The 105,251-nt window shown below is 42.1% G+C and carries 92 protein-coding genes, 1 tRNA gene and 1 riboswitch; of the genes, 64 read left to right on the top strand and 29 right to left on the bottom strand.

Annotated elements, in window-relative coordinates; genetic code table 11:
• The 5 genes from P2W71_RS23385 to P2W71_RS23365 form a co-directional block, all read left to right on the top strand.
• The coding region (locus tag P2W71_RS23385; RefSeq protein WP_276373830.1) for a tandem-95 repeat protein at positions 1–5,593 on the top strand (5,593 nt) is incomplete at its 5' end.
• A 5-nt stretch (positions 5,594–5,598) separates the two neighbouring features.
• Positions 5,599–6,642 carry a type IX secretion system membrane protein PorP/SprF gene (locus P2W71_RS23380; protein ID WP_276373829.1) on the top strand — a complete coding sequence of 348 codons (1,044 nt, stop codon included), beginning with the start codon at positions 5,599–5,601 and terminating at the stop codon, positions 6,640–6,642.
• Entirely contained in the window at positions 6,636–7,874 is a 1,239-nt protein-coding gene (locus P2W71_RS23375; RefSeq protein ID WP_276373828.1) for a hypothetical protein, read from the top strand. The genes P2W71_RS23380 and P2W71_RS23375 overlap by 7 nt, the downstream gene beginning before the upstream one ends.
• A 100-nt stretch (positions 7,875–7,974) precedes the next feature.
• Positions 7,975–10,248 (top strand): hypothetical protein, encoded by a 2,274-nt coding sequence (locus P2W71_RS23370; RefSeq protein ID WP_276373827.1) that lies wholly within the window; start codon positions 7,975–7,977, stop codon positions 10,246–10,248.
• A 152-nt stretch (positions 10,249–10,400) separates the two neighbouring features.
• Positions 10,401–11,147 carry a TolC family protein gene (locus P2W71_RS23365; protein ID WP_276373826.1) on the top strand — a complete coding sequence of 249 codons (747 nt, stop codon included), beginning with the start codon at positions 10,401–10,403 and terminating at the stop codon, positions 11,145–11,147.
• Between the two features lie 15 nt (positions 11,148–11,162).
• On the opposite strand, the gene P2W71_RS23360 is transcribed toward P2W71_RS23365, so the two are convergent.
• The 6 genes from P2W71_RS23360 to P2W71_RS23335 form a co-directional block, all read right to left on the bottom strand.
• Positions 11,163–11,552, bottom strand: a complete 390-nt coding sequence (locus tag P2W71_RS23360) for a response regulator (RefSeq protein ID WP_276373825.1) — start codon at positions 11,550–11,552, stop codon at positions 11,163–11,165.
• Positions 11,553–11,784: 232 nt separating this feature from the next.
• Complete coding sequence (locus tag P2W71_RS23355; protein WP_276373824.1) at positions 11,785–12,882, bottom strand: AMP-binding protein; 1,098 nt, start codon at positions 12,880–12,882, stop codon at positions 11,785–11,787.
• 26 nt (positions 12,883–12,908) lie between these two features.
• Positions 12,909–13,733: a 1,4-dihydroxy-2-naphthoyl-CoA synthase gene (gene menB / locus P2W71_RS23350; RefSeq protein ID WP_276373823.1), complete on the bottom strand. Its 825-nt coding sequence runs from the start codon at positions 13,731–13,733 to the stop codon at positions 12,909–12,911.
• Entirely contained in the window at positions 13,723–15,456 is a 1,734-nt protein-coding gene (gene menD, locus P2W71_RS23345) for a 2-succinyl-5-enolpyruvyl-6-hydroxy-3-cyclohexene-1-carboxylic-acid synthase (RefSeq protein ID WP_276373822.1), read from the bottom strand. Before menD ends, menB begins: the two co-directional genes overlap by 11 nt.
• A gap of 28 nt (positions 15,457–15,484) precedes the next feature.
• A complete protein-coding gene (locus tag P2W71_RS23340; RefSeq protein WP_276373821.1) occupies positions 15,485–16,687 on the bottom strand; it encodes a chorismate-binding protein in 1,203 nt (400 codons plus the stop codon).
• A 6-nt stretch (positions 16,688–16,693) separates the two neighbouring features.
• Positions 16,694–17,119 (bottom strand): hotdog fold thioesterase, encoded by a 426-nt coding sequence (locus P2W71_RS23335; RefSeq protein WP_276373820.1) that lies wholly within the window; start codon positions 17,117–17,119, stop codon positions 16,694–16,696.
• A gap of 69 nt (positions 17,120–17,188) precedes the next feature.
• Between P2W71_RS23335 and P2W71_RS23330 the strand changes: the two genes are divergently transcribed.
• Entirely contained in the window at positions 17,189–17,809 is a 621-nt protein-coding gene (locus P2W71_RS23330) for a histidine phosphatase family protein (RefSeq protein ID WP_276373819.1), read from the top strand.
• Here P2W71_RS23330 and P2W71_RS23325 read toward each other — a convergent pair.
• From P2W71_RS23325 to P2W71_RS23315, 3 genes are read right to left on the bottom strand one after another with little or no spacing between them, the layout of a single operon-like run.
• The gene (locus P2W71_RS23325) at positions 17,791–19,284 is read right to left on the bottom strand and encodes a hypothetical protein (RefSeq protein ID WP_276373818.1); all 1,494 of its coding nucleotides are present in this window, start codon (positions 19,282–19,284) and stop codon (positions 17,791–17,793) included. The genes P2W71_RS23330 and P2W71_RS23325 overlap by 19 nt on opposite strands.
• A 7-nt stretch (positions 19,285–19,291) precedes the next feature.
• On the bottom strand, positions 19,292–20,095 hold the full coding sequence (locus P2W71_RS23320; RefSeq protein ID WP_276373817.1) for a C4-type zinc ribbon domain-containing protein: 804 nt from the start codon (positions 20,093–20,095) through the stop codon (positions 19,292–19,294).
• A gap of 3 nt (positions 20,096–20,098) precedes the next feature.
• The gene (locus P2W71_RS23315; RefSeq protein ID WP_276373816.1) at positions 20,099–21,205 is read right to left on the bottom strand and encodes a Nif3-like dinuclear metal center hexameric protein; all 1,107 of its coding nucleotides are present in this window, start codon (positions 21,203–21,205) and stop codon (positions 20,099–20,101) included.
• Between the two features lie 59 nt (positions 21,206–21,264).
• Here P2W71_RS23315 and lpxK point away from each other — a divergent pair, with 59 nt between their 5' ends.
• Genes lpxK through P2W71_RS23300 form a run of 3 tightly spaced genes read left to right on the top strand, consistent with a single transcriptional unit; the run spans position 21,265 to position 24,924 of the window.
• A complete protein-coding gene (gene lpxK, locus P2W71_RS23310) occupies positions 21,265–22,302 on the top strand; it encodes a tetraacyldisaccharide 4'-kinase (protein WP_276373815.1) in 1,038 nt (345 codons plus the stop codon).
• Positions 22,292–24,265: a putative porin gene (locus P2W71_RS23305; protein ID WP_276373814.1), complete on the top strand. Its 1,974-nt coding sequence runs from the start codon at positions 22,292–22,294 to the stop codon at positions 24,263–24,265. The genes lpxK and P2W71_RS23305 overlap by 11 nt, the downstream gene beginning before the upstream one ends.
• Positions 24,266–24,318: 53 nt before the next feature.
• A complete protein-coding gene (locus P2W71_RS23300) occupies positions 24,319–24,924 on the top strand; it encodes a tRNA-(ms[2]io[6]A)-hydroxylase (protein ID WP_276373813.1) in 606 nt (201 codons plus the stop codon).
• Positions 24,925–25,454: 530 nt separating this feature from the next.
• On the opposite strand, the gene P2W71_RS23295 is transcribed toward P2W71_RS23300, so the two are convergent.
• Complete coding sequence (locus P2W71_RS23295; RefSeq protein WP_276373812.1) at positions 25,455–26,714, bottom strand: asparagine synthetase B; 1,260 nt, start codon at positions 26,712–26,714, stop codon at positions 25,455–25,457.
• A 180-nt stretch (positions 26,715–26,894) separates the two neighbouring features.
• Between P2W71_RS23295 and P2W71_RS23290 the strand changes: the two genes are divergently transcribed.
• From P2W71_RS23290 to P2W71_RS23265, 6 genes are all read left to right on the top strand, one after another.
• Complete coding sequence (locus tag P2W71_RS23290; RefSeq protein ID WP_276373811.1) at positions 26,895–28,130, top strand: ABC transporter permease; 1,236 nt, start codon at positions 26,895–26,897, stop codon at positions 28,128–28,130.
• Positions 28,131–28,199: 69 nt separating this feature from the next.
• Positions 28,200–28,286, top strand: a tRNA-Ser gene (locus tag P2W71_RS23285).
• Between the two features lie 192 nt (positions 28,287–28,478).
• Entirely contained in the window at positions 28,479–28,766 is a 288-nt protein-coding gene (locus tag P2W71_RS23280; RefSeq protein WP_276373810.1) for a hypothetical protein, read from the top strand.
• 421 nt (positions 28,767–29,187) lie between these two features.
• On the top strand, positions 29,188–29,472 hold the full coding sequence (locus P2W71_RS23275) for a hypothetical protein (RefSeq protein WP_276373809.1): 285 nt from the start codon (positions 29,188–29,190) through the stop codon (positions 29,470–29,472).
• A 40-nt stretch (positions 29,473–29,512) separates the two neighbouring features.
• Positions 29,513–30,094, top strand: coding sequence for a hypothetical protein (locus P2W71_RS23270; protein WP_276373808.1), 582 nt, complete (start codon positions 29,513–29,515; stop codon positions 30,092–30,094).
• Positions 30,095–30,115: 21 nt separating this feature from the next.
• Positions 30,116–30,373: a hypothetical protein gene (locus P2W71_RS23265; RefSeq protein ID WP_276373807.1), complete on the top strand. Its 258-nt coding sequence runs from the start codon at positions 30,116–30,118 to the stop codon at positions 30,371–30,373.
• 8 nt (positions 30,374–30,381) lie between these two features.
• Here P2W71_RS23265 and P2W71_RS23260 read toward each other — a convergent pair whose 3' ends face one another.
• A complete protein-coding gene (locus tag P2W71_RS23260) occupies positions 30,382–30,933 on the bottom strand; it encodes a hypothetical protein (protein WP_346659972.1) in 552 nt (183 codons plus the stop codon).
• 246 nt (positions 30,934–31,179) lie between these two features.
• On the opposite strand from P2W71_RS23260, the gene P2W71_RS23255 reads away from it, so the two are divergent.
• The 11 genes from P2W71_RS23255 (at position 31,180) to P2W71_RS23205 (ending at position 42,736) form a co-directional block, all read left to right on the top strand.
• Complete coding sequence (locus P2W71_RS23255; protein ID WP_276373806.1) at positions 31,180–31,824, top strand: hypothetical protein; 645 nt, start codon at positions 31,180–31,182, stop codon at positions 31,822–31,824.
• 207 nt (positions 31,825–32,031) lie between these two features.
• Positions 32,032–32,247, top strand: a complete 216-nt coding sequence (locus tag P2W71_RS23250) for a hypothetical protein (protein ID WP_276373805.1) — start codon at positions 32,032–32,034, stop codon at positions 32,245–32,247.
• 204 nt (positions 32,248–32,451) lie between these two features.
• Positions 32,452–32,547, top strand: a riboswitch (SAM riboswitch).
• A gap of 125 nt (positions 32,548–32,672) precedes the next feature.
• Positions 32,673–33,194, top strand: coding sequence for a hypothetical protein (locus tag P2W71_RS23245; RefSeq protein ID WP_276373804.1), 522 nt, complete (start codon positions 32,673–32,675; stop codon positions 33,192–33,194).
• A gap of 67 nt (positions 33,195–33,261) precedes the next feature.
• On the top strand, positions 33,262–34,266 hold the full coding sequence (locus P2W71_RS23240; protein WP_276373803.1) for a hypothetical protein: 1,005 nt from the start codon (positions 33,262–33,264) through the stop codon (positions 34,264–34,266).
• 70 nt (positions 34,267–34,336) lie between these two features.
• Entirely contained in the window at positions 34,337–36,985 is a 2,649-nt protein-coding gene (locus P2W71_RS23235; RefSeq protein ID WP_276373802.1) for a TonB-dependent receptor, read from the top strand.
• 140 nt (positions 36,986–37,125) lie between these two features.
• Entirely contained in the window at positions 37,126–38,562 is a 1,437-nt protein-coding gene (locus P2W71_RS23230; protein WP_276373801.1) for an NAD(P)/FAD-dependent oxidoreductase, read from the top strand.
• A 289-nt stretch (positions 38,563–38,851) separates the two neighbouring features.
• On the top strand, positions 38,852–39,313 hold the full coding sequence (locus P2W71_RS23225; protein WP_276373800.1) for an Rrf2 family transcriptional regulator: 462 nt from the start codon (positions 38,852–38,854) through the stop codon (positions 39,311–39,313).
• A gap of 129 nt (positions 39,314–39,442) precedes the next feature.
• Complete coding sequence (locus tag P2W71_RS23220; protein ID WP_276373799.1) at positions 39,443–40,279, top strand: chromate resistance protein ChrB domain-containing protein; 837 nt, start codon at positions 39,443–39,445, stop codon at positions 40,277–40,279.
• Positions 40,280–40,359: 80 nt separating this feature from the next.
• Positions 40,360–41,121, top strand: a complete 762-nt coding sequence (locus P2W71_RS23215; RefSeq protein ID WP_276373798.1) for a DUF2490 domain-containing protein — start codon at positions 40,360–40,362, stop codon at positions 41,119–41,121.
• An 18-nt stretch (positions 41,122–41,139) separates the two neighbouring features.
• Positions 41,140–41,592 (top strand): chromate resistance protein ChrB domain-containing protein, encoded by a 453-nt coding sequence (locus tag P2W71_RS23210; protein ID WP_276373797.1) that lies wholly within the window; start codon positions 41,140–41,142, stop codon positions 41,590–41,592.
• Complete coding sequence (locus P2W71_RS23205; protein ID WP_276373796.1) at positions 41,561–42,736, top strand: chromate transporter; 1,176 nt, start codon at positions 41,561–41,563, stop codon at positions 42,734–42,736. Before P2W71_RS23210 ends, P2W71_RS23205 begins: the two co-directional genes overlap by 32 nt.
• Before the next feature lie 20 nt (positions 42,737–42,756).
• On the opposite strand, the gene P2W71_RS23200 is transcribed toward P2W71_RS23205, so the two are convergent.
• From P2W71_RS23200 to P2W71_RS23180, 5 genes are read right to left on the bottom strand one after another with little or no spacing between them, the layout of a single operon-like run.
• Positions 42,757–44,028: a YaiO family outer membrane beta-barrel protein gene (locus P2W71_RS23200; protein WP_276373795.1), complete on the bottom strand. Its 1,272-nt coding sequence runs from the start codon at positions 44,026–44,028 to the stop codon at positions 42,757–42,759.
• The gene (locus P2W71_RS23195) at positions 44,028–46,454 is read right to left on the bottom strand and encodes a sulfatase-like hydrolase/transferase (RefSeq protein WP_276373794.1); all 2,427 of its coding nucleotides are present in this window, start codon (positions 46,452–46,454) and stop codon (positions 44,028–44,030) included. Before P2W71_RS23195 ends, P2W71_RS23200 begins: the two co-directional genes overlap by 1 nt.
• Positions 46,454–47,893 (bottom strand): glycosyltransferase, encoded by a 1,440-nt coding sequence (locus P2W71_RS23190; RefSeq protein ID WP_276373793.1) that lies wholly within the window; start codon positions 47,891–47,893, stop codon positions 46,454–46,456. Before P2W71_RS23190 ends, P2W71_RS23195 begins: the two co-directional genes overlap by 1 nt.
• Position 47,894: 1 nt before the next feature.
• Positions 47,895–49,010, bottom strand: a complete 1,116-nt coding sequence (locus P2W71_RS23185) for a hypothetical protein (protein ID WP_276373792.1) — start codon at positions 49,008–49,010, stop codon at positions 47,895–47,897.
• Positions 49,011–49,017: 7 nt separating this feature from the next.
• Positions 49,018–49,380, bottom strand: coding sequence for a response regulator transcription factor (locus P2W71_RS23180; RefSeq protein WP_276373791.1), 363 nt, complete (start codon positions 49,378–49,380; stop codon positions 49,018–49,020).
• A gap of 527 nt (positions 49,381–49,907) precedes the next feature.
• Here P2W71_RS23180 and P2W71_RS23175 point away from each other — a divergent pair.
• From P2W71_RS23175 to P2W71_RS23120, 12 genes are all read left to right on the top strand, one after another.
• Complete coding sequence (locus tag P2W71_RS23175; protein ID WP_276373790.1) at positions 49,908–50,291, top strand: response regulator; 384 nt, start codon at positions 49,908–49,910, stop codon at positions 50,289–50,291.
• Between the two features lie 130 nt (positions 50,292–50,421).
• Positions 50,422–50,928 carry a sigma-70 family RNA polymerase sigma factor gene (locus tag P2W71_RS23170; protein ID WP_276373789.1) on the top strand — a complete coding sequence of 169 codons (507 nt, stop codon included), beginning with the start codon at positions 50,422–50,424 and terminating at the stop codon, positions 50,926–50,928.
• 12 nt (positions 50,929–50,940) lie between these two features.
• Positions 50,941–51,570, top strand: a complete 630-nt coding sequence (locus P2W71_RS23165) for a hypothetical protein (protein WP_276373788.1) — start codon at positions 50,941–50,943, stop codon at positions 51,568–51,570.
• Positions 51,571–51,766: 196 nt separating this feature from the next.
• Positions 51,767–52,684 (top strand): RraA family protein, encoded by a 918-nt coding sequence (locus P2W71_RS23160; protein ID WP_276373950.1) that lies wholly within the window; start codon positions 51,767–51,769, stop codon positions 52,682–52,684.
• A gap of 57 nt (positions 52,685–52,741) precedes the next feature.
• Positions 52,742–54,028 (top strand): mandelate racemase/muconate lactonizing enzyme family protein, encoded by a 1,287-nt coding sequence (locus P2W71_RS23155; RefSeq protein WP_276373787.1) that lies wholly within the window; start codon positions 52,742–52,744, stop codon positions 54,026–54,028.
• A gap of 246 nt (positions 54,029–54,274) precedes the next feature.
• Positions 54,275–56,005 carry a GMC family oxidoreductase gene (locus P2W71_RS23150; protein WP_276373786.1) on the top strand — a complete coding sequence of 577 codons (1,731 nt, stop codon included), beginning with the start codon at positions 54,275–54,277 and terminating at the stop codon, positions 56,003–56,005.
• Positions 56,006–56,014: 9 nt separating this feature from the next.
• Positions 56,015–56,590 carry a gluconate 2-dehydrogenase subunit 3 family protein gene (locus P2W71_RS23145; protein WP_276373785.1) on the top strand — a complete coding sequence of 192 codons (576 nt, stop codon included), beginning with the start codon at positions 56,015–56,017 and terminating at the stop codon, positions 56,588–56,590.
• 323 nt (positions 56,591–56,913) lie between these two features.
• On the top strand, positions 56,914–58,281 hold the full coding sequence (locus tag P2W71_RS23140) for a glycoside hydrolase family 88 protein (RefSeq protein ID WP_276373784.1): 1,368 nt from the start codon (positions 56,914–56,916) through the stop codon (positions 58,279–58,281).
• Positions 58,282–58,347: 66 nt separating this feature from the next.
• A complete protein-coding gene (locus P2W71_RS23135) occupies positions 58,348–59,793 on the top strand; it encodes an NADH:flavin oxidoreductase (protein WP_276373783.1) in 1,446 nt (481 codons plus the stop codon).
• Position 59,794: 1 nt separating this feature from the next.
• Positions 59,795–60,562 carry a 3-ketoacyl-ACP reductase gene (locus P2W71_RS23130; RefSeq protein ID WP_276373782.1) on the top strand — a complete coding sequence of 256 codons (768 nt, stop codon included), beginning with the start codon at positions 59,795–59,797 and terminating at the stop codon, positions 60,560–60,562.
• A 150-nt stretch (positions 60,563–60,712) separates the two neighbouring features.
• Positions 60,713–61,090, top strand: a complete 378-nt coding sequence (locus P2W71_RS23125) for a hypothetical protein (RefSeq protein ID WP_276373781.1) — start codon at positions 60,713–60,715, stop codon at positions 61,088–61,090.
• A gap of 65 nt (positions 61,091–61,155) precedes the next feature.
• Positions 61,156–61,662, top strand: coding sequence for a lipocalin-like domain-containing protein (locus tag P2W71_RS23120; RefSeq protein ID WP_276373780.1), 507 nt, complete (start codon positions 61,156–61,158; stop codon positions 61,660–61,662).
• Positions 61,663–61,667: 5 nt separating this feature from the next.
• On the opposite strand, the gene P2W71_RS23115 is transcribed toward P2W71_RS23120, so the two are convergent.
• Positions 61,668–62,510 carry a transporter substrate-binding domain-containing protein gene (locus P2W71_RS23115; RefSeq protein ID WP_276373778.1) on the bottom strand — a complete coding sequence of 281 codons (843 nt, stop codon included), beginning with the start codon at positions 62,508–62,510 and terminating at the stop codon, positions 61,668–61,670.
• 249 nt (positions 62,511–62,759) lie between these two features.
• On the opposite strand from P2W71_RS23115, the gene P2W71_RS23110 reads away from it, so the two are divergent.
• The 3 genes from P2W71_RS23110 to P2W71_RS23100 all read left to right on the top strand — a co-directional run bounded on the left by P2W71_RS23110 (position 62,760) and on the right by P2W71_RS23100 (position 65,402).
• Positions 62,760–62,885 carry a hypothetical protein gene (locus tag P2W71_RS23110; RefSeq protein WP_276373777.1) on the top strand — a complete coding sequence of 42 codons (126 nt, stop codon included), beginning with the start codon at positions 62,760–62,762 and terminating at the stop codon, positions 62,883–62,885.
• Between the two features lie 486 nt (positions 62,886–63,371).
• Positions 63,372–64,421 (top strand): WG repeat-containing protein, encoded by a 1,050-nt coding sequence (locus P2W71_RS23105; protein WP_276373776.1) that lies wholly within the window; start codon positions 63,372–63,374, stop codon positions 64,419–64,421.
• Between the two features lie 126 nt (positions 64,422–64,547).
• Complete coding sequence (locus tag P2W71_RS23100; protein ID WP_276373775.1) at positions 64,548–65,402, top strand: alpha/beta hydrolase; 855 nt, start codon at positions 64,548–64,550, stop codon at positions 65,400–65,402.
• A 68-nt stretch (positions 65,403–65,470) separates the two neighbouring features.
• Here the strand turns inward: P2W71_RS23100 and moeB are convergent, their stop codons facing one another.
• The 4 genes from moeB to P2W71_RS23080 are packed head-to-tail and all read right to left on the bottom strand — an operon-like array spanning position 65,471 to position 68,798.
• Complete coding sequence (gene moeB / locus P2W71_RS23095; RefSeq protein ID WP_276373774.1) at positions 65,471–66,631, bottom strand: molybdopterin-synthase adenylyltransferase MoeB; 1,161 nt, start codon at positions 66,629–66,631, stop codon at positions 65,471–65,473.
• 10 nt (positions 66,632–66,641) lie between these two features.
• Entirely contained in the window at positions 66,642–66,926 is a 285-nt protein-coding gene (locus tag P2W71_RS23090) for a MoaD/ThiS family protein (RefSeq protein ID WP_276373773.1), read from the bottom strand.
• The gene (locus tag P2W71_RS23085; protein ID WP_276373772.1) at positions 66,892–67,374 is read right to left on the bottom strand and encodes a M67 family metallopeptidase; all 483 of its coding nucleotides are present in this window, start codon (positions 67,372–67,374) and stop codon (positions 66,892–66,894) included. Before P2W71_RS23085 ends, P2W71_RS23090 begins: the two co-directional genes overlap by 35 nt.
• A 26-nt stretch (positions 67,375–67,400) precedes the next feature.
• Positions 67,401–68,798 carry a polysaccharide biosynthesis protein gene (locus tag P2W71_RS23080; RefSeq protein WP_276373771.1) on the bottom strand — a complete coding sequence of 466 codons (1,398 nt, stop codon included), beginning with the start codon at positions 68,796–68,798 and terminating at the stop codon, positions 67,401–67,403.
• Positions 68,799–69,052: 254 nt separating this feature from the next.
• On the opposite strand from P2W71_RS23080, the gene P2W71_RS23075 reads away from it, so the two are divergent.
• From P2W71_RS23075 to P2W71_RS23005, 15 genes are all read left to right on the top strand, one after another.
• Positions 69,053–69,871: a sialate O-acetylesterase gene (locus P2W71_RS23075; protein ID WP_276373770.1), complete on the top strand. Its 819-nt coding sequence runs from the start codon at positions 69,053–69,055 to the stop codon at positions 69,869–69,871.
• A gap of 90 nt (positions 69,872–69,961) precedes the next feature.
• Entirely contained in the window at positions 69,962–70,552 is a 591-nt protein-coding gene (locus tag P2W71_RS23070) for a Crp/Fnr family transcriptional regulator (RefSeq protein ID WP_276373769.1), read from the top strand.
• 57 nt (positions 70,553–70,609) lie between these two features.
• Positions 70,610–71,209, top strand: a complete 600-nt coding sequence (gene nudK, locus P2W71_RS23065; protein ID WP_276373768.1) for a GDP-mannose pyrophosphatase NudK — start codon at positions 70,610–70,612, stop codon at positions 71,207–71,209.
• An 81-nt stretch (positions 71,210–71,290) separates the two neighbouring features.
• Positions 71,291–71,662, top strand: a complete 372-nt coding sequence (locus P2W71_RS23060) for a DUF4406 domain-containing protein (RefSeq protein WP_276373767.1) — start codon at positions 71,291–71,293, stop codon at positions 71,660–71,662.
• A 15-nt stretch (positions 71,663–71,677) separates the two neighbouring features.
• Complete coding sequence (locus P2W71_RS23055) at positions 71,678–72,478, top strand: TVP38/TMEM64 family protein (RefSeq protein WP_276373766.1); 801 nt, start codon at positions 71,678–71,680, stop codon at positions 72,476–72,478.
• A gap of 126 nt (positions 72,479–72,604) precedes the next feature.
• Positions 72,605–73,156 carry a sigma-70 family RNA polymerase sigma factor gene (locus P2W71_RS23050; protein WP_276373765.1) on the top strand — a complete coding sequence of 184 codons (552 nt, stop codon included), beginning with the start codon at positions 72,605–72,607 and terminating at the stop codon, positions 73,154–73,156.
• Entirely contained in the window at positions 73,140–73,409 is a 270-nt protein-coding gene (locus tag P2W71_RS23045) for a hypothetical protein (RefSeq protein WP_276373764.1), read from the top strand. The genes P2W71_RS23050 and P2W71_RS23045 overlap by 17 nt, the downstream gene beginning before the upstream one ends.
• A 3-nt stretch (positions 73,410–73,412) precedes the next feature.
• Positions 73,413–74,078: an ATP-dependent Clp protease proteolytic subunit gene (locus P2W71_RS23040; protein ID WP_276373763.1), complete on the top strand. Its 666-nt coding sequence runs from the start codon at positions 73,413–73,415 to the stop codon at positions 74,076–74,078.
• A gap of 206 nt (positions 74,079–74,284) precedes the next feature.
• Positions 74,285–74,419: a hypothetical protein gene (locus tag P2W71_RS23035; protein ID WP_276373762.1), complete on the top strand. Its 135-nt coding sequence runs from the start codon at positions 74,285–74,287 to the stop codon at positions 74,417–74,419.
• 103 nt (positions 74,420–74,522) lie between these two features.
• Positions 74,523–74,888 (top strand): glyoxalase, encoded by a 366-nt coding sequence (locus P2W71_RS23030; protein ID WP_276373761.1) that lies wholly within the window; start codon positions 74,523–74,525, stop codon positions 74,886–74,888.
• 243 nt (positions 74,889–75,131) lie between these two features.
• Entirely contained in the window at positions 75,132–75,731 is a 600-nt protein-coding gene (locus tag P2W71_RS23025) for a dihydrofolate reductase family protein (RefSeq protein WP_276373760.1), read from the top strand.
• A gap of 137 nt (positions 75,732–75,868) precedes the next feature.
• Positions 75,869–76,291: an SRPBCC domain-containing protein gene (locus P2W71_RS23020; protein WP_276373758.1), complete on the top strand. Its 423-nt coding sequence runs from the start codon at positions 75,869–75,871 to the stop codon at positions 76,289–76,291.
• Positions 76,292–76,598: 307 nt separating this feature from the next.
• Entirely contained in the window at positions 76,599–77,456 is an 858-nt protein-coding gene (locus tag P2W71_RS23015) for a helix-turn-helix transcriptional regulator (RefSeq protein WP_276373757.1), read from the top strand.
• Between the two features lie 212 nt (positions 77,457–77,668).
• Positions 77,669–78,967 (top strand): serine hydrolase domain-containing protein, encoded by a 1,299-nt coding sequence (locus P2W71_RS23010; protein WP_276373756.1) that lies wholly within the window; start codon positions 77,669–77,671, stop codon positions 78,965–78,967.
• A 557-nt stretch (positions 78,968–79,524) separates the two neighbouring features.
• Positions 79,525–80,445, top strand: a complete 921-nt coding sequence (locus tag P2W71_RS23005; RefSeq protein WP_276373755.1) for a DUF1444 family protein — start codon at positions 79,525–79,527, stop codon at positions 80,443–80,445.
• A 7-nt stretch (positions 80,446–80,452) separates the two neighbouring features.
• Here the strand turns inward: P2W71_RS23005 and P2W71_RS23000 are convergent, their stop codons facing one another.
• Genes P2W71_RS23000 through P2W71_RS22975 form a run of 6 tightly spaced genes read right to left on the bottom strand, consistent with a single transcriptional unit; the run spans position 80,453 to position 88,173 of the window.
• Complete coding sequence (locus tag P2W71_RS23000; RefSeq protein WP_276373754.1) at positions 80,453–81,982, bottom strand: N,N-dimethylformamidase beta subunit family domain-containing protein; 1,530 nt, start codon at positions 81,980–81,982, stop codon at positions 80,453–80,455.
• 57 nt (positions 81,983–82,039) lie between these two features.
• Positions 82,040–83,704, bottom strand: a complete 1,665-nt coding sequence (locus tag P2W71_RS22995; RefSeq protein WP_276373753.1) for a hypothetical protein — start codon at positions 83,702–83,704, stop codon at positions 82,040–82,042.
• Entirely contained in the window at positions 83,701–84,525 is an 825-nt protein-coding gene (locus P2W71_RS22990) for an aldolase (protein WP_276373752.1), read from the bottom strand. The genes P2W71_RS22995 and P2W71_RS22990 overlap by 4 nt, the downstream gene beginning before the upstream one ends.
• 59 nt (positions 84,526–84,584) lie before the next feature.
• Positions 84,585–85,988, bottom strand: a complete 1,404-nt coding sequence (locus P2W71_RS22985; RefSeq protein ID WP_276373751.1) for a hypothetical protein — start codon at positions 85,986–85,988, stop codon at positions 84,585–84,587.
• A gap of 11 nt (positions 85,989–85,999) precedes the next feature.
• On the bottom strand, positions 86,000–87,391 hold the full coding sequence (locus tag P2W71_RS22980; protein ID WP_276373750.1) for an aspartate aminotransferase family protein: 1,392 nt from the start codon (positions 87,389–87,391) through the stop codon (positions 86,000–86,002).
• A 17-nt stretch (positions 87,392–87,408) separates the two neighbouring features.
• On the bottom strand, positions 87,409–88,173 hold the full coding sequence (locus P2W71_RS22975) for a DeoR/GlpR family DNA-binding transcription regulator (RefSeq protein WP_276373749.1): 765 nt from the start codon (positions 88,171–88,173) through the stop codon (positions 87,409–87,411).
• 116 nt (positions 88,174–88,289) lie between these two features.
• Here P2W71_RS22975 and P2W71_RS22970 point away from each other — a divergent pair, with 116 nt between their 5' ends.
• From P2W71_RS22970 to P2W71_RS22945, 6 genes are all read left to right on the top strand, one after another.
• Positions 88,290–89,102 (top strand): hypothetical protein, encoded by an 813-nt coding sequence (locus P2W71_RS22970; RefSeq protein ID WP_276373748.1) that lies wholly within the window; start codon positions 88,290–88,292, stop codon positions 89,100–89,102.
• A 47-nt stretch (positions 89,103–89,149) separates the two neighbouring features.
• Positions 89,150–90,664, top strand: a complete 1,515-nt coding sequence (locus tag P2W71_RS22965) for an FGGY family carbohydrate kinase (protein WP_276373747.1) — start codon at positions 89,150–89,152, stop codon at positions 90,662–90,664.
• Positions 90,661–92,253, top strand: a complete 1,593-nt coding sequence (locus tag P2W71_RS22960; RefSeq protein ID WP_276373746.1) for a sodium/solute symporter — start codon at positions 90,661–90,663, stop codon at positions 92,251–92,253. The genes P2W71_RS22965 and P2W71_RS22960 overlap by 4 nt, the downstream gene beginning before the upstream one ends.
• A 195-nt stretch (positions 92,254–92,448) precedes the next feature.
• On the top strand, positions 92,449–95,703 hold the full coding sequence (locus P2W71_RS22955) for a TonB-dependent receptor (protein ID WP_276373745.1): 3,255 nt from the start codon (positions 92,449–92,451) through the stop codon (positions 95,701–95,703).
• 21 nt (positions 95,704–95,724) lie between these two features.
• Positions 95,725–97,221, top strand: a complete 1,497-nt coding sequence (locus P2W71_RS22950; RefSeq protein ID WP_276373744.1) for a RagB/SusD family nutrient uptake outer membrane protein — start codon at positions 95,725–95,727, stop codon at positions 97,219–97,221.
• 195 nt (positions 97,222–97,416) lie between these two features.
• Positions 97,417–98,202 (top strand): polysaccharide deacetylase family protein, encoded by a 786-nt coding sequence (locus P2W71_RS22945; RefSeq protein WP_276373743.1) that lies wholly within the window; start codon positions 97,417–97,419, stop codon positions 98,200–98,202.
• Positions 98,203–98,281: 79 nt separating this feature from the next.
• Here P2W71_RS22945 and P2W71_RS22940 read toward each other — a convergent pair whose 3' ends face one another.
• Together P2W71_RS22940 and P2W71_RS22935 are read right to left on the bottom strand one after the other, a co-directional pair.
• Positions 98,282–98,929, bottom strand: a complete 648-nt coding sequence (locus P2W71_RS22940; protein WP_276373742.1) for a response regulator transcription factor — start codon at positions 98,927–98,929, stop codon at positions 98,282–98,284.
• Between the two features lie 57 nt (positions 98,930–98,986).
• Positions 98,987–100,933, bottom strand: a complete 1,947-nt coding sequence (locus P2W71_RS22935) for a tetratricopeptide repeat-containing sensor histidine kinase (protein ID WP_276373741.1) — start codon at positions 100,931–100,933, stop codon at positions 98,987–98,989.
• 388 nt (positions 100,934–101,321) lie between these two features.
• On the opposite strand from P2W71_RS22935, the gene P2W71_RS22930 reads away from it, so the two are divergent.
• Positions 101,322–103,586: a HEAT repeat domain-containing protein gene (locus P2W71_RS22930; protein WP_276373740.1), complete on the top strand. Its 2,265-nt coding sequence runs from the start codon at positions 101,322–101,324 to the stop codon at positions 103,584–103,586.
• Positions 103,587–104,312: 726 nt separating this feature from the next.
• The gene (locus tag P2W71_RS22925; protein WP_276373739.1) at positions 104,313–105,128 is read left to right on the top strand and encodes a phage integrase SAM-like domain-containing protein; all 816 of its coding nucleotides are present in this window, start codon (positions 104,313–104,315) and stop codon (positions 105,126–105,128) included.
• The last annotated feature ends 123 nt before the right edge of the window (positions 105,129–105,251 follow it).

Genomic DNA, 105,251 nt, shown 5'->3' with positions numbered 1-105,251 from the left:
ATTGATTAGTGGCACAGGAGCCAGCCGCACAGTTACAGTTACGCCAGCTTCAAATCTGAGTGGTGGTCCAGTAACAATCACGTTAGAAGTAAGTGATGGTGCGGATACCAACACGGCAAGCTTTACAGTAACTGTTAACGCGATAAATGATCCGCCCACGATTACAGGTCCTAGCCCATCAACACAGACAATAAATGAAGGGGGTTCGACGGGTGCATTAACTTTTACAGTAGGAGATATTGACAATGCGGTCAACACGTTGACTGTGACAGCAACTTCAAGCGATGAAACACTAATACCGCTTACAGGAATATTGATTAGTGGCACAGGAGCCAGCCGCACAGTTACAGTTACGCCAGCTTCAAATCTGAGTGGTGGCCCAGTCACAATCACATTAGAAGTAAGTGATGGTGCGGATAGCAACACGGCAAGCTTTACGGTAACTGTTAACGCGATAAATGATCCGCCCACGATTACAGGTCCGAGCCCATCGACACAGACAATAAATGAAGGGGGATCGACGGGTGCATTAACTTTTACAGTAGGAGATATTGACAATGCGGTCAACACGTTGACTGTGACAGCAACTTCAAGTGATGAAACACTAATACCGCTTACAGGAATATTGATTAGTGGCACAGGAGCCAGCCGCACAGTTACAGTTACGCCAGCTTCAAATCTGAGTGGTGGCCCAGTAACAATCACGTTAGAAGTAAGTGATGGTGCGGATAGCAACACGGCAAGCTTTACAGTAACTGTTAACGCGATAAATGATCCGCCCACGATTACAGGTCCGAGCCCATCGACACAGACAATAAATGAAGGGGGTTCGACGGGTGCATTAACTTTTACAGTAGGAGATATTGACAATGCAGTCAACACGTTGACTGTGACAGCAACTTCAAGTGATGAAACACTAATACCGCTTACAGGAATATTGATTAGTGGCACAGGAGCCAGCCGCACAGTTACAGTTACGCCAGCTTCAAATCTGAGTGGTGGTCCAGTCACAATCACGTTAGAAGTAAGTGATGGTGCGGATAGCAACACAGCAAGCTTTACAGTAACTGTTAACGCGGTAAATGATCCGCCCACGATAACAGGTCCTAGCCCATCAACACAGACAATAAATGAAGGGGGTTCGACGGGTGCATTAACTTTTACAGTAGGAGATATTGACAATGCGGTCAACACGTTGACTGTGACAGCAACTTCAAGTGATGAAACACTAATACCGCTTACAGGAATATTGATTAGTGGCACAGGAGCCAGCCGCACAGTTACAGTTACGCCAGCTTCAAATCTGAGTGGTGGTCCAGTCACAATCACGTTAGAAGTAAGTGATGGTGCGGATAGCAACACGGCAAGCTTTACGGTAACTGTTAACGCTGTAAATGATCCGCCAACGATAACGCCTATTGCTAACCAATCCACCAATGAGGATGTGGCTACGCTTCCGTTAGCATTTACAATCGGTGATGAAGAAACCGCGGTTGGTGATTTAACGCTCACAGCCACATCCGGTAATCAAGGTGTAGTTCCTGATGCAAACATTGTAATCGTCAGAAGCGGCGCCAGCAATACGGTGCAGATTACACCTGCAGCTAACCAAAGCGGGACAGCGAGTATAACGTTAAAGGTGAATGACGGAACAACGGAAATATCAACGTCGTTCCAGCTCACGGTCAACACAGTCAACGACATGCCTACTGTCACTACAATCTCAGACCAGGCCATTAATGAGGATGCACAAACCACCGTTCTGCCCTTCACGATAGATGACGTGGAAACTGCAGCTTCTGGGTTAGTTGTTAGCCGCGGATCCAGCAATCTAACTTTGGTGCCTGTCGCAAATATCGTTCTCGATGGGACCGGTGCCAGCAGAACGGTGCAAGTTACACCAGTGGCGAACCAGTTTGGTAGTGCTACAATAACTATCTCCGTGTCTGACGGTCCAAATACAGCGTCTACTACTTTTCAAGTTATTGTCAACTCTGTTAACGATTTACCTACCATCTCCACGATAGCTGCTCAGGCAATAGATGAGGATAACGCCACGACTGCATTAGATTTTACGGTGGGTGACACCGAAACGCCAGTGAATACCCTTACCGTTAGTGGTACATCGGACAATACCGCATTAGTTCCGAATGGTAATATTACCTTTACGGGCACAGGCGCGGCAAGAAAGGTTACGGTAACTCCCGCAGCCAACCGATTCGGAATTGCGAACATCACACTTACATTAAATGACGGTTCTAACGATGTGACTACTTCATTTCAGGTAACAGTTAATCCTATTAATGATGCACCAGTCATTACTGGCCAGTCAGCCGTTTCAACAAATGAGGAACAACCTCTGGAAATATTATTCACGCACTTAACTGTAACAGATGCGGATCCTGATGATCTTTACCCTACAGATTTTTCTTTAACAGTTTTATCAAATCCAAATTATACTTTCGCCGACAATACAATAACTCCCAACGCAAATGTCACAGGCACTGTAGTCGTACGTGTCCATGTGAACGACGGAACGGTAAATAGTAACATTTTTAATCTTCAGGTTACTGTAAATGCCGTCAACGATGTTCCTGTTATTACAGCACAGTCGCCGTTAAGTATAAATGAGGAAGCATCGCTAACTGTTTTACTTTCTCATTTGACCATTGCTGACCCTGACAATGCTTCTGGATTTACACTAAGTGTTGCGACGGGCTCCAACTATTCCGTAGCCGGAAATACGGTTACCCCGAATGTCAACTACAATGGAACCTTAAGCGTTCCGGTAACTGTCAGTGATGGAACAAATTCAAGTGCTCCCTTTAACCTGCAAATACAAGTGAACCCGGTAAACGATGCGCCGCAGATAACCGGGCAGGTGTCCATTAGTATTGCTGAGGTTCAGCCTGTGGCTATCGCTTTATCTCAATTGATTGTGTTTGATCCTGATAATCTTTACCCGGATGATTTTACGCTAGATATACTCAGTGGTGCTAATTATTCCATTACCGAAAACACTGTCATTCCAGTCGCAAATTTTAGCGGGACTTTATTGGTAAGAGTTTTTATAAATGATGGTGTTGCCAATAGTTCGATTTATAATTTGCAAATCCTGGTCAATTCTACAAATGATCCGCCCGTTATTACAGGGCAACAAGCCTTAACTGTAAACGAAGGACAATCCATCACAATTGATTTTGATGATTTAGTAGTGACTGATCCGGATAACCCTTACCCTACTGGCTTTAGCCTGACAATCTTGCCCGGAACAAATTATACATTTTCAGGATCAACAATTACTCCAAATCCCAATTTCGATGGACAACTTACCGTTGGTGTTAAGGTAAATGATGGCGCTGTTGACAGCGCTCCCTTTAATTTGCAAATCGCCGTTGCCGGTATAAATAACGCTCCTACGATAACCGGGCAATACAGTGTTACGACATCGGAAGATGTACCTGTAACATTGAGACTAGCTGATCTTCAGGTTAATGATCCGGATAATTCCTTTCCAACCGGTTTTACAATGACGATTTCTAATGGTACGAATTATACAGTGTCCGGAGATATTATTACACCAGCAGCCAACTTTAATGGAACGCTTTCCGTTCCGGTTATCGTAAATGATGGTCAGACAAATAGTCCATCATACGATATCCAGATTCAAGTAACATCTGTAAATGATCCACCAGTGATTACAGCACAAAACACTTTAACCACGTTGGAGGACCAACCGATCACCCTTACACTAGCGGATTTTGTTGTCACGGACGTTGACAACTCCTTTCCAACTGGATTTACCCTCTTGCTTCAGGGTAACGGCGCTAATTATACCGTAAGTGGTACAACCGTAACGCCAGCGTCAAACTTTAATGGATCATTAGGCGTAGGGCTGGTCGTGAACGATGGCGTAGGCAATAGCAATGTTATTAATGCTGAAATTCTTGTCGTCAACGTGAACGATGCACCAACACTGGATGCCATAAATAACGTAACTATTCAGGAGGATCCTTTGGACGTAGTTACTGTTGGGCTTACCGGGATTTCAACGGGACCAGGTGAAGGCGATCAAACCGTAGTGATAACGGCTTCAAACGATCAGCCGGATCGGTTTGAGCCATTCGAAATAGTCTACACCAGTGGAACTACCGGTAGCCTACGATTTAAACCAAAAGCAAATGTCTTTGGTACAGTGCAGGTTACCATCCGGATTCAGGACAATGGTGCTGATACACCAGCACCAAATAAGAATTTTATTGAACAATCGTTTAGCCTTATCATTGAAGGCGTCAATGATGCACCCGTTATTACATCTCAAGCTGTAACATTGGCAGAAGTTGGCCAGCCTTACAGTTATTTGGTAATTGCCACCGATGTCGAAAATGAAGCCATTACTTTTGCAGCACCGACAATTCCGGCCTGGTTGTCTCTAACACAAAATGCGAATGGAAGTGCAACATTGAGCGGCACGCCTCCAGCCGGCACAACGGGGGAGATACCCGTTAAAATTCAAGCAAAAGATCCTTCAGCAAGTCCGGTAACGGATCAGGAATTTATATTAAAAGTGAACTCTCGCCCTACCCTTACGCCATTTGTAATTCAAATGGATGAAGATGGATCGTACGTGTTCGGTACTCAATTTTCAGATAATTTTACCGATTTGGATGCTAACCCGTTAGCGGAGATACAAATCAAGCAGTTGCCTTCGAAGGGAACGTTGATGCTTAACGGAAGTGCAGTAGCGCTAAATGCCATCATACCAGCTTCTGCTATTCCAACCCTGACCTACAAACCGTTACCGGACTCAACTGGAGCAGACATCATCCAATGGAATGCAAGTGATGCACTATATTACAGCCAAACAGAAGCGAATATCACTGTTATTATTCTTCCAGTAAATGATCCGCCGGAAATAATTGCCATTGAGCCGCCTGAAAGTGATACTTTAAAATATGAATTAGGAAGTGAAATTCCCGTAAAACTCACCAAACTATTCGACGCCAAGGACGTGGATGGGGATAATCTTATTGCAGCAGAAATCGGATTCACGGAATCGCTGCAATACAGGGAACTGCAAGATAAATTTATCTTCAACGATACGCTGGGAATTGTTGGAAATTTTAATGAGAGCTTTGGTATTTTGACCTTAACGGGTAAGGCCCCCGTAAAGGACTATGTCGCCGCAATCAGATCAATACGTTACAATTATGTGGCCATTGACGATTTTACTTTAGCAAACAGAAAAGTGTCAATTAAGTTGAGTGACGGCGCATTTGGGGAAACAAAAGAACGACTTGTTGGTTTAATTTATACCTATTTGGAGATTGATATCGCGAATGCATTTACACCCAATGGAGACAACCCATATTGGAACATCTATTCCCCCAATGGACTCGATAGATATAGGGACGCTCTCATCCGTGTGTATAATAAACGAGGGACCTTGGTGTATGAAGCGAAAGGTTTTGATAATCGCTGGAATGGAAACGGACCTGATGGCAGTACCTTACCTCCTGATAGTTATTATTATACCATCGATTTAAAGTATGATAAAAAGAAGTATAAAGGTGTCGTGACTATTTTAAGGTAATTTTAATGAAGAGAGTTTTACTTATTGGGATTTTTATACAGTTGAGTCTTACCGGAATGTGTCAATACATTCCTAACAGCAGCCAAAGTTTTCATTTCGCCCCAAATTTTAATCCCGCCTTTACTGGCATTGAAGGTTATCAAGATTTAAAATTAGGATATCGATATCAATGGGCAGGACTTGGTGATGGCGCGCCGAAGTTTATTAACGCCTCGTTTAATTTTCGCCTGAAAGAACCATTGGATCTGACGTTGAATGCTATTCGTACGAGTATGGCTAAAAAGCAAAATAACGAGATACCAAAGCTGAAACGAATCATCCACGGACTTGGAGTGAACGTTTTTAATGAAGAAGAAAATCTCATCAATCGTATTGGGGGAGGGGTTAATTATTCTTTCCATTATCCTCTGGGTAAAGATCTGCGATTGGCGGTAGGTGTTAATGCTACGTTATATAATTCCAGGGTGGATGTTAATAAAATTTATTTAGGCAAAAACCCTGATGGTTCTCCGATAGTAATTAGTGATGATGGCGTGATAAGGGAATTGCAAGCAGGATCATCGTTTACAAATTTAAATGTTAGGGCAGGTTTTTTAGTTTATGCCTCTCGCTACTATGTAGGTTTCTCTTATTTACCAATTTTAAATAAAGGACTCAATAATCCTAGTACAGGTATAGATGACATAGAAACTGCTATCGGTAGTCCTAATGTCTATCGTGCAGTAATTCAAGGAGGGTATTCGTTTCCTGTGAGTGCCACGATGGATATTAAGCCTAGTGTCCTAGCGCTTATGCAAATTGATAATACATTTTTAATTGACTATAACGTTAAAGTATACATTCAGGAAAAAATATGGTTTGGCGTGACATACCGTGATGTTAAAAGCATGATTGGTATGCTGGGATTTAACTTAAATGAGAAACTCGGCGCTTCTTATTCGTACGAGCTTTCCGGCGGCAATGCGCGCCAATTTTTAGGTGGAAGTCATGAATTAGTGCTTTCCGTCCGATTGAATAACTTCAAACGTCAGTTACAACAGACATGGTAAGAATTATTTTATTCTTTTTTTGGATATCTCCATTCACAGTGTTGGGTCAAGAGTGGGATTTTGGTCCGCTGCGTAAGTTAGAAGCGAGTATCAATAGCCCGTATGAAGACATTTTGCCTATGCAAACGCCAGATGGTAAAATGTTGTTTTTTTCACGAGCTGCTTCACCTGAAAATGTTGGTGGGAAGTTTACCGGCACGGATATTTGGGTTAGTAAGTTAAATGAGGAAACACAGCAGTGGAGTAAACCACAAAACGAAAAGTCAGTTAATGACAAAGGTACAAATGCGGTTATTGGCGTAAGTGAAAAAGGCGATGAGATCTATCTGTTGAATACAACAGGTACCACACGCGTACAGGGTATTTATTCATCCAAAAAAAATGGAAACACATGGTCGCAGCCGAAGCTGATTCAAATTCCAGGTTTAAGTACTGTCGACTTTTTAGGCGCTTATGCTACGCCTGATTTGAAGGTTATTATCTTTTCGATGAATAGTGAAGAAAGCCGCGGCAATGAAGATCTTTACATAAGCTTAAAAAACACGAAAGGGGAGTGGTCCAAACCAAAAAATCTCGGTTCCACTATCAATACCAGTGGGTTTGAGATTGCGCCTTTTCTTTCTCCCGACAAAAGACGATTATATTTTTCAAGCAACGGTCACCCTGGATACGGAAATTCGGATATTTTTTACAGTGACCGCTTATACGAATCCTGGGAGGTTTGGTCGGCTCCGAAGAATCTTGGGTTGAAAATCAATTCCCCAGCATTTGAAAGTTTTTTTTCCATCTACCATGACAGCGTTGCATTCTTTTCAAGTAACCGGAATCGAGAACTTTCCGACATCTACCGGGTGGCGGTATTCCCAGTAAAGGAAGAAAGCGAAGAAGACTATTATCACTACATCAGCGATGAAGAGGTGCGAAAATTAAGCGGTGTCATTTTTGATCCGGTGCTGTATTTTGATCAGGGAGTCAGTGACATCACAAACGAACAAAAGCAGAATCTTAATAAAATAAATGAGGGATTATCTTCTAAGAAAGACATCAAAATGAGAATCATTGCGTTGAAGTCTGGTAATGGCAGTCTGGAAACTTACCAAAAAAGACTTTTAAACATCCTGGACTACTTAAAAAATGCAGGAATTGAAGGCAATAGAATCATATTTAGTGTCGAGCAAGCTGACAATCCCGTTACGGGAAAAGAACTGGTGAGAATTCGGTTTTACAAATAATGCGACATTGCAAACGATGCAGGTAATATAGTTGGAAAATAAGAGAACACTTCGTCGTTGCGAAGCGTTTTTTGCGTAATTTAGTAGTGGCTTTAATACTATGAGTTTTAATCTAAAGATCTTTAAACGTAAGTTTGGGATACTCCTTGGCGTCCCTATACTTACCGTCGTTGCATCCTATTTCCTGATTTCTGAAATAGGTGATCGGTACAAATCCACCGCCCAACTCTCAACCGGTTTTACCACCGATGATGCTGTCAAGTTAAATGAAGTGCCGGCCACCCCTTTTGATGTAAGTACAAACTTTACCAACATCATAGAATCTATGAATTCTGTGCCTGTGTTGAGTTTAGTATCTTACAGATTAGTCATTCATGACTTGGAAGACGAAAAGCCTTTTAGGGTCTTCGATGATTCAAAAGAAAAAAATATTATCATCGACGATAAATCGCTCGAAAAGGCACTCGTCCTTTTTAAGGAAAAATTAAAAAACATCAAGCCGCTAAATTTATACGACCCCGAGGATCAAAAATTATTTGCGATTCTGAAAGGATATGGATACGATGCGGAAACTCTAAGCAAGGACCTTCGGATTCAACGCCTGGATAACTCAGACTTTATTGCCGTTGATTATGTTTCGGAAAACCCGTTTTTGTCTGCCCTGACCGTTAACGTCGTTTGTCAGGAATTCATCCGATATAATAAAACACTTAAAACAGATCGTTCTTCCGAATCAATCGAATTTTTGAAAACGATAGTGGATGAGAAAAAGAAAGTACTGGATGAAAAAACCGATGCCTTAAATAAATTCAGACTTAACAATAACGTCTATACGCACGATGCCGAGACTAAAAATAAGATCGCATTAATAACGGACTACGAATTGAACAGAGACAGGGAAGCGAATACGATCAACCGTCTTGAATTTTCACTCCGTAAAATCGAAAATACGATTGAAGTAAAATCTAAAGCTTTAGGTAAGGCAAATCAACAAGAAACGATACTCGTCAATCAGAGAATTCTTGAGTTGCAGCGCAAGATAAATGAACTGAATGCTTCGGGCAGTGAGTCTAGTAAAAGTAAATTGTCACAGTTGCGTGAAGAGCTTCAATTGGAAACAAGCAGGTTGGATGCCCTTAGCGCAAATCAGAAAGCAGAAGAGGAGTTTCGTCAATTGGAGAAAGAGCGTGATAACCTGAAAATGGATTTGCAAATTGCAAAAACCAATCTCGCGTCTATAGACCAGTCGTTGCGCAAGCTCAAATCTGATGTTGCCGGTGCTGCTTCTAAACAAGTAAGCACAACGGATCTGGACAGAGAAGTTGAGTTAGCGACGTCAGAATATATTAACGCCCAGGATAAATATAATGCTGCTAAAAATAAATCTCTTGTTATAGGAAGTTCTATACGCCAAATTTTAGAAGGACAGCCCAGTTATGAACCTGAGTCTTCGCAAGCAGGGTTGATCATGGGCGTATCCGGCGGAGCGGGTTTTCTGCTAAGTTTAATCGGTGTATTCGCTTTTGAGTTTTTAGATGGCAGAATCAGGATAGCACATCGCTTAGAGAAATTTACAGGTCTGCCAAATATCGGGTCGGTCAATTTATTGAAGGATAAAGACTTCAACCTGCGTGAGGTTTTCAATGACAGGAGCTCTAACAAAGATTATGAGACGTTTTCACACTTCCTTCGGAAATTACGTTACGAGGTGCAGAGCTCGAATGGTAAAGTTTTCTTGATCACCAGTGGACAGGTTAAGACAGGAAAGTCATTTCTAATTGTCAGCCTGTCATATGCCCTTAGTTTGGTGCATTCCAAAGTGCTGATCATTGATACTAATTTTAGGCATAATTCTTTGACAAAGGCATTGTTACCGAGAATGGACAGTCGTAAGCTCCTGAAGAAGGGTATCATCGACGATGATGATGACGATGATTTGATGCTGGAGGAAAGAAACGCAATTGAGGAAGATGAGGAGCACGAACGTAATGAATTACCTGTGAAGTCGAAACCAGGAGAACGTGATTTGGCGCGAAACCTGATCAATCGCACGAAGTTCCCAGGTGTTGACATTATTGGAAACGTAGGGGCCAATGATTCTCCCTCCGAGATCATGGCCGGCCGTGACTTCAAGCAAATGATTAAAAGTCTCTCTGAACGATACGATTGTATCTTAATGGAGGGGCCTGCATTAAATGACTATTCTGATTCAAAGGAATTAATTGACTATGCAGATAAAGTGATACCTGTCTACGCTGCTGATACATCATTAAATCACCATGACAGGGAAGCGATCAAATATTTCAAATCAATTAACGGTAAGTTAATGGGAACTGTGCTGAACAAGATTCAATCAAAGCACTTAACCTATTGAAATAATTTTGATCGGTAGGATCCTTGTAACATACCTCGTCACATCTAAGGCTTTCAAGCACAAGTAATCAGCAATAGAGTATTTGATTTTGCTCAATATCCTCTAATTTGCATTTCGCATAAGTAAGATCCATAACTATTAACTAATACTTTATGAAAAGACCAGAGCTATATCTATTTCTTCTCCTTCCTTTTTTTTCTGTTGCTCAAAGCGTTGACTATAACAAGATTATAGTACCAGATCAAGTTGCGTCTGTTTCTTTCGAGGAACGCCTCGTTCAACTTGCATGGAAAAATCATCCTACCAATAAGGTTGCTACACAAAAGGTAGAGATGGCCCAGGCACTCAAGGCGAAGGCAAGCTGGGCATGGCTGGATCATTTCTTCGTACAAGCCAATGTAAACGAATTCACGGGCAATACAGAAGTAGATGGCTGGGGCCGTGCATTTTATCCTAAATATAACGTGGGCGTCAAATTACCCATCGGTACTTTTATTCATACCCCCTTAAATGCCCACGCAGCAAAAGATCAAGTGTTGATCAATGAATTTGAAGTCAACGCAAAAAAATTAGCGGTGCGGAGAGATGTACTGCAGTCAGTTGAAAAACTGAGGGAGCGCTTTAAAGTCATCAAACTACGTGAACAAATCAAAGAGGATTATTTATTGATGTTCCAGGATGCTGAAAAGAAATTTAAGGAAGGGAAAATAACGTTGGAGTTCTATCGCGGCACAATCCAGGCTTATACGCTTCAGGAAGAAGAAATTATCCAGGCACAATCCTTATTTAATCAAGAGCGACTTGCGCTCGAAGAATTAGTTGGTGTGGAGTTAAAGGACGTTGAAGGATACTTGGAGTTTACGAACAGATTGACAAGGGAATCTCAAATTAAGCCGTAAAGTGCTGTTCATCCTTTACTTTACAAGGATTTTAGCATTTCCGAATTTTAAAGCTCGTTCAACTTCGGCAACTAAAAATTCTGGTTCGAAAGGTTTTACGAGGTAGGCAAATGCTCCTAGATCAAGGCATTGTTTCCGTTTTACGGCGTCTTCATAACCCGAGTGAATAATAAGCGGTATATGTTTATGGGTTTCGCTCTGGTTTATATTTTCCAACAATTCAATCCCGCCTAAGCCAGGCATTTTGAGATCGGAAACAATTAAATCGGGTACATTGCCTTGGGCAAGCCACGCCCACGCCTCCATGCCGTCATTCATGATTGCTACCTCATATTGATTCTTGAGGATTTTTTCTAAAAGCCAGCATAACAGTGCATCATCTTCGATGAGCAAAACCTTTCTCATGGCATTAATTTAAAAAAATTATGGTGTTTTAAGACCTGTTGCAATAGGGCGGGATCTTAAAACCAACCCGAGACAATCAAATCTAAATAAAAAAATTGATAACGATGTAACCAAGTTGGGCAGACAAATTGGTATAGAATAACAAATACCGATGAACAACCTTTAAAGCCAGTTAGAAACAATGATTTCAAGACGAGTTTTTTAGGGTAATTTCCCAAAATGGGGTGTTCTGTCAGATCTGGTTATGCATCATTTGGACCGTTTTCCTGCGATCTATTTTTCCGTTTTGAGTAAAAACAAATTTGACGTTATCGTATATATTTTTTGGAACTTCATACGGTGCTAAAATTTTTTTCAAGCGTTCGTAAAGGTCTGTCGAATCAAACGCAAGACTACCCTCCACAAGCAAGATAACTTTATTGCCAAATTTTGGGTCAGGCAAACTTGAAATCAAAAACTTGTTACCAATTTTCACTTCATCAAAAAGCTTCCCGATTTCAGCCTCTATTCTCTCTGGTATCAGTTTTATACCGCCTGTATTAATCAGGTTGTCAGACCGTCCTAACCATTTAAAATGGTGTTCATCTTGGATCTGGACGATATCATTGGTGATGATTTTTTCGGATAGATAAGGTGCCGTTATCTCCAGGCATCCCCGAAGATCGGTATTGATCTTTATTCCAGGAAGTACTTTGAAATAGCCGGAGGCCAATGGTCCGTTCACTGCCTGTAGCGCAATGTGCGATATTGTTTCAGTCATCCCATAGGTTGCGTAGACGTGACCGGTAAATTGAGCTAGTGATTTTTGCGCCTCGTGCGTTAACGCGGCGCCACCAACAAGAATATTTCTAACTGAATTCAGCCTGTGGGCATATTTAGAAGAAATGACTTCATATACCTGGAAAGGTACAAGTGCAGCGAAATCGATAGGCACGTCGGATTGAATATCGCGAAAGGGATTTGCCGAAGGATCAACGGCTACGATCTTCATGTCAGTAGTGAAACTTCTTACTAACATCATTTTTCCCGCAATGTATTCTGTGTCAAGACATACCAATGCAGTTTCTCCCGCTCGTAGATGAAGGGCCTGCTGGGTTAACTGAGCGCTAGCCACCATTTGTTTGCGATATATCGCGATAGATTTTGGTATGCCCGTTGAGCCGCTCGTGTTTTGTATATATTCATCCTGCTCATTAAACCAACTTCGGATAAACGAAAAAGTACTTATTTCAAAAGGAGACAGTGGCTCAGCTACCGCCGTAAGGATATGATCAAGTTTGATCTCTCGTCCATTAATTGTAATTGAATTAAAGGAATAAGCTGATCTCATTTATTTGGCTCGCGTGATGCAAATGACTAAGGGAACTTTGGATATTTTGACCAATCAGGATCCCGTTTCTCAAGAAAAGCATTTTTACCTTCTTTTGCCTCATCACTAAGATAATATAACAGCGTAGCATTGCCAGCGAGTTCCTGGATGCCAGCCTGTCCGTCCAGTTCAGCATTAAAAGAGCTTTTCAGCATGCGCAAGGCAAGAGGGCTTTTCTTTAAGATTTTCCTGGCCCACGCCACATAAGTTTCTTCCAGCAAATCAAGTGGAACCACCTTATTTACCAACCCCATGTCTAGTGCTTCTTTAGCATCATATTGGTCGCACAGAAACCAAATTTCCCTTGCTTTTTTTTGTCCTACGATCCTTGCCAAATAGGACGCACCAAAACCGCCGTCAAAGCTTCCTACCTTTGGACCCGTTTGGCCGAACCGAGCGTTTTCTGCAGCGATCGTAAGATCGCAGACGACGTGTAGCACATGTCCGCCTCCGATAGCCCAGCCTGCAACGGCAGCGATAACAGGTTTAGGTATTGACCGAATGATCTTTTGCAGATCCAAAACGTTTAAACGTGGCGTTGTATCTTCACCCACGTAACCTCCATGACCTCTAACACTTTGATCGCCACCACTACAAAATGCTTTTCCGCCTTCTCCAGTAATGATGATAACGCCAACTTCTTTGTCTTCCCGACAAATGTACATGGCGTCAATCATTTCATTTATTGTTAATGGAGTAAAAGCATTATGAACCTGTGGACGGTTAATGCTTATGCGTGCTATGCCTTCGAATTTATGGAAAACAATTTCTTTATATTCTTTGACTGGCTTCCAGGGAAATTTATAATTCATAACTCTTTCTTATTTTTTGTTTGAGATTATCGAATATTTTTTTGTTCATCATCAGATCTGATTCAAGCTCCAATAGTTTGGGTTTGCCATCGAATTCGAAAAAATCACGGACTACGTTTTTGAGCTTTCGTCTATTATCGACCTTCAAATATTCTATTCCAAACTCATTGCAAAGATTTTTTGCGTTAAGCCTTTGATCAGTAATAAAATATTCCTTTGCCTCTGGTACGTCACCGGGACCATCGATCATCTTAAAAATAATGCCACCATGATTGTTCAGAACTAATGCACGGAAGTGAGGCAGCGCATAATTATGCCAGAATGCATTCCGATCATAGAAAAAAGCTAAATCGCCTGTAACCAGAACATTCGGAATGTTGCTGGTGAGACTGTGGCCAATGGAAGTGCTGGTACATCCATCAATACCGCTTGTACCACGATTAGCAAACACTTTAATTGTATGTTGGTGACTGGTTAAACCGATAAAATTCGCATAACGCACACTCATGCTGTTAGCAACGTGGAGGTTGCTGCCTGGAGGAACGTTGCCGATAATTTCCTTCACCAATTCAAGCTCACCCAAATCATCACATGGAAAATATTCATTTAATACTCTGCATGCTCGTCTCTCTTCAACTTCCCACAATTTATTATAGTTGTTTTGTTTCTGAGTTTCGAAATTATTTTGCTGGGGAATTGAACTCAGAAAATCAAAAAAATGAACGGGTGATGTACGAATGATCTTAGTGATCGATTGAAATGTATCCGCGACGAAGCCCGCATGCTGAATGTGCCAATGTTCTGCGGGTTTATATTTACGTAGGAATAGTTTTAGGTTTTTGGAAATCGTTGAGTCTCCAAATGTAATTAACAGGTCTGGTTTGAGTGTCTTCAGAATTTCCTCGGGGCATTGTCCCAGAAATAAATCAGCATGTCTAACAGTTTTTTCGATGGGATGGAGATTGGAAATAATGTCCCCGACAATAGGTACATTGTGAATTGAGAAAAATCTATTCAGCGAATGAGTGATTGGTTCATCAAAATCGAGTTGACCTGCAACCAGTAAAACATTATGAAATTGGAACCACGCGTCACTGATGAGTTTCTTTTGACTATCGTCCAGCGTACCAGGGGAAGCATTATCCTCCATAACACGAATAGCGTCTGAGAAAAATACTTGTTCGTTGGCAGCCGGATACAGTGGTTCCCTGAAAGGAACGTTAATATGTACCGGTCCTTGCGGCTCTTGTCGTGAAAAATTAATGGCTTCATTGACCATTCTGGTAATGGCCCAAACGTTATCCTGGTGCTCGTATTCCTGGGGAAGTTGATAAGATTTTTTAACGTGTTTTCCGAAAACATCTGTCTGAAAAATCGTTTGGCCGTCTTGCTGACCTATCCACTCCGTTGGGCGATCAGCGGTAAAAACCACCAAGGGCCTTTTGCTGAAATATGCTTCTGCCACTGCCGGAGAAAAATTGCAGGCCGCCGTTCCAGAAGTACATAACAAAATCGCCGGTTGCTTCAACTGTTGCGATATTCCCAATGCGATAAAAGCCGCACTTCGTTCATCGCTTATCGTTCTGCATTGGATATTCGGATGTCGTGTAAAAGCCAATGTCAGTGGGGCGCACCTGGAACCAGGACATAAAACCGCCTGTGTCAATCCTTTCTTCGCACACAGGTTAGCAATGTCATAAATGGATTGGAAGCGTGCGATCATTTTAATTCCATCATGGTCAATAAAACAATTATTTGATAACTTTTAACAAGGTATTCAACTTCAATTCGGTTTCTTCCCATTCTTTTTCTGGATTTGAATCTTGGGTAATCCCGGCTCCTGCGTAGAGAAGGGCTTTTCCAGGCAGCAACTGAAGACAACGTAAGTTTACGAAAATATCGATGCGGTTATTGAAATTCAACGGCCCAAGGTAGCCTGCGTAAAACTCGCGCTGATGACCTTCTTCCTGACGAAGAAATTTTAACGATGTGTCTAGCGGAACACCGCAGACAGCTGATGTAGGATGTAGTAGTTGAAGCATCACCGAACCTAACTGTGGAAAATTTGTGGCTTGCATATCTACGGTGAAATCCGACTTTAAGTGAATCAAATTCCCGGCAATCACTGTTCTTGGGCCATGCTCCTCGTACTCACGAAGGCGAATTTTCTTGAAGCAACTGATGATGTATCTTTCTACCAGCGCTTGCTCTTCGATGTCCTTTTGCGTCCACGCCACCGATTTCAGGTTCGTACCTTCCACATAAGGTTGTGTACCAGCGAGAGCAGTGGTTCTGAAGGTGTGTTTGTCCTCCACAGAAACAAGCAATTCGGGTGTTGCACCTAACCAGCTGCCCGTGTCAGGAATGCTGACGAAAGATATCAAAGCGTTCGAATACAGCCTGCAAAGATTTTGAAAGGCTTCACTAATATCAAACGCCTCCGAGAGCTTCACTTCTTGTCTTCTGGAAATTACGACTTTTTCAAAAGTGCCTTTTTCGATTTCACGTATTCCATCACTCACCACACGTATAAAATGATCTTTTGATGTTGATGGCGTAGGATCAATTTGCTTACAATAGATTTGAGGTTTGTTAATGAGGAAGTCCTTATTCGCTGGTACATCATTAAGGCTAACGTTAGATAAGGCTTCCCAGGCTGTCTGAGGTTGATCTAATTCACCATTTGAAAACGAAAACGATAAATCAGCTTTAAGAAAAATTCTTTGTGCAGCAGGTTCGAAAGGTGCGAAGATAAATCCTGGCGGCAGGTCTTCCAATGTAGACGTATAAGTTAATCGCTCGGGTGATTTTGAAATAGTTAGATGTGTTACCGGGTCATTCGGCAACCGCCATAATGCAACAGAAAAATTATGTTGTACGGCATAATCAATCAGGAAAGATAGGTACTCAGTTTCGGTACGCATCGATAGTGAAACTGAGGTTGATATGGCCATCGCTGTTTATTTCTTTTTCTCCAACACTGCTATTGTTATTCTACTGATACAAACCAGTTCACCGGATTCATTCGTGATGCGAATCTCCCAGATTTGAGTCTGCTTGCCAATGTGTATGGGCCGGGTTATTCCTTTCACAAATCCTTCACGAACGGCTTTAATATGGTTTGCATTAATTTCCAGGCCAACACACAACTTCGTTTCGTCGACGCAGAGCGTGGCGGCTACACTGCCTAAAGTTTCAGCCAGGGCTACCGATGCGCCGCCATGTAAAAGGCCCAAGGGTTGTTTGGTTTTGTGATCTACAGGCATGCGGGCTTCTAAAAAATCATCTCCTATGGCCGTGAATTCAATACCAATATGCTGCGTCATGGTGTTTACAGCCCATTCGTTTAGCGATTCAACTGTTTTGATTGTTTTAAAAATTCTCATAAAACTATTTCCCGGTACACTTTTGGCTGCTTAGTATTTCCTTATTTTTGCGCCCAAAATTATTGAAAATTGAACACCAAAAAAATCTACATCGTTCGCCATGGTCAAACCGACTTCAATCTGCAAAACATTGTGCAGGGGAGCGGTGTAGACAGTTCATTAAACGCACGCGGTATTGCGCAGGCGAACGCATTCTTTGAATGTTATAAGAATATTTCGTTCGATAAAATTTATACTTCTTCGCTCAAGCGTACCAAGGAGACAGTCAAGCAGTTTCTTGATTTAGGTATCCCCAATGAATCCCTATCGGGTTTAAATGAAATCTGTTGGGGATCAAAGGAAGGTTATAAGATCACGCCCGATGAGGATCAATATTACCATTACATGTTGAAGCAATGGCAATTAGGAAACACTTATCACAGAATAGAAGGTGGCGAGAGCCCGGACGACGTGGTGAAGAGAATGAAACCTGCGGTTGACCACATCATGGCTAAAACTGAGGAACAAACCGTTTTGGTTTGCATGCACGGTCGGGCAATCCGCATTTTGCTCTGCATGCTCTTAAATTATCCGCTCAAATCGATGGACATGTTTGAGCACGAGAATTTATGCTTGTATCTATTACATTTTAATGGTAGCCACTTCACTATCCGGCTTCACAATGATGTATCTCATTTACGCTTAATCTGAGCAATGGCCGATTTAGCTTTGCTATCAATGGAGTTTTTATACTCGTGCTTATTGTAAGCCATCGCTTTGTTAAAATAGTTCGTAGCTAAAGGTAGGTTTCCTTCCTCCCAAACAATGTAACCTAGCTGAAGGCAAGCATTGGGCGCGAAGTACCATGGCTCGTCGCCATTGATAGCAACGCTTTCAAGGTAATACCGCTTCGCATCCGGGATGTCATTTAACTTATGCGCTAGTCGACCTTTGCGATAATTATACTCCACCTGATCGCGCCTGGTAGGAATATCCTTTGTCTGGATAGATTCGAGAATCTGAGTGGCCTGTTCATAATATCCGCCATCCATGGCATAACGTGCTTTAGTCAATTGGATGTGAGGTAATTCTGTTTCTGCTAAACATCTCGCCGCGTGTTTATCTGCTTCCGAAGCCTCTCTGCCTAAAGATTTTGCGACTTTAAAGGTGGCTTGCGCATCATTTGTATTTCCATTTAACCAATAGCAAAGGCCGATTTTATAATGAGCATCTTTGATACAGTTTTGACCCCGGTAATTGTTAATGAACCAACGGTAGGACGAAATGGAATTCAAATATTCACCTTTGTGTAAGTAGATCTCAGCCCGTAAGTAATCTGCAAAATAAATTGATAAACCTTCGCTTTGCTTGTGGAGGCTATCAAGCATACTCAACGCAAGTTCGCTTTGGGCATTCTTCATTGCCAGCGCGCTTCCCAGAAAAAGCGCCAGTCTGTTTTTAGGGTGTGTTCCGAGCACGTTCTTCAATTCAAGTATACCTTCGCCTGTTTGCAGTAAAAAGCCCTGTATTAAAGCATGTATGAGCTGCGCCTCGAAAGCGAGGTGACTGTCTGATTTGCGTATGCTCTCCAATTCCTCGAAGCCTGCCTTTGTTGACCCTTCCATATTGAGGAGGTTAAGTACCCAGTTGTACTTTCGGGGCACAGACCCGATCATGACTTCCAATAATCCAGACGTCTTTTTAACGGCCAGGAACCAGGGGAACTTCCGTTTAATCTCTGCAATGGTAAGATAGGCCTCCCGAAGATTCAACGCGGCGTCGAATTCATGACCAAATTTTAAATACACGAAGGCCCATTGCATGCGGATCTCAGCTTGCAAAAACATATCATCAGGAATATTGGTCTTTGTCTTTCGATCCAAGCGGGCAGTGAAATGATCTTCATATTCTGAAAATTTTTCCTTGTCTTCCGTGATCAACAATTCGAGCGCTTCAGCCAGTGCAGCGACATAATGCTGATGCGTTGTTTCAGGGTTAGGAAGAAGTCGATGTACCTCTTCTAATTGTAAATTTAGCGTAAGCAGGTAGGCTTTATGCGTTTCTTCATCAAATGCCCATTGACTTTCCGATGGTAGGGAAATCTCTTTCGAAAATACGTGTGGAACCAGAATGGATAGAAATAAAAAAAGGCAGACCAGAATGGCTGCCTTTTTTATATCGTTCATGAAAATCTTATTCAACTTTTTTACCTCTTCTTGGTGCTGGTACTGCGACTTTAGCCGATTTTGGTTTATCGCCTTCATCAAGCGAATCCATGTCAACGTCTGCTAAGATACGACCAGAATGCTCATCGATCACAATTTTCTTTTTCTCGCGGATTTCAGCAATTTTTTGAGGAGGTATCACAATGTTACAGCCTTCAGCAGCGCCACGGACAACACGCACAACAGCAAGTCCATTGGTCAGGCTTCCACGTAATCTTTCGTAGTATTTAAGAAGTTTATCTTCGATTTTTTTGGAGGCTTTTTCGCGTTCAGCTAACAGTCTTTTTTCTTCTTCGTGGCTTTCGGCAAGGATGCCGTCGAGTTCTCTTTTCTTAGTATCGAGGTGATCACCCCGTTCTTTAATCTGAAGGTTGATTTTTTCGATTTCGTCCTTCTTTGCTATAATATTTTCTTTACCCTCTTTAATTTTCTTTTCGCAAATCTGGATTTCAAGTTCCTGGAGTTCGATTTCTTTTGTGATGGCGTCAAATTCGCGGTTGTTTCTAACGTTCTTTTGTTGCTCAGTATATTTTTTTATCAGTTTTTCAGCTTCTTTAATCCCCTCTTTATTCTTTTTTATCCCTTCTTCGATGTCTTTTTGCTCTAACTCGTATTTCGTTTGCCTTGTTTTGTACCCCTCAATTTCATCTTCCAGGTCTTGAACCTCATCGGGAAGATCGCCTCTCAGCTTTTTAAGTTCGTCTAATTTGGTATCGATGAACTGTAGTTTTACTAGTGCTTCGAGCTTCTGTGCAACTGATTGATTTTCCATTCGTTATATATAGCTTGTTGGATTAGTCTGGGTTTTTGAAAAAATGATCGCAAAAGTATGAAATTTTTTCATTAAAACATCCATTATTAGTTCTTTGGTAAAAACCTCGCTTTCATAATGGCCGATATCTGCAATGGTAATCTGACCATCTGCATCAAAGAATTCATGATATTTGACGTCCGCAGTAATAAAAATATCTGCTCCGGCTTGAATTGCTTTTGGGAGCAGGAAGCTTCCGGAGCCTCCACAAACCGCGATTTTCTGTATTTTACGAGGAGGCAGGGCTGTGTGTCGGATGACGGTTAAATCCATACTATTTTTTAAACTTCGTAGAAAATCTAAAGGTTCCATTGGGGTGCTGAGATCACCAATCATACCTGTCCCAACTTCCTGATTTTCGTTTAACAACGGTGAGATATAGTAAGCGACTTCTTCATAGGGGTGAGCCTCCTTAAGGGTATTTAAAAGTTTCTTTTTCAGATGAGCAGGGAATATCATCTCTACCCTGATTTCATTTACCAGGGTTTGCTTATTTCGTTCACCGATATATGGATCAGTGGCTTCGGTCGGCAGAAATGTGCCCACGCCTTCGGACTGGAAGCTGCAATTCTTGTATTCACCAATCTGACCGGCACCCGCAGCGTAAAGCGCAGCAGTCACTTGCCCGGCATACTCGGTCGGGATAAAGGTGATGAGTTTGTTTAGCGTATCGGGTTTTGGTGACAGTATTCTGATATTATGAAGACCAATCTTGTCACATATCTTTTTATTGACACCGGTGTGCACGTTATCCAGGTTGGTGTGAATGGCATAAATGGCAATATCATGTTTGATGGCCTTTATTATGGTGCGCTCAACATAATTGCTTCCCGTTAATTTTTTTATTCCTCTGAAAAGGATTGGATGATGCGCAATAATTAGGTTGCATCCGGATGCAATCGCCTCTTGAACAACGTCTTCAGTACAGTCAAGCGTAACTAGCACACCTTGTATCACTGTGGATAAATCGCCGGTAATAAGGCCAGAATTATCATAGGATTCCTGATAACTTAATGGCGCCCATTCCTCCAGGTAACGGGTTACATCTTTTATTTTTATACTTGCGTCCATGAAGCCTGTCTATTGCCGTAGCAAGTTAAAGGTTGAAAGTTAAGGTTTAAAAGCTAAAAATGATTTTACTAAGGATTTTGCTGTTTCCTTTTTCCTGGCTTTACTATTTGATCACTCAAATCAGGAACAGACTTTATGATTTGGGATTTACGGCATCTGTAAAGTTTGACCTGCCTGTTATCTGTGTCGGCAATCTTACCGTAGGAGGTACGGGAAAAACACCGATGATTGAACATTTAATCAGGATGCTTCAAAACAACTATAAGGTAGCAACCCTCAGCCGCGGATATGCACGAAGAACCAAAGGTATCAGAATTGCCGGGCCCTCCGATAACGCGCTGACGCTGGGCGATGAACCTTTTCAGTTCTACGCAAAATTTGGAAAACGAATTACGGTGGCAGTGGGTGAGGAACGGGCGCTGGCCATTCCAACTATATTGCAGGAGCGTCCTGAAACACAAGTAATTCTCCTGGACGATGGATTTCAGCACAGAAAAGTCACGCCAGGTTTCTCCATTCTGTTAACGGATTATTTCAGACCATTTTATAAAGATTTTTTACTTCCATCTGGTCGGCTGCGTGAAAGCAAAGGCAGCGCTAACAGGGCCGATGTAATTGTAGTCACTAAATGTCCCTATGAGATTTCAGAAGATGAAATGATCTATATTGAAAAATCTATTCGGGACTACGCCGAAAAACCAGTCTTTTTTACCAACATACGCTACGGACACCCTACACCGTTTTTAAATACATCAGGTTCACCATCGCAGGAGGTGGTCCTGATCACTGGCATCGGCAACTCAAAGCCATTGGTCACATTTGTAAAGCAGAACTATACGTTAGTTAAGCACATCGCCTTCAACGATCACCATACCTATACGGAACACGATATTGCATCGTTGATTGCATTAAGAAACGCAAACGCCAACCTGAGTTTTATCACTACCGAAAAAGATAAGGTCAAGATCGATATTCCTCAGTTTCAAAATTTAACAAAAGAACTTTTAATGTTTTATATACCTATTGAAGTGGATTTCATAAAAGGTGGAAAGGATTTTGATGAAATCGTGCTAAACATGGTTAAGCGTGGCCTATAGAAATAATTTCTTTAACGTTCCAGGAAAGATCATTAACCGATTAATTTTGCACGTGCATTTTTTACGACTCATCGTTTTCGCCTTATTTTTTACGGGGATGTACCTAAATCTGTCGGCGCAGGATGAAGAACCACGACGGCGAGGTTCCCGCATCATTGATGACACGACCAAGCAGGTGTATGGTCCCAAGACATCGAAATATTATTTTGAAAAGGATGTATTTTTTAACCGGATCACCTATCATCCGATTGACACCGCGATCAGAAATTTCCATCGGTATAATTATATTCAACGGCATAATAACCTTTACCAGGACCTCGGTAATATCGGTACGGCTATCCGGCCTATTTTCTATCAAGTACCCGACATAATAGGCGTGACTTCAGGATTCGACGCCTACAATCTTTATTGGGACGATGAACAAATTCGCTATTTCGATACCAAGTCTCCTTACTCAAATATTCGCGCAACGCTAGGGGGGAAGGGCCGTTCAATGACCAGGGTAACCTTCAGCAGAAATATCACGCCTCAATGGAATTTCGGATTTAACTATCGCGCCTTGCTAATTGATAAACAAATACAACGGCAGGGAAAGGGTGACAGAAATGTGCGCGGTACGTATTATGATATTTATACTTCTTATCAATCTCCCGACAGTGCATATCGGGTAATGTTTAATTATCGAAGAAATAATCATGAGTCGGATGAATATGGAGGCATTGTTGATAATGCCGATGAATTTGAATATAAGGATTACTTTTTTATCAATGCACAACCCTTTCTGCAGGATGCAGCAAGCCGTGAGCTGCGGATGAATGCACATTTGTATCACCAATATGAGATAGGCAAAGCGTTGCAATTATACCATACTTTCGATCGATACAGACAAGGAAATCAGTTTTTGGATGGCCCCTCGGATAATGAATATTACGATTATTTCGACAGACAAATGGATACCACAAAAACGTGGGATAAGGTTAAGTTTAAATATGTCAGGAACGAGGTTGGTATAAAAGGAAATCTGCTAAAGCTCTTTTACAATGGTTATTATGCGATCCGGGATTACACCTTTACCAACAATCACATTGATACCACGGGCACTCAGATCTCTGGTGTAGAAAGCTACATCGGAGGCAGGATGTCCCTTCATTTGGATTCGATCGGAGAAATAACCGGCTGGGTAGAAGTACAGCAAGAGGGTAACTTCAGGATTGATGGACAGATAAAAAGCAAGTGGTTTGAGGGTTCCATTAAGCAAGTACAATATGCGCCCAGCTTGTTACAGCAGGGATACCGTGGAAGCCATGATTCCTGGACCAACGCGTTTAGCAATGTGAATGCTACTGAGATCAATGGCTATTTACATTATAATTCGAAAATATTGAAGGTTTCTCCCGGGCTGAGTTTTACAAGATTAGGTAACTATATTTTTTTTAAGGAAGACGCCATTTCGGATGGACAACGCGTTTTACCTATACAGTCGTCAGGCCAACAGGTAATCGTTTCTCCTGAGTTAAAATTCTCGTTTACATTTATGCGGCATATCAATTTGTCTAGTCAGATTATCTATTCAAAAGTTTTAGACAACCCGGACAACGCCATTCAGCTTCCGGATTTATTTATCAATGCGCAGTTATCCTACGAAAATATTTTCTTCAATGGAAATCTTGATATGCATGCCGGCGTCGATGTTCATTACAAATCGTCCTACTATCCGTTGGCCTATGATGTACCTATTCAGCAGTTTTATGTCCAACAACAAATAACCGGTGAGGCCATAAAGGTGCCGGAATTCCCGATCGTAGATATATTCTTTAGTGCACGAATTAAACGGGGACGAATTTTTTTTAAGTATCATAACCTGATGCAAGCTTTTACAAAACAAGGTTACATGTTGACACCTGGATACCCGGGACAACGCAATATTATTGACTTTGGGTTTGATTGGTCATTTTATGATTGATCTGCTGAGGACAAATTCAGTTTATTAAGAGAGTGCTATTATTTTGAACAAGGATGAAAATAGCTAAAGATAAATTCACGCTTGGGCTAGAGCTTCCATCGGATCCGCGATGGATCGATGTTGCTAAAAAGAATATCAAAGATATCCTGATCGATCATGCATACTGTGAACAAAAGGCAGCTTCGTCGTGCATATCGCTGATCATACAACATCCGGACCGGGAAAAACTCGTTGAGATGCTGGCGCCGGTAGTAAAAGAAGAATGGGAACATTTCGAACGAGTGCTGGCAGAATTAAAAAAGCGAGGTTTCACTTTAGGTCCGCAGCGAAAGGATGAGTATGTAGAGGAACTAACAAAATTTGTGAAGAAAGGTGGAAGCCGCGAACAACACCTGGTGGAAAAATTGTTGTTAAATGCCTTGATCGAGGCACGAAGCTGTGAGCGGTTTAAGATGCTTTGGAAAACTATTCCTGATAAAGAGCTTTCAGAGTTCTATCACGAATTGATGATTTCCGAAGCAGGTCATTACAAGAACTTTCTGCAACTCGCCAAGGAATATCTTCCTGAAGATGTGGTGATGAGACGTTGGGAAGAATGGTTAGGATACGAAGCCGGTATTATGAAGCAGCTGGAGGTGAGGGGCGATCGAATACATTAACACAAAGTCAAACCACTTCTCTCAATTTTTAGTGCTCGGGCCAACAAATTTTAAATACATGTAATAGGCAAATTATATGTCATCCCTAACGGGATTCGGTTCGGGTGCGGGTTGATTTCTACCGATATATCATCCCTAGCGGGATTGACGTAGTGCATGAAGGAATTGACAGTAAAAATTTATTGGCTGCTATGATTCTAGTCCATCTCATTTTGTATCATATTTTCGTTACAACATTGAGTCAATTAGGGAAATATCATCGTTAGATACTAAATATTGCTAACGCGCATTTTGGGGAATTAAGCGAGTGCCGTAGTGCATGATATACAACACTTGAGAAAAGGGGTTTGACAACTTATCTGATCTCATGCCGCTCACCTTACTCTTGTTACAGCATTCAATTTGACCTAGGCAGATATCGGTGCCTTTAGCATCAAATATCGGTAGCACGTATTGGAGTGTTTAGTGAGTGCCGCAGGCATGATATATAAAACCGCGAACGGGATTAGGTGAGAAGTCGTTTACCGTTCTCAGGTCTTTTGTTTTTTCTTCTTCGCCGCGGGGAACAATACATTGTTCAGGATCAATCGATACCCAGGAGAATTTGGATGTTGATTCAGGTCCGTCGGTTCTTCACCTACCTGATGTTGATAATCTTCCGGGTCATGTCCTCCATAATAGGTAAAGAAACCTTTACCTAACACACCATGGATGTATTTTGCTTCTTTGATTTCTTTGTTTTCCCCCATCACTAAAACATCCGGTTTGATCAGATTCTTTTTGAAGCCGGTGGTCTGACCAAAAAATCCACTGATGACGCGCGTGTGATTTTGCGTTAACATTGTCGGTATGGGATCCCATTTTGCTGAAAATTCAAACAAGGAAAAGTAATCGTTATCCTGACGTAGTCCGCGTTCACTTGGCTGATTATCGATGTCTGAAAATTCATATTGATATGGATCACGAACCAACCGAAAATCCGAGAATGCCAATGTGTTATCATAATGAAGCTTCTCTTGTGCTTGAGGATCTGCAGGGTCTCCATCATACATGCGTTCACAGATGTCTACACCCTCAGCAGCGAGCGCAATATCGTAGGTGTCTGTAGCGGAGCACATGGCAAAAAGAAATCCGCCCCCCGTAATAAATTCCTTTGTCTTCTTGACCACGGCGAGCTTGAGTTGAGATACCTTATGGAACCCAAATTTCTGCGCAATCGCTTCTGACTCTTGTTGTTGTTCAATGTACCACGGCATGTTGCTATACTGGCCATAAAACTTTCCGTACTGCCCCGTAAAATCTTCATGGTGAAGGTGCAGCCAGTCATATTTGACGAGCGCTCCATTCATGACCTCTTCATCAAAAATGATATCGTAAGGAATTTCGGCGTAGGTTAATACCAACGTTACGGCGTCATCCCACGGTTGTTTTGATTTTGGGGAATAGACAGCAATGCGCGGATATTTCTCCAGCTTCATGATGTCGTAATTCAGTGCAGGGCTCGCGATTTCAGATATGATTTGATTCGTTTGAGCACTGGAAATGATTTCAAAGCTTACACCCCTGACTACCAGCTCGTTTTGAATCGCCGGATGGTAGTTGCACATGAAGCTTCCTCCGCGGTAATTTAACAGCCAGTCAACCTCCATATCACTTTTCAGTATCCAATAGGCGATGCCATAGGCTTTTAGGTGGTTAGATTGTTTTTCATCCATTGGAATCAGGATGGAATTTGCGCTCACCCCCAGAGATGCCAATAAAAAATATATCAGAATGGCCCTACGCTTCATACACTTGCCCGTTTATAGATTAATAAATTTACGTGGCTGGGATGTATTATCATTCATTATTTATGGAATATACCCAATTTTGGTGATCAACCCCAAAAAATTAGCTGTGAACTGTAACATCCTGGCCTTTTAATCAACGTATAAGGATACTATTATTGTTTTGCAATTTATTTAGCTGGCATGAATTTACTTGAGAATGTTCGGGAAGGTCTTCGCTCCGTACGCGCGAACTTGTTAAGATCGGTGATCACGGCGCTGATTGTCACCATTGGTATTACCGCGCTGATTAGTGTGTCGACTGCGATTGATGCCGCCCAACGATCCGTTAGTGAGGGGCTGTCGGCGTTAGGTTCTAATACGTTTGACATCAGGTCAAGGGTTAACCGGGGAGGAACGATGCAGGGCGTAACGCAAAAAAATTATCCCCCATTGCTATTAAATGAGACCATGAGGTTTATTGATCAATACCGTGTGAGCGCAACAATAAGTCTTTCGGCAAACCTGACGCAAATTGCCGAGGTAAAACATCTTTCGAATAAAACCAATCCAAACATCAATGCGATGGGTGTCAACGAAGGATATCTCGCTATTAAAAATCTAAACTTGAGCAGGGGACGAAATTTTTCAAATTTTGAAATCGATAATGGCAAGCAGGTTGTGATCCTCGGTCACTCGGTGTACAAAGTTTTATTCAAGGAAAATGAAGACCCCCTGAATCAAAAAATTTCTTTCTCTGGAACGCAGTTTAAAGTGATCGGAGTGCTGGAAGAAAAAGGACAGTCGTTGGAGGATAACTTTGATAACATGGTATTCATTCCAATCAGGTTGGCGAATCAGATGGCAAAGGGTCAGGGACTTGAGTACAGGCTAACCGTTAGCATTGTTGATCCTTCACAGCTGGAATATGCCATGGGTGAAGCAACAGGAGTGATGCGTTCCATTCGCAGAGATCAGGCGGGAAAGGAAAATTCATTTGAACTAGAGAGTAGCGAAGCTTTGAAAGAACGTACACAACAGATCATTGGTTATTTCAGAATTGGGGGTGTTGTCATCGGATTTATAACACTCTTGGGAGCCTCCATTGCATTGATGAACATTATGCTGGTATCTGTAACAGAACGGACCCGGGAGATCGGTGTTCGTAAAGCGCTTGGTGCTACGCCACTGCGCATCAGGCAACAGTTTGTGATCGAAGCGATCGTAGTTTGTTTGCTCGGTGGCATCCTGGGTATTATCCTTGGAATTGTTGTAGGCAATTTCTTCGGTGGTTTTCTCGGCAGCGATTCTTATTTCATTCCTTGGTTCTGGATATTTGTGGGGTTCGCTGTTTGTATTGCCGTGGGTCTGATCTCCGGATTTTATCCTGCTCACAAGGCATCGAAGCTGGATCCGATCGAGTCGCTACGCTTCGAATAAAAATCCCCAATTAAATTTATTCATGACGACTGTCGCAATGCTGCGGGAGTTCTATTTTTACATCCGATAGGAGAGATGCCAGAGTGGTTGAATGGGACGGTCTCGAAAACCGTTGTGCGGGTAACTGTACCGAGGGTTCGAATCCCTCTCTCTCCGCTTAAGGCTTTTTGTTAGTTGCTTATCTTGTTACCTATCGTTTTGAATACAAACAAGTTACACGATAATAAGTTACTACACATCGTTTCTTAGGGGAACATAACTTAAATTCCTATACGCACTTTTTTGGTTAAATGCCTTCGAGCCGGTGCGCTAGTTTTGACTCATTATTAATCAAAAAATGTTAATTATATGAACACAGAATTTTTTTATGACCTTTTTGAAGCCTGTAACGGTCGATGGAGAGACTTCCACGGCAACATGCTGATGTTTTTCAGACCCGACAAACAATTGGACGGTACGGCAATCTTTCAATCATTAGAAGGGTTTATTCATCCACTTAGGTATGAAATCAAATCCAATGATGGAGAATCTATCGTCCAGCTTGGCAACAGAGTTTTTAATCTTTCTCTCTCTGATGATGGAGTATCAATGCAGTTCGAACGTGAGGGTAGAGTAACATTTTACACATTGAAGTAATTGACTTCCAAAAGGGGTTATGATTAATTTCATACCCCTTCTTATTTTCATAATTGATTATGTTTGTTTAAATCAAATCTCCCAAAACCATGGAGCGTTATGAGATACCAAATGACATATGCACCCACCCTTATTTTATCGAAAGTCTGGTCATCGCATCAAGGGTATTAGATCGTCAAGGGCACGTTATTTTTAACGGAGAACCATTTACTAACCTTGATACTTTATTACAAGCTGTTGTATATTTTTGCAATCAACAGCGCGAAAATGCAAACCGACTTCGGGATAGACTTAGTTCAGATGAATATAAAAAAAGATTTGAAGAGCTAATCAAGTCCCTATCGTGAATTACTCAGCGTTATTATACTCAATCAACACGAAAGAAATTGCCTAAACGATTATTTGTTTATAAGTTCGTGTCATGAACGAAGAAAATTACCAAGCTTCTTTAAATCTTAGAGGTTTGAAGTTAAGCAAAGAAGAATCAGATTGTCTGTCGGCTAACCGCTTCTGTTTATTGGAGAGGACGGGACTAGCCGAACAGGACGTAGAGGAGCTGCGCAATTACGAAGCACAAAGGGCGAAAATACCCGCGACATCGGTTAATGAGGGTCAGGTTGATCTTACAGTTGACAACCTTCATGTAAGCAGAATGGACACTTATGTTTACCGAGCGAAGTTTCGGTTTGGTAGGCCCACACAGTAAAAATAAATTTCGTTAGATCATTGGTCTGAAATAAAAAAAAATGTATGACAGAATAGATCAACTTGTGGAAATAAATCTGAAACGCTTGTTTGAAGACATGAATCAGGAATTATTTATGACTGACTTTATTGATGAGAAAGGCAATAGACTTCGATACATAAATAATACTGGGGAAGCAAAAAGATTGGCGGATTACATGCAATCCAAAGGGCTAATTAATATAACTGGTCAAAGGTGCGATTTGACTGAATTTGGTCACAACGTATATGAGCATGGTGGTTGGCTTGAATATTCAGAAGATAAAAAAGCTAAGGTGGCTGAAGAAACACAGAAAAGGAAAAAGCGCGATGAGGTCGAACTCTTAAAACTTAAACGTGAAAACAAACTCGCAAAATGGCAAGTGATAGTGTTTTGGCCAGTACTAATTTTAGGAAGTTTCGGAGGTATTTATGGTGCCTATGATATTATCAAAAAAAGTATGGCACCTAAAGAGGTTAGCGTAATAACCAAAGCGCAACTTGATTCAGCCATCAACAGTGCGAAGATTTCAATTTTAGATTCGTTAAAAAAGGAGAAAGCAAAAATTGTTATTGATTCCTCTCAAACTATTGTAGGTGACTGATTATTTTTTCAAATTAGTTGTATGGAAAATTTAAACCCAACGGATATTGACGTTATCTTCGAAGTCGTTGAATTCGTCAAACGAGAAAATAAGGACTTCGTTCCGGCGCTAAAAAAAATTGATATCTATAATTATGATTCTCCCGGTGCGGCCCAAGAACTACTAAAAAAGAATTTTGATGAAATTGTGAGAGTTGAAAACCTCACTGAGAAAGAAAAAAGCGATTTGTGGAATATTTGTAATGAGTCTGATGAATCCGACGAGAACGATTTTCATTAGGTATTTTTTTAAACCGTAATACCATCCTCCTTACAATCAAGCGACCACAGATAAATATTCACGTTCACAACCTCACACCCAATACCACCGGCTAGATTCTTCCATTCCTCCAGGTAAATACTTGCATCGATACCATCGCATTGCATACTGAAATTGAAGTCTTTATTTTCTCTCAAGAATTTTTTGAATTTCTGAGAGTATCTTTCTTTGTTATCATCATAGTATTGTGCTCCAGAATATTTAAAAGGTACAGAACCGGACGGTAGAATAAACATACCGTTCTTGCCATACCTCAGACAAATTTCCAAGGCCTTTAAATCTCTATGCCCCTGATAATTCAACCATGAATAATCTCCTTTATTCATGTCAACTCCAGAAGGTGGATTACTGATTACTAAATCAAATCGCTGATCCGGTAAATTTTTTAACAAGATCATCAAGCAGATTTTTATCATAGGCGTTTCCACAAACCCAATTCGCCTTTGGCAGTAATTTCTTGCCAAGCTCAACGAAGTGGCTATTGTATTCAACACAAGTAATTGATTTAATATTTTTTTCATAATAATCCATTTGCTGAACCGGTAAGATAACATACCAATACCGGAACATAGATCAAGTATGTGTCCACGACGTGGAGAGAATACTGCTAAATCCTGCGATAAGGAATATGGAAATCCTCGATGTCTAATGCTTCAATTTCGCCGTTTACTACTGTTTGTTTCTTCAAGCAATAAGTAGCTCTTATAATTTTCCTTACTTTAGACTTAAGGTGAAAGCAGAATCGCTTTAATATAACGTTCAACTTTATGAATAGAAAATTTTCCATTAAAGACCTTCCAAAAATTCCAAAAGGTAATCATGAGATGAATTGCTACGCGGAAATGACGGTTAGGCTTGCATTTACGGACGCTTTATACCTCGACCTAATTGATAAACCAGTAACTAAGTTGGTGAGCGAAGAAGTTAAAAGGCATTGTATCGTCTCTTATGTAAGTGTAATAGAGGTATTTTGTAAAAGGCTTGTCGTCAAATATCACACGAAGTGGAGCACGGCCGGTTACAATAAACTGTTGGATGCAAATATTTCCCTAAACGAAGCGTATAATCTTTTCAAGGAGCTAAAAATTAGTCGTGCTTCAATAATTAGTCATTATTATTCATTTCAAAATTTGAGTGCGATTGCGTCGATATTTGAGCGCCTTACAAATAAAAAAATCTTGGATGAAATTGAGAATATCCGTGAGAACAAGAATGACTTTACGTTGCTTGAGACAAGCTCAGAATGGAGAACAGAATTGGCGAAATTATTCGAATTACGCCACCGAATAATTCATGAAACAAGTTGGAACTTAAATTTAAAGGATGTCGATGTTGAAAGATTAAGCTTAATTACTGGTTCCTTCTGCTCCGCATTATACATGTACTGTGGAAGAACTAAAACGTTCAACTAAGTTATTTACGTCTTATGCCTCCTCGTTATTGAATCTTCAAGCGTATTCAATGAGTACGATAGATGTTTAGGTTCACGGCCCGTCTAGTTCTTCTTGTTCTTCTAGCGTTGGCATTCTGTGCTGGCGAGATCTGGACTCGCTATGCGGCCGGTTTTCGACTGGCGAAGCTGAACTTTAATAACCAATTTTTAAATTCTTGAATGACTTATGAAAACAAGAGACATTAAGACGGAGCTTCAGAAGTTAATTGGACAAGAAACCGACATGGGCATATTACAAGCGATCTACACTATTTTACTAAAAACCGGTCTGAACCCAGCATTGAAGGAGAAATTAACCATTCGTGCCATGAAGTCGGAAGAAGATATAAAAGCCAATAGAGTATTCAGTAAAGAAGAAGTGATCCGTCGTACTAATCGGTGATTGGTAGATGAAGAGTACCCATCCGTTGAATGAACATCTAACGCGCCTGCCACGCAAGCCAAACGCTTTACACCACCTTAAAAATACTGTTCCCTTTTTCTTCACTGTGTGTTTTATATGGGACCAAGCGACCCATCAAAAACTTTTTTTATAAATTCCATTAAGTCTATTGATTTAATAGATTTTAAAATTATCTTTGAGCCATATTTATAAAGAATAGGGGAAAGAGCAGGCTTTATGATCCTATGACAACCTTTAAAAAGGTGCCAATTCCTGCCTTATTATTAGGACAGATAAATATTTTAACTATGAACACATCGATTAATTCCTTTCTCTTCAAGCAGCCTTTACACAGTTGCTGTTGTTGTTGCGAGTAGACCACTCCCATTTTTTTTTCATTAACAACAACTAACAATTTTAATAACATGACTTCAACAGCAGTGCTAGCTGGCAATGACCAGCGAATAAATTTCTTTAATCTTTTTGTCAGGTCTAGAAAGACTACCATCAAAACCAGAGGTATTGAATTGACCTCGCCGAAAACTGATTTCCAAAACCCTTTATCCGATTGGTTCGACAAATCCAGCTTCCTTGTTCCTGTAGAATTCCAGACCATAGCGGCCGGCGAAATTTTTAAGACCGATAGGCTGATCGTTAGATTTAAATTGTCGGATAATTATCGCGACCAATTCGTAATGTTACGCGGTCTGTTGGCATTTAGCCGACCAAAAGAAATATCAATTTCTACAAACAATTTCCTGAAAACATTTGAACTGCATCTTGGCAAAGATCAGGCTGATGCAGTTACAGCTTATCTCGACAAAATCCTTGATCTGTTAATCAAAGAGATAAAATTTAAGAAGTCATTGAAAGCTGTACTAAGATTTGAACAGTCGGTCAAGCTAGAGCAAGCAAAGCTTTATAAAGCACTCGGGACTTTTGTCTAATTTTTTTTTTATTTAATCATCTACTTAGTCTATAGACAATATAATAAAACGAAACAACTCCATTAACATGAAATCTATTTTTGCTTTAAATCTACTTTTACTTGTCTTTGCATATTCCACCATTTCGGCGCAGGAACTAACGGCATCTTCAAGTAACCATTCCTACATTCCATCTTCTGATGTGTCTGTTCTAGCTAAAAAGAACCAACGGATCGTAAGGATTACCGGCGCTCGATTTGCATATCCACTCGTTCAAAAATGGATCGACGATTTTAACAAGCAGTATCCCGATATTCAAGTCATCATCGAATCCAGGGCTTCGTCCGATCCGACTCAATATGAAGTTTTAATAGAAGCTTATGAGCACACCGAAGAGATCAAGAAGGACCGTGAGTATGCTTATGTCGCGCGGTATGCTGTTTTACCTGTTGCTAACAGTAACTCCGGTCTGGCAAGAACTTATGCCGATAAAGGATTAGATAAAGATTTGATTGTTCAGCTTTTCTTCCATGATATCTACGCGGATAAAGAAAAGCAAAAGGAGATCAAAGAGCCATTCACCGTTTATACACGTTTACAAAAAGCTGGAGTACCCGTTACTTTTTCTAACTACTTCAGCTACGAGCAGAAAGATGTAAAAGGAAAAGCAATTGCCGGTTCGGATGAGCATATACTGAAGGCGTTGCTTCGTGATTCGACTGGGCTTTCTTATCTGCCATTGTCGCTCATTTACAATCATGAAACCAAAAAGCCGGTAGAAGGAATCACTGTGTTGCCAGTAGACCTGAATGGAAACGGTAAGGTGTCGGATGAGGAAAAATTTTATGATGAGCTTCCAGTGGTAACGAAGCGTTTTGAAGAGACTTCATCCAAGGATCTCAACAACGTACCCCTTGCATACTTACATTTTTCAATAGATAAAAATAGCGCCAATAGCGATGCAATAACTTTCGTTAAATGGGTCATCAATAACGGACAAAAAGATCTGAACGACTTCGGCTACATTCGGCCCGACGCTCAAAAGTTAGCAAAAGATAAGTTCGAACTATTTGCCTCAAAACGTATCAATTGAAGTGTTTCTTCTGCGCTCGTCCAAATGGCGCGGTAGAAAACACGAACCCCATAATTTTCAGATAAATTTTATGAAATCATTCTACGACAACAACTTTATTAAAATCGTTCGGCACTTATCGGCTAACAGCTACCCCGTTAGGTTAGGAGCGCGCCATAAATCAGCCGTGCAACAAAAGGTTATCATATTCTTTGTAATATCACTAACATTGCTGAGTAGCGCATCATTCGCCCAAAGCGCTGTGACGGGTGTGGTAAAAGATAGCGATGGTGCATCACTCGTCGGTGCAACCATTTCAATAAAAGGCACCTCTGTTTATTCGGTTGTAGATGCAAATGGGGAATTTAATATTGCTGCAGCCCAAAAGTTACCTTTCACGCTGGTCATCAATTTAGTCGGCTATAAAACGCAGGAGATTGAAGTTTATGAACTACCGGAGGAGCCTTTAGAAATATCGCTCATTGATGATAGTCTCCTGGATGAAGTTGTTGTGACCTCCAGAAGAAGAGAAGAGGTCGCGCAAAATGTTCCTATTCCTATCTCTGTAGTGGCAGGCGCGACCATTGAGGAGTCAGGCGCTTTCAATGTAAATCGTGTTAAGGAATTAGTTCCTACGGTACAACTTTACTCCTCCAATCCCCGCAACACTACCCTCAACGTTCGCGGCTTAGGTTCAACCTTTGGACTTACTAACGATGGCATCGACCCAGGTGTCGGCTTCTATGTCGATGGTGTTTACTATGCGCGTCCTGCTGCAACTGCACTCGACTTTATCGACATTGAACGGATCGAAGTATTGCGCGGACCACAGGGAACACTTTTTGGAAAAAATACAACTGCTGGCGCATTCAATATCACCACCCGGAAAGCGAGTTTTACACCCTCCGGAAACTTCGAGGTGAGCTATGGAAACTTTGGATACATTCAGGCGAAGAGTTCGATCACAGGTCCCCTGGGCAAGAAATTTGCTGCACGGGTGTCTTTTTCGGGGACTCAGCGTGATGGTGTGCTGAAGAACGTTGCCACAGGTAAATCTGTGAACGATATTAATAACCTTGGTTTCCGTGCACAACTGCTTTACGCACCCTCAGACCAAATTGAAATCACATTGTCTGGTGACCTTTCGCGTCAACGCCCGGATGGTTATGCGCAAGTAGTCGCGGGTGTGGTACAGACACAACGTGCTCCCTACAGACAATTCAATCAGATCATTGCCGATCTTGGTTATAGCTTGCCAAGCCAGAACCCATTTGACCGTGTAATCGATCATGATACGCCATGGCGTTCGGGCAATGATCTGGGAGGGTTAGCACTTAATCTGGAAGCGCAAATAGGCCCTGGCACGCTGACTTCCACCACTTCGTGGCGGTACTGGAATTGGGACCCTTCGAATGACCGTGACTTCACCGGCTTGCAGGCATTGGCATTATCACAGGCTACCTCAAGACATACAAACTGGACCCAAGAGATCCGTTACTCGGGCGATTTTTCGTCGAACTTAAGTGGGGTGATAGGTGTCTTTGCTATCGGTCAGAAACTCGTTACAGATCCCGTTCACATTGAAGAGTCAGGCTCAGCGCAATGGCGCTTTTCACAAAATTCTACCAGCGACTTGTGGAAAACGCCAGGACTTCTCGACGGATACGGCATAAGAACCAATAGCACACTAGAAAGTTTCGGGGGCGCGGTATTTGCTAATATCGATTGGGCTATCACGGATCGTCTACACGTTCAGCCCGGGATACGATATAATTACGATACAAAAGATGTCGACTACGATCGGCAAACCTATGGCGGTTTACAAACAGATGATCCCGCATTACTCGCATTAAAACGTGTCGTGTATACGGATCAAGCCTTTAAAGCAGATGCTTCGGAAAAAAATCTCTCTGGACAAGTAACAGTAACGTATACCGTTGCTAAACAAATCAATACCTTCGCTACGTTCTCTACCAGTTACAAACCCGTTGGTGTGAACTTAGGTGGTTTGCCTACTGCCGGAGGGGAAATTTTGCTGGATCTCGCAAAGATTAAACCTGAGTATGTGACACATTTTGAAATTGGTCTAAAGACAACGCCAACTTCTGGGTCCACATTGAACCTGACAATCTTCAATACCGATGTTGACGATTACCAGACACAAGTACAGACAGCAGAACTTGGTGTGAATCGTGGCTACTTAGCCAACGCTGAAAAGGTGCGTGTGATGGGCGCTGAGCTCGACGCTAACGTAAAGATCGATAGCCATTTCTCATTTTATACTGCATTAGCCTTTACAAAAGGTGAATATGTTTCCTTTACAAACGCTCCGGTTCCGCTCGAAGAAGTGGGGGGGGAATCTGCATTCAAGGACATCTCCGGCAGTGAGCTTCCTGGTATTTCCAAATGGGCAGGGTCCCTGGGCGGTGAGTTCGTAACGCCTGTAAAGTTTCTAACCAAAGAAGGCAAATTTTTTATTGCGCTCGATACTTATTATCGTTCATCATTTTCTTCCAGCCCATCTCCATCGGCATTTCTAAATATCGATGGGTATGCATTGCTCAACGGAAGGCTCGGGATACGCGTAGCCAATGGGACCTCCCTTTCAGTGTGGGGGCGCAACCTGTTGGACAAAGATTACTTTGAACAATTATTACCTGCGGGGGGAAGTGCAGGTCACTATGCCGCGGTTCTGGGTGATCAAAGAACCTTTGGTGTAACGTTGCGTCATTCCTTCTGACGCCGAAGGGTTTTAGGTTTTATAGACTCGATCTTTCCATGGTTATCGTAACGAAATTTCGTCACCGTAGCCATGGAATGTCTTCACTGCGGAAGAATTATTCCAAAAGAGATTAGTAGATTCCCGTTCAGACCTTAGACATGGAATATGATGCAGTTATAGTGGGCTCTGGCCCGAATGGATTGTCAGCAGCAATTACCTTGCAACAGCAGGGACTTTCCGTATTGGTTGTTGAAGCAAAAGAGACCGTCGGTGGAGGGTTGCGCACTACCGAGTTAACACTGCCCGGATTTATGCATGACATTTGTTCTGCCATTCATCCGATGGCTGTTGGTTCACCTTTTTTTAATACACTTCCGTTGAAAGAACATGGCTTAGAGTACATTTATCCGCATGTTAACGCAGCACATCCATTTGACAACGGTGAGGCTGCTGTTTTAATGAATTCTTTGGAAGGTACAATTGAACAATTGGGGAACGATGGACCCGTTTATGAGAGACAGGTCAAACCCTTGGTAAATGACTGGGATTTAATTGCCCAGGATGTATTAGCCCCTCTGAGACTACCAAAACATCCAGTGGCTTTTGTGAGATTTGGATTAAATGCAATTCAGTCTGCACACGGCATTTCGAATCGATTTACAACTGAAAAAGCCAAAGGTTTGTGGGCGGGAATGGCAGCCCATTCATTGCAGCCGTTAACGAACATAGCTTCCGCTGCCATTGGATTTGTTTTGCTTGCGGCGGGCCATCTTCGAGGTTGGCCAATGCCCAAAGGAGGATCCCAGCAAATAGCAAATGCACTCGCTTCTTACTTTACTTCACTCGGCGGAAAAATCGAAACCAATTTTTATGTTCGTTCATTGAATCAATTGCCTCCGGCCAAAACTGTTTTGCTCGACGTAACCCCAAAACAACTATTGGAAATAGCCGGGCACAAATTTTCATCACTGTATACCTGGCAGCTTAGACGCTACCGTTATGGGATGGGTGTATTTAAAGTCGATTGGGCATTGGATGGTCCGGTTCCTTTTACGAACGAAGCATGCAGACAAGCCGGAACTGTTCACATTGGTAATACCTATAAAGAAATCGAATACTCAGAAGACTTGACATGGAAAGGAAAGCACGTCGACAAACCGTTCGTTTTGCTTGCACAGCAAAGTTTATTCGATTCATCCCGGGCGCCAGTGGGAAAACACACAGTTTGGGGATACTGCCATGTTCCAAACGGTTCCACGCAAAACATGACTGACAATATCGAAAAACAAATTGAACGTTTTGCACCTGGTTTTCGCGATCGGATTCTTTCAAAGCATGTATTTAATTCAAATCAGTTGGAAGATTATAACCCAAATTATGTCGGCGGCGATATTAACGCTGGGGCAATTGATATCGGACAACTTTTTACGCGCCCCGCGCTGCGATCGTCTCCATACCGGACTTCAGCAAAAGGAATTTATATCTGCTCGGCATCTACACCACCGGGAGGAGGTGTGCATGGCATGTGTGGTTATCACGCTGCGAACCGGGCGTTGAAAGATATCTTCAATCGAAACGTGTCATTGTTAGATTAGATGCTCTCATCAATTCTCATTTCGCTTAGTTTATTTCCCATCATATCGAATATAATTTCAGTGACTGGAAAAGTCAGGCTGCATCACACGAAAATGGGACTGTAGCAGGTAGACTTACCAAAACAAGATACTGAAAGTTCATCTACGATTTCGGGTTAGCCGATGGTACCTAGTTATGGAAGCAGTGAAAGCTTTTCTGATAATTATTTTAATCAGAAATATTTGTTAATTGGTCGTGGGCAAAATAATTGCTCATAGATCTTAACTTTAGGCTACAGATTGAAATTTTATGCTTTCTAAAAAATGCAAATACGCCATCCACTCACTGATCCATATCGCGAAAAATCCAACTGAAAAACACCTGATTAAGGATGTCTCCGAGATATGTCATATTCCGAAAAAATTTCTGGAAGCGATTCTTTTAGATTTAAAACGAGCTGGTATTCTGTCTAGTAAATCCGGGAAAGGTGGTGGTTATACTTTACGGCTTCCGCCTGACCAAGTCAATCTTGCGCAGGTGATTCGTTTGTTTGATGGAGCGATAGCTGCTGTGCCGTGCGCCTCATTAAACTATTATGAGTCGTGTGATGAGTGTGAAGATGAGGAGACCTGTTCGGTGAAATTCGCCTTTATTCAGGTCCGTAATGCTACCGTCGAAATGTTAAAAAACGAAACCCTCGAAACACTTTTAAAAAAGGAAAATAAATTGCTCACTCAAAAAAGAAATAAAATTCTGAAAACCAAACTGTGATTTGTTTTTTCGTTTTTTTAAGAGCGGTTTTCCTTGCTTCAGGTTTTATAATTCAAGTGAGACCGTTGTCTTCCTTTCTTGAAAAAAACTTGTTATAGGATCTAACTTCATATTTATAGAAAGACTAGCATGAAATGGATTACCCGTGAACGCCCGAAGATTGACCGCATTGCGTGCCCATGGTTGATCAAGCGTTTTATAGATAAAGATGCAGAGTTCATTTACGCACCTTTTGACCAAGTCGTTCCAAAATCAAAAAGTCTCGACGCTATTCCGTTCGACATTCCAAATGTAGAGTATACACACTATGGGGATCAGTGTACGTTTGATTACATCATTAAGAAACACAACCTAACCGACCCCTCATTGAAGGTAATGGCCTTGATCGTGCGAGGGGCCGACACCGATCGACATGATATTGCAAGTCAATCGTCAGGGCTATGGGCCATTTCTGCCGGGCTTTCATACAATATTGCGGACGATTATAAACTCCTGGAAAAAGGAATAGTCATTTATGATGCGTTGTATAGTTGGGCAAAACACCTTCAAAATGAAAAGCATACTCAGAACCCGATAGAAAATCTGTTGGTAGATGTTTATAAAAAGTTTCTCAAACAAAAATCCGGCAAGACACCGGCATGGGCAAGGGAACTGAAGGAAATTATCCAGGATCAGATTGATACCAATCTTACCTTGAATCTAAAAGAACTTTCTCAAAGTTTGAATGTCCACCCAAGTTATTTATCGCGGGAATTTTCGAAATATTTTGATGACCTTTCGTTCGGTGACTACATTCGCAAACTGAGAATTGAAAAAGCAATTCTGCTACTTAATGATTCCAAACACACCCTGGCTGAAATAGCATATCTCACGGGCTTTTCTGATCAAAGCCATTTTAACCGGATCTTTAAAAAATATACAGGCAAAAGTCCGGCATTATATCGAAAAAGTTTGCGCGAAAAGTAAATAAAATACCAAAAGTAAATTTTCTCCTAGACTGCCTACCCGATACTTGATAGCATTGTACTCAAATAATTTTATTGAGTATGAGCCGCTCCTTTGTTTCCTTTTTAATGGTCTTGGCCATCGGTGTTTTATCTCGTCAGGTATGCTCCGCACAATCCATTGAGAAAGAAATGCATCATCGTGATCAATTGTGGTTTGGATATTTTAGCCAAGCCAGGCTTACCAATAAACTAGGGCTTTGGCTTGATGTTCATTACCGGCAAACAGACAACTTTGTAGATCGTCCGTTTCAAATTTTATTTCGGCCGGCCCTAACGTATTTCATCAAAGACAACTTAAGGGTTAATGTGGGATATGCTTTTGTTAATCACTTCCCGGCGAAGGGACTGGATACATCACGTCCTGAACATAGAGCCTGGCAACAAATCTGGTGGAATCAAAAATATCCAGGACTAACCACACTTCATTGGTTGAGATTTGAACAACGTTTTAACCGAAAAATTGCCAATGATGTCTTGGAAGATGGTTACAATTTTAATTACCGCCTACGGTACAATATGTCTTTTTTTATCCCGCTGAAAGGTAAAGAGATGGTGCCAAAGACGCCGTTCATTGCCGTTGCGAATGAAATCTTCCTGAATTTTGGTAAACGCATTCTCTATAATACGTTTGACCAAAACCGATTTTTTGTGGGCTTAGGTTATCAGTTCACTTCGCACCTGAATGCTCAACTAGGTTATATGAATGTATTTCAGCAAGAGGCTGCCGGTAACACGTACTTGTCTACAAATACAATTCGTCTTTTTTTCTTTCACTCCTTCGACTTAAGAACTAAAGAATAAGCCAAAATTCATGAAGCTATGAAATGGATAACCAGAGAACGCCCTAAGATTGACCGTATAGCTTGCCCGTGGCTTATCAAAAATTTTGTGGACAAAGAAGCTGAATTCATTTACGTTCCTAAAGAGGACGTTTTCAGTAAGGCCCAAGAATTTGACGCCATCCCTTACGATATACCTGGTGCTGAGTATTCCCATGAAGGTGATTTTTGTACGTTTGATTATATTATCAAGAAACATAAACTGCTAGATCCTGCCGTTCGTCAGATTGCATTGATTGTTCGGGGAGCTGATACTGATAATTTTAACCTAGCGCCTGAGGCGGCGGGTCTATGGGCAATATCGGCGGGGCTATCCTTCAATTATACGAATGATCATGACCAACTTGCGGTCGGAATGAAAATATACGACGCGCTTTATAGCTGGGCGAAATATGTTCACGATGAAAAACACTTTTGGTCGCCAAAAATCTGAATACGACATGATATCATCTTACTCCTTAAAGGATTTAATAATTTATTTTTTGAAGATTGGCACATGGGGATTTGGCGGGCCCGTAGCGCTCGTGGGTTATATGCATCGTGATCTGGTTGATCATAAGAAGTGGATTAGTGAAGATGACTATAAGGAAGGACTTGCGTTGGCGCAATTGGCGCCTGGACCATTGGCGGCTCAGCTTGCTATCTATATTGGCTATGTTCACTACAGGATTCTTGGGGCTACTCTTGCAGGACTTGCTTTTGTGTTGCCATCCTTCATCATGGTATTACTCATCGGGTATGCCTATGTTTCTTACGGAGGACTTCCATGGATGCAGGCTATATTTTATGGTGTCGGCGCAGCAGTGGTCGGGATTATTGCCGTTGGAAGTTACAGGCTAACCAGGAAAAGTATTGGCAATGATAAATTACTATGGATAATATTCATCGCGCTAGCGGCTCCAACTTTTATTATGGAGGAGGAAAATTTGTGGCTTATATTGCTGGCTGGCGTGGTGGTATGGTTTGCTAAAGCCCCGCCGAAATGGCTGGCATCAGGGGCAAATGGAATCTTACCTGCTATTCTGGTGCAGGTTCAACCGGTTGTGACTGAATCCAAACTTTGGGAGATTGCTTGGTTCTTTGTGAAGGCCGGCGCTTTTGTTTTCGGAAGCGGCCTTGCTATCGTTCCCTTTCTGTATGGTGGGGTTGTAAAGGAATATCAATGGTTGAATGAACAACAGTTTCTCGATGCAGTAGCAGTTGCTATGATCACTCCAGGGCCTGTTGTTATTACGGTAGGATTTATTGGTTACCTGGTGGCTGGTGTACCCGGCGCTTGTGTGGCAGCGCTCGCTACCTTCCTTCCTTGTTATTTATTTACTGTTATACCGGCGCCATATTTCAAAAAGTATGGCAAACATCCTGCGATAAAAGCTTTTGTGGATGGTGTGACCGCAGCGGCAATAGGTGCCATAGCAGGAGCAGTTCTTGTTTTAGCGAAAAGAACATTAAGCGATATTCCCACAATATTAATTGCTGTGGCCGTGACTGCAATACTATTGAAATACAAGAAGGTACAGGAACCAATAATTATCTTTATTGCCGCCTTTATCGGAATATTTTTGAAGACGATGTAAATATGATTGTTGACAGAGTTTTAAAACCGTTTCTTCAACCCCATGCCTATACTATATATCAGTACATAATTTCCTTCATCAAAAATTAATTCCTGTCTTTGAAAATCAGTCGATGCTGTAAAAATAAAATTATGCGGAAATGGTTTGTTCCAACTTAGACCCATTCGTTGGGATTTTAATGTATAGATTCCGTCGTCACTCAAACCAGCGCCACTCTGGAAACGCCTTTCATCGGGAGAAAATCCAGCTCCTAAACTCAAGCCGATGTAATGATCGGCAGTGGCAAAATACTTTCGTATGGAGACTGTGGTTGAAACCGAAGTACCCGTTACTTTGTCAGGTGTGATGTAGGGCCTAACGGACAACCAATAGCTTTTAAAATACCAACCAATAGAGCCAGTGTAAATAGTGATTTTGGTATTGGTATCAAAGTAGAGATATCTGGCTCCACCGGATACCTCTAAACTTTTTGGAAGCTTACTAAAAATCTCTGCGCCCCCACGATGCTCAGGAAAAAGACCCGTGGAAGAAAATCCGTAGTTTAGATAAACGTAGACGCCCTTAGCAATTTTAGGATAGAGATCCACTTCGGTTTGAAAGCCATTTGTTTCGAAGCGACTAGCATAATTTAACCTGAGAATTGACGAACCCCAGTTGTTCGACCTTCCCAACTGTGCCGATACGTAGTGAGCCGGATCAAACGTTCTGCTGAATGCATCAATGTTATATGAAATACCCGCTGTGTATTTCAACTGCTCTGTTTTTATAACTTTAAGTAGCGCTAGTCCTTTTTCATGTGATGGATATACAACCAACAATTGATTAAGAGCGATAATGGCGTCGTTATCTTTTTTCATATTGTTTAGAATGCGTGCCCGTTTAAAAAGAAATTCTTCGCTGTTCGGATAACTCGTCAGCGCCAAATCCACAAGGGCCAGGGCCTGAGCATACTGATCATCCCACATCTCCACATCAATCAAAGCACTCAATGCATCTTCGTGATGATCCTTCTTCGATAAAACCACTTGAAGTTCTTTACGGGCTTCCGCTCTTTTACCATCCCATGCATACGTTCTACCAAGTAATATTCGGACATCATGATAATCAGGGTTTTTTTCAAGAATATACCGCAACATGTTCCTTGCATTCTCCCTGTTGCCATGCAATGCCTCATCGCGGGCAAGCGTTAAGATTTCATCCACTGATTTTGATTTCCAGTGGTCCTGCGCATGAACGTACAACGGCTGCATCATGTAATAAATAAAAAAACAAACAAAGGCAATGGATTTCATCACGGCAGTTGAGTTAGTAAATCGCGACTTAGTTGGTGGTCAGGATTTGTTTGCAGAATGTGTTGCAGCATTTCCTTGGCTTCTTTTTTCTTTCCAACCAGAAAAAAGCTTCTGGCTTCTCTGGCCCTCAAATCGGCGCTAACGGCTGAATCAGTGAGGGCGAGAGAAATAGCATAGGCTTCTTCATGACTGCCACTCCAATAGGCGACGTCAATCGTGGCCATTAACGCGTCTTCATAATTTGGAGATCGTTCCAAGACTTGCTTTAGGAAATATCTGGCTGTGTCATAATTGCCGTCCCATGCAAAAGTGCGGGCTAGCAGTATTCTGGCATCATGATAATTCGGACTATTATTTAAGATGTAACGCGTCAATGCACGACTTTCGGCGTACTTCTTCTCGAACGCCAAATCGCGCGCTTGAACAAACAACCGATCTACATCTGACTTCTCAACCTGGATGGCTTTAAAGAAATCTTTTTCGTCTTTGGTGAACCTAAATACATTGGAAGGACGACGCTCACTCGTTTCTTTGATGAGCTGATTACGTTCACAGGCAAGCAAAGATTTTTGGTTAAACGTCTTTAATTTTTCGGACAATTGACGAAGTTTCTTCTCGTCATGAAAAGGCTCAAGGTCGAGGGTGGGTGTAATTTCGTATAGCCTGTTTTCAGAAAGCATGAATTTACCTTCGATGTAATCCATGGTTTCGTTTTTATTTCTGATCAACCCTAGATCTAACGAGCTTGAAAAATTTTTATTCCCCAGCTGCGAGGAAGAAATAAACGATACGCTGTCGGGTAGTTTAATCTGGTACTTGCCGCCGAGAAGATTTAGTATGGCTGGAGTTATGTCCGCGTGGGTGGTGATATTTGAAAAGATCTCAGCCTTTTTAAGCAATGGCGAATAAATAATTAAAGGCACATGGAACCGGGAGAGTTTGTTGTCAGCAGGTACCGGCACAAGGCGGTGATCTCCTGTAATGATGAAGATTGTATTGTTGTAATCAGGAAGGCCTGCAGCGCGGAGAAAATATTCTTTTAGTGCGTTGTCTGTGTAAAGTAAACATTCAAAAACACCTCGGTAGTCGATGTATTTTTTTCGTTTGCCTGAATCTATTGAGTGTAGCTTCGCGTCGAAGAGCGCTTTATACGAATCTTCCGGAACTCGAAAAGGCTCATGTGTAGAAAGTGTGAGATAAATATCAATGCGAGGCGATTGATTGTTTTTGGCAATAAGTTCCAGTGACCTATCAAAAATTGCGCGATCAGGATAACCCCAGGAAAATCCTTCGCTGTTCGCAGCCATCTTCCTATATGATGATGGAAACTTGGTTTCATCGAGGATGTAGTTAACACCCTGCGCTTCGAGAAAAATATCCTGGTTGTCGAAATTAGCGTTGCCCCCATAAAAGAAATTCGAAGTGTATCCGGATGGCTTCAATAAACTTAACAGTGTATTGTGTGCAGGCATTTTCGCACCATAGCTCATAAAACCATTTTTTCCATAGGGAAGCGAACCGAAAACACTGGGTAGCACGCCAAACGTTCGCCCTGCATTGCTTAGTGAATTCTTCCAATACAAACTTTGTTGACTTAATGAATCCAGAAAAGGAGTAAAACCTCCGTACAACGCATCCGCACATGTAAAATCCCTTCCGAGACCTTCAACCAGGATGAACACAAAATTAGGTAGTGAATCCTTTAGGTTGAAATAACCCTCCAGGGAGTTGTCCTTCTTCATCGTGTGAAGAAAAGGATAGCCAGCGGATGAAAAATCTTCTGATAGGAATCCGTAAAAATGATCAAAAGTTCTGCCGATAAAGAAGTCTGTTTTATTTAAGTACGAATAGTACTCAAGTTCGCTTTCGAAATCATTACTTGACGGACGTTGGCGCAAAAGCCCAAGTAGCAACATGGCCAGAACAATTGTGAGTGTGAATGCGAAGGGAAGCTTATCAAGCCACTTGACTTTTTTCAATAAATAGGAAAGTACGATAAAAAATGCAATCAGCAGCAGGAGCAGTATAATGGGAACGGCGTCTAGGCCGTCCGAGGCGCGTACCGTCGTGGTCACATCGTTCCAAGTGTACCCGAAAAAATCGGCGCCCAAGGGAATCAGCGTAATAGAAAAATATTGGGTTAACCCGAAAGAAACTATGATATACAGGCTGCAAAGTGCTACCAATAATCCGTAGCCAAGCTGTGCGTGCCACAGGAAAACGAGGATAACGGGCACAAAAACAATAGCGCCAAAGAAAAGAGCTGACGAAATATCGTACAGCACACCCCGAAAAAGCTCGTAGCTAAATTCAATCCTTTCAGCTATTGCGTGCCACTCATAAAAGCGCAGCAACAAGATTACCACTAAAAAAATAGTAATGACGATTGCAAAACCTCTAATGGCGGATATTAGTCGCTCTTTCATCACAATGTGGCTTTTTTAGTTTTATACTGCACAAAACCCTGACGCGTCATTTCGCCCCACGCTTTTTTGCCTTTGATGAGATCAAAATTTCCTTTCAGTGACCACCATACCACTCGTGGATGAAACCACACTGGCTCTACTAAAGCGGTGAGTATCATTTTTATGATATCCCTTTTATGCGTGTATTTATAAAAAGACATTTCCTCCGATAACAGCGAAAACATTGAGATAAAAAACGCAAACGTATAAACCACAATCAGTAAGCAGAAGAAAAATGTCCAGTTGACCATGCCCATCAATACCAGCATGAAGAAAAACAGCAGGCCAAAGAATTCTACAAAAGGTGCCAGCCATTCAAAGAAAAACCAATATGGGTAACTAAGCAGACCCATGATACCATATTTCTTATTAAAGAAAAGCCGCTTATGAAGTTTTAAGGTCTCAAATGTTCCTCTTGCCCATCTGTTGCGTTGCCGGCCAAGTATTTGAAAATTGGATGGTGCCTCCGTCCAGCACAACGGATCGGGTATATACACTACCCGGCATCTTCGGTTTTGTTCGGCAAGGTAAGCGCGCATGCGGACGACCAGTTCCATATCTTCGCCAACAGTTTTGTGATTGTATCCTCCGGCTTCAATGGCGATGTTCCTTTTGAAAAGGCCGAAAGCCCCAGAAATGAGCAATAGCCCATTAAGTTTGCTCCACGCCATCCGGCCCAGTAGAAACGCCCGTATGTATTCAAGCACTTGAATCCGGGCGATTAGTTTTTCGGGCAGTCTCACTTCAATTAAACGGCCGTCTTCAATAATGCATGAGTTCGCTATCCGAACTACACCGCCTGAGGCAATTACTTCCGAAGAATCTTCCAAAAAAGGTTTAACCATTTTTAGCAGAGCATCTGGCTCAATAATACAATCAACATCAATGCAAGCGACCAACTCTCGCTTGGAAATGTTCAAGCCTACATTCAGCGCATCTGCTTTACCACCATTTTCTTTATCTACTACTAATAATTTTTTAAATGCACGATTTCTGGATTTGTAAATCCCCTTGACGGGCTTGGTTGCTAATGTATATTGAAGGTCGAAGTCAACTTTGACAAGATCAAAGGCATCAATCATTTTGGCCAGCGTATCATCTTTGCTGCCATCATTGATAATAATGACCTCAAAATTATTGTACATGATCGACATCAGTGATTTAATATTGTCAATGATAGTCAACCCTTCATTATAAGCCGGCGCGATGAGAGATATACTTGGTGCAAACGGAGAGGATAAGATGTACTTGTAGTCAATAAAGTAATTCTTATGCATGTACATCTTCATCTCTCGCATAGAAATGAAGGCCAGCAATAGATAGGAAACAGCAATGGCGACTGCGTAAGTGAATACCAGTGTATTTATAATATAATAGAATATTTCGCCAATAACTTCCATTTTACTGCAACAAAGGTTCAGTGGTATGATCGACAATTCCTTTCACGGTTGGGAATGCAGATAGCTGCTGGGTTGAAACTCCCAACTTCTTTAGCGTTTTAACGGCTTCAAACCTAACGTCATAGCTTTTGTGGTTAAGGAATTCAAGAAGAATGTGTGTATCCTGATATGGGTCGCCTATCTTGGCCAGGCATTGCAGCACTTTGACGGAGATCCCAGCATCCTCCCAATATTTTGGCGCTAGTTTCACAACGTTTTCCCTGTGCTCAAAAGCTTCTAGTTCACCCAGGGCATCGATCGCTTCTTCTGCGATTTTTTTTTCGGGATGATGACAGAGGAGGAGGAGCGGAGCTATCGCGGATGATTGCCGGAAATGTTTCGCCATGTTGATACTAAATAATACAACGCTGACATTATTGCTTGAAAACCAACGGCTGAACTGAGGAAGTTTTCTTAAATCGGATTTCTGGAGATAATGGTGGATGTTGATTTGCATCCAAGGGGTAATGACCCCGGAATAAATGTCGAGAAATTTTAAAGACTGTTCCGTATTTAGTCTCACCAGGGCCATAACACTCTCTTCGCGAAGCATTTGATTGGATGAATTAATAAATTTAGAAATCGCTGGAATGGCCGGCTTGTAATTCATTTCACTTAATTCTCGTATGCCAAGGGCTTTCTTTCTCCAGGCTGGACGCCTAAGTTTTCTTAAACTTTGTTTTTCGAGCTTCAGTGCGAAATAGGTTGCAGTGAGCACGTGTACGGCACTGCCGGACAGATTTTTTTTTAGCTCCAGTATTTGATCAATCAATACCTGTCGCGCAAAGTTTGATGAACCAAGCATGCTCCTTATTTCTCCCATTCGAAATTCGAAAGCTGAATCCGGAACTTCGGTAGTCGAGAACGTCTCGTTGATTACCAACGCATTCAACATTTTCTGAAACTTACTTTTGATTTTTTTCTTTTGGCCCTGAAGGTGTGACTTGATTATCCTGCTTAAGAAGAGTGTCACAATAAATGCAAATCCTGCCGAAAAAAACACGAGGGCAATCGTGATAATGGTCAGTTCCTTACTTGTTAGAATTTCCCCATTGATCAACTTTTCTAACCACAACATAACGACGTTATTTCTTCAGAATTCGTTTAACTCTGACGGCAAGTTCAGCTGGACTAAAGGGTTTGGAAATGAAATCATTTGCACCGATTTCAAAAGCCTGAAGCACGGTGTTTTCTAAACCTTCAGCTGACAATACAATGATTGGAGTTTCTTTCTTTAAATCATTCCGAATAAAATTAATGATTTCAAGGCCTGAATGAAATGGCATGTGGATGTCTGTTATCACCAGGTCAAATGTTTCAACTTGTAAGATTGCTTTCGCCTCCTTTCCATTCGACGCAGTAGTGACCTCGCCCAGGTTTTCACGTGAGAGTTTGAAGCGGATCATACCCATCATTGTTTCGTCATCGTCACATACCAGAATCTTCATTACCGAGTTCTATTAATGTTTAAATGTACTTGAGCCAGGCAAAGGTTAAATAGCAAATTGCTTGAATCCCTTACACCAGTATTCTAATTGAAATGAGATGCTTCTTGCAGTGAAGTTTGATGGTTAATTTTCTCAATGATATCCCTGACATAAGTAGGGGTATACCCTGATGGGGAGCAAGTTTTTGAATGCTGCGCAGTTTGATTTTCCAGCGTTTTGTAAGCACGAAAAGGGAGTGGATATCATGCTGTTTCGCAAGATCCAGGCGCCTAGATCATAATCTAAAAAAAATCCTCATGAAGTCTACATGGATAAAGGATGCTGTGAAAGGAAGAACAACCCTCGGGATAGACTAAAGATATTTCCAAGCTGGTTTGCATTGAAGCGTTCGACTTCTATTGATTACCCTATATATCTCTTGAAGGCGTAATTTTTGATTAATAGAACAGGTGAATGTTCTTGAAAAGGTTATAACTTATTGATCATTTAAAGCTATTTTTATGATGATATAGTAATCACCGAGAAATATGGAGATCTTTTATGCCGATGATGATCCAGTGGATGTGGTCTTTTTTACACGCGCGTTAAAAAGGATCGACCCGGCGATCAGTTGCACTACCGCAACGGATGGTGTGGAAGCGCTGGATAAGTTGTTTAACCAGGCGAACAGACCGGATGCTATTTTTATAGACCTCTATATGCCGAAGCTAGACGGGATCGAATGTGTCATAGCAATTAAGCGGAATAAGGATCTCAAAAAAATTCCCATTATTATCATTTCGAACGCCATCAACAAAAAGGAAATTGATCAATTTAACCGATTAGGTGTCTATTACTTTCTCTCCAAATCCACCTTCGAAGATTTGGAAGCCTCCCTTAAGAATATTCTCAATTCGCTGCAGGCGCATTAGAATGTTAGTGTGTTAACGTTACGTGCCAAGTTTTTCCAAGGGAAGGTTCCTCTATTTATTTTAATGCAACGGTGTAGTTTTTTATCAAGCACTGCTACTAATACCGTAGTTGCTATGAATTTATGGGAAGATGAACAAAGCTGCTTTTGAAGATAAATTTTTGGAGGATGTAAATGCAAACATCGGAATCGTTCATCGTATCTGCAACAGCTACTATTTGGATCCCGATGAACGAGACGATCTTTTTCAGGATATCTTGTATCAATTGTGGAAATCGTATCCAAGTTTCAATGGAGATTCAAAATTTTCTACATGGATGTATCGGGTGGCGCTGAATACGGCAATCGCTGGATATAGAAAACAGAAAAGGTCGTTTAAGAAAGAATCCTTGACAGGAAAAATACTTGAAGTACCATCTTCCAATGAGCAGCAAATTCTTGACGAACAAATGACATTGTTATACACGGCCATTAATGGACTGTCGCCGGTCGATAAAGCAATTGTGTTATTATTTTTAGACGAATGCAGCTACGATCAAATAGCTTCCATCGTTGGCATCAGTAGAAATAACGTAAGCGTTAAGCTGGTCAGAATTAAAAAGAAACTGGAAGAGCGGTTGAAAGATAAAATGAAATAAAAATTTAGAACTATGGCACAAATTGAGGATATAAAAAAAGTATGGCTACAGGGATGCAGTACGCATCAAGCCAACACCGCGATGGTTAGTAAATCGGATTTTATCGATGCTATCAGGACACGCATTAAAAAGGAAAACAAAATTATATTTGAATACATTGTCGCGATTGGCGTGTGGCACATGATTATTTATGCAGTAATGACGCACCTTGTGGTGCGTCATTGGGGGAACTGGCATATTATGGCCTACGCCTTGGCGGGGATAGTCATGTACATACCCTATACAATTGTTTTTATGAAAAGAATAGGAGGAAAGAATTTGCGCGCCATAGCTCCAGTTCAAGGTGCTGTATCCGATATTAAATCAAACCTGAAAATTCACTATCAGCAATTGTCAGCCTTTTTTCGTTTCAAGAAGAAGTTCGACTTTATTGGAATACCACTCACGTGTTTTATCATGGTGATGCTACTTTCAAATCTCAGGATCATTCCCGCTATTGAAAAGCAATTGGCTGTAGTTGTTATTTTCTTTGTAGTATACCTCACGCTTTTCATCACCGCAACCATTGTTGACAATAGGAAACGTTTTAAACAGCCACTGAAACAACTGGAAATAGTCTTGAAAGAAATGGACGAAATTTGATGAGAAATCAGGACCTTCCCTCTCTTTGCAAATGCAACAACCGAAGAAGGAAGATTCACGCCATTCAAAAAAGGTTTTTCCCGCGGTGTTCCTGGCGTTTTCATTTTCTATATCTTGTTTGTTGAAAAATTTATAACCCAATTAAATTCTTTACCATCAAGCTATGTTAAAGCTAAACCGACTACTCGTACTTGTAATGTTACTGGCATGTTGCACGGGTGCAACTGCACAACAAATCACGAAAGAGGAACTTCTCTTTTTAACTCCTGAATGGAAGGGAGAACGTTTTCCTGATGGCCGGCCAAAAGTACCGGATTCCATATTGGATCGCATGAAACTCGTCACACTGGAAGAAGCCTGGGCCGTTCTCCGCAATGAAAACTATAAGCATCAGTATGATGAGGGATGGATGACGATCAATCCTGATAGTGTACTCGTTGGACGGGCAGTAACCGCTATTTTTGTTCCCGGCCGTCCCGATATTCATCGCGTTATAGACGAGAAAGGTCATACAAAAGATAAGCGTGTAAAATCTCAGAACTCGTGGACGATTGATATGCTTGTGAAACGCGATGTGTATGTCGTCGACCAATTTGGTGCGCACGAGGATGGGCCTACAATAGGAGATAACCTGGGAAATTCCATCTACACGAAAACCGGTAACGGTGTCGTTTATGATGGAGCGCTTCGCGATGTAAACGGACTAAAAGAAATCGGTTCGTTCACTTCTTTTTTCAGATCTTATCATCCTTCACATCATTTGAATAATCCAGATGGAGCGTTGAATACGACGCTCATCGGCATTAATAAACCAACGCGAATTGGTAAGGCTACGGTGATGCCCGGGGATGTGGTTTTAGGGAGAGATGGTGGGGTAATTTTCGTTCCTGCGCACCTTGCCGAAAAGGTTGTAAAAACTTCGGAAATAGTCCGCTTGAGAGACATGTTCGGACACCAACGGCTACGCGAACAAAAATATACGCCGGGTCAAATAGATTCACGTTGGTCGCCGGAGATTGAGAAGGATTTCTCCGCTTGGTTAAACGAACACATCAATGACCTTCCTGTACCTAAAGAACAAATTCAGGAGATGTTAAAATCCCGCACGTGGTAATCATGTCGGACATTTATAAACCCATAAACATTCTTAATTCTAATCCTCCCAATTCCAATGATTAACTCAAATTCACGACGATCCTTCATAAAGAAAGGTGCGCTTGCCGCGGGACTTTTTGCTCCACTCGCTGCTACCTATGGAAACGGCCTGGAAAATGCGCTTGAAAAGTCGCCGAAGATGTTATCGAAACCAGCCGATCTTAAGATCACTGAGATCAAGTGTGGCTACATTCGCAATGGTCATAGCTTGTTCGTTAAAGTTTATACCAATCAAGATATCTGGGGATCCGGTGAAGGCGTAGATGCTGTGCCCGGCACCTATCATCTTGTTAAAATGTTTGAAGCAAGAATAAAAGGTAAAAGTCCATTGAATGTTCACAGATTATTTGAAGACATCAGACGTTCAGGATTTTTTGAAGGTGCTCAATCGGGTATGTTTGTTTCTGTCTTAACAGCGGTCGAAACTGCTTTGTGGGATCTGGCAGGGAAGGCCCTCAACCTCCCGGTCTATCAATTACTTGGCGGAAAGTTCCGCGATAAAGTCCGGGTATATTGTGATACGGCACTCTATCAAAATAATTTACCAACACCGAAAGACTTTGCTGACAGCGCCCTTGAAGCAAAGAAACTGGGATTCAATGCTATCAAATTCGACTTGGATCAGTTTAATGATCCGGCAAAATATGACCGCTACAACTGGACGGCTAGTCCCGGGGAATTGCAGCGCATGGTTGATCAGGTAACAGCTGCACGCGAAGCTGTTGGTCCTAACATCGATATTTGTTGTGATATGCATGGACGTTATGATTTTCCAACGGCCCAGCAAGTTGCCAAGCGATTAGAGCATTTGAATTTAATGTGGTTGGAAGAACCGATTCCGGCGGAGAATGTTGAAGCCTATAAATTGATCACCGAGTCTACCAGTACGCCTATCTGCGCCGGCGAAAATCATTATCTCGCACATGGTTTTAGAAGAATGTTGGAGATCGGTGCCGTGGATATCATAATGCCGGACTTGCAGAAAGCCGGCGGTATCGGTGAAGGTCAGCGTATCGCTAATCTTTCCAACTTATATTATGTACCTTTTGCACCTCATATGGTTGCTTCTTTCCTGGGAGCCATGGCGGCGGCTCATGTTTGCGCTTCTGTTCCTAACTTTATGATATTGGAATGGCAAATTTATTTTCACACCAATCCTATGTTTAAGGAAATTGTGAAATACGATGGGCCTATGGTTGAAAATAGTTTCATAACAGTTTCAGAAAAACCGGGCATTGGTGTTGAGATCAACGAAGAAGGAATGAAGAAGTATGCCACGCCAGGCGTTCCTTTCTTCGTTTAAAATTGAATTCAAGATTCTACTTTAAGATCAAACGCAAAGAGGTTCGCAATGTAAAACTTGCGAACTTCTTTCTTTTCTATATTACCCGTAAAATTCAATAGTTCTTTATTTAAAGCGACGGATTGCCGGCCAAAATCATTTCGAAAACCAGGTGTAGGTTTACGACATTTTTTGACTTTTCTTTTCCATAGGAGGCTAAATAACTTTTCGAAGGATCCCTTACATTTACGATGCAACAACAACGAAATGAAAGATTCGATTGATTCAGCAAATGCTCCAAACATCGTCGGAGATGCTAGCAAAGCAAATAGCTTCGATGCTATTGTTATTGGTTCAGGGATGAGCGGCGGATGGGCCGCGAAAGAATTTTGTGAAAAAGGTTTGAAGACACTTGTGTTGGAACGCGGCCGAAATGTAGAACACATTAAAGATTATCCAACGGCTACAAAAGAATCATGGGAGCTGCCGCACCGTGGAAGATTGCCTTTGAAAATAGAACAAGAAAATCCCATCGTAAGCAAGTGTTATGCATTTGGAGAAGCAACTGAACATTTTTTTGTAAAGGATAATGAACATCCCTATGTGCAGGTAAAACCTTTTGATTGGATCAAAGGATATCAGGTAGGAGGTAAGTCTTTGTTATGGGCCCGGATGACTCAGCGCTGGAGTGAATTTGATTTTGAATCTAACGCCCAAGATGGTCATGGAGTAGATTGGCCAATTCGTTATAAAGATCTTGCCCCATGGTATTCGTATGTCGAGAAATTTATTGGTGTAAGCGGAAACCGTGACGGACTTTATCAGATCCCGGATGGTGAATTTTTGCCTCCCATGGAATTGAATTGCGTGGAGAAACATTTTCAGGAAACCGTAAACAAAACTTTTCCCGGCCGTAATGTCGTAATATCTCGGACCACCAACCTTACACAAAAACACAATGGACGAGGGCCTTGTCAATACCGAAGTCTTTGTCACCGGGGATGTCCGTTTGGCGGATATTTTAGTTCTAATTCTGCCACCCTCCCAGCAGCGACTGCTACAGGCAACATGACGTTAAGGCCATTCTCGGTTGTTCATTCTATTATTTATGACGAACAAAAAGGGCGTGCAACCGGAGTTCGCGTTATTGATTCCAACACGAAAGAAGAGATGGAATTTTATGCGAAAGTGATTTTTGTTAATGCCGGTACCCTCAATACAACCTTGATTTTATTGAACTCAACTTCATCCCGATTTCCAAATGGATTAGGGAATGATAGCGGCGTGTTAGGTCATTACCTCATGGACCATAACTATCGGGCTAGAGCATACGGGGAATACGAAGGATTTGAAGATATGTATTACTATGGTCGTAAACCTGGCGGTTGGTATCTCCCTCGGTTCAGAAACCTCGGGAAAGATAAACAAGACAATTTTCTGCGAGGATACTCATTTTCCGGTGGTGCTTCCAGAAGAAGAGGAAATGTAGGGGAGAACGACGAACCCCTCGGTGCTGCCTTTAAGGAAAAACTTACTGAGGTCGGACCCTGGACGATGGGCGTTACGGGCATGGGCGAACACCTTCCTTACTTTGAAAACCATGTTCGTTTAAGCAAAGACAAAAAGGATCAGTGGGGTATGCCGTTGCTTGAGATTGACAGCGAAAACAAGCAGAACGAAGAAAATATGGTGAAGGATATTCTGCAAACTGCTTCTGAGATGCTTGAAGCTGCTGGATTTAAGAATATAAAACAAACCGATTCTAACCAGCCACTTGGACTCGCTATTCACGAAATGGGAACTGCCAGGATGGGCAAGGATCCTAAAACGTCTATGTTAAATGGCATTAATCAGATGCATGCCGTAAAAAATGTTTTTGTTTCCGACGGTGCGTGCATGACCTCTACGGCGTGCCAGAATCCTTCGCTTACATATATGGCTTTAACAGCTAGGGCGGTTGATAGTGCCATCAACGAATTGAATAAGCAAAATATTTAAGCAAAAGATATGAACAGAAGAGAAGCTATATCGGCTGTTGGTTTTTTAGTTGGCGGTACGGTCATTGGGGCACAGGCATTTCTCACTGGGTGCAGTAGTAAACCTGAAGGGCCATCATCCACAGGCTTGCTTACGAATGATCAAATTTCTTTTATGAACGAAGTAGGTGAAACCATCCTGCCAACAACACCTTCGTCACCAGGAGCTAAAGAGGCTAAAGTTGGTGAGTTCATGGATATTATGCTGAAGGATTGTTATAGTCCAGCAGACCAGAAAATTTTCATGGATGGTATTGCTACGCTGGACAAAGCGAGCGAATCAAAATATGACAAGAGCTTTGTAAAACTGAAGCCGGAAGAAAAACATGAATTGCTGCTGACCGTAGATGCTGAAGCTTCAAAGTATAAAGACAGTAAAAAGACCGACGATCCTGAAAATCACTATTATTCAATGATGAAGCAACTCACCCTGCTCGGATATTTTACGTCCGAAATCGGCGCCACAAAAGCATTAAACCACGTGGCAGTTCCAGGGCATTATGAAGCCTGTGTTCCTTTGAAACCAGGTCAAAAAGCGTGGAGCTAAAACATTTTTTTGTAAACCGCAGCCCACTAAGATTTAAGACTAGCAGACCTCAGCTGCGCAGATAAAATCTTACGTACCCTACTAAACCCGTTACCCTCGCCGCTTCAACAGTCTTATCGTTGGTAACCTTGGGATCGAGCCGAACTCCAACACTTCGAACCTCAACACCCCAACACTCCTTCGTCCGACAGCCCAGGTTTGCCTCTATTCATCATTATATTATCTTGCCACGTTTAAAACTTGAGTGAACCTGAAAGGGGGCAGAAACACCTAAACACCTAAACACCTAAACACTTAACTACCTAAACACTTAACTTCTATCGATGAAGATTGATTCACAATTAAAACTTAGTCAGCTCTCATCCACCATCAGCCGGTTTTGGGAATTATCCGGGGAGAAGATATTGGCGATTGAAAGAAATTTTGATGCGAACCGAGGTGCACCAGTATTTACAGTCGATGGAAAATATTCAACACGGGGCTGGACTGAATGGACTCAGGGATTTCAATATGGATCTTCACTTCTTCAATTTGATGCTACAGGCGACAAACAATTCTTGGAGATCGGACGGAAAAACACGGTAAAACGAATGGCTCCGCATCTCACACACGAAGGTGTGCATGATCATGGATTCAACAACATTAGTACGTATGGAAATCTGCTGAGGTTAATGAAGGAAGGCAAGATCGATCACGACGAGCACGAAAGAAATTTTTATGAGCTCGCCTTGAAAGTGAGTGGTGCCGTCCAGGCCATGCGTTGGACTTCCATTAAGGACGGTGGATTTATCTATTCATTCAATGGACCACAATCTTTATTTGTGGATACTGTACGTTCTTGTCGGATACTGCTTGCAAGCCATGCGTTAGGACATGTGTTGCAGGGGGAAAACGATAAAAAGATAAATTTGCTTGAAAGGGCAGTTCAGCACTTATTGGCTACCAGTACCTATTCAGTATTTTACGGCGAAGGAAGAGATGCATACGACGTTCGCGGCCGCACAGCGCACGAGTGTATTTTTAACGTCAACGATGGAAACTATAGGTGTCCTAATTCGCAGCAAGGGTATAGCGGATTTACAACATGGACCCGCGGACTGGCCTGGGCGATTTGTGGGTTCGCAGAATCGTTAGAATACTTCGAAGGAATGGAAGCTGAGGCGTTCAAGTTGGTGATTGACAAAAATGACCTGATGAAAAAATTATTGAAGGCAGCCCGGGCAACGGCCGACTACTTTATTGAACAATCTGCGACCGACGGGATACCATACTGGGATACAGGTGCTCCAGGGCTATTAAGGTTAGGTGATTACTTAACTAGGGCATCCAATCCTTACAATGATTATGAACCCGTCGACAGTTCTGCGGCTGCCATCGCTGCACAAGGCTTATTGCGTCTTGGTAATTATTTGAAGGCAAAGGACGAAAGCGCAGCATCACAATATACACAAGCAGGATTAACAGTTGCAAAAGCCTTGCTATCAGATCAGTATTTATCGCATTCAAAGGATCATGAAGGATTGATTTTGCATTCCGTTTATCATCGACCCAATGGCTGGGATAATATTCCCAAAGGTTATAAAGTTCCGTGCAATGAATCGAGTATGTGGGGCGATTACCACGCGCGTGAACTAATGCTATACCTGTCACGTCAAATTAAGAATGAATTGTACTACGTTTTTTATAAATAAACATTTTACGTACCGGGTACACGCATGTTTAAGACAGTGTGTACCTTGGTATGGTACCTTTTCCAGATGAGCACTAAACACAAACCGAAATTCAAACGCATTGCCCAGCTTAAAACAGCTCCGGATTTTCGTGAGTATCTTAAAAGCATCGATGTAAACTTATCATTCGACGAAACATTGCTTCCGCCAGATCAAACACCTTATAAGAACTCTTTTCTTTTGAAGTCTGGACGAAATATTGGCAACCGTTTTTGCATTTTACCTATGGAAGGGTGGGATGGCACCACCGATGGAAGACCTTCGGAGTATACTAAGCGTCGCTGGAAAAATTTTGCGATCAGTGGTGCAAAATTATTGTGGGGTTGTGAAGCTGTTGCAGTGAGGCACAATGGCAGAGCAAATCCTAATCAGCTTTTGATGGATGCTTCAAGATTGGATGAATACAAGAGGTTGTACGATGATTTAATTACACAGCATCAGGAGAAATTTGGAAAAACAGACGACCTCGTCATTGGATTGCAGTTGACCCACAGCGGTCGGTTTTGCAAGCCTAATGACCAGAAAAAAATGGAACCGCAGATTTTATATCACCACCCGATACTAAATAAGAAATTCGGCTTGCCTGACGATTATCCACACATGACAGACGATGACATCGACAGGCTTGTCGAAGACTTTGTAAAAGCTGCTGTGCTTACAAAAAAAGCCGGCTATCATTTCGTGGATCTCAAACATTGTCATGGATATCTCGGTCATGAATTTTTAAGTGCCCGGACGCGAGAAGGCAAGTATGGCGGAAGTTTTGAAAACCGTACAAGGTTTCTCACGTCTATAGTTGCGGGTATCCGGTCAGAAGCGCCAGGCTTAGAAATTGGTGTTCGTTTTAGTGCATTCGACTGGATACCATTTGTTCCAAATGAGGAGTATGTAGGTATTCCTGCTACTTTTCAGGGCGATTATCCCTATGCCTTTGGCGGTAGTGTCACCGGTACTGGTCAAGATCTAACCGAGACGTATAAGTTTTTAAAGTTGTTGGAGTCGCTGAATATTGAACTGGTTTGTATTACGGCAGGCAGTCCGTACTATAATCCCCATATACAAAGACCTGCGCTTTTTCCGCCGTCCGATGGGTACCAACCCCCTGAGGATCCACTCGCAGGTGTAGCCAGGCAGTTGCAGGTAACGGCACAGATAAAGAAAGATTTTCCCGGACTCGCAATTGTGGGCTCTGCCTATTCTTATCTGCAAGAATGGCTTCCGCATGTAGGACAACATGTATTGAATAATAATATGGCCGATTTTATTGGACTGGGAAGAATGGTTCTTTCATATCCAGAGTTGCCTGAAGATATCTTAGCTAACCAACATCTTAAACGAGACAAGGTCTGTCGTACGTTTTCTGATTGCACTACGGCACCCAGGAATGGTATGATTTCAGGATGTTTTCCCTTGGATCCTTTTTATAAAGCGTTGCCGGAAGCCATTCGATTGAAGGAGATCAAAAAAGAATAATATGAGCAAGTCCGCATTAATTACCGGAGGTAGCAGAGGCATCGGCCTGGGAATTGCAGAAGCGCTGGGGAAGCATGGGTATAACCTTGCTATTAATGGCGTTCGGGAGGAAGAGGAAGTTCAGGATCAACTGAATCATTTACGACAGTATGCCGAAGTCATTTATTGCCAGGGAAACATTGGCGACTTAAATGATCACAAGGCCATGATTGAAAAAGCATTGTTTCATTTTAAAACTATCGACCTTTTAGTGAATAATGCAGGCGTCGCACCAAAAACCAGAAAAGATATTCTTGACCTCGACGAAGAAAGTTATGATCGTTTAATGGATATTAATTTGAAAGGCACTTTTTTTCTTACGCAGCAGGTAGCACAACACATGCTAACGCAAACAAACAAACCGAAAGAATCACGTCCCTGTATCATTACCATTACATCAATGTCTGCGGAAGTCGCGTCGATAAACAGAGCAGAATATTGCATGTCAAAAGCAGCGCTGAGCATGATGACAAAATTGTTTGCAACCCGGTTAGCAGCGGTGGATATTCCGGTTTACGAAGTAAGACCTGGGATTATAGAAACCGATATGACGAGTGGTGTTAAGGAGAAATATGATAAACTCATTCAAGAAGGATTAACCCTGCAGAAACGTTGGGGTACACCTGCTGACATAGGAAAGATTGTGGCCACACTTGCTCTTGGCGAAATTCCTTATGCAACGGGGCAGATAATTACTGCCGATGGTGGATTGACAATACAAAGACTGTAATCCTGGGACGCATCAATACTTTAGATGCAGGCATCAGCAAAGGAATTATCTGAATTTGCTGAATCGACAAACTTTTTTTGTTGTGTTTTAGGATAAGGTCCAACCAGATAACAATGGTTGGTGTCTAATGCATAAAAATCAAGAACACTCATGAAAAAGTTAGCCATTATTCCGTTGCTGATCATACTGCATGCCTGCGACAATGGTGATCCCAGTGTTGAGCCAGGCGTACTAAAAGTGCGAATACAAAATGCGACATCTCATACACTTGAAAATATATCCGTAAATACATCAGGGGGTATTCATATCTATTCCAAACTTGAGCCGTGGCATATTTCTCCGGATGCGGAATACGATTTCGCATATTCCTACGCCAATATTAGTTTTACTATAAGATCTAAAGTGTTCACCTTCCAACCTATTGACTTCTTTGGCGAAGACCGCTATGAAGAAGGTTTACTGATCTACAGGATTGAAATAACCGATTTCGATAAAGGACAGTTTTCTATTGAGGCAATTCACAAGTAGGTTTTATCAGCGATATTTGTTTCCAGCATCTGTTGTGCGACATTTAGAAAAGACTTTACTATATCATGCAGTTCCTATTACATTCTCTTTTTGCCTTTGCTTTAATACTCAGTTCCTGTTTTACATACGGCCAAAACAGTTCCCGGAAAAAAGTTAATAAGAATAACGGAAATCCATTAATTGGCACCTGGCAACTTATTGAGTTTGCCAACAAAGACTCTTTGGGTAATTGGATATATCCTTTTGGTAATTATCCCAAAGGATTTGTTACCTATACCAAAAGCAAGATTTTCAATATCAACATGTCATCCGAGACACCAATGGTGATTACGGAAGAAGAGTCAAAAACTAGACCCATCACATTGGACGAATTTCTATGGAAATATTCTTTTGGATATTTTGGCACCTATGCCGTTGACTTTAAGAACTCGGTTGTGACCCATGAAGTAAAAGGTGGCACGATGCCTTGGTTTGTGGGTACAGATCAGCAGCGGCCGTTTATTTTAAAGGGCGATACGTTAATCATCGGAGATAACAAAACATGGAAACGCGTTTTGATTAAAGCAGATTAACGACCTTATTTAACGAGGCTCATAAAGGTCGCGCCCAGGTTTTCTGAAATAATTTTTCGATAGCCGACGCTGCTTCGATACTCCGGGGTTAGGAATTCTTTTAGAGGAACATCCCAGTCGGTTTGTTTGGACATGATAAATCCTAATTCTTCGACAACACCAACGTCTACCATTTGCCGCTTAATTGGAAGTTTCTTGTAAACAACATCGACGAATTCAGTGAAGTCAATGATTGTAAATAGCTTTGGGTTGTTCATGAGATTCTTGATGATCGCCGGCCCGCTTACTTCTTGTGCGATTGTCAGCGCTGGCATATAATCGGTCTTTATTTTTTCAACATACTGCACATGCGTACTACCTGCAATGACTTGAGCCGTAAACCCGGAAAATTTTGTTGGAAGTTCCTTTAAGCTTGTGATAGAAGGTGCTTTATTACTGGTGAGCATTACTTGCCGGTTAGACATATATGGAGGTGAAAACTTCAATGTCTTTTTTCTCTCGTCAGTAATAGTAGTGTTGGTTACCCCGAGAATGCTCGGGGTATTTTGTGCTGTTAACAAAAATTCAGAGAATACGGGAATTTCCGCAGCGTACTTTATGGTTAGCGTTTTCCCATACTTCTCTTTGAGATATTTTGTAAAGTCTGTGAGGATATCGACACAAACCCCTTTCATTTTGCCATCTTTGTCTTTGTGGATCAGGCCAAACTGCTCACTATAGATGATAGTCATTACACCTGACCCGGAGTTTTTGATATCGGCCCAGCTATCGCCCTGAAATTTCTGAGAAAATGTGAGGTGAGCAGAAAGCGTGAGTGCAATGAAGAGGAAGAATTTCAAAAAAAGCATTGCGTGTTTTTATTACTAAGATAAAGGAAATCCATCCATATTCTGAATCGTTGGTTACACTGACTCCCGGACGTATTCATGGGCTTTGGAAATCCGGTGTAAGTTTTGGGCCACCTTGGCTATTATTAATCATAACTTCAAAATGGAAGGAGGGACCCTGTCAAGGCAATAAAGGTTGCTCGCGCGTTGTCTTGGGAAGCCGCGGGATTTTTTCACGTCATATTAAACTATGATCACAAAAAATTACATATGGCAGTTAATAAAAAAGTAGCCTGTAAGAGATGGGAGATGGGCTCGGGGCAATCACAGCGTCTGCAGGGCCGTGCTTACCATGTTCACTGGTACGGAATTGGCCTTGTAGCGAAAGAACAATAAATTATAAAAACGCCTCAACCCTTGGATTGAATTGTCGTTAGCATTCATTAAAAAAAGCTAAAGGCCCAGAATCAAGCAAAATTGCACGATGATTTACAAACCTGGGCCATTAATCCTTCCGACCGTCTTGAATGTTCGGAAAGAGCGGGAAATAAATTATAGAATTATTGACACTGACCCAGTGCAACCCAAATAATGATAAAGACGATAATGGTTCCAAAACAGCCACCGCCTAATTTTTTTGCGCCGTATCCGGCAATCAGCCCTCTTAATAAATTATTCATTCGTTGATTTTTTTTAACTTTTATTCACCAACTTAAACAACGTATGAACAAAAGGTTCTTACCAAAACAAAAAATAAATTAGAATTCAGGACTTACCTCTAACAAATCAAATCAAAAAAACTGCTGAAATTATCCATCAACCGAATCATATTTAAACCAACATCAACACTTCAAACCTTAACACTTCAACATTTTGATAAACATGAAAAAGAGAATTTTATTAGGCTATGCATTAGTGTTCTTTTGTACTTCTGCATTTTCGCAAACTTATTTAACACAGGTCAAACCTGTCGACAGTAAAAAATGGGGCTACATTAATGAAAAGGGCGAACAAGTAATCGCGCCACAATTCGAGAAGTGCCATAAATTCTCAAAAGATGGGTTGGCACCAATCTATGATACAAAAAGCCGCCAGTATTACTTCATCAACACAAAGGGCGAAAAACTGGAAACAGAAGTTAAGGATTTTAAATTAATTGACCGGTTTGGTTTTGACCTGGAAGGTTTTAACGATGGAATGATTCCGATTCGTCAAGGAGAAAAATGGGGTTATCTGAACAGTCAAGGTAAACTAGCGATTCCTGCAAAGTACGATCACGTCACAGGATTTAACAGTGGCCATGCCGTTGCAACATTGAATAAAAACTTTATTGTTCTCAATACCAAAGGTGAAGAGTCGCCTGTTGAAAGTTCCGTCATTGATGTTAAGGAATTCACTGAAGACCTGGCGCCCTATCGCGCTGCCGATAAAACGTTCGGATATATAAACGGCAACGGTAAAATCGCAATCAAGGCGAAATTCGAAAGTACAGGTTATTTTGTCGGTGGTTTAGCGTGGGCAAAGTCCGCTGACAACCAGGTAGGATTCATTGACAAGAACGGTGAATGGGTGATACAACCTCAGTTCACTGCTGCCAAAGAATTTGATCCTTCAACCGGTTTAGCCCGGGTTAAAAAGGGCGACACATGGGGATATGTAAATAAAAGCGGCGAATTCATCAATGTTAAGGATACGGATCTTTGGAGTGATTTTTCAGAAGGACTGGCCGAAGGACGTAAAGGAGGAAAAGTTGGATTTTACAATGCACAGGGTGAATGGGTAATCCAACCCCAGTTTGACGGCTCACGCGCTTTTAAGAATGGTTACGCTGCGGTAAAGAAAGGAGACAAGTGGGGAATGATTGACAAAAGTGGTAAGATGGTGATCGAGCCATCCTACGACAGAATAATGGATATGGAGATGGTGAAATAACCTGTGATAGGTAACTTTTGACTGGTATCGTACAGCAAAAAATCTCACCTTGTGGAGATCACGTTTAAGTTCTGAAATGGGAGTAAACTCATTTCAGAACTTATGTTGTGAATAAATACCATTTAAATGAAGTTCCAATCAGGCACATCTTTAGTTTTCATTTGCCTTTTATTGTTAGCGTCATCTGGTTGTGCGTTCAAAAGCGTAAGAAAATCTCAAAACATAGTCTATCGCGATCCGGGGTTATCCCCAAAAAAAAATAAACTGAACGTCTTTGCCCCAAGGAAAAGCACAAGCCTTAAAAGCGTTTTTATGTTTATACATGGTGGCAACTGGAATTCCGGAAAGAAGTCGCTTTACAATTTTCTTGGAAGGCGAATGGCAAGGAAAGATGTCGTGGTCGTCATTATTGATTATCCATTAAGCCCGCAGGTGACTTACAACGGCATGGCCACTGCTGTGTCAAAAGCCGTTCGTTGGATAAAGCAAAACATCGAAAAATATGGCGGGAACCCGGAGAAGATATTTGTATCTGGTCATTCAGCCGGAGGTCACCTCGCTGCTCTTGTAGCCGTGAGGAAGGAATACATGGATTCCCTGGGATATCCTAATGCCATAAAGGGAGCCATCCTCATTGACGCCGCCGGACTGAACATGTATGGGTATCTTCAAGAGGAAAAACTTCCTCCGGATCATACTTATTTTAAAACTTTCACGACAGATCCTGATGCCTGGAAGGCAGCATCCCCGCTGTATCATTTACATGCAGGCATGCCTCCGATGCTAATTTATGTGGGAGAAGAGACACGTTCTTCCATCATCGATAGCAACGAAAAATTTATTCTCGCCTTAAAAGAATTTGTTCCTGAGCCAAACTTTAAGATACTCAAGGGTAAGAAGCATGTTCCAATGATCACCCAATTTTTCAATTCACGAAATCCCCACTATAAGGAGATTATTGAATTTATGAAATCAAATTAAACGCTGTAGTCAGTAATAAGATTAATAACGATCGTTGTGTTCCGTTTTTTTAATTATCAACAGCGCAATTAATACTTCGTTAATTCCGGATCTACCTCGTCAATCCATCCAAAAATACCCGCCTTAAGATTGTATAGATTGGTGAATCCAAATTTATCTTCCAGTTCCCGAATAGCTTTGGCGCTTCTGCCGCCGGTCTTGCAGTGAATAACAACTTTTTTCGTTCTATCAATTTTCTCCGCATGCTTTGACACAACACCCAGCGGAATAAGTTCTGCGCCAAGGTTAACAATGTCATATTCGTGAGGCTCGCGCACATCAATCAATTGGAAATCTTCCCCCCGCACTTGCCAATCATAAAGTTCTTTGACCGATATTTCTTTTATAGCCCTTTCTACTGTTTTTACGCTGCAAAATTCTTCGTAGTCGATAAGTTCTTTTATGGTAGGATTCACACCGTTTAATGGATTGTTGGGATTCCGTTTCAGGTTGAATGTTCTTGATTCGAAATTTAGTGCATCAAAAATATAAAACCGACCGCTCAAAATTTCGCCGACCCCTGTGATTACTTTGATCACTTCAAGGGCCTGTAAGCTTCCAATGATTCCGGGAAGAACACCCAGCACGCCGCCTTCTGCACAGCTGGGTACAAGCCCCGGAGGGGGAGGAGTAGCATATAAATCACGATAGTTCGGTCCCAATTCACCTTTGCTGTTTCGATAATTAAAAACTGAAACCTGTCCTTCAAATTGAAAAATGGAAGCGTAGACGTTGGGCTTGTTCAACAACACACAGGCGTCGTTAACCAGATATCGTGTTGGGAAGTTATCCGTTCCATCAGCTACGACATCATACTTTTTAATGAGCTCCAATGCATTTTTGGATGTGAATTGTACGTTGTGTACCTCAATGTTAATAAATGGATTCAAGGATTGAAGACGTTGCCGGGCTGCTTCAGCTTTTGATTTCCCAACGTCGTGGACACCGAACAAAACTTGCCGTTGCAGGTTGCTGTCATCTACTACATCAAAGTCAACAATACCAATGGTACCGACGCCAGCCGCTGCAAGATACAGCAATACCGGGCTTCCCAAGCCACCTGAACCAATAACGAGTACTTTGGCAGCTTTTAATTTTTTCTGAGCATCGAGTCCGAATTCCTTAATAATGATATGACGGTTATACCGGGCAAGCTCCTCTTTTGAAAATTGAATATTTTCGTGGTTCATACTAATAAAGTCAAATCCTATAAGCACCGCCGGCAATCGCAGGAACAATGCTGACAGTGCTGTTCTCTTTAATTACGGTTTGCTCCTGCTGTAAGTTCCGTATGTCGTCATCGTCTACAAAGATATTAATGAACGAGGGGACTTTACCGTTTGCATCCAGTAAATGTTTTTTCAACTCGGGAAAATCATTTGTCAGGTGATGGATCATTTCTGAAATTGATGAAGCCTGGATAGCAAGTTTGGAATTGTTGTTTGTGAATTTACGCAGCGGTGTTGGGATAATTACGGTAGCCATTAATATGTTGATTGATATTGTTAGTACTCATTAAAAAATCTTCATCGAATTGGAAGGAGTCGTTCAGGCTCCACGAGCGAATTGAAGTTACCTTCTTATCGGTGACAGAAAGAATCAAATACGAAAAATATGGCTGGGCGGCCAGCCGGTCTTGCTCAGAAGGGATAGCCGGACAGTTGGGGTGTGAATGATAAACTCCCAATAATTGGAGATTGTTTACATCTGCAAAACGTTCGGCCTTTAAATAATCTTTTGAAGCTATTTGGAAAGCATCTTTTTTATCAGCGGCAATGTTGTCTACAGGTATTATTCTTGTGATCGTTCGCACAAATTTATCTTCATGGCCAAGCAAGAAGCCACAAACTTCGTCGGTGTTATACGCCGCAGCACTTTCAAGTTGTTCAATTATGGCACGATCGAGAAATAATATCAATTTATTTTGACTCATGTTTCATCCTTCAAAAAGGTATCCGATTAGCTTCCTTTTAACTTCTCCACCTGGTTATAATATACTGTACCCTCAAGCGATTCAAATAGCATTGGAATGATGGCGCCATAATCAGAAACTTTTGCTTTTTCAATATCAAGGTATTTTTGTTGTAGTCCCCAATTAAGGATGTCAACAGTGTCTTTTTTATTGACCTTCGTTAACGCATCTCTTACCATTTCTTTCAAACCCTGGACAAGCATCTCTTTTGATTCTTTTTCACCTGATGCGCGTTCGATTCGGCAAAGTGCTTTTTCGATCACAACCTTTGAACTCGGGCAGATGTGAGATATAACAATGTCGCCCTCACTGTTAACCGTACGCGATTTATTTTCGTAGACATTGATAAGCAGGTTGAGTTCGCTTGGATCAGACCAATCCATCTGTCCCCTAAAAAATTTTTCAGTGTATCCCAATGGATTACCGATGAAGACAACCGGAATATTCCTGCATGATTTTTTTATATAATACAACGCTACCTCCAGGCTTTCAACCGGCCATTCAAGATTTTTTACCAGTAAAAAATTGCATTGATCGGGTGAAGCGTATAGTAATGCGTTCAACAGTAGACTAGCAGCTTCCTTTTTATTTTGAGCGGTCACATACTTCCCTGGGCTATGAACTCTGACATATTTATCGCATTCACTAGCTCGTTTAAGTTCTTCATTCATCAAGCTGTTATCGAGCATGTGTGTAAATCTTACCATGCTATATTTAACACGCCCTTCCCGCGCATACAGGTCAAGAACGTACTCGCACATTTTTTTAGTCCCGGCGTATACTTCCTCCGTGAAATAACGGCTTGCTTTTCCCGTTGACGAAAACACACATTGCCGGACGGAGCCCGTATATTCGCAAGCTTTTACGATGTTGAGTGTACCAATTACGTTGGTTGTGACAGTTTCCGCTATATGCGATTCTGCATACCCAGGGTCGCGTTGTGCGGCGGTATGAAAGACAAAGTCAGGTTTGTATGCAGTGAAAGTATCATGCACAGTTTCTGCATCGCGGATATCGCCATGAACAACAGTAACCGAATGGTCGGATTCAATGTGATAAGGTGTGTTGTCGTTCTTATCCAAAACTATGATCCTAGCAACGTCAAACTTTACCAATTCATTAACAAGGTTTGAACCTACGCAACCAAGTCCGCCAGTAACGAGACAAACACTACCCTTTAACAGCGCATTAATTTTATGAAAAGGTTGGCTAAGCTCTCGCTCACGTGTCGAGGCAAAAGGATCTTGCCCGATTCTTCCCTGTGAATCGTATATGTGGATTAACTCCTGGGTTAACAGGTTCAGGTTGTGGTAGGAATCCGGAATGTGAAAGTTTGGCGATAGATCCCAAATCTTTTTATAGATCACTTCATATGGAGTCTCCATTTCTATAATAAAAAGTTAGGATTCGATATGTTGCACAACTATAGACAAAGCCAAAAAGAATTTATACAATTCTTCATTTTTTGAAAGCCATAATCAAGAACAAAAATCACGAATTCGCAAGACTTTGGGCGTCATCAAATTCTTTTAATAGCCGCCAGGTAAGTTTTTGGACGTTTTTTAACATTTTAATGAATACTTGTTGGGCCCAATATCTATCTTTCACACCTCGAAAAGCAAAAAAACGGTGTCCGACCATGCATAGTATTTTAGTATCAGTGAGTTTAATATTGTTGTGCCTAACGGTATCAGGTCAGGATGATAGGACACGCTATTTTCCCCGTCAAGTTGAGATTCCAAAGAAGCTTCCCAAGAAAAAAAATGTTTGGATTTTTATTATGGCGGGCCAATCAAATATGGCCGGTCGGGGAGTAGTGGAACCGCAAGACACAATTCCTAACAGTCGGATTCTTACCATCGATAGCAATAATAAAATTATCATGGCAAAAGAACCGTTGCATTTTTACGAGCCCAATTTAACAGGGCTGGATTGTGGATATGCATTTGCCAATCAGTTGGTGAAAAATATCGATGAATCAATTACAGTTTTACTATTACCTGTAGCCGTTGGCGGTAGTTCTTCGCAGCAATGGCTTGGTGACTCTCTTCACCGAAATGTTAAGTTATTAAGCAACTTTAAAAATCGTGTTGACATCATCAAGAAGTACGGTACAATAAAAGGAATTTTATGGCACCAGGGTGAAAGTGACACGCAAAGTTCGCTTATCGCGGATTATGGTGAAAGGTTGAAACAGCTGTTTGCCACATTTAGAAATTATGTGGGCAATCCTGTGGTTCCCATTTTAATCGGTGAGCTTGGGTCGTACTCTGAAAATCAGACCAATTGGGCCTTAATAAATAAGGAGATTCATAAATATGCAGTGGCAGATAAAAATGCATTTGTTATCAATACGCAAGATCTAAAATCGAAAGACGACAAGATTCATTTTAATTCAGAAGGACAAAGAATCATGGGCGAACGTATGGCAAAGAAGTTTTTGGAAATCAATCACTAGTGTTCTAGGTGTTTAAGTGTTTAGGTGTTTATGTTGGGATTGAGAATGGCGCGCTACTCATAACATCAAAATACGAATGATGAAAAATCCATGGATTCAAAGCTGATACTTGAAAATATTTCAAAACACATTCATTTGACGGATGAAGAAATTTCTCACTTCACGTCTCTATTAAAGCTTAAGGAATTTTCGCGCAAGGAATTTTTATTGAAGGAAGGGCAAGTAGCACGCGATATTAATTTTATTCATTCCGGGGCCTTGAAGGCATTTTACCTCGACACCAATAGTAATGAAAATATAATTATGTTGGCGATTGACGATTGGTGGATTACGGATATGTACAGCTTTACCATGCAGAAGCCGGCAATGCAATATATCAGCGCTATGGAAAACAGTGTTGTGCTCCAGCTCAGCAAAAGTAATTTCGATCAGCTATTAATTGACATTCCTGTGTTCGAGCGTTTCTTCAGAATCCTCATGCAAAACGCTTACATCCGTGAACAACTTCGTATCATTCAGAATTTGTCATTGCCTGCAGAAGAACGTTATTTAAATTTCGTTAAGAAATATCCACAATTGATTCAACGCGTAACACAGAAGCAAATCGCTTCATACATTGGTGTTAGCCCTGAATTTTTAAGCGCCATGCGAAAGCGTATTCATAAAAAAGGTTTTTCTTAATGTACATTAAGTTTTTTTTCTCAGGTAATTTATTGCTTTACGTTTGAATACACGGTAATGGAAAATGAAAGGGTAAAGATCATTAGCAGTGAAGTGCTTTCTGACAATTGGTATGTTCTAAAGAAATTCACTTTTAAGTACCAGCTTCACGATGGTTCGTGGCAGGAACAAGTTCGTGAGGCATATGACAGAGGGAATGGTGCGACCATTTTGCTATACAACAAAGTAAAGGAAACGGTAATCCTTACACGGCAATTCCGGTTACCGACGTTTATCAACGGCAACCCCACCGGTATGTTAGTGGAAGCTTGTGCCGGACTGCTTGATAAAGAAAATCCTGAAGAATGTATTCGCCGGGAAACGGAAGAAGAGACTGGCTACAAGATTAATGACGTCAAAAGAGTATTCGAATTGTACATGTCGCCAGGATCAGTAACCGAAATATTATATTTTTTTGTGGCCGAATACTCGGAGGAGCAGAAAGTAAATGAAGGCGGGGGCGCAGAACATGAACATGAAAATATTGAAGTGCTTGAACTTCCGCTCAAAAAAGCGATTAGCATGATGAAAAACGGTGAGATTAGGGATGCCAAGACTGTTATTTTGTTACAGTATGTGATGCTTCACGGACTTTTGAAAGCTGATTACAACGAGTAGGTCAGAAGTCTTACGTCAGTAGACAATCGAGATCAGCACGCTTATGCCTAATTTCATCATAAATCGTAACAATAATAACCTATGTCATCACTCATGATCCTCGTCGCCGGACCTTACCGATCCGGTACAAATGATAACGCCGAATTGATTCAGGCAAATGTTAAACATATGACAACGGTGTCGCTGGAGCTTTTCCGGAAGGGTCATTTACCTGTAATGGGAGAGTGGTTTGCCTTGCCGTTAATTGAAGAAGCCGGTTCAAAGCAAATTGGGGATGATATTTTTAATTCAATTTTTCATCCTGTTGCTATCCAACTTATCAATCATGTTGATGCTGTCTTACGGATTGGCGGTAGTTCAGCGGGTGCCGATGAAATGGTTAAAGTTGCAAGAGAAAAAGGTAAAATCGTTTTTTTAAACAAAGAAGACATTCCGGTGGTTAGTGCTATATAGTACAAACAAACCGTCATGGCACGAGGAAAAGGATTTTTTAGGCAAACACCTTTTATCATTTATCTTTCCTTGGCGGTTGCATTTGCTGCCAGTTATTTTTTCATTCCAGAGTTTAAGCAAGAGATCAATACCGCCGCAGATGTGCTTACTGGTGAGGATGACGCTCGCATTCAACGGTGGGTCTCCACGTTTGGCATATTTGGGCCGGTCATAATTATTCTGGGCATGATGTTGCAAATGTTTTTGTTTGTGATTCCCAATGTTTTATTAATGATGATCGCCATTGTTAGCTATGGTCCCGTATGGGGCGCCGTGATTTCTTTTGCGGGTGTGTTTGCAGCTTCATCGTTGGGGTACTTCATCGGACAAAAACTAAGCAGGGTAACACTGGGCAGGTTTGTGAGCATTCAAAACCAGCGCAAGATTGCAGAATACATTCAGGATTACGGTGTTGGCGCAATCATGATTACGCGTTTATGTTCTTTCTCGAATGATGCATTGAGCTTTATGGCAGGTTTGTTAAAGATGGGTTATAGAAAATACATTGTAGCGACGTTGATTGGCATAACACCACTCATTATTCTGCTGGCTATCTTTGGTAAGAATGAAAAAATTGAATGGGCGCTCGTTTGGATTACGGCAGCATCCCTGATTTTGCTGATTATTTATGTTGTGGTTGACCGCCGTAGAAAGAAAAGGATTCGTAGCCAGATTGTTGAAAGACTGCCGTTAACTAGCGTTAATAATACTCACCAATCGCTAGGCGATTTGCAATTAAAAAAACCTGAGAACAGTAAAAAAGCCTCACACACCTGAGTATCCGCCGGTAGACGACTAATCACTTTCCTTGAACGCATACCTTCACGCGTTCAGTCGGCGCCAAAAATATTTCATAAAACAAGGTGATATTTGTAGCAACAAATGCACTTACCAATAAAGACTATGGAAGTCACAGAAACACAATCCAATATTACAATTTCGGAGGACCGCCTACGGTGGTTTACCCAACTGTATGAAGATGCATTCCCTAAGGTGGCCAGATTTGTGGCCAACAGGGGAGGATCTTTTGAAGATGCAAGAGACATCTTCCAGGATTCCCTTGTGATCTTGTACGAAAAAACAGTCCTTGAGAAATTGGAAATTACCGTGTCGTCCGAATATTATTTGGTCGGAATCGCAAAACACTTGTGGATTCGGAAATTTAATGATGACCAAAAAAAAGTTGGACTGGAGGCAACGGAAAGTGAGATAACTATTCCAGCCGATTACTTTGATACATCCTTCAACCGACTTGCCAGCCTGCTGGAATTGACGGGCAGAAAATGCGTTGAATTACTACAGGCTATCTATTATGATAACCTCTCTTTAAAAGAGATTAAATCAGTGTTTGGGTTTTCGTCAGTCCATTCTGCCTCTGTACAAAAATTCAAATGCATCGAAAGAATGAGAAATATGGTAAAAGCTAAATCAATGGGATATGAAGACTTCAAATGACATTAGCCAAATTGAAAAATATATTTTCGGAAAATTACCCACTTCTTCCAGATTGCTTTTTGAAGCAAAACTCTTAATTGATCCGTTGCTCAATGTCCATGTAGAAATGCAGCGTAAACTTTATTCAATTATTCGTGTCTCTGGCCGTAGAAAAATAAAGTCGGAAGTTTCCCGTGTACACCAAACGTTGTTTACAGATCCATCGTATCAAACATTCCAGAAAACCACCTTTGAATTATTTTCTAAAAAATAAACTATGATGTTTCAATCGAGTATCATTCCCATGGTTATTGACAGCAGTGGCCATGGCGAGCGCGCTTATGATATCTACAGCCTATTGTTAAAAGAACGAATTGTATTTTTGGGCACTAAGATCGACGATCAAGTTGCGAATGTCATCGTCGCACAGCTGCTATACCTGAATAGCCTTGACCAGAAACAGCCTATCAATTTGTATATCAATAGCCCGGGCGGAAGTGTCTATGCAGGTCTTGCTATTTATGACGCGATGCAAATGATTCAGGCACCAGTCTCTACCGTGGCTGTTGGTGTGTCTGCGAGTATGGGCACAGCGTTGCTAACGTCGGGGCAGAAAGGAAAACGTTATGCCTTACCTCATGCAACGATACACATGCATCCAACCGGCGGCGGTGCACAGGGTTATACGGAAGATGTTCGCATTGCTACACGCGAGCAAGAACGCTTACAAGCACAACTCTTTCATTTGATGGGAAAGCACTCAGGCCATACGTGGCAGGAGATTGAAGAATATTTCTTAAGGGATCGGTACTTAAATGCAATGGAAGCAAAAGCATTTGGGTTGGTTGATGAAGTTTTAGGCGATGTAAGTGATATCATAACCATAGGTAATACACCATTAAGCGTCTTTTTTCCACAGTCAAAAGCGATCGCAGAGAAGTGACATTAGTAAATCGATGAAGAATTCACAAGTGGTGATGACCACACTTGTAGTTGTCTGTGTTTTATGATCGGCGGATTTTTGCCCTTCTGCGCTAGCATTTTCATTGCATCAGAATTTTTCGTAGGTTGTTAACGTGCGCTGCTATGCAAACACTCGATAAATTTGTATTGGATAATGACATGAGGTTAAAGTGAAAAATAGTGTTTATGGAATATATAATACCGTTTCAAATTGCACTGGGTATCGTCTTTCTATGGTGGTTATTCAGAAATAGTATTCTAAATGCATATTATTTACAATGGAAAAGTCGTGTTCGTAAATATTTTTGTGAAATGGAGTGATACCTATCTGGACGATTAGTGTAAATCCACATGGGAAATTTTACAAGGTACATACTTGATTTTGACCAATTTCAATTCTTCAATCATTCGTGACAAAAATCAAATGATGGAACATAAAGCAAAATCGATTCGACCCTTCATTGGAGCTAAAAACTTTGAGTTGTCCAGAAATTTCTACCGCGATTTAGGTTTTGAAGAAAGTGTTTTGGCTCCGAACATGTCGTATTTCAAAACCAAAGGATTGGGCTTTTATCTCCAAGATGCTTACGTTAAAGACTGGATTGATAATTCGATGATTTTTTTAGAGGTGGAGGATGTTGATCGGTTCTGGAATGAACTTCGGGCTCTGGACCTCGCAAATAAATATGAAGGAGTAAGACTGGTTCCAGTTCGAAAACTCCATTGGGGCAAGGAGTGTTTTTTGCATGACCCAGCGGGAGTCCTCTGGCATTTTGGGGAATTCTCTTGATTTGGGCGATGAGAGCAAGGAGGAATCCTTCGCATCGGTCCGCGCCTGATAAAAATTGAATTGTCTAAAAATAAGAGGTTAATCAAATCAGAGAATGCGTAAGACAGCGTATAGGCTTTTAGATATTCCATTACTTTCTGATAATAGGATACATAGGTGTCGCAAATAGCCTCTGCAATGTCGTATTTACACCGGCCTCGCAGCCTATATGTTGCTAGCTTTGACGGAAGGAAAAGACTGGCAATGAGAAAACTAGTGTTGGAGGTGCAGATATCGATCGATGGATATATTGCAGAAACAGACGGAAAAACAGATTGGATGATTTGGAATTGGGGGCCCGAATGGAAATGGGATCAAGCATTGCGGACTTATCATACCGATCTAACAAAATCCGCTGATTGTTTTTTGATAAGCAGGCAAATGGCAGAAGAAGGATTTATTGCGCATTGGGCACACGTATCACAAAATCCCGACGACCCGAGATATTCATTTGCAAAACATATTTCGGATACACCGAGGGTCGTCTTTTCTAAAACCCTGAAAAAATCAAAACCAATACCTGGCGGGTGGCAGAATACCGACCTAGCAAGCGGTGACGTTGTAGAAGAAGTGCTTAAACTTAAGGGCCAAAAAGGTAAAAACATGCTTGTATATGGGGGAGCGACTTTGGTATCTTCATTGATTAACGCACAACTTGTTGATGAGCTTCATTTGATTATAAACCCTGTCGCATTAGGAAAAGGCCTTCCGATTTTCAATGACAGGCAGCATATGAATTTGGTCACAGCCAAATCTTTTGATAGCGGAATTGTGGTGCTGCATTACGAACGAAAGCCCAATTAGAAAAACATTATAAACTAGCATTTACTTTCATAGCGTTGCTTCCTGCGAACGGATATGGTAACATGATAAATTCAGGAATCAATCATGCGCTCGAAAGATTCGCTGCTCGCTATTTAAAATCGCTTCAAATAAATTCTATGCAGACAAATTTCAAATCTACGTATCAAACATTTATCAAAGCCCCGGTTAATAAGGTCTGGGAAGCCTTAGTCAACCCGGAGATGGTTCGCGAATATTTCTTCGGCTCAAGTCAGATAACCGACTGGAAAGTAGGCAGTCCCATCATTTGGGAAGGGGAGTATGAAGGCAAAAAATATCAAGACAAAGGAGTAGTTTTAGAATATATTCCCAACGATACACTTAGCTTCAGTTACCTGAGCAATTGGGCTGGGCTACCGGACCAGCCTGAGAATTATCTCTTTGTTAAATATGAGGTTACGCAGGTAGAGGGCGGGACTAAACTCTCTATTACTCAGTCAAACTATGACGAAGGGAAGGCTAAACATTCTGCTGAGAACTGGGCGGTGGTAATCGACGGCCTTAAGAAGCTGGTTGAATAAATAATGGGGCTTGGGTTCGTCTGGAAACAGGCAGCTGCATTTTACAAATTTGAAGCATTCACGCTTTAAGTTTTTGTAATTCTTAAAATTTCATGGAACTGAGCTTCATCAACGAATTAGAAATCTCGATTCAGTAAGTAGCTGATTATGTGATTGGTACAGAAAATTATATGCAATGGCGGGTAAATGTCGGGTGAAGTTCCCACTGATTTTTTGAACAGTTCATCACTTCAAAGTAAAATTGTCTTAAGCAATTCTCTGAACGAACTTACTATTGAAGTCGGCAGGTCACAATAAATCCAACACCATGAAACAGCCAGCGTTAGGACGAAAAATTACCGAATTACGAAAGGCAAAAGGTCTGACCCAGGAAGACCTTGTTGAAAAATGCAACATAAGCGTGCGGACCATCCAAAGGATTGAAGCCGGGGAGGTGGTGCCAAGGAGTTATACTGTAAAAACAATACTCACCGCGCTGGACTATGACCTGGATCAAATTTCCTTTGACGATAATACATCGGCCAAATCCGGTTCGAACTGGCTGCGGGATTTGATATTGATTGATGTGGATTTAAATAAATCTTCCGATTTTTTACTTAGACAGTTAAACATCGCATGGGTGTTTGGCGTGATCTATTTTATTCTGGGATTCTTGGAAGGGCCTGTTGAATATTTAAGGCTAGTGGAAAAAGAAATGATACTCAGTGATACGGTGTATGTTGTGTTAAAAACATTCATAATCATTTCTTTCTTATTCTTCCAAAGGGGCATAATTATCATTGCCGGAATATTTGAGAATTATTTGTTGAAAATAATAACGGTGATTCTGATAGGTGCTTATGTTTTAATCATAGGATATGATATCGTTTCCACGTTTTACGACTCCCTGGAAGGCGAGCTTATCGTTTTGGCGGCTTCGGTCTCGCTGGGTGGCATTGGTATCATTTATGGAGTTGCGTTGAGACGACTTGACAAATCTCTGGGAAGGGTCGCAGAGTTAGCGGGAATCTTTGAAATTGTAGCAGCGTGCTTTTTCCTTACCATTATTTTATCTTTCATTGGATTGATAATTCAAGTTCCGGCGGTGCTGTTGGAGATCATTGTTATTTTTAAAGCGATCGACGTGATTAAGTCCAAGCAGCCTGATGGCAGCTTGGCAATGTGAACAGTGCAAGGGAGAAATCAGTTGATTAAGAAAAAACATGCGAATTGATATTACGCTCCGGTCATAAGCCTTTCCTACCTGTTCTCATAATAGACTTTTGTATTTGCCAGAATTTAACCTCTTTCAGTTCGCTAATAAACCTGTTAACTTAAAAGAGACTTAGCATTCACACCCTGAGTTCGAGCAAAACCAATTAACCTATAATAAATTCAATGAACAAAATCATTTATGTTTTACTCGGTGCACTTATTTTTGTGGGTGCATGCCAGCCTTCAAAGACAGTCGAGAGTACTGAAAGTGTTTCCTATGTTGTTAACGACTCGGCCAAAACCCGTATTGATGCAACGCTGAAAAGCTTGGTCGATTCAGGAAAAATTGCCGGTGTATCTGCTTTAATTGTTGAAAAAAACAAGGAGGTATATTTCAACGCTTTTGGTCATGCTGACAGGGAATCAAATATTCCGATGGACCGAAACACCCTGACGAGAATTTTTTCGATGACCAAACCTGTGACGGGCGTTGCATTGATGACCCTGTATGAAAAAGGGGCCTTCCAATTAGATGATTCGCTTGCAAAGTATGCTCCTGAGTTTGCTAACATGAAAGTGTTTAAAGGAATTGATGCTTCCGGAAAGCTAATATTGGAGCCTGCGAAACGTCCAATTACCATCCGCGATATTACCCGTCACACTGCTGGGTTTGCAACTAACCCTGAAATGCCAGGCCTTGGACCCTTGTTAAAAGCGGCTGACCCAATGAACAAAGAAAATACCCTGGCAGAAATGGCGAAAAAACTGGCGAGTCTCCCGTTGGCGTTTCACCCAGGCGAGCAATGGGCGTATGGCCCATCCGTAGATGTACAGGCATTTTTAGTGGAACGTTTGTCTGGCAAACCATTCGACCAATACATTAAAGAAACAATCTTTGATCCGCTTAAAATGTCCAATACACGATACGTTGTGCCGGAAAGCGACAAAGCCAGATTTGCGGCATTGTACAGAAAAGGTGATGATGGGAAATTATCACGAATACCCGATGAAGATGCCAATGCGTTTAATTCAAAAGATTGGCCGTTGAAGCCGGGTGGATTTGGTTTAACATCAACCGTAGATGACTATATGCGTTTTGCACGCATGCTTGTGAATGAAGGCACCTTCGACAATGCTACGATTTTAAAACCAGAAACTGTTAAATTGATGGCAACGAATCACTTGGCGGACAGTGTTAAAGAACGCATGTGGCTGCCAAGCAAAGGCCAGGTCGGATTTGGAATAGACTTCGCTGTACGTCTCCATCCTCCCGCCACTGCGTCTGAAAACAATGGCGTCGTAGGAGAGTTCTTCTGGGATGGTGCAGCAAGTACTTTATTTTGGGTAGATCCGGTGAATGAGCTAACGGCGGTCTTATTTGTTCAGGTATTACCATTTGATGGCAAACTTCATAAAAAATTCCGCGATGCGATATATGGACCGTATAGTCCTCAGGATTCCAAAGCGGTCTCATTAAAATAGCATTTGATCGTTATCCTCATATCTTTTATGGGGATAACGGTTTCAAAAGGTCATTGAAACAAAACGTTCCAATTCGATTGTGCACCGTGCGCCCTTGCTCTAGCTTTTTAGGGTGGTTTTTTCCGTAAAAAAATCTAGAACTGATACCTCTATTTTTCCTGAAATTGCAATTGCACAACAAAAATTACTTCACGCGCCTACCGACTTCCAAATCGACTCTCGTAACCGAACATTATTGAGGTTGCTAATTGATTCGCTTAAATTCCAATCGTTTGGCCGTATTCCAACTGCTTAGCCTCATAGCCTTGGTCGAACGCCTTGAGGAGATCTAATTATTGCGATCTCTGCGTCTGAGTATTTTGACCAAATCAGGATCAATCTGACTTCCGTATTAAATGACCGGATTGGTTTACTTGTGGAATTTTTAGTGGAGGTATCTTTCAAATTACAAAAGGCTGTCTCCGGACTTGAGCGAACGGTGGAAATGTTGCGTCTGCGTGTATCTCCTCCGTCATCCTTGTTACTTTCATTTTACTTGACCTTGCATTAAACTAAAAATGTTTAACCTATTCAAAAAAGCAAAGTTATTACCATTGCCGTCAAGCTACGCTGGACTGGTTGACCAAAAAGGATACAACTTCATTGTTGAATTGTATAAAAAGTATCTTGATAATGCGGGTCAGAAAATATTGGAAATTAACGAAGGCGAAATTGTCGTAGATCTTGGCAACCAGCCAAGACATTATTACTTGGATAACCTGGTTCGTGTCCTGGCAAAAAACGACAAGGCCGATTGGGATCGCCTCGTCAATGAACATCTTGACAAAAATCAGGTGATACCTTTTGCTAAGGAATACCTATACAGTGATTTTGAATATGCGGCGCAATTTCTGAAAGTGTATTTAAAATCATCAGACACCTTTCCAAAGATCAAGATTAGCGATTATGTACATCGGATGGATCTGCCCGAGACGTATACGTTTCTGATTCTTGATTTTAGCGAGCAATTTCATTTTATCAAGCGTGAGAACATTAAAGATTGGAATAAGTCGGAGGAAGAATTATTTGAGATCGCGTTAAGCAATGTGTCAGTAGAGACCATCGAAGTAAACGAAGAGTTGTTTCAAAATCAATACAACATGTTTACATTTTTTAGCGGCGATTTTTCTGCAAGCTACATCGTTGAACTGGAAAAAAATGCTGGATTCAGTATTGGCACCCATGGGAGTATCGTCGCTATTCCCACAAAAGGTTCCGCATTTGTACATCCCATTGAAAACGATGAGGTACTGGATGTAATTGGTGCACTCTCTGACGTAACGAAAAAGTTCTATGCAGAAGACCCCGGCAACATCACCATGAACTTTTATTGGTATCACGATGGCAAATTCGATTTGTTTCCAAAAGAAAAAGCTGAAAAAGGATACGTCACGATAAAGTGGCCGGTAGAATTAAAAGAACGATTAGGAATAGAATAGTTTTTCATCAATCGCCCGTCGTATCGCCTCGTCGGCTGTTGCTTGTAGATGCCCCACCAATTGCTCTGTCTAATAAATTCTTGGTGATTCTTTGAATCTTCGGATCGTCTTTCACATAATTTACAACTTTTTTTCCGAGATCGCCTTGGTTGTTAACAGGGGTCTGGAAACCTGGAGGTGTGGACAGTGGTAAATTCCAAAAGCATGTACCTGCATTGAAAACAAAATTACCCTTAGCGGCGGTGTAAATCGTGACGGCGTGTGCAGGCGGATTATCGTTGGCGAATTTGTTTGGCTGTATATCACAAGTACCCAATACTACAAGACTTGTATCCTTTTTTAACGGATAGCCATGATATTCCCAACCTACCAATTCCTTAGTAACATCACCATCTTTAAGGTTTGTTCCCTGAAACATCCAGTGATGCGTGCTTTTCCAAACAATGTCACCATACCCGACACCGTAAGATGATGAACCCATTAGTTCCTCCTCATCGGGAAGTTCTCTTTCGGGTAGGCGACCCGTTATTCTGTTGGGACGACCGTCCCAGGATTTGTCCAGGTAAACTGATCCATCCACCGAATTTCCGCATAGAAAAAGCAAATTGACGCCTTCATCACGTGCGTGGCTAACATTCTTAACCATCGTGGGTGTCCAATATTCATCATGGCCCACCGATAGAAATGCTTTTCCTCTCAGGAGCCCGTTGGGATCTGCATGCGTATCGGTGTTTGAAATATAAGTTACGTCGTAACCTTCTTTCTCCAGCCAGAACGCAAGCGGAAATTCCCACAACAGAAATTCCCCCGATCCATTTGATAACGGGGCGAAATCCATAGGCAGGGCGTTTATATACAACGAATATGGCCTATCAAAACTTATGCGTGCGCCATTGGTGTTAACCCAAGCCTTTTGCCCTTCGTCATACATGGAGTGCCAGTAGGGATATCGATTGTACGCTTGCCATGTCATATCAGAACATTGAAATATAACGTCAGCGTCACGTTGGTCTTTTAATATGAAGATGACGTAAGATTGATCATTATTTTGTGTTGTAAGTTTTCCGAGGTAAACACCACTGACCCATTCTTTTGGAATAGCCATGGAATAGGCAGTATCCCATTTGCATTCCACAAGATTATTTTTCCCGGCCGTTGGAACGACTTGTGGTTTGCCCTGCAGGGTCTCCGACGATTTCATTAATCGTCCGCCGTTGCCGCCGTAATAGCCCATTCTATATATTTCAATGTTGTAAGAAGCTGCCGGATTGGTACTGACAAAAATATGCAGCGTATCACCCGTCTGGTAGCTTGCCTTTGAACAAAACGCTTCCACTTCAGGGCGCCTGCAATATTGATGGTCAGGATAGTCGCAATGTTTTTCAGGCACGTTGATCAGCCATGAAGTTGTACCTTCAAGTTTGTTTTCCCGAACAATCCTATTTTCTGTTGGCGTAGGCACAGCTTTTTGATCATTGGTTTTGCATTGAAAGAATAGCACGCTTATTAAAATGAAGAGGAGCAGAGAGGTTTTCATTTTATCATTAGTTAAATGAATATCGATTGTTATGTATCAAGGACGATATCATTCAACTCATTTTGAGACCGTGATCTCGTTTCCATTTGAATAATTGATTTTCAATAGTCCGCCTTTTTCCATAGCGGTCCATGACCACGCATTGTCGGACGTTTTTTTCTCGACCAGCTTATTATTTCCGATGGAGATCGACTTTGGTTTAGCATTCATCCGGACGGTTAGGTGACCTTTGTTGTCATGCGTTTTCATTTGTATCGAACTGTTGGAATAGCTAATTTTTTGGATGGCAGATGAAGAACGAAGAACGTGATCCTGATCTAACGGCACCCATTCCGGCACGGCTGCATAACCGTCTAAGAAATGGCGGATGTAATCGCTGTATCCGTCGCTAAACCAACTGCTTGGCCACGTGGGACCTACACGCACAACGCCGTTCTGATCTGTGCTGTAGGTTGCATTGTTAAAATACCGATATGCCTTTTCTTTGAACCTTACATCACCAGTGCGTTCGTACCAGAGCGCGCAAATACTTGCAAACCTTGCCGTATGACTTCCCATCGGTTCATAACACCAGGTTTGTTCTTTAATGGCATCCATACCTTCCGTTCCAAATGCTGATTCTACCCAATGGAGCAGCGCAGGAATTGTCCTGTCAATGTCGGCATCAAGATGGGGATTGCGCAAGATGTGGCGCGCTGTTTCCATTGGCGTAACCTGATTTCTGTTGGCTTGCCGGGGATCACTGGGAACATCTTCGAAGTAGGCGTTCCAGATATAAGTTTTCATGGGGCCGCCTTTAGAATACAGCCAGTGCCAGGCCATATCCCTCGCCCTCGTCCATGACTTGACTTGTTCGTTCGTAACTGCAATGGTAGGGCGGATGCGAAGTAATTCCTCAAACAACTTAGCAGGTTCAACTACATTTGAGCAGAACTCATCAATGATTTTTCCATTCCTTGCATTGATCCGGAAGGGCCACGGTGATTTATCGGTGATAGGTTCACCAGCATCTATTTTTTCAATGTCGCGAATATTTGTTGCCAATGCGTCAGCACAATGTATTGCTGCATTTAGGTATGTCGTGTCCATTGTAACTTCATAAAAAAGCAAATAGGCATATCCAAGTTCACCTACTTTATCGGGCTCTATGCCATGAAGTCCATCCCCACGCATGCCATCGTTCTCCCAACGCGTCGCGCCATAATATTCCTTGTTGAACGGATTGCTGCTTGCGTAGGGAACCTGAGGCCATATCCAGCCTTTCTCAGTGGTGCCATGCTTCAACTGATAGTCGAGCATATCTTTCACAATTTTAACGTACGATTCATCCCCAGAGAAAACACGATAGCCCATTACCAGGCTATGAACCATGCCTGCGTAGGTCATGGCGGGATTATGCATCCAGTCTTCGCCGGTTTTTCCAGCATCAAAAGCTTGCTGCCCCTTTAAGTGAGGACCTTCAAAACAACATGTAACAAGGTACAACGGTAGACCTGTACGTGGTTCAATCGGGGTGCCCGTCTTAATAAATTCGCTTGCGAGCTTACACACATGTGCGTATGCAGCGCCAGGTACTTCAGGCTTAAACCACGGAAGAATCTTCCCGGACTTATCTTTAATGATTTTGTAAGCACCTAATGAGTCAAGTGAAAGTTTCTTGTCCTGCGAGGAAACCGTGTACACTGCACTGCACAATACCAACATTAAGAATATTCGTTTCATCGTGTATTAATTTTCGTAAGCTGATCATTAAAATGGACGATCTCCATTAGTTTTCTCGTAATCGCCGCTGGACTCGGATGCTGGATGATGTTTCTACCGTAAACTATCCCGGCAATACCTTGAGCCATCAGGCGTTGTGTACGTAGCAATATTTGTTCATCCGTGGCACGCCCACCCCCTCTGACTAGCACGGGAATTTTTCCGGCAATCTCGACGACCTTATAATATTCTTCGGTGTTATCCGTCGGATCGGCTTTTATAATATCAGCACCGAGCTCGACAGCCTGTCTCACCAGCGGAATTATTTTGGATAAGTCTCCGTCAACGGTATAGCCACCGGCTACTTCATTGGATTTGAAAACCAGCGGTTCAACCATTAGCGGCATTCCATACCGCTCACTTTCTGGCAAGAGGGCAAGAATATTCCTGATACATGACTCTGTTACTTCAGGCGCTCCGGGAATTCGAAACAAGTTCACACAAATGCATGCCGCATCCAGCCTTACGGCTTGTTCAACAGCATGGCCGATAACCAGACTGTACGACGTCGGAAATAATTTGCTTCCGTAAACATTTGCAGTGTCCGTACGAAGCACCAAGGAGGGTTTTTGCTTCCCTTTTATTGATTGGAGATAGTGGGCCTGCCCGACCGTGAGTTGAATAGCGTCGGGGTTTGCCGCCACTACAATATCGATCGCCTCTTCAATGTTTTCAATACCTTGAAGAAAGGAGCTTTCGCCAAAGAAGCCATGGTCAATTGCGACATCAAAACATTTGCCTGAAATGGGATTGAAAAGTCGATTAAGTCTGAATTGCTTCATTGTAAAAAACCGGTTCTTGAAAATCTTAAACTTCGACAACTTTTTTTATCACGAACGCATTAACCTTTTTGCGGCAGCGATGTCGTTGCAACTACTTCGGAATCGTCCATTACTTTAATATCCAACAGGTAACACAAGTTCTTCAACTCCTCAACATAACTTCCATAGGTCATGGCAAGGTGTTGAGATTGAACATTGTTTAGAATCCGTTGCACAGGAACATCAGTAAATAACTTCACGCTTGGCCAGGAAGGAAGCGGAACGCCCATCTCAACCCATTCAGGGCGTTCCCGTCCTTCACCTGTTATAATATGCATTTGATAACCCTCATTAGTTTCCGCCAGACTGGCCAACGTCATGCGTCCTTTTTTTAGATTCGAACATTGTACCAGGCCGTCCAGGAGCACCGTTGATACAGGTTTGATTTGTGGGTTACCGTCAATAAAATCCCAGGGACAGTAGCCATCCTCACCCAATAAAATCCACTCCGGATGATGTTCATAATGTTCAATAAACATGGTTTGATTTCCACTGAGCCAGCGTAACATTAACTCGGCTGTGAGATTTCCCAAATCATTTTCATCTACATAGGGGTATCCTGCCGAGTTAACAATGGACGCGGGTATCGCGTGCGTAAGGCCCATTTCTGAATCAATCCCTTCAACACATTTATAGGAGAAAGCATTGAAATTCTTCTCCTCGCATATCCGTATCGTTGCAAGGCCCATGCGAATGGCTTTTTCAATAACTTCGCCTTTAGGTTTGCCGTGAGGGTACTCCCAATTTTTAGTGATTTCCTGAATTGCAGATGTGACATCGCCGTCGTCCAGGCTAACCATTTTTTTTTGCAGCTGGAGCATATCTACACTTTCAACTTCCACACCTAAATCATTTCTCAGACGCGTCGGATTATACCCGGTTGAATAAAGACCCATATCATTAAAGCCAACCATTCCTAATCGTGCCTTCCGTAAGGCTTTCATCACTTGCGCTGCTTTTCCGAATTTAATTATGCCGTCGATATTCATAGGAGAATCGGGCGCATTAAAGAGATATTTAAACTTCAGTTTCATGAGTTGCATAGGAAGCCGGAGTGAAGTGGAACCGGCGCCTGCCGCGGGGGAAATTAAAGTTCCATGTTCGTCGGTGAATCCGCCGAAGCTGTATAGTATCATTGGCTCATGTCGAAATTCATGAAGCACTGCAAACACCCCGCGTGTATCTATCCAGTTGATGATGTTAATAATCAAAAAGTCCCATGGCTTGGCTTTCAATTCCCCGATGGCACGTTCGGGCTCGACTGTTTCACCGAAAACCGGCGCCGTTTTTACAAGTTCTATCCCGGCAGCCTCAAGTTGTTTCTCGGCATTTGCGCTGATTTTTATGAGATTCGCGGGTTCATAGAACATGGTTCCAAACGAAACATATCCTGCTTTCAGCTTAGGCAACTGGTTATTCTTCATTCCGAATTGACTTAATGGTATCCAAATTCTTTTTCAACCTCCGAAATAGATTCCTCGATAATGTCCATTCCCATGGCCGCAAAATGTTCAGTCATGATTAACGGAGGGGACATTCGCAAGATGTGTCCGGCAGGAATCCAGGCCAGACCTTTGCTGAATGCTTTTTGATAGACCAGTTTCCCAGCCTCGTCGAATGGTTCTTTTGTCGCCTTATCTTTTACAAGTTCGATGCCGAGCAAAAATCCTTTACCTTTTGCATCGCCTACAATGGGATGCTCACTAACCATCTTTTGCATGCGCTTCATAAAGTAGTGTCCCACCGTTCTTACATTTTCTAGTATATCTTCTGTTTCTATCACCTCAATCGAGGCAAGGGCGGCTGCGCACGCCATCGGGTTTCCACCATACGAGGAGCTTGCAGAGATCTTGTTCAGCGCCTCGCCATATTCTTCTTTCACAACCATTGCCGTTACCGGAAATCCGTTTCCAAAAGATTTTCCAAAAGTGATAATATCTGGCGTTGTGTTCCAGTGCGACATGGTCATCCATTCGCCAGTGCGGCCCATGCCTGCTAATACTTCATCAGCGAATAATAAGAAGCCATTTTTGTCGCACCATTTCCTAAGCTTGGGGACAAAGTCGTCGGGTGGGAAAATAGAGCCAGCCCAACCTTGAGCTGGCTCGAGTATCACACAACATACATTCCCAACGGTACCTTCACGGACGAAGTCCGTATAGAAATCGATGTAGGTGTCAGTATCGATTTCACCATTGCTTTTTTTGAACAGTGGCCGGTACGGATCAGGTTTCGGAATCATATAAAATCCGGGGGCACGTGTAGGGCCATAGCTTTGCACATCGCTACGATACATTTGTGCGGCACTTACTGCGCCCATAGTCTTACCGTGAAAATCCCGATAGAACGCAAGAAACTCATGTTTATTTTTGATTGCACGTGCTGCTCTCAAGCCGGCCTCCACCGCAGTTGTTCCATCGCTATAAAGTTGAATAGCGTTCAAACCTTTAGGAAGTATACCAACCATTTTTTCCATTAACTTTTCTTTTACGGGTGTTGAAAAGTCGTGACAATTCATTAGCCGTTTTGCCCAATAAGCAATTGCTTCTGAAATTTTAGGATGACAATGCCCAAGAGAAGTGACGTAAATGCCAGAAGAGAAATCCAGGTAGCGGTTTCCGTCAACATCGGTGAGTGTAATACCATGCCCTTCGCTGAAACATACCGGAAATAGTTTCACCTGCGAACTCAGACCCTTCATGTTGCGCTCGGTCTTCTCGTGCATGCGCTTTGATTCAGGGCCGGGCAGCGCGGTGATGAGACGCGGGATGCCTTGTGCACTTTCCCGCCACCAGTCTTTTGTATGGATGAAGGTTTCTGTAATCAAGGTCTGTTGTTTTTTGATTAATTAATAATCGAAATATGGTTCTTGATATAGGTGGATTTTACAGCCGCTGGTAATTCGTAATCGGTTATCAACGCTTTGAGTATGGAAAGCGGCGCAAATTTCACAGAGGAATTTCGTTCTATCTTAGAGGAGTCGCACAACAGATACACTTCATCGGAAGATGCGGCGATCTTCCGCGATATGGCAGCTTCCTTTTCGTCGTATGTTGTTAATCCTTTTTGAAGGGAGACACCGTCAGCCCCGATGAAGGCTTTATTGGTATGATAATGCTCGAGAGTTATCTCCGAAACCATACCATAGACAGCTTTCCGCTCATGATCGACTTCACCGCCGATAAGATTGATACGGATGTTAGGATATCCAAGCAACTCACTTGCCACAGGCAGCGAATTTGTAATGACAGTCAGGTGACGGATTTTTTTCAGGTACTCGCACAAATGGAATAAGGTTGAGCCGCTGTCAATAAAAATCACGTCACTTTCCTGAATCAGTTTTGACGCCAGTTCCCCAATGTATTCCTTTCGTTCTTTATGAAGCATTGCTTTTTCATCGTACGAAAATAATTTGCGCTGAGCAGGAGCCTTTACTTTGATGGCACCTCCATGTGTCCGCACTAGCAAACCTTCTTTTTCCAATTGATCCAAGTCTCTACGTGCCGTAATTGCTGATACCTGAAATGCATCAATAATGTCCAGCACCTCAACTTGCTGGGTCTGACTTAGTTTATCCATGATAAACCGCTTCCGCTCTTCGAACTTCATGATCGTTTAATTATCTTTTGATCAAAAATAATCAAATAGTTGATGCATTGTATCATAATATTTATAATTTTGATTGTTACTGATCGAATTTGATCATTAAAGATCAACAAAATTCTATGACTGGAAAAGATCTCCGCCTTAATAAACTCTTTAGTAAAGGTGAAAACGCTGTGATAGTCGCCATCGATCATGGCATGTTCGACGGACCCATCGCGGGCATGACAGACTTAAAAACGACAGTCCAAAAAATAAATCCATGCGTTGATGGAGTTCTATTAAGTGCGGGTATGCTCAGGCATGTGCAAGATGCATTCAATTATAAAGGGGCGCCAATGCCTATTGTTCGTTTGAATTGGAGCACTGTTTATTGCTTCCACTGGAAATATAACGATGCGGCTACTGTAATAGCGTCACAGGTGGAAGACGCTTTTGCAGCAGGTGCAGAAGTTGTTCTCATCTCATTAACACTTCAAACGGGAAGTGAATTACAAGATGCGAAAAATGTTGAAGTGTATTGTAAACTAGCCAACGATGCAGCCCGATGGGGAATCCCGGTGGTAGGTGAGTTTTTTCCAACTTATTCCGATGATTTAACACCTGACGAAATGCACAATAAGGTTTATGCGAGTTGCCGGATACTCAGTGAACTTGGCGCGGACCTCATCAAGACTTTTTATACGAACGATTTTAAGAAAGTAACAGGCAGTGTGCCAGTGCCTGTGCTTGGGCTTGGTGCTTCAAAAAAACCGACACAACGGGAGGCCCTGCAGCTTGCCGCAGACGAAATTAACGACGGTGCTCGCGGTGTAGTTTTCGGACGCAACGCCATTCAGGTTAGCGACCCTTTCAATTTTCAGGCGGCTTTATGCGAGGTAGTGAAAGGGAGGCTAACAGTAGATCAAGCATTGAAACAGTACGCGATATCATGACTTAGAAAACAATTTGCCGCGAGCATTGATAGCAGTTAAAACACAATATGGCAAGTAACTTTTTCATCGGTATAGACGCAGGAACAACTTCAATTAAAGCTGTTCTCATGGGCGATGATGGAGAAATTGTTGCAATGGCTATGGAGGAATATGCATTGGAGATGCAACAGGACCGTTGTGAAATTGAAGCCAATCTCTATTTGGAAAAAGCAATATCGGTTATCCGGCAACTCACTAAATCAAATAGGGAATTAGCTAAAAATATCCGGGCGTTGTCTTTCTCTAGTCAGGGTGAAACATTGATTTGTGTTGATCACGAAGGGAGCCCGCTTCGGAAAGCAATTGTATGGTTGGACAATCGGTCGCTCAGTGAAGCCGTTGCGATCGAAGCGAAATTTGGTGCTGAAGAAATTTGTCGCAGAACTGGTCAGCCGCAAGTGCAGCCTTTGTGGCCCGCCACCAGAATCAGCTGGCTTCGCACGCATGAGCCGCTGCTTTTTCAAAGCGTTCATAAATTTTTGCTGGTTGAAGATTACCTGATTTTCAAATTCACTGGAAAATTTGTGGGTGAACAGACCCTGGCTTCCTCGACACTATATTATGATATCAGGCAAAAACAATGGTGGCCGGAAATGTTGACTTACCTGCAGATATCAGAAGAAAGACTTCCTGATATATATCCATCCGGTACTGTGGCAGGTATCGTTCTTCAACCCGTCGCTCAGGAAACCGGACTACCGTCCACTACCAGTATCGTAACAGGCGCTTACGACCACGTTGCTGGCGCATTGGGTGCGGGTAATTTTCAGGGAGGGGCTGTAAGTGAAACCACGGGTACCTCTATGGCAATGGTTGTGACACTGGATAAACCGATTCCCAATTATGTTATTAATCTACCCATGCAATGTCATGCTATACCCGGGAAATATTTGCTCCTACCATACGGACAAACCGCGGGCTTTGTATTGAAATGGTTCAAGGATCAGTTTTGTCAACAGGAAGTGGATGAAAAAAAAGACGATGCGGAAATTTATGATCGCCTTATTGAACAAGCAGAACACATACCGCCCGGATGTGATGGTTTGATCATGCTGCCACACCTGATGGGCTCTGGTTCACCCGAATTCAATTCACACGCCAGGGGTGTCATAGCAGGGATCACCGCAGCAACCACGAAAGGTCATTTTATCAGAGCGATTCTGGAAGCAATTGCATGCATGATGAAACGCAATCTTGATTTATTGAAAGCGTCTGGAATTCATGTCAAAGAAATAAAAGCATTGGGAGGTGGATCAAAAAGCAAATTATGGAATCAGATTAAAGCTGATGTAAGCAATATTCCCATCACAACGGTTCAAGGACAAGAGACAGCGGCAATTGGTGCAGCAATATTGGCGGCAACAGGCAGCGGGTTCTTTTGTTCCATCGAAGCTGCCTGCAATAAAATGGTTAACCTGAGCCAGACATTTATACCAGACCCGAAGCGTCACAAAGTCTACGAAGGTGTATATGCTCGGTATGTAAATCTCACGCACAACCTGGAAAAATATTGGGAAGCATGACATCACTTTCATCCATCGATCTCGTTGTGTTCGGCGTTTACATTTCGGCCATGATATTGATTGGCCTATGGGGTGGGAGGAAGAAAAAAGTAACTGCGGCTGAATTCTTTATCACCAATAAAGCATTGCCCTGGTACATCATCGGTTTCTCTTTTATCGCAGCTACAGTCAGTGCGCAGCAGTTGATTGGCTCTGTAGGATTTTCTTATCGTTATGGATTAGCAGTAGCGAACTGGGAGTGGCTCAACGGGTTCGCGATCCTATTACTGGTATTCATTTTCGTTCCATTCTACATCAGAAAAAAAATTGTCACCATGCCGCAGTTCCTGGGTCTGCGATACGATCGGGCTACACAACGTCTGTTTGCTTACATCACCTTGCTTACATACATTTTTATAAACCTGGCAGGCGTCATTTATTCGGGTGCCTTTGCTTTGCACGCAATTTTTGGTATCAACATCGGTGTAGGAATATGGTCGCTCGCTGTCATTGCCGGGGTTTTTACCATTTACGGTGGTATGGAATCAGTCGCATGGACCAATGTTTTACAATCCGTTTTATTGCTGCTGTCCGGAGTTTTGATTTTTATTTTAGGATGGTACGCGCTACCTGGTGGCTGGGCGCAGATTATAGGAAGCGGCGAACGATCACAGTTGCTATTGCCTTCGTCGCATCCTGATCTTCCGGGAACCGGTTTGTTTGTGTTGATGGTTTCCACCAACGTGTGGTTCTTTTGCACGAATCAATCGATTAACCAATCTTCATTGGGCGCGCGCAATGAGTGGCATGCGAAAATGGGTGTTTTGATGGTAGGTTTTCTTAGCCTGTTTGTAGCGGTGGCCGATGTTTTTCCTGGAATGATAGCATATGCTTTAAATCCAAACCTGGAACGTCCGGATGAGTCATATATTTACCTGGTCAATACGTTGGTCCCCGCTGGCGCGCGAGGACTATTTTTCGCCGTGTTGTGTGGTGGTACGATTACCGCCATCGAAGCGTTGGTAAACGCATCCTCTACGATACTTACACTCGATATTTATCAGAAACATTTTCCGGAAACGGATCAGAAGAAACTGATTGCTATTGGCAGGTTGGGAAGTCTTATGACGTTAACGATAGGAGCATTGTGGGCACCTGTCGTTGCAAGGTTCGACTACATTTTTTCCTACTTCCAGGAATGCTGGGCATTTATTGCAATTCCGGCGGCGGTGATTTTCGTAATGGGAATTTTATGGAAAGGGGTAACAGCAAAAGCTGCATGGGTTACGTTGTGCCTTTCGTTTCCAATGTTGTTACTCCCGTATGTACTGAGGCTCGCCAACATTTCTACGAATGTATATCATGTAGCGGCCCTGGTATTAATTTTTACCACCTTTTTCTGCTGGGTGGTAAGCGTGGCTACAAAATCAGATGCCGAAGTCTCCGGTGCGAGAGACGAGGCTGTCTGGAAATTTTCAATGACGCAATTACCGTCGTCCCTTTTTCCAAATGGATACCCTTGGTACAAGCGGGTTTCGTTCTGGGCTATTGGGATGGTTGTTATATACGTTCTGCTATATGCCAGCCTGGTAGGCAATACGGCTGGCTAGTTTTGTCATCGGCAATGGTTCATTTTCCACGAACCATTTAAGGGAGCATTGGTTTGACCTCAGCGTCGAACGCAATGCGTTTGAAGATCAATTTACGTATCTAAAAAACGAAGCACTATGAGAAATTCGAGGTGGTGACAATTCATTTATTAAAAAAATAACAATGTCTTACGAAAAAAAAGAAAGCTGCTTGATATGAAACATATTTTACTTTTTAGTTGGTGTTGCCTGATGCTGATAGGGAATGTCAGTGCGCAACAAAGAACTATTACCGGAAAGGTAGTAGACGCTAGTGATGGCTCAGCGTTGCCTGGCGTATCTGTGCTGGTCAAAGGTACGACCGTAGGTACGGCAACGGGTTCGGATGGAAGTTTTTCCATTACAGCAGGTAATGAAGATGTGCTTACATTTTCTTTTATCGGATTTGAGACGCAAGACATCAGCGTCGGAACGCAGACGTCCATCAATATAACGATGGCGTCTTCAACGCAACAATTGTCGGAGGTTGTTGTGATAGGATATGGCGAGCGTGAACGAAAAGATGTAACTGGTGCCATTTCGAGTGTTAGCAGTGAAGAAATCACACGGAGCACTGCCATGAATCCAGAACTTGCAATGCAAGGCCGCATGGCAGGCGTCTTGGTAACAACACCAAGTGGCGATCCTTTTGCGAGACCTAATGTGAGAATCAGAGGTGTAGCTACATTTGGATTTGCAGAACCGCTATATGTTATTGATGGCATTCCGGTGCTGGAAGGCGGTGCGAGCAGTCCATTCCCCGGCGATCAGGATATTCGCTCCCCCATCAGCATCATGTCGTCGATTAATCCTAATGATATCGAATCAATTTCTGTATTGAAGGATGCATCTGCTGCGGCTATTTATGGTGTTAGAGCTTCCAACGGGGTGATCCTGATCACCACAAAAAAAGGTAAGTCCGGTAGCCCTAAAGTTGAATTCAGCGCACAAAGAGGTGTACAAAATGTGATCAAGCAATTTGATATGCTTAACACAACGGATTACACGAGGCTGTATCAAGAGGCGTATAACAATAACCCAAGCGAGGCAGGTAATTTGCCGTCTGAATTTATTGAAAGCGATCCCGCTTATCTTGGAAATAGCCCGACGTATAATTGGCAAGACAATCTTATTAACAAAAATGCTGTCGTCGAAGACTATAGCATCCGTGTAGGCGGAGGAAGTGATGCAACGACCTATTATGTTTCTGCCGGGTATGGAAGAACAGAAGGCGCATTGATTGAAAGTAGCCTCGAGCGGTATTCGTTAGCTACAAATTTAACCAGCAAAATCTCAAAATTCCTGGAAGTAGGAGTCAATTTGAAACTGTCTCACAACAATGCGCTGGATAATACAGATAACGATCTTGCCTATGTTGCCACCGCTCCACCATGGCAGCCTATTTATGATCCATCGCATCCATCTGGCTATGCGCCGTCCACGGTTATCAACTATGTCCTAAATGACGACTTCGATCCGTCTAACCTTAATTCGGGGCCGCTGTATAACTTTGATGGTGATCCGAGGTATTTGTATGGGGAGGCAACCCGAGGAAACGTATTTGCTGTCCAGGATTTGAATCTTCAAAACTATACATTCTTTAGAACGTTAGGGAACGTTTATCTACAGGTTGAGCCAATTCCTGGCCTCAAAGTTAGAGGATCCGTTAGCGGCGATTATTACAACAACCTGAGAAAGACCTGGGTCAATTATGATTCTTACGTCTTCTTTCAAACGCCAAGCAACCGATATACCGGAAACGATGGTACATCGAAGGGAAGTTATGGTGAACGTCAGAGTCGGAATTTTAATTTGATCAAAGAATTAACAGTCAACTACAATAAATCCTTTGGCGACCATAATGTGGACCTGTTGTTAAGTGCCATGGACCAAAGACAAACATGGTCGTATACAGATGCCTCCAGCACGCAGGTAAATTCGATAGATCCTGCATTGCGTTCCGTTGAAAACAGGCCTCCTTACGTTTCTTCGTTTACTGGCCGGAGAACACAAGTACTGCAGGGATACCTGGCACGTGTAAGCTATAAGTTCAAAGACAAATACTATCTGGATGCAACGGTACGACGCGACGCATCTTCTGTATTCGCGCCAGGTTACCGCGTTGGAGTATTTCCTTCCTTTGCTGCCGGGTGGAGAATCAGTTCCGAACAATTCTTTCAGAATTTAGAAGCAACGTTCATTGATGATTTAAAAATAAGGGGAGGATGGGGCGAACTAGGCAACAAAGAAACCACCCAAGGATTTGCATACTTGTCCACCATCAGTACAACCCCCGACTATTCCTATGGCTCAGGTAATGGCGATCCTTTCGGGCTTCAGACCATTGGGGCGGTACTCCCTAACTTCCCTAATTTCGAACTGACCTGGGAACGGGTGCGAACTACTAACGTTGGATTTGATGCTGTTTTTTTTGGATCCCGCGTTTCATTAACTGCTGAATACTACAACCGATTTACAAAAGGAATTATTCAACAAGTGAACCTTCCACCCAACGCCGGTATTCGTGACCCGGCCGATCTGAATGTAGGGAATGTCCGGAACAGTGGTGTAGAGATCCAGTTGGGTTATAACAATAACATCGGTGACTTGTCATTTAACGTATCGGGAAATCTCACTACCGTTAAAAATCGTGTCGTCAAATTGTATCAGGGAACCCCCTTTGGAGAAGAAGCATCGGAAATAGATGACAACACGTTGGGACGCGTACAAGAAGGATATCCGATCGGATACTTGTGGGGGTTCAAGACGGATAGAATTTTCCAGACCGCACAGGAAGTGGATGACTGGAAAGACGTTTATAGCGATAATAACAGCGAAGATCAGCAACAACCCGGTGATGTTCGTTTCCTTGATATCAACGGATCGCCTGGTCCTGGCCAGGTCTTTAACCCCGTGCCCGACAGCGTTATAAACGATAACGACCGCGTTTACCTTGGTAAGACAATTCCCGGATTTTATTATGGTTTCAACCTGGGTCTGGCCTATAAAGGCATAGACATATCGTTGTTTTTCCAAGGCGTAGGAGATGTTCAAAAATATAACGGGGCAAGGGCACAGGGCGAAAACATGGGTAGCAATGGTGCCAATCAATGGGCAACCACCAACGGCCGCTGGACAGTTGAAAATCCTTCCACTACAATGCCACGCGCTGTGCGAAACGATCCTAATGCCAATAACCGAACGTCGGACAGGTTTGTGGAGGATGCAAACTTTATCCGCTTGAAGAATGTACAACTAGGGTATACGTTACCACCGTCGATGCTGCCGAAATCAGGAGCTATTGATCGGGTCAGGGTATATGTTTCAGCAACCAATCTTTTCACCATTACAAACTGGAAAGGGATTGATCCTGAAAATGATTTTAATCCGCCGACACAACAGTTGATGTTTGGACTGAATGCATCCTTCTAAAAAAGACAAATGGATACAACTATGAGATCTAACAATAAACTAATATCATTAACGATGTTTCTGGTCTTAATCGGATACAATGCGTGCGATGAGTCCCGGCTTGATGTTGCACCACAGTCGCAAACCGAGGACTCGTACTTCAAACAAGAGGTTGAATTTGAACGTGCTGTTACCGGTATTTACGCGAAGCTCACAGATTTCTATTGGTACAACCGAAGTGCCGATGCTTGTTTGCAGCCGGTTACATTACTTCCCGGTGACGATATCACCACCAATGGGCAAGACGCTTTTGAAACTTTTTCAGGTATACAGACAGGCACACAACGGCTGGCAGATTTTTTCTCAACAGCTTATCAATTAATTAATCGCGCAATTGTCGTAATGGACAAGAATGCTGAAGTGGAAGATGGCGTTTATGTTACCCCAGGGCTAAAGGATTACCATCGCGGAGAAGCATTGTTTCTACGTGCCTATGGTTACTATTTGCTGTGGAATATCTTTGGAACGGCGCCCCTGGTTACCGCGCGGGTGGATAATCTGAATGATACAAAACCGCCTAGCTCTACCGGTACGCAACTGCTGGATCAGGCTATTCTGGACCTTACGGAAGCTGCAACGTTGCTTCCAACCTCCTGGGCTGAGGCGCAACGCGGAAGGGTTACAAAAAACAGCGCTTATGGTTTGCTTGGAAAATGTCTGGTCTTCAAAGGTACAATCACAAATTCCCCCGCGGATTATCAGGCGGCGATAACAGCGTTTGATAACATTAGTGGTGCATCGTTGGTACCAGCCTTTGATGATAACTTCGCTGCCGATACAGAAAATAATGAGGAGTCTTTATTTGAGTATCAGGCGACGCGTGCTTTCGGCGATGACAATATCTGGCTTAACAATGACTTCGATAATGCCGTCGGCGCGCTGTCTGTATTTTGGGGATATTATAGTGACCAATTTAATTTGTTTGGAAAATCTCCTTTTGTGGCGACACAAAAATTGGCTGACCTTTTCGACGATACGGATCCACGCAAGGAGCTCTCCCTTGATCCTGATACCCGTGCGTTTAAAAAATATGTTACCCGTGATGAGTTGAATCAAGGTGGATCAAGTTCAGTCAATAATCCCCGCATCTTGAGGTATGCAGATGTGCTACTGCTAAAAGCCGAGGCACTGAATGAATCTGGCGGATCCACAGCTGATGCCATTGCACAAATCAATTTGGTTCGCGAACGGGCGCGAGGTGCCGGCACGGTGCCTGCGGACAGACCAAGTACAGAAACAGACAGAGAAATAATTCGTCAGTGGATAATGGACGAGCGCTTATTGGAATTAGCAGGAGAGGGTCAACGCTGGTTTGATCTTAGGCGATGGGCGCTGGGAGAAAAGATTACACTTGACGATGGTTTCTTCAGTTCAGATCGTCCGAATGCCATGGGGTTTGAGAAAAAAAACCTTTACTTCCCGATTCCTAACAGTGAAACAAACGTAAATCCAAACATCATACCCAACCCGGGTTATTAGGTGGGAAACTTATTTATTAAGAAATAAAAGCCGGCCCGATATGACCGGCTTTTATTTTGGCACGAGCGTTACCGCGGGCTTACCAAAATTATCTCAATTGGATTAAGATGAATGCAACTCCACGTGATAATCTTATTTGATCACATCAGTTGTGAGTTATCTTTTTCTAAATTTACTTCCTTAACCTTTTCTGCGATGCGATTGACGATTGTCCTGATGCTGCTTGCATCATGTTGTTATGCTCAAAATAAAAAGTCTTGGAATGGAAAACAATGTGCCGTAGTGCTTACCTATGACGATGCTTTGAATGTTCATCTCGATAACGCCATACCCTTGTTGGACTCGCTGAATTTTGACGCTACATTTTACCTTTCGGGATATTTTCCGGGGAGTCGGAATCGTCTTAAAGATTGGACCACCGCTGCAAGAAACGGGCATGAACTGGCCAATCATACTTTGTTTCATCCATGTGCAGGCAACATGCCCGGCCGTAGCTGGGTAAAACCCGATTATGATCTCAGCACATATACGATGCAACGTTTACTGGATGAAGTTCGCATGACCAATACATTTCTTGAATCACTGGATGGAAAGAAGAAACGAACTTTTGCCTATCCATGTGGTGATACTAAAGTAGGAGATGAGTCCTACATTGATCAGATAAAAAACGATTTTGTGTCAGCCAGAGGTGTGAAGAGTGAGATGGTGCAGCTTAATAATGTTGATTTATATAATGTTCCATCCTATGGAATCAATGGTGAAACTGGCGAGCAATTGATAGCTTTAGTAAAGAAAGCCATGAGTGAAAATGCGCTCTTGGTTTTTCTTTTTCATGGTGTCGGCGGCGAACATAATCTGAACGTTTCTCTACAAGCCCATCGTGAACTTTTAGTTTATCTGAAACAACACGAGAAAGAAATCTGGGTAACTCCTTTTAAAGAAGCAACAGAATACATCAGGAAAAATAGTCATTCAAAATAACCTCCAAACGCTTCACCTTCTTTGCGAGCCTTGGACCCTTGCGTGAGTACAAAAAACAGCGCGTCACCAATCGCATCCGCTACGACTTCCCCCCACTTCCAAAAACTTTTAACAAAGCTTCTGTGCGATTTTGTACATGCAGCTTTTCATATATTTTATGGATGTGCTGCTTAACAGTTCCCGTCGTGATATTCAACTTGTGACTGATTTCTTTGTACAAAAGTCCCTTGGATAACAGTTCAAGAATTTCTCTCTCGCGTGCAGAAATACTATACGCTTCATCCTCCTTTGATGGAGGTGCTTTTTGAAAACTAACAACAAGTTTTCTGGCAATGTGACTGTTCATCGGCGAACCTCCTTCATGCAGCTCTTTTACTGCTTCCAGTATTTTATCAGCCGGTGTGTTCTTCAGCAAGTAACCGCTGGCGCCTGCAGCCAGGGCGTTAAGTACATGTTCACTGTTTTCGTAAATGGTAAACATCATAAACTGTATGGGAGATCCGGCGGATTTCAACTGTCGTATAGCCTCAATGCCTGTCATCCCTGGAAGATTGATGTCCATGATCACAACATCCGGCTGATCTAACGGCAGCTGCAATACAGCATCTTCAGCATTTTCAAATACCGACCGACAAACAAAGCCGTCCGTATTACTAAAAATCTTTTGCATACCCTGACGGATATCTTCCTGATCTTCTACAATGCTAACCGCTATTTGTTTTTGCATACGAGTTATGGAACGACAAAAATACAAAAAGGATTACAGGGCCTTATATAACCAAAGTTATACCGATAGCGGCGCCGTAAGTTCTGCTAATGTACCTCCTTCATTGCGAATGGTGAAATTGCCATTCACTGCGTGCATCCTTGACTCCATATTTTTCAATCCATTGCTAAACCGACGTTGTGTAGAAAAATCGATGCCCTTACCATTGTCATGAATGATTATTTTCAATCGGTCATCAAAAGAAAATGATATCTCAACTTTTGAGGCATGGGCGTGCTTTACAATGTTGTGTATCACTTCCTTTACCACCAGGTAAATATTCCTTCGTTCAATACCACTGAGTTTAACGGCAGGAATTTGTTCTGGCACTTGAAATTCATAGGCAAGATTTACGGTCGACAAAAACTCCGACATGGTGTTTCGAATATACGCTACCAGATCTTCCAGTGTATCGTATTCTGAATTCATACTCCAGATGATTTCATTTACCTGTGCCATCAGGTTGCGGGAGGTATCTACGATTTTTTTTGTCTCGGCAGATTGCTCATTGGATTGACGAAGGCCTTCAGCCAGAAACAAAATGGATGTCACGCCAGTACCTAAATCGTCATGCATCTCCGCGGCGATACGGCTCCGTTCTTGTTCTCGTCCTTGTAATGAAGCTTTCAGCTCCCCCAGTTCCTGTTCTTTTTGTAATGTCTTTATATACTGTTCGTGGAACTGCTGCTTCTTTTTATACAAACGATAACCGTACAATAGCAATGAAAAAATCATCACGATACCAACGACAGATGCTGCGAGCCATAAATTTTTCTTCTGAATATTTGCCCGATTTTCTTCCAGCTCCAATTGTTTCTCAGCCATCTCGCGTTCCTTTTTTTCTACTTGGTATTTTCTCTCAAGTTCGTTCATGGTCTTTTTTAAACTGGCACTGTTTAATGAATCGTTCAACGCAACGTACTCCAATAGGAATTTGTATGCCGATGCATGATCACCCAGATGGCTTTTGATGTCGGCGATGAGCGGATATTGCTGATTTAGTGTTTCGAAGACGCCGTGACGTTTGCTGATTTCATAAGCTCGCATAATGTAACGGTCGGCTTCTTTATAGTTTTTCAAGGCGAGGCCGTTCATGGCCAATCCTTGTAGCGCCGTGGAGACACTTTCATCATAATGCAGTTTCTGTGCTTCAGCAAGACTCTTTTGGAAATAGTCATTGCTTTTTTGATATTCTTTTTTGCTATTAAAAATGCTCGCCAGGGCAAGGTGAGCGTTTAAGCCGACACTCCGGTCTTTAATTTTCTCCGCGATGAATAGCCCATCCGTGGCAAGGCGAATGGCGGAATCATAAAGATTCATGGAACTCAACGTTCCCGCCATATTAATTAATACATTGGCGTGCGTGAGACTGTCACCAACGCGTTGACTCATCAGCACTGACTTGCTCGCGTAATCAAGCGACCGTTCGAACTGACCGGTAACATCAAACACCACACCGAGGTTTTGATAAACAATGTTTAAGAAATCTTCCTCATGAAGCTTTTCAAAATATTTGGCCGCCTTAACATAATATTGAATGGCATCTTCGAATAAGCCTTTAAAGTTGTAAACGTTTGCCGTATTTACCAGTGATTTAGCAACATTCAACGAGTCGCCTTTTTCTTCAGCCAAATCCAACGACCAAAGATTTACTTCCAGGGACGTATCAAAATCGCCTTTGGTATTTAAAGCTGCTGTATAATTACGGGCATACCGATGCATGCTTTCATAATCATTCAGTCTTTTGCTTAAGTCACCTGCGATTTTGTAATAATATAGCGCGCTGTCAAGATCTTCGGACTCAAGATGAACGGCATAGTCGATGAAGGCATTGACTTTTTCTTTGTTGTCGGGAAGGGTCTTTATTTTAGACACTAATTCAGCGCTATTGGATGCCTGGCTGAGTGCCGGCCGCGAATGAATAACGATACTGCCAATAAGCAACCAAAAAATAAGTTTAGGCATTACACACTCCTTAATCCTTTGCAATTTATTATAAACGAAGGAAAAATATTTGAACAGGTTAATATTGATTTTGCATAGGGTATAAGCAACGAGCACATCACCATAAAGAATTTCCGGATCCCTTTATCGCCTTTTAAAAATTGTTACTTGGCAGTTTGAAACTGAAAGAATACCTTTTGAATCTTTCTTAAGCTGATGCGCTTCTCTGGAATTAATTCGTCGAGGTTGTTTAACACAGAACGGACATCATAAATCAACTCTGGTTGTCAGGCATGATGGAGTGTAATTTTTTTAAATTGCTTAAATGGAGGAATGCCAGACGTGTTATGATCCCAAAGCCTGATACGCTTTCTTTAATTTACCAAAGCAAGAAAACCGCCTTTTTACTATGACTGTTTCATGGAAAACAATTGCTCTTATTATTCTCGTTGCATTGGTGGCCGCCTGCAATAATTCCAAAAATAAATCAGCGGAAAAAGAACCTGTTAAGCTTCCCGTTGAGCCGAATCCGTCTCCGGCGTTTCTCTCACCAGAAGAAAGTCTGCGATCGTTTCATTTACCAGAAGGATACAAAATGCAACTGGTTGCTGATGAATCTATTTTGAATGAGCCGGTCGCCATCGCGTGGGATGGGAATGGAAGAATGTTTGTAGCCGAGATGTGCACATACATGCAGGATGTTGATGGGTCGGGAACGACCCGGCCAATCGGTAAAATATTGTTATTGGAAGATACGGATGGTGATGGAAAAATGGATAAGCATTCCGTCTATATCGATAGCCTTGTTTTACCACGCATGATTCTTCCGCTAGATGATCGCCTCTTGGTGAATGAGACATATACCTACGATATCTGGAGTTATAAAGATACCGATGGTGATGGAATCGCCGATGAAAAAGAACTCCTGTATGATAATAACAAAGCAGACAATCGAAACCTCGAACACCAGGCCAGCGGACTGCTATGGAATATCGATAACTGGATTTATAATTCCAGGAATCCGGTCCGCTTTAGATTCGAGGACAATAAAATTCAGGTGGATACATTGCTGGATGCACCTATCGGTCAGTGGGGATTAACCCACGACGACTTTGGCAGGTTGTATTATTCCAGTGCAGGCGGCGAAGTTGCTGCGTTAGGATTTCAACAGAATCCTGCGTACGGTTCTTTTGAATTGGGCGACCAGTTGCTGGATGACTTTGATGCCGTGTGGCCAATCATTGCAACACCTGATGTTCAGGGAGGATACGAAAGACTCCGGCCTGACAGTACACTTAATCACTTTACGGCAAGCTGTGGTCAAGTTATTTTTCAAGGAGATCGTCTCCCTGCGGAATTAAAAGGGGACCTCTTTATATGTGAACCGGTAGGAAGACTTATCAGGCGTGCCAAGGTTATTAACCGGGATGGTCAGATCTATCTGAAGAACGCTTACAATCAAAATGAATTTCTGACTTCAACCGATATGAATTTTCGTCCTGTGAATATGGCGACAGGTCCGGATGGTTGCCTCTATATTGTAGATATGTACAGAGGAATCATCCAGGAAAGTAATTGGACCCGCGAAGGAAGTTTTTTGCGACCCGTAATAAAAAGGATGAAGCTGGATATGAATTTTGGGAGAGGACGCATCTACCGCTTAGTTCATGACGATGAGAAACCCGGCCCACGGCCGAAGATGCTGGATGAATCTACGGAACAATTGATGAAATATTTATCTCACCCCAACGGGTGGTGGCGAAATACGGCACAGAAATTAATCATTCTTCGAAATGATAAATCAGCGGTCGGTGAATTAGAGAAAATGGCGACTGATAATTACACATGGATCGATAGAATATTTTCTCGCAATGAATACGAGCCAACGCCACTTACCAGGCTGCACGCTTTGTGGACGCTGAAAGGTTTGGATGCATTGAAAAAAAATACACTGTTACAAGCTTTTAAAGACGAAGACCCGCAGGTGAGAAAAACTGCTATATGGGCCAGCGAAGAGTTTTTGAAGAAGCAGGATCCAGAAATTATAAGCGCGTTACAATCATTAAAGAATGATGTCAGCGGAGATGTCCGCATCCAACTGGTTTTATCGCTGCGATATGGAAAATCACCAGAAACGATCAGGCTCTTGCAGGAAATTAAAAACAATTATACCGATAATGTCTTGGTCCAAGCCCTGGCGTCAACGAGTTTAAGAAATGACAATGAACCTGAAGACATCAAAAAGTTAAAATCAAAAATCGCGGGCAAGTCGCCATATGCCCGGGAGTTGATTTTGAATGGTGCAGCAATTTTCAAACAACTTTGCGCGACTTGTCATGGGAACGATGGAAAAGGAATCCTTAATAAAGAGAAAAAAATGCTTGCGCCACCGCTCGAGGGATCGAAAAGAGTAGCGGGTGACAGAGATGTGCTTACCCGAATTGTGCTTCACGGTTTATCTGGACCTGTCGACGGTAAAAGCTATTCCGACATCATGCCTGCGATGGAAGCAAATGACGATGAGTGGGTCGCGTCTGTACTGAGTTACGTTCGCTATGCCTTTGGAAATGACGCATCCACCATCAGAGACGACCATGTTCATGACGTGCGCGAACAGACTGTGGGTAGAAAAAAATATTGGACGTTAAAAGAACTGGAGCAATTGAAGAAATAAGCAGAGCATAATCCCGTGCTTTCTTCTTTCAAACGGGCAGATCCTTCGCTCCGCGCGAGCCATGGCGCAGCCCTTGCTCAGGACATCGGTAGCTGAGGGTTGTGGTTCTTTCAAACATTCAATTCCCTTCGATCCAATTTCCGGGGTATGGATGAAGTGCAGCTCCTATTTTAGATCCGATTTCCTGAGTGGTGATGGTGTGCTGGCAAGCGGGAATGAAGGATCTGTTGCAGGTTAACGTGCTGTCCAAGGGTGGTGCTCTTTCGAAGGGGCAGATCCTTCAGGCCTGCGCCGAAAATAGTGAGGATTCAAAGCCCTGTTCTTGGTATCGATCATCACTTACGTTTCGCGCTAAATGCAAGAAGCATCATTAAGCTAAAGGAAGGGGCGCGATAAACCATCGTTATTGTGTATGTCGTGTAAAAAATTTATTACAGGTCGCTGTAGGTGATATAAACGAAATAGTACATAACGAAAGAAAGCTCTGAATGTGTTTACCTCAAGAATGGAGCAAAGCAAAACACGAGGTTAAACTCAGCTATTAATAAATCGTTGAAAGACCTGTTGAATAAAGTGAATATATATTTTAACGACTTCCCAGGTAAACCGTATTCCAACGAGCTACCCAGCGAGATACGAGAATTTGAAAAACACTTTAATGTTAAAACTAAGAAAACCTTAATTGATTTCTTCAACGAGTATATATAGCGTTGAGGAAACGAAACAGTGTTAAAAAATACCGCTAAAGGTTTTATTACCGTAAAAGGAAGATTAGAGCGTTATGAGAAATCAAGAAACACAACGTTATATTTTGAAAGTATTACCAAAGAGTGGGCTGAAGATTTTAAAGAATTTGCGAAAGAAATTGAATTAGACCCCAACACTTGTAAAAAAACAATTGAAGATTTTAGTACCTTCTTAAATCACTATTTCGATGACCAGCGTAAACACAACATCTTTTTAAGGGCTGATTACAAAACCGAAAAAATCAAAAAAGTTCCAGGTACACACAGTTCTGAACCATCACCGTTGTACCCTGACGAAATTAAACAATTGATGTTATTCAATACTGACAAATTCGAACCAGTAAGGTACGGTGACCCAGAAACGAAAACTACAATTTATGTTAGTCCCAAAGCTGCGCATAAGGTCAAGCATTTGTTTTTATTGGCTTGCTTTACTGGCCTTAGATTTTCCGATGTTTTGAGGTTAAGTAAAGGAAGTAATCAAAATGATCACATTGTTATTAGGCCAACAAAGACAGATAAAAAAAATGCGAAGACGTTGTTTATCCCTTTATTAAAAGAAGCACGAAATATTTTAGAATCCATCAACTATGACATTTCTAAAATTAAGTTGGCTAATCCAAGTGCCAACCGTGCGTTAACTCAATTACTTAAGCAAGCAGGAATTAATACGATAGTGAAAGAGTATTCTTACAATCTCAACGGCGAACGCAGTGAACAGGATTTACCTAATAAATTTGATGTTGTTTCGTTTCACAGCGGACGGGACACGTTTATAACAAATTCCTTAATTTGAAGTAGTTTCGACTTAATCTGACAGTTGGGTTAACTTAGAAGTGCAAACTATCAAAAGTTGAACCCTTTAAACTGTCAGAAAAATGAGAACAGAAACGAAGTTAATCAAAACGAAATTAGGTCT

Origin of the sequence: Chryseolinea sp. H1M3-3 (genome assembly GCF_029360725.1) — a bacterium.
Classification (GTDB): Bacteria; Bacteroidota; Bacteroidia; order Cytophagales; family Cyclobacteriaceae; genus Chryseolinea.
The sequence above is the reverse complement of the archived record's forward strand: the minus strand, read 5'-3'. Positions and strand labels throughout refer to the sequence as shown.

Bases quoted from the DNA above. Each gene is read 5' to 3' on its own strand.
- P2W71_RS22935 (WP_276373741.1), bottom strand. From the start codon at position 100,933: ATGCCTAAACTTATTTTTTGGTTGCTTATTGGCAGTATCGTTATTCAT.
- P2W71_RS23115 (WP_276373778.1), bottom strand. From the start codon at position 62,510: ATGCTTTTTTTGAAATTCTTCCTCTTCATTGCACTCACGCTTTCTGCT.
- P2W71_RS23315 (WP_276373816.1), bottom strand. From the start codon at position 21,205: ATGGACGCAAGTATAAAAATAAAAGATGTAACCCGTTACCTGGAGGAA.
- P2W71_RS23220 (WP_276373799.1), top strand. From the start codon at position 39,443: ATGAAATGGATTACCCGTGAACGCCCGAAGATTGACCGCATTGCGTGC.
- P2W71_RS23040 (WP_276373763.1), top strand. From the start codon at position 73,413: ATGATGTTTCAATCGAGTATCATTCCCATGGTTATTGACAGCAGTGGC.
- P2W71_RS23145 (WP_276373785.1), top strand. From the start codon at position 56,015: ATGAACAGAAGAGAAGCTATATCGGCTGTTGGTTTTTTAGTTGGCGGT.
- P2W71_RS23055 (WP_276373766.1), top strand. From the start codon at position 71,678: ATGGCACGAGGAAAAGGATTTTTTAGGCAAACACCTTTTATCATTTAT.
- P2W71_RS23025 (WP_276373760.1), top strand. From the start codon at position 75,132: ATGAGAAAACTAGTGTTGGAGGTGCAGATATCGATCGATGGATATATT.
- P2W71_RS23005 (WP_276373755.1), top strand. From the start codon at position 79,525: ATGTTTAACCTATTCAAAAAAGCAAAGTTATTACCATTGCCGTCAAGC.
- P2W71_RS23155 (WP_276373787.1), top strand. From the start codon at position 52,742: ATGATTAACTCAAATTCACGACGATCCTTCATAAAGAAAGGTGCGCTT.
- P2W71_RS23130 (WP_276373782.1), top strand. From the start codon at position 59,795: ATGAGCAAGTCCGCATTAATTACCGGAGGTAGCAGAGGCATCGGCCTG.
- P2W71_RS23240 (WP_276373803.1), top strand. From the start codon at position 33,262: ATGAAATCTATTTTTGCTTTAAATCTACTTTTACTTGTCTTTGCATAT.
- P2W71_RS22970 (WP_276373748.1), top strand. From the start codon at position 88,290: ATGACTGGAAAAGATCTCCGCCTTAATAAACTCTTTAGTAAAGGTGAA.
- P2W71_RS23225 (WP_276373800.1), top strand. From the start codon at position 38,852: ATGCTTTCTAAAAAATGCAAATACGCCATCCACTCACTGATCCATATC.
- P2W71_RS23235 (WP_276373802.1), top strand. From the start codon at position 34,337: ATGAAATCATTCTACGACAACAACTTTATTAAAATCGTTCGGCACTTA.
- P2W71_RS23035 (WP_276373762.1), top strand. From the start codon at position 74,285: ATGGAATATATAATACCGTTTCAAATTGCACTGGGTATCGTCTTTCTA.
- P2W71_RS23085 (WP_276373772.1), bottom strand. From the start codon at position 67,374: ATGAGTCAAAATAAATTGATATTATTTCTCGATCGTGCCATAATTGAA.
- P2W71_RS23355 (WP_276373824.1), bottom strand. From the start codon at position 12,882: ATGAGATCAGCTTATTCCTTTAATTCAATTACAATTAATGGACGAGAG.
- P2W71_RS22995 (WP_276373753.1), bottom strand. From the start codon at position 83,704: ATGAAACGAATATTCTTAATGTTGGTATTGTGCAGTGCAGTGTACACG.
- P2W71_RS23275 (WP_276373809.1), top strand. From the start codon at position 29,188: ATGAACGAAGAAAATTACCAAGCTTCTTTAAATCTTAGAGGTTTGAAG.
- P2W71_RS23265 (WP_276373807.1), top strand. From the start codon at position 30,116: ATGGAAAATTTAAACCCAACGGATATTGACGTTATCTTCGAAGTCGTT.
- P2W71_RS23380 (WP_276373829.1), top strand. From the start codon at position 5,599: ATGAAGAGAGTTTTACTTATTGGGATTTTTATACAGTTGAGTCTTACC.
- moeB (WP_276373774.1), bottom strand. From the start codon at position 66,631: ATGAACCACGAAAATATTCAATTTTCAAAAGAGGAGCTTGCCCGGTAT.
- P2W71_RS23200 (WP_276373795.1), bottom strand. From the start codon at position 44,028: ATGAAATCCATTGCCTTTGTTTGTTTTTTTATTTATTACATGATGCAG.
- P2W71_RS23195 (WP_276373794.1), bottom strand. From the start codon at position 46,454: ATGAAAGAGCGACTAATATCCGCCATTAGAGGTTTTGCAATCGTCATT.
- P2W71_RS23160 (WP_276373950.1), top strand. From the start codon at position 51,767: ATGTTACTGGCATGTTGCACGGGTGCAACTGCACAACAAATCACGAAA.
- P2W71_RS23105 (WP_276373776.1), top strand. From the start codon at position 63,372: ATGAAAAAGAGAATTTTATTAGGCTATGCATTAGTGTTCTTTTGTACT.
- P2W71_RS23260 (WP_346659972.1), bottom strand. From the start codon at position 30,933: ATGAAAAAAATATTAAATCAATTACTTGTGTTGAATACAATAGCCACT.
- P2W71_RS23300 (WP_276373813.1), top strand. From the start codon at position 24,319: ATGAAAATAGCTAAAGATAAATTCACGCTTGGGCTAGAGCTTCCATCG.
- P2W71_RS23125 (WP_276373781.1), top strand. From the start codon at position 60,713: ATGAAAAAGTTAGCCATTATTCCGTTGCTGATCATACTGCATGCCTGC.
- P2W71_RS23205 (WP_276373796.1), top strand. From the start codon at position 41,561: ATGAAAAACACTTTTGGTCGCCAAAAATCTGAATACGACATGATATCA.
- P2W71_RS23170 (WP_276373789.1), top strand. From the start codon at position 50,422: ATGAACAAAGCTGCTTTTGAAGATAAATTTTTGGAGGATGTAAATGCA.
- menD (WP_276373822.1), bottom strand. From the start codon at position 15,456: ATGATCGCACGCTTCCAATCCATTTATGACATTGCTAACCTGTGTGCG.
- P2W71_RS23190 (WP_276373793.1), bottom strand. From the start codon at position 47,893: ATGGAAGTTATTGGCGAAATATTCTATTATATTATAAATACACTGGTA.
- P2W71_RS23185 (WP_276373792.1), bottom strand. From the start codon at position 49,010: ATGTTGTGGTTAGAAAAGTTGATCAATGGGGAAATTCTAACAAGTAAG.
- P2W71_RS23325 (WP_276373818.1), bottom strand. From the start codon at position 19,284: ATGAACGATATAAAAAAGGCAGCCATTCTGGTCTGCCTTTTTTTATTT.
- P2W71_RS23250 (WP_276373805.1), top strand. From the start codon at position 32,032: ATGAAAACAAGAGACATTAAGACGGAGCTTCAGAAGTTAATTGGACAA.
- P2W71_RS22975 (WP_276373749.1), bottom strand. From the start codon at position 88,173: ATGAAGTTCGAAGAGCGGAAGCGGTTTATCATGGATAAACTAAGTCAG.
- P2W71_RS23030 (WP_276373761.1), top strand. From the start codon at position 74,523: ATGATGGAACATAAAGCAAAATCGATTCGACCCTTCATTGGAGCTAAA.
- P2W71_RS23110 (WP_276373777.1), top strand. From the start codon at position 62,760: ATGGCAGTTAATAAAAAAGTAGCCTGTAAGAGATGGGAGATGGGCTCG.
- P2W71_RS23230 (WP_276373801.1), top strand. From the start codon at position 37,126: ATGGAATATGATGCAGTTATAGTGGGCTCTGGCCCGAATGGATTGTCA.
- P2W71_RS23210 (WP_276373797.1), top strand. From the start codon at position 41,140: ATGAAATGGATAACCAGAGAACGCCCTAAGATTGACCGTATAGCTTGC.
- P2W71_RS22940 (WP_276373742.1), bottom strand. From the start codon at position 98,929: ATGCAAAAACAAATAGCGGTTAGCATTGTAGAAGATCAGGAAGATATC.
- P2W71_RS23120 (WP_276373780.1), top strand. From the start codon at position 61,156: ATGCAGTTCCTATTACATTCTCTTTTTGCCTTTGCTTTAATACTCAGT.
- P2W71_RS23280 (WP_276373810.1), top strand. From the start codon at position 28,479: ATGAACACAGAATTTTTTTATGACCTTTTTGAAGCCTGTAACGGTCGA.
- P2W71_RS23150 (WP_276373786.1), top strand. From the start codon at position 54,275: ATGAAAGATTCGATTGATTCAGCAAATGCTCCAAACATCGTCGGAGAT.
- P2W71_RS22985 (WP_276373751.1), bottom strand. From the start codon at position 85,988: ATGAAGAATAACCAGTTGCCTAAGCTGAAAGCAGGATATGTTTCGTTT.
- P2W71_RS23050 (WP_276373765.1), top strand. From the start codon at position 72,605: ATGGAAGTCACAGAAACACAATCCAATATTACAATTTCGGAGGACCGC.
- P2W71_RS23165 (WP_276373788.1), top strand. From the start codon at position 50,941: ATGGCACAAATTGAGGATATAAAAAAAGTATGGCTACAGGGATGCAGT.
- lpxK (WP_276373815.1), top strand. From the start codon at position 21,265: ATGATTTTACTAAGGATTTTGCTGTTTCCTTTTTCCTGGCTTTACTAT.
- P2W71_RS23340 (WP_276373821.1), bottom strand. From the start codon at position 16,687: ATGGCCATATCAACCTCAGTTTCACTATCGATGCGTACCGAAACTGAG.
- P2W71_RS23290 (WP_276373811.1), top strand. From the start codon at position 26,895: ATGAATTTACTTGAGAATGTTCGGGAAGGTCTTCGCTCCGTACGCGCG.
- P2W71_RS23245 (WP_276373804.1), top strand. From the start codon at position 32,673: ATGACTTCAACAGCAGTGCTAGCTGGCAATGACCAGCGAATAAATTTC.
- P2W71_RS23140 (WP_276373784.1), top strand. From the start codon at position 56,914: ATGAAGATTGATTCACAATTAAAACTTAGTCAGCTCTCATCCACCATC.
- P2W71_RS23060 (WP_276373767.1), top strand. From the start codon at position 71,291: ATGTCATCACTCATGATCCTCGTCGCCGGACCTTACCGATCCGGTACA.
- P2W71_RS23295 (WP_276373812.1), bottom strand. From the start codon at position 26,714: ATGAAGCGTAGGGCCATTCTGATATATTTTTTATTGGCATCTCTGGGG.
- P2W71_RS22965 (WP_276373747.1), top strand. From the start codon at position 89,150: ATGGCAAGTAACTTTTTCATCGGTATAGACGCAGGAACAACTTCAATT.
- P2W71_RS23020 (WP_276373758.1), top strand. From the start codon at position 75,869: ATGCAGACAAATTTCAAATCTACGTATCAAACATTTATCAAAGCCCCG.
- P2W71_RS23270 (WP_276373808.1), top strand. From the start codon at position 29,513: ATGTATGACAGAATAGATCAACTTGTGGAAATAAATCTGAAACGCTTG.
- P2W71_RS22930 (WP_276373740.1), top strand. From the start codon at position 101,322: ATGACTGTTTCATGGAAAACAATTGCTCTTATTATTCTCGTTGCATTG.
- P2W71_RS23335 (WP_276373820.1), bottom strand. From the start codon at position 17,119: ATGAGAATTTTTAAAACAATCAAAACAGTTGAATCGCTAAACGAATGG.
- P2W71_RS23255 (WP_276373806.1), top strand. From the start codon at position 31,180: ATGAATAGAAAATTTTCCATTAAAGACCTTCCAAAAATTCCAAAAGGT.
- nudK (WP_276373768.1), top strand. From the start codon at position 70,610: ATGGAAAATGAAAGGGTAAAGATCATTAGCAGTGAAGTGCTTTCTGAC.
- P2W71_RS23215 (WP_276373798.1), top strand. From the start codon at position 40,360: ATGAGCCGCTCCTTTGTTTCCTTTTTAATGGTCTTGGCCATCGGTGTT.
- P2W71_RS22955 (WP_276373745.1), top strand. From the start codon at position 92,449: ATGAAACATATTTTACTTTTTAGTTGGTGTTGCCTGATGCTGATAGGG.
- P2W71_RS23365 (WP_276373826.1), top strand. From the start codon at position 10,401: ATGAAAAGACCAGAGCTATATCTATTTCTTCTCCTTCCTTTTTTTTCT.
- P2W71_RS23070 (WP_276373769.1), top strand. From the start codon at position 69,962: ATGGATTCAAAGCTGATACTTGAAAATATTTCAAAACACATTCATTTG.
- P2W71_RS22950 (WP_276373744.1), top strand. From the start codon at position 95,725: ATGAGATCTAACAATAAACTAATATCATTAACGATGTTTCTGGTCTTA.
- P2W71_RS22945 (WP_276373743.1), top strand. From the start codon at position 97,417: ATGCGATTGACGATTGTCCTGATGCTGCTTGCATCATGTTGTTATGCT.
- P2W71_RS23375 (WP_276373828.1), top strand. From the start codon at position 6,636: ATGGTAAGAATTATTTTATTCTTTTTTTGGATATCTCCATTCACAGTG.
- P2W71_RS23100 (WP_276373775.1), top strand. From the start codon at position 64,548: ATGAAGTTCCAATCAGGCACATCTTTAGTTTTCATTTGCCTTTTATTG.
- P2W71_RS23360 (WP_276373825.1), bottom strand. From the start codon at position 11,552: ATGAGAAAGGTTTTGCTCATCGAAGATGATGCACTGTTATGCTGGCTT.
- P2W71_RS23180 (WP_276373791.1), bottom strand. From the start codon at position 49,380: ATGAAGATTCTGGTATGTGACGATGACGAAACAATGATGGGTATGATC.
- P2W71_RS23090 (WP_276373773.1), bottom strand. From the start codon at position 66,926: ATGGCTACCGTAATTATCCCAACACCGCTGCGTAAATTCACAAACAAC.
- P2W71_RS23000 (WP_276373754.1), bottom strand. From the start codon at position 81,982: ATGAAAACCTCTCTGCTCCTCTTCATTTTAATAAGCGTGCTATTCTTT.
- P2W71_RS23045 (WP_276373764.1), top strand. From the start codon at position 73,140: ATGAAGACTTCAAATGACATTAGCCAAATTGAAAAATATATTTTCGGA.
- P2W71_RS23135 (WP_276373783.1), top strand. From the start codon at position 58,348: ATGAGCACTAAACACAAACCGAAATTCAAACGCATTGCCCAGCTTAAA.
- P2W71_RS23075 (WP_276373770.1), top strand. From the start codon at position 69,053: ATGCATAGTATTTTAGTATCAGTGAGTTTAATATTGTTGTGCCTAACG.
- P2W71_RS23015 (WP_276373757.1), top strand. From the start codon at position 76,599: ATGAAACAGCCAGCGTTAGGACGAAAAATTACCGAATTACGAAAGGCA.
- P2W71_RS22960 (WP_276373746.1), top strand. From the start codon at position 90,661: ATGACATCACTTTCATCCATCGATCTCGTTGTGTTCGGCGTTTACATT.
- P2W71_RS23080 (WP_276373771.1), bottom strand. From the start codon at position 68,798: ATGGAGACTCCATATGAAGTGATCTATAAAAAGATTTGGGATCTATCG.
- P2W71_RS23320 (WP_276373817.1), bottom strand. From the start codon at position 20,095: ATGGAAAATCAATCAGTTGCACAGAAGCTCGAAGCACTAGTAAAACTA.
- P2W71_RS22990 (WP_276373752.1), bottom strand. From the start codon at position 84,525: ATGAAGCAATTCAGACTTAATCGACTTTTCAATCCCATTTCAGGCAAA.
- menB (WP_276373823.1), bottom strand. From the start codon at position 13,733: ATGAATTATAAATTTCCCTGGAAGCCAGTCAAAGAATATAAAGAAATT.
- P2W71_RS23175 (WP_276373790.1), top strand. From the start codon at position 49,908: ATGGAGATCTTTTATGCCGATGATGATCCAGTGGATGTGGTCTTTTTT.
- P2W71_RS23370 (WP_276373827.1), top strand. From the start codon at position 7,975: ATGAGTTTTAATCTAAAGATCTTTAAACGTAAGTTTGGGATACTCCTT.
- P2W71_RS23010 (WP_276373756.1), top strand. From the start codon at position 77,669: ATGAACAAAATCATTTATGTTTTACTCGGTGCACTTATTTTTGTGGGT.